This window comes from Cyanobium sp. ULC082 (assembly GCF_977927535.1).
The window spans coordinates 216486-326047 of record NZ_OZ376397.1; the positions used below are offsets into that span (position 1 = coordinate 216486).

A 109562-nucleotide genomic window follows, 5' to 3' on the forward strand; every position below is an offset into this window, starting at 1 on the left:
CCACCCCGGGCCACACCAATGGCTGCCTCAGCTTCGTGCTCGACGACCACGCCCTGGCCTTCACCGGTGATGCCCTGCTGGTTCGCGGATGCGGCCGCTGCGATTTCCAGCAGGGCAATGCCCACACCCTCTGGGCCTCGATCACCGGGCAGATCCTCAGCCTGCCCGACACCTGCCTGCTCTATCCCGGCCACGACTACACCGGCCGCAGCGTCACCTCGGTGGCAGAAGAGAAAGCCTTCAACGCCAGGCTGGGCGGCAACGCCACCGAGCGGGATTTCGTGGGGCACATGGAGGCCATGAAGCTCCCCCATCCCCACAGGATCGCCGAAGCCTTGCCCGGCAACATGCGCTCCGGCAAGCCCCGCCAGGCGGCAGCCGCGCCCGCCTGGGCGCCGGTGGCCCGCAGCTATGCCGGCCTGCCGGAACTCAACCCCGCCTGGGTGGTCGCCCATCAGAGCGATCTCACCGTGCTCGATGTGCGCTCCACCGAGGAATTCAACGGGCCGGACGGCCGGGTGGCCGGCAGCCTGCTGATCCCCCTGCCGGAGCTGGAAGGCCGCTTCGGCGAAATCCCAGTCGATCGCCCGCTGGTGGTGGTCTGCCACTCCGGCAGCCGCTCAGCGCTGGCCACCCAGCAACTGCTCAAGGCCGGCCGGCAGCAGGTGGCCAACCTCCACGGTGGCCTCAGCCGCTGGGCGGCCGAGGGTTTCCCGCTTTCCCACACCCCCTCTCAGCCATGACCACCACGGCAACTCCAACCCGCATCAGTGCCCACGACCTCGCCGACCAGCTGGCAGCACGAGGCGTCACCGTGATCGATGTGCGCGAACCGATCGAATATGCCTCCGGCCACATCAGCGGCAGCCTCAATGTGCCACTGGCGCGCATCACCCAGGCCGATCTGCCGCGGGGCCCGCTGGTGCTGGTCTGCCAGAGCGGCAACCGCAGCACCAAGGCGATCGGCCAGCTGCTGCGTGAGGGGCATTCCCAACCCGTGGCCGACCTGATCGGTGGCGTGCCCGCCTGGCAGCAGGCCGGTTTTCCAGTCCGCAAACTCAGGGGCGCCCCCCTGCCGCTGATGCGCCAGGTGCAGATCGCCGCCGGCAGCCTGGTGCTGCTGGGGGTGATCCTCAGCCAGACCGTGGCCCCAGGCTGGATCTGGCTGAGTGGGTTCGTGGGCGCCGGCCTCACCTTCGCGGGAATCAGCGGCTTCTGCGGCATGGCCCGGCTGCTGGCCGCGATGCCCTGGAACCGGATCGATGCCTCCTCCTCCCTGCAGGAACCTAGGAAGGTCTGACCTGTCTCCTTCGGCTGCCCCATGAGCGAACCCTTCGATCTGATCGTGCTCGGTGCCGGCTCCGGCGGCCTGGCAGCCGCCAAGCGGGCCGCCTCCCACGGCGCCCGCGTCGCCATCGTGGAGGGAGACCGGGTGGGAGGCACCTGCGTGATTCGCGGCTGCGTCCCCAAGAAGCTGCTGGTCTACGGCTCGGCCTATCGCCACCTGCTGGCCGATGCAGCCAGCTATGGCTGGCAGCTGGGCTCCAGCCGCCCCGATCCGGCCATCCTGCTCGCCCATGTCCGCGCCGAGGTGGATCGGCTCAACACCCTGCACATCGGCTTTCTGGAGACGGCGGGCGTTGAGCTGGTGAGCGGCTGGGGGCGCTTCTGCGGACCCAGTGCCATCGAGGTGACCCTCTCCGGTGGCGGGTCGCGCCAGCTCACCGCCGAGCGCATCCTGATCGCCGTCGGCGGTCGCCCCCATCGTCCCGCCATCCCCGGCAGCGAACTGGGCTGGGTGTCCGACGACATGTTCCTGCTGGAATCACTCCCAGCCACCGTGGTGGTGGTGGGTGCCGGCTTCATTGCCTGCGAGTTCGCCTGCATCCTCAACGGCCTGGGGGTGAGGGTGGTCCAGCTGGTGCGCGGTGATCACCTGCTGCGCGGGTTCGACCGGGAAGCCGGCAAGGCGGTCGAGGAGGCGATGGCGGCGGCTGGAATCGACCTTCGCTTCTGCCACAGTCCGGCAGCCATCACCGCCACCGCCTCCGGCGAGCGGGTCATCACCACCCAGAGCGGTGAGACCATCGCCTGCGGTGGTGTGCTGCTGGCCACGGGCCGCCGCCCCTTCCTGCAGGGACTGAACCTTGAAGCCGCCGGGATCGCCACGGCTGGCCATCGCATCCCGGTCGATGCCGATCAGACCACCAACCTCCCCCATGTCTTCGCGGTGGGAGACGTGACCGACAGGATCTGCCTCACCCCTGTGGCGGTGGATGAGGGACGGGCGTTCGCGGACACGGTGTACGGCGGCAGGCCGCGCCGGGTGGATCACGCTCTGGTGGCGAGCGCCGTGTTCTCCCAGCCGGAGCTTTCGGGCGTCGGCCTCAGTGAGGAGCAGGCGATCGAGCGCTGCGGAGCCGACGGCATCCGGGTGCACCGGGCCCGTTTCCGTCCGATGAGCCAGGCGTTGCCCGGCCGTGGCCCCCGGGTTCTGCTCAAGCTGATCGTCGAGCAGGCCACCGACCGGGTGCTCGGCGTCCACATGGTGGGCGAGCATGCCGCCGAGATCATCCAGATGGCCGCCATCGCGATCGGCATGGGCGCCACCAAGGCCGACTTCGATCGCACCATGGCCCTGCACCCTTCGGTGGCCGAGGAGTTCGTCACCATGGCCGGCTGATAACGGCCTGGCGTGCATCACCCCCGCGGCGTTCAGCTCTGGTCGCTGCGCCGCGGCACCGAGCCCATCGCGTGGAGTTCCATCACCTGCTCGGGACTGAGATCAAAGTTCAGGGTCGCCTTCGTGCCGGTGACCGTCAGGTGGAGTGGCAGGGCTTCACTGGGCCGTGGCATCAGGGCATCGAGATCGAACTGGGCTGATCCGCTCGGAACCGCCGAGCCATCCCTTGGCACGATCTCTTCGCTGCGGTTGGGCAGGCTCCACTCCTGGCCGATCGAATCGCTCAACAACAGGTCGGCGCTGTGATCCAGGCTTGTCTGGGTGTCGATGGCGTTGAGGCGGATGCGCAGGCCGGAGGCGTAGTCCGGGAAGGGCTGCTCGAAGATCTGGGCGCTGAGGCGATGGCCGGCCTGGTCCTTGAGCGACCAGCCATCCGCCGCCTGAGCTGGAGCTGCCCCCAGCAGAACGGCCATCAACAGCGGCAGAACGCCGAGCACTCCCCGCTTCAGCAGCGCCCCAAAGCGCTTGTTCAATGCCATGATTTTAACGACATAATGACTTATCAATAGTAGCGCGATTCCCAGGGTGGGGCGGTTCGTCTTCTGGGCTCGGATCGGCTCGGCGGCCTGCTTGCGTTTGCGCCCTTTATGTTGCTAGCGTCATAGTTGTCAGCGAGTGCTTGATGGCCTTCTCTGTTGCTCACCGGAATCCCCTGCGGCCAGGGAGCTCCGACCGCTCTCCAGGCCGGTTCAGGCTCCGCCTGCCCATCACCAGGGCGGATGTCTCCAGCTGGCGACAGCCTCCCCCGGGCCGGATGGTCTGGAGCAGGGTGTCGATTTGATCACCTCCGTTCTGGTTCTGCTCGGCGTCGGGGGGGCCGTGATCGGTTTCCTGCTCGCCGTGCTCGGTGCCGGCGGCTCGATCCTGCTGATGCCGTTGCTGATCAGTGGCGCGGCGCTGCCCACCCGGGAGGCCGTTCCCCTGTCGTTGCTGGTGGTCACGTTGATGGCCCTCGGCAATCTCGGGCCCTACCTCCGGCGCCGCCAGGTGGCCCCGAAACCGGCCCTGATCCTCGGGGTCCCGGCCCTGGTGGGCAGCTGGATCGGCGGCAGCTTCGTGAAGGCCGGCCAGGTGAGTGAACCGGTTCAGCTGGGGGTGTTCACTGCGGCGGCGCTGCTGGCCGCCTGGTTGCTCACCCGGCGCAGGGCCACCGGTCAGGTGGCGGCGAGGCGTGTGGTGGGTTCCCTCCTGCTTCTGGGCAGCCAAGGTGTGCTGATCGGCCTGCTCACCGGTATCGCCGGGGTGGGTGGTGGCTTTGCGATCGTGCCTGCCCTCGTGCTCCTGGCTGGTCTGCCGATGCCGCTGGCCAGCGGCACCAGCCTGCTGCTGATCGCCATCAACAGCCTGGTGGCCATGGCCGCCCTGGGCCACTGGCCCGCTGCCAGCCTGCCGCTGATGCTCCCGCTGCTGCTGGGTGGCTTCGTCGGCGCTGTGATCGGCCAGCGGCTGGCGCCCCACCTTCCCGACCGCCAGCTGCGCCGTGGCTTTGCCGCCCTGCTGATCGGCTCCGCTCTGCTCACCGGCGGGGAGGCCTGGCGGCGGCAGTCCAGGACCGGTCCTCAGGCGCTGCTGATCACCGATGGCGTCGCCGAGAGCAGGCAGCTTGCCGTCACGAGCCCCTACAGCTGAAGGGCATCAGAAATTCCGGCTACAGAAACGTGCCTGACGCAGATGTGGCGATTCAGCTGAGCTGGGTGGTTTTGGCTGTCGACATGCGCTTGCGCAGGCGGCGGCTCCAACTGAAGGCTGCTCCCACCTGGTGATCGTGGCCGGTGTGGCCCTCGGCACCGCCAGGTTGTCGTGATCGGCGAGCCGATCGATCAAAAGCACTCCCGCACCAGCATCGCTCAGGGATGCAGGCATCCGGGACTGGTGCGCTGACGGCCATCAGCCCCACAATCGACTGAACCAGATCGTCAGCCATGACGACTTAAGGCCATCAAGTGCTCCAATTCGTCAGTTGCGGCGGCCCAAGGAGCAGGCCAGGCCTGGTCAGGGCTGAAGGAGGGTTAAGCGGTGGCTGCTCTGAATCTCGCTCCAGGTGGCCTCAGGCACTCCCGCTTCCGCCGCAAAGCGGGGCCAAGCTCGCACCGCGGTGATGACCTGCTAGGCAATGGTTTCGGCGCGGCCACGCTTGAGCTGGGCCGTGCGGCCAACGACTTCAAGATCGGCGCGGTTGAATTGATCGCGCTTGCCATTGACAGACATCTGATGGGTGGCCGTCCAGTCGCCCTGGGGATTGAAGCTCCAGGTGACATCAAAAGCCGGTGAAAGCGACCACTGGCCTTGGCGATCCATCAGAAAGGCGATGTTCTTGACGTGATCATCTTGGTTGCGGGCGGCAAGATTGAACACCATGCGGCGGAACTGCTCTTCGGTGGCCTGCATGGGCAGGCGCAGCTGGCGCATCACGACAAAGGCCTGCTCGTAGCTGGAGCTGCCCGGTTCGTTGTAGTCAAGATGGGCCATGGCGCCAAGCGATTGCATGTGGAGCCTGGCTCCAGCGGCATCACGATCAAAGCGTCGCGTCATGAAATGGCGGCGGTTCTTTTCCTCCAGCAGGCGACATTCACTCATCGTGATCCCGGCAGCCTCAGCCATCTGGTTGTAGGCGAACTCGATCACCCCATAGCCCTGGGGATCCTCCAGCTCCTTGTCTTTGTTGCCGCTCACACCATCCAATTTCAGCAACCAATGGCCGAATCCTGGAGGTTGACCGTGATCGAAATCCTGGAAGCGATGGAGGCCTACCTGCTGCGGGCCCAGGGCCAGGACGACCTGAAACGCCGTGCCAAGCGCTCCGTCGTGGCGGTCCAGGAAGCGGGCCGGCTGGCCAGGATCCGGGGCTGGCTGACTCAGGCATAAAGGCCTATTGCCCCAGCCAGCCGGTGGGCCGATTGTGAGTTCATCGGCAACCGGGAGGCTCCAGACCATGGAAGACACCCCACCTGAGCAGCAGCCAGGAGCGCGCTGACGATCCGGTCCCTGCTCCAACACGCTCGACGGATCGCTGACTTCCCTGGTGTGTCGCGGCTGTCTGATCAGCCTCGGCATCGTCCATCGCACCGTTAACGGCTCTGCCTCAGGTGCCCCGGGCCCAACGGGAGGTCCCACTAGTCAACTAGCCCCAGGCGCCAGCGTCAGCAGCTCCGCCCCCACCAACCAAACCGCTTCAGAGCCCGGTGCCCTTGTCGCCGGGCTCTTTTCATGACTGTCCACTCTGCCCTCAGCGATGGCCAGGCCGTCTTCCAGCAGCGCCAGGTTGATGCTCACCCCTCAATGGTCTCCTGCTGATTGCCGGAGGAACGAGAACGGCTCTGTTGACTGGCGACCATCACAGCAGGGATGACTACGCCTGTGCGTTGAGGCCTGTGTGTTGAGGCCTGTGCGTTTAGTCCTGTGTTTTGAGTTTGTTGCCTGGCCACGCCATGGCCCTCTCCTTTCATTGCGTCGGTTTCACTGCGTCTGATCTGGTGATCCGGCTTGTCGCTGGGATGGCAGAGACATCGGCAACTGCGGGGAAGACGTCGGACCGGCAGGATCAGCCTTTGCGTCGAAAGACCTGATGGCCTGGTCGATCGCTGATCCGGGAGGTGTGGGATTGGGCTTGGCAGGGGCGCCACTCAGCCTTTCCAGCACACCCAGAATGTTGGGGGAACTGAGCGGCTGGCCGCCTCCGGCCCCGGGCTTGACGTAGTTGTCGTAGATCTCACCCTCCCTTGGGGTGGTCCCGAAGGTCTGGCCGTAGCCCTTCTGCTGGGCCCAGCCAGGATCGCAGGCCAAAACGGTGATCAGGCTCACGCCAAGCTGGGCGGAGATGGTCTGAACGGATGGTCGCGCCATGGCCAGAAGTCAGATGCCGGATGTCAGTAAGCAGCGAAATGTTAATCAGCTGTTCCACGCAGCAGCTGATCGAGTCAAGAGCCCCTGTCAACTCCCCCGCCAACCGCAGGCAACAGCAGCAGCCCAGCACCGTCAGCCTGATGCCGTCTGCCTGGCCTGGCCCCTGCCTTGAAGCCGGTGGTTTGGTTGCTCAGCAACAATGCAGGCCGACCCTTGTCGGGCGCCCATCTGCTGCACAGAAGCAAAGGGCTCGGACCGGTTGCAGGGTCTGGGCTCGCTCTCCGCCCTGGTTGTTTCCCCTGATTCATGGATCGTGCCGTTTGGCCGTGCTGTCAGTACGGCAAACCTCACTCCTGGGCCACACCCCATCACCACTGGTGCTCAGAGCGCCCCCAGCCCCGCCTTCAACCCCTCGGTGACAGCGGCGAGAAAGGGCAGATCGAGGGTGTCGATGGTGTCGCTCATCTGGTGGTAGTGCGGGTTGCGCAGGAAGGAGGTGTCGGTGACCATCACGGCGTCGTAGCCCGCATCCCAGAAGGGGCTGTGGTCGCTCAGGCGCACATCGGGCATCGAGCGGCCGGCATCGGGCACCGGCAGCACCTTGGTGACCACGTGCTTCCCCATGTGGCTCGCCAGGCCAGGCAACATCGTTGCGGCGCCTAGGTTGCCCACCACGGCGATGAAGTCGCCCCGATCGCCGTAGAGCGCCCGCATCGCCGGATGGGGATAGCTCTGGGTGGCGGCGGTGTAGGCAAGCATCTCCAGACTCACCATCAACTTCAACTTCTGGCCGCTGGCCTGGAGTTCGCGGGCCAGGGCGCTGCTGCCGACCATGCCCCATTCCTCCTGATCGAAGGCCACGATCCACATCGGCCTTCGGGACGGCTGGGCCTTCCAGTGCACCGCCAGCTCGATCAGGGCCGCCAGACCGGAGGCGTTGTCGTCGGCGCCGATCGAGTGCAAGGGGCCGTCGTAGTGGGCCGCCACCAGTAGGGGATCGAGCTCCGGGCGCTGACCAGGGAGCTTGAGGATCAGGTTGGTGCCCGCATCGATCCCCTCACGGAAGTGGCGCTCCTCCACCGGCCCCAGGGCGCCCAGCTGTTCGCCCAAGTAGGCGCGCACCGCCATCAGGCCCAGGGGATCCCAGCGGGCATGGCGGGGCCGGGCCAGGTGCTGCAAGTGCTCCAGCAAGCGGGTGTGGCCTTGTACGTGGTCGGGGGCGGGGTGGTTGATGGCGAGTTGGTCACTGGGGGATCAAGCTTAATCGCTTGACACCTGCAATGCAAGTGTGCATAATTGAGCGATGGTGAAGGTCTCCACTCCAGCTGACGCCCTCTACGGCCTCGAGGAACTCCTCCTCGTTGCCGGCAAGCTGCTGGGAGAGGTGATCTCATCTCGCACCGTGCGTCTCTACGCCACCCAGGGGTTGATCGATCGCCCCGGCAAGGAGGGCCGCAGTGCGGTCTATTCCCACCGCCACCTCCTGCAATTGGTGTTGGTGCGTGCCCTGGCCCGGCGCGGTCTCAGTCTTTCGGCCATTGCTCCCCTCTGCGTTCTGGCCGACGCCGATCTGGAGCAACAGCTGGAGCTGCTCGATGGGGTGGGGGCGGCGGCCACCGTTTCTTCCCCGCCGGCTTCCCGTGCCGCCCTCGACTACCTCCAGGATCTGCAGTCCTCAAAGGAATCCACCCCAACCAACGACGACTTCCCTGCCCACCTGTTGAGCAAAACCCATTCGCTCAGTCCCGTTCTCGGGATGCTCAGCGAACCCCTCTCCACCCAGGCCCGTTCGGAACGTTCTCCATCTGGCTCCCGCTTCGGGGGCAGCACTCGGGAGGCCTCCAGCCGCTGGCTGCGCTTCACCCTCGCCCCCGGGATCGAAGTTCACGTCCGCGAATCCGTTTCCCTTCCGCCTGCCGGTTCCCGCCGTCAGCAGTGGCTCAAGCGTCTGCTGGATCGGCTCAACGAACTGATCGACGACCCCTTCAGCTGAATCCCTTTTTCCTGGTACCACCGCCAACCCAGCCATGACCCAACCCACCCTGCGCTTCCGGCCCCTGCGGCCGGCGGTTGCTTCTGATCGCCCGTCAAGCCTTGATCTGCTGCTCACGATCACACCCCCAGCCCTGCTGGCTGAGCCCCAACGTCAGCAGCGCCCGCCGCTGAACCTGGCCCTGGTGATCGACCGCTCCGGCTCGATGGGCGGCACCAAGCTCAGCTATGCCCGCAAGGCAGCCCGCTTCCTGGCCGGTGAACTCACCAACCGTGATCGCCTCGCCATCGTCAGCTTCGACGACGAGGTGCAGGTTGTCGTTCCTTCCACGCTTGTCACCGATCCCCAGCCCTTCATCGCCGCGATCAACACGATCCACAGCGGTGGCTCCACGGCCCTCTTCGATGGCTGGCTGGCTGGAGCCACCCAGGTGGCCGAACACCTCGACGCCGCCCAACTGAACCGGGTGCTGCTGCTCTCCGATGGCCAGGCGAATCATGGCCTCACTGACACCACCGAGATCGGCGTCAAGGTGGCGGGTCTCACCCAGCGGGGCATCAGCACCAGTGCCTTTGGCCTGGGGGCGGACTTCGATGAAGACCTGATGGGGGCCATGGCCGCTGCAGGCGATGGCACCCTGGCCCACATCGAAAGCCCCAGCCAGCTGGCCGATCTCTACGCCTCCGAGCTTCAGGGCCTGGCCACCACCATCGGGCGGCGGGTGAGCCTGGGGGTGCGCGGCAAGCATGGCGCCGAGGTGGTCGATCTGCTCAACGACCTCAGGCCCACCGGTGCGGGCAACCACCAGCTCCCCAACCTGCGCGCCGGCCAGGAGCTCAATGTGGGTGTGCAGCTCAAGCTGCCCGCCTGGATCCCCAATCAGGAGATCCTCAGCGTGCGTCTGGCCTGGGAGGCTCCCGGTGGCAGCGAACGCCAGACCCTGATCGAGCATCTGACCTTGCCGGTGATGGACAGCGAGGAGATCAAGCAGTTGGACCCCGATGAGGCGGTGGCTGAACAACTGGCGCTGCTGCGGGCCAACCGGGAGCGCAGACATGTGATCGCCGAGCTTGATCGGGGGGATGTCAGCAGCGCCACCCTCAACCTGAGCCAGCTCTATGAGGAGTTGTCGGCGATGCCAGCCAGCCCCAGGCTCTCGCGGGAGCTCGACCTGCTGAACGAAAAGCTGGCCATGCTCAAGAGCGACCCGAACCGCAGCCGCAAGAACCTGAAGCGGGAGTCGCAGCGCTCCAGCCTGAACGTCTGGGAGGGCGACGATGAACAGACCTGAGCTGGTGGCGATCGGGGATGTGCACGGTTGCGCCTCCCTGCTGGAGCAGGAACTCAGGCCGCACCTGGACACGGGGGCGGAGCTGATCTTCCTGGGGGACCTGATCGATCGGGCCCCCGAAGCCGAGGGGGATCGCAAGGTGTTGGAGCGGGTCTGGCAGCTGCAGGAGAACCCTGGCGCCTTCGGCCTGGCGGCGGTGACGGTGCTGCGGGGCAACCACGAGCAGATGCTGCTGAATGCGCTGGCGCCAAGAGCGCAGGACCAGGACGTGAACTTGTGGCTGTGCAACGGCGGCAACCCCGACCTCCTGCCCCTGGCCCGCGAGCGCCGGGACTGGTTCGAGCAGCTGCCGTTCACAGCCATCCGCGGTAACTATCTGTTCGTCCATGCCGGCGTGCGCCCCGGCATCCGCCTGGAGCACCAGGCCACAGACGATCTGATCTGGATCCGGCGGCCGTTTCTCACCAAGCCCCACGGGTTGCCCTACACCGTGGTGCATGGGCATACCTTTCGACATGACTACAAGGTGACGCGGTTGCCGCATCGGATCGGGATTGATACGGGGGCGTTCTGCAGTGGGGTGTTGACCACCTTGCGGCTTGAACTTTTACCAGAGCCAATTGAGGCGGCCTTATGAGGTAACCGGAGATCTGCACTACTTGGATTACTTCCATGAGGCGCGTGATCTGGCCATCGACAGCCCCTTTCATTACCTGCTGTTAGATGAGGCGCTGTCTCCAGTCGTGCAGGCCCTCACCCTCGATGAGATTCTTAGCCTGCATCCCACCGACGCACCCTTCCAGCAGCTCGTCTGGATTGGCCAGGACGTGGCCAACCTTGTCAAGCGCAAGCACAACCTCTGGCAAACAATGGCTCCGCTGCACCAGCTCTATAGAGCCATGGGGACGATGATGCTTGTGGTCCCTCCGCTGGATGAGGAGCATCAGCGTGAGGCTGGAACTTGGGAAACCGTCTATAGAAGAGAACATGAATGATGCCTGAGTCCGTTGACAACCCTCCTGAGGGTCAAGTAGGCCCTGGAACCGGTTCCCGCTCCATCACCCCCAGCCAACTCGCCCTTTTCAGCCGCAGCCCCCGGACAGGTGCCTGGTGGGAGGAGCTCAAAGCCAGGGGGCTTTTCACGGGCGAGCAACCACCTCCCTCATCCCTTGATGAGCAACTGTTCGCCGATGGTCTGCGCCTTGAGCAGGTGTTGCTCAACAGGTTGGAAGCCGAGGGCTATCGCATCGCCCGCCTGGCCGGCAAGCAGAACGAGGCTGATTACGTCGCCACCCGCGAGGCGATGGCAGCAGGGTTTGACTTCATCCATCAGGCCTCACTGAACAACGGAGAGATCCGCGGCTCGGCCGACGTGCTGCGCAGGATTCCCCAGCCCTCAGATCTCGGCGACTGGAGCTACATCCCGATCGAATGCAAGCTGGCCAGTAAGCCACGCACCACTTTTCTGGTCCAGGCCTGTGCCTACGTCGAGCTGCTCACCCCATTGCTGGGGCAACGGCCCGATCGCTTCGAGTTGTTTCTCGGTGGTGGCCGCTTCCAGACCTATGACACCGATCGTTTCTGGGCCTGGTACCAGCAGCTCCGCAACCGCTACCGCGATTTCTGTGCTTCCTTCGATTCCGCCTCGCCGCCGGAGGATGAACCCGGTGATCTCGGCAGCTGGAGCGCCTTCATCGAGGAGCGCCTGATTGCCGAGCGGGATCTCGTGCTGGTGGCCAACATGCGCCAGACCCAGCGCCTCAAGCTCAAGACCGCCGGCATCCACACGATCGAGCAGCTGGCGGCACTGGCACCCGGCGCCAGCATCGCTGGCCTTGCGGCCGAGATCCTGTTCGAGCTGCGTCAGCAGGCCCAGCTGCAACTCACACCCCATGGGGCCGATGGCAAGCCCGCCTTCCTGGTGCGCCCCCTGCAGCCGGGCAAGGGCTTAGCCGCCCTCCCCGCCGCCGATGCCGGCGACATCTGGTTCGACATGGAGGGACTCCAGGATGCCGTTGCCGCCAAGAAGCTCGAATACCTCTTTGGGGCCTGCTACCGGGAGGCGCCGGCTGAGTCGGCAGCCTTCATCGCCTGGTGGGGTCATAGCCCCCTGGGAGAAAAGCGGGCCTTTGAGGGGTTTGTGGATTGGGTGGAGGAACGAAGGCGCCGTCATCCAGGCCTGCACGTCTACCACTACGCCAGCTATGAAAAGTCGGCGATGCGCCGCCTCTCCCAACAGCATTCCACCCGAGAGGCGGTGATCGACAACTGGTTGCGCAGTGATCTGCTCTGTGACCTGCTGCCGATCGTCACCCGCTCGATCGTGCTCGGTGAGGGCAGCTACTCGATCAAGAAGGTGGAGGGGCTCTACATGGGCCCCCGCGGCGCCGATGTCACCAATGCCGGTGATTCCGTCGTCGCTTACCTGCACTGGCAGTCCTCCGGTGAGCCTTCCCTGCCGGGCGCAGCCCCAGAAGCCAGCCCCAGGCTTCAGGCCATCGAGGACTACAACCGCGACGATTGCGTCTCCACCGTGCTGCTGCATGACTGGCTGCTGGAGCTGCGCCGCGCCCAGGGCCTGCCCGATCAACCGCTCGACCATCCCGACGAAGAACGCCCTGAGGCAGAACCCTGGCCCCTGGAAGCCCTCAGTGCCAGGTTGATCGCCGAGTTGCCCGAGCCGCTCCAGAGCGATCCAGCCGCAAATGCCCCAGAAGCCGAGCTGCTCGCCCAGGAGCAACCGGGCCCCCGGGGCCTGAGCTGGCGGGTGCAGCGCCTGCTGGCCCAGCTGCTGCCGTTCCATCACCGCGAGGCCAAGGTTGCCTGGTGGGCCTACTTCGATCGCAGGGGCAAGGCCCTGCAGAGTCCAGAGGAACTCGACGCCGATGGCGAGGCGATCAACGGCGCCGTCTGGCAAAGCGCCGAAAGCGTTCCCAGTGCCCGCACCGGGGCCGACCTGCACACCTTCTGCTTCGATCCGAGTCAGACCCTCAAACTCCATGTCGCCCTGGGAGATGGGCCCATCAAGTTGGAGATCCCCGAGACCGGCCAGAAGCTTTCGGCCGTGGTGATCGACGGCGAGCGGGGCAGCCTCACGCTCAAGTACCCCTGGAGCGCCAGAGAGAAGCGGCAGGCCAACGGGCTGGACGTGGAGATTCCCAAGGGCCCCCTGGCCCTGATCAAAGTGCCAGAAGACATCAGCAAATCTCTGCGGGAAAGCCTGCTGAGCCAGGCCGAGAGCTGGATGGATGGTGACAAGCCCATCCCGGCCGCCATCGTTCACCTGCTTGAGCGCCGTGCCGTGCAGCCGCTGGTACCGCTCAATGCCGCCCTCGCGGCCGATCCGAGTGCTTTGCCCGCCGAGTTGGCAGGGTTTCTGGCCTCCCACAGCGATCTGACCCTCGCTCTCCAGGGCCCGCCAGGCACGGGCAAGACCACCGTCACCGCCGAGATGATCGCCGAGTTGGTGCAGCGCGGTCTGCGGGTGGCGATCAGCTCGAACAGCCACGCAGCGATCAACAACCTGCTGCTCAAGGCCCACAGCAGCTGCGCCGCCCGTTGCCTCAGCCAGCAGGTGGTGAAATGCAGCACCGCTAAAGACGACAAAGGTCTGGTCGGCCAGCCCGTGGCGCTCTGCAAACCCGATGCACTCACTGGCTCGATGGCCGTGGTGGGCGGCACGGCCTGGATGTTCGCTCGCCCCGTGATGGAGGAGGCCTTCGACTGGCTGGTGATTGATGAGGCGGGTCAGATGTCCCTGGCCAACCTGCTGGTGATGGCCCACTGCGCCCGAGGGGTCCTGCTGGTGGGCGACCAGCAGCAACTGGCCCAGCCCTCCCAGGCCGACCATCCCGGCGAAAGCGGCCTCTCCTGCCTCGACTACCTGATGCAGGGCCGGGCGGTGGTGCCTGGTGATCGTGGCGTGTTTCTCTCCACCAGTTGGCGGATGGAGCCGAGCCTCACCGCCATGGTTTCGGAGCTCTTCTATGACGGCCGCCTGCAGGCTCATCCAGCCAATGCCAGTAACCACATCCGCTGGCGTGAACCCTTCCTCGGCCGCAGCGGCCTGCCCATGCCGGGCCAGGGGCTTGTCTTTGAAGCGGTGCCCCACAGCGGCTGCAGCGTTTGCTGTGAGCCGGAGATCGATCGGATCGAGCAGCTGGTGGAGGCGTTGCTGGGCAACGGCTACTGCTATGCCCGCCGCGGCGGGGAACATCGGGGGGTGCTGAGCCCAAACGACATTCTGGTGACCGCGCCCTACAACGTTCAGGTCAATCGGCTGCAGCAGCGGCTTGGCCAACGGGCCCGCGTCGGCACCGTCGACCGCTTCCAGGGCCAGGAGGCACCGGTGGCCATCCATTCCCTCACCGCCAGCGATGGCGACTGCGCCCCCCGTGGCCTGGGTTTTCTGCTGGAGCCCAACCGGCTGAATGTGGCAATCAGCCGCGCCCAGTGCCTCTCGATCGTGGTGGGCTCACCCAGCCTGGCCTCGGGCCTGGCCAACACCGTGGAGGAGGCTGCCCAGCTCAACCGCCTCTGCCGCCTGATTCAGGCTGGAGCCGGCGAGCCGATGCGGACGTCATCCAGCTGACGCCGAGCGCTGAAACGGGAAGGGCTCAGGCACCGCAATCGTGGAGGGATGGCATCGACCCTCCCCTCACGCTTGTGAGCAGGCGCTGCTGGATCAGGCCAGTTCTGGGCCGGTGCCGGCGATTCAGCCAGCCGATCGGAGCAGCTCCTGAACCATCACCAGGGCATCCACGTAGCCGAGCTGCCTGTGGTGAAACGCCCCGGGCAGAACGCCGACGGTGCGGAAGCCGTTGCGCTTCCAGCAGCGGATGCCGGCGGTGTTGGTGCTCACCACCAGGTTGAACTGCATCGCCCGGAACCCCAGCCGCCGGGCCGCCTGGAGCGAGTGCTGGCAGAGGCTGCTGCCGAGGCCTTGCCCCCGGCACGCTTCGGCCACCACATAACCGGCATTGGCCACGTGGGCACCGAGGCACAGGGAATTGGGCCTGAGGTAGTAACTCCCCACCACGGCCCCACCTGCATCGACGGCCACCATCACCGCCTGGCTCTGCTCCACCCAGAGGCCTCTCGCCGCGGCTTCAGTGATCGCCGGGTCGTGGGGGAAGGTTTCGCCGGCACGGAACACCGGCTCCAGCAGGCCCCACACCCCCGGCCAGTCGGCTGGCTCAAAGGAACGGATCAGTTGCGGAGAGGTCATGGCCGCTTCGACTGGGAGGCCGGGCGCGGAGGAGGCCATCCACCGCCGCCTGTCCCCACACACTCTGCCGCTGAAGCCAGCTGCCTTGATGGCCCGGAGGCAGAGGGGCCAGCAGGATGGAACCTTCTCAAGGAAGGCTCCGGAGGCACTGGATGAAGGTGATCGTCGATCTCTGCGTTGTGCCGATCGGGGTCGGCGTCAACCTGGCGCCCTACATCGCTGCCTGTGAACGGGTGCTGCTCGACGCCGGCCTCAAGATCCAGCTGCACCCCAACGGCACCGCGATCGAGGGCGAGTGGGCGCCGGTGTTCTCAGCAATCGAGGCCTGCCATGCGGCCGTGCACGCCATGGGCGCCCCCCGCATCTTCACCACCGTGAAGCTCAACACCCGCACCGATCGTGACCAGACGCTGGAAGACAAGGTGGCCAGCGTTGAGGCATTGCTCCTGCAACAGCATGAAAGGGGCCAATAAAAAGGCGCCCCGTGCCTGGCGCCCTACTGCTCCCGAGAAGCCAAAGGCTTGGGCCGGTTGCAAGGTCTGGGCTCGCGAGCTGCCCTGGTCGTGGCCTCTGATTCATCGATAGATCCGCCAGCTTTGATTGTCAGTACGGCAAGCCACTCCTTCCGAGCGCCGGTGGGGTCAGACTGGATGCAACGTCACTCAGCAAGGAGAGGCCATGACCACCACCCTGGAGAGACCCGCCACCCTGGTGTGCGCCTGCCCTGGCTGCCACTGCACGGTGCAAGCGGACAGCCCGTTCCGCAACGGCGCCCTGCTGTTCTGCAGCGATGTCTGCGCCAAGGGGCACCCCAACGGAGAGCCCTGCCACGCCGGCTGTGGCTGTGAATGCCATGGCTGAATCAGCTCCGCCGCTGCGGCAGCGATCGCCGGGTTTTTCAATGAACTCCTGGGCACATTTCACCCCGAGTTCTTGTCACATTCTGCTGTCTTTTCCGGTGATGAAGCCGCTGAGCAGGCAGCAGATTCCGATCGCCAGGAAAAGCCAGGCAGAGAAGCCCACCAGCACCTGACCGATCGCCACACCGGCCACGATCACCAGCCAGGGGCAGCAGCGTGGCCATGGGCTGAATGGCAACAACGCAGGCCGATCCGTTGCCGAGCTGCTCGTCATCGATCGAACGGTGGGGTCCGCCGTCTGCGGCCTGAGGGTCACTCCGATCGTTGGCTGATGGAAAGCCGTTGCTGTTCTCGGAAGCCAGCTGATCCGGCCACTGTGCCCAATCGAAACGCTGCCGGTTCAGGCTTTCTCGATCGAGATGTCAGCCGAAAGGGTGGTTGCCACGGACCGCTAAGCCGCAGCGGCCTCGATGATCGCCGTGGTGGAGGCCTCCACCGCTCGGGCCACTTCCCTCAGGGAGGGATCGGCCGAGAGGCTGGCGAGCACCGCCTCAGGGCGGATCATGCCGATGCGGGTCTGGCCGGCTTCGGTGTAGACGGAAATCCGGCAGGGCAGAGCCATGTTGAGCGCCATCGTGGTGCTGAGCACTGCGGCGGCCTGCTGAGGGTTGCATACCTCAAAGATGCGGCACTGCTCCGGAAACGGCAGGCCCTTGCTGCGCAGGGTGTTTCCCAGATCATGCACGGCCAGCACGCCGAAGCCCTGATCCACCGCAGCCTCCTGGAGGGCGGCGCTGGCCTCCAGGAAAGATTTCGGTGTATCGAGGATGAAGAACGGATCCATGGGAGGTGTTCAGGATGTGCCGTACCAGCTGCGGTACCACTGGGTCATCTGCTCGATCTCCCGGCTCTGGGCCTTCACCATGGCCTGCTGCATCGCCCGCAGCTGCGGATGCTGGCTGTTCGTCTGGGCCATCGTGGCCATCATCACGCCCATTTGGTGGTGCGGAATCATCTGCTCGATGAAAGCCCGGTCGAAGTCCGGGGCTGTGCTCAGGGCTGAGAGGTTCATACCCCCGCCCATGTGTCCCATCCCCATACCCATGCCACCACCCATCCCCATCGGGCCGCCCCTGCCCCCTGCCAACCCCAGCCCTTGCCCGGTCCCCAGCTGGGCACGGGCTGACTGAACCACTGCCGGTACCAGGCACGCATCTGGGCGTTCTCCTGTGTCTGGCTGGCCTTGATGCTCCTCGCCAACTCCTTGATCTCGGGCCGCTTCGCGCGGGTGAGGGCAAGATCGGCCATGGCGATGGCCCCGTCATGGTGAGGAATCATCATCACGATGAAGTGCTGATCCATCGTCTGGGTGCCCATCCGCCCCACGCCGATCCCGCTTCCTGCTGGGGCCGCCGCCTGGGGCGGCCCTGAAAGCGCTGGAGCCCCCACTGAAAGGACGACCGCTCCCAGCCCTGCAGCGGCAACGAGTCTGAACGCAGCCGAACGGGTCTGGCCGAACGTGCATCGGTGCTGGCCCATCAGCTCTGCTCCCTTGCTTTTGGCAGTTATCAGCATGGGGTCGCAGCAGAGCGCTGGCCGCGGCTCTGGGTCATTGCTTCATCGAATTGTTGCTGATTCGTTCCGTGCTGGCCGGCCGTCACGATCAGCTTTCAGATCTGAAGATTGGGGCAGATCACATTCCCATCCTTGGCGGGATCGCTCTGCCAGCCGGCCAGCAATCCCTGCAGTTCCTTTCTGAGCTGTCGCAGCTCCTTGATCTGGCCATCGATCCGCTCGATCTGTCTGCCCAGCTGGATCTCGATGTCGCCGCAGGGCAGAGCACCGGCGTCGTGCACGACCAGGCAGCCCTGGATCTCCTCCAGGCTGAGCCCGAGGGTCTTGAGCCGACGGATGAACTCCAGGCGTTGCAGGCTCTGCTCGGCGAACAAGCGGTAACCGCCTTCGCTGCGGCCGATCGCTGGCAGCAGGCCCAGGTCCTCGTAGTAGCGCAGGGTCTTGACCGGCAGGCCACTGCGGCCGGAAAGGGCCCCGATCTTCATGCCAACGACCGCCATCGTCTTGACTCTCCACCCATGAGGAGAGTTTAAGCTAATTGTCGATCACTTTTCATCCTCAGGCAGTCCGTGAATCCCATCGCTCTGGCTCTGCTCCTCTCGGCAGGCGTTGCCCTGGCACCCGGCGCCGCCCGCGCCCAGGCCAACGACATGTTCCCGAGCAAAGCCGCTGCGGAACAGCGAGCCAAGCAACTGAACTGCAGCGGTGCCTTTGCGATGGGCAAGGAATGGATGCCCTGCCAGAACTTCGATGTCTACCAGAAGGCCGTCTCCAAGGAAAAGTGACTCCACCGCTCCTTACTCCTGCTCCGAGCCGTTCCCCCGACCAACGGTTCTGGGGATGCTCACCCTGTTGATCGCCGGCTCTTGAATCGGTTTGTTGCTGGGCCGACGGAGCGGCAGGAAGCCAGCCACGCCGCCATCCTGATCAGGCCGCCCTGTACCGCCGCAGCAGTGATGAGTTGACGATCACCGAGAGCGAACTCAGGGCCATCGCTGCCCCGGCGATCATTGGATTGAGCCAGCCGAAGGCAGCAATCGGAATGCCGATTGCGTTGTAGATGAAGGCCCAGAACAGGTTCTGGCGGATCTTGCGCATCGTGGCCCGCGACAGGCCGATCGCACTCACCACCAGACGCACGTCGTTGCGGATCAGGATGATGTCGCCGGCTTCCTTGGCCACATCCGAACCGGAGCCGATGGCGATGCCGATGTTGGCCGTGGCCAGGGCCGGGGCGTCATTGACGCCATCGCCCACCATCGCCACCACCTGACCCGCCTGCTGCAGGGCCTTGATCGTTGCCGCCTTGTCGGCCGGGCGCACCTCGGCGATCACCTCCTCGATCCCCACCTGGTGGGCGATGGATTCAGCGGTGGTGCGGTTGTCGCCACTGAGCATGATCACCCGCACCCCTCGGCGCCGCAGCAGCTCCACGGCTTGGCGGGCCTCGGGTCTGACCGTATCGGCAACGGCGATCAACCCCAGGATCTGATCGGCTTGCCCCAGCAGCATGGCGGTTTTCCCCTGGGCCTCGAGCCCAGCAAGCTGGCTCTGCACAGGTTCGGGAAGGCGGGGCAGGAAGCGGCTCGCCAGGGAACGGTTGCCGAACCAGACGACACTGCCGGCCTGCCTGGCCGTGATGCCCTCCCCCACCTGGGCCTCGAACTGCTCCAGCGGCAGCAGGTCCAGATGGCGCGCAGCAACGGCAGCGGCGATCGCTGCTGCCAGGGGATGCTCCGAGCCATGTTCCAACGAACCCGCGAGCTGAAGCACCTCCTGCTCCGAAAGATTCCCAAGGGGCTCCAGATCGGTGAGCATCGGCTTGCCCAGGGTGAGGGTGCCGGTCTTGTCGAACACCATGGTGGTGAGCTTCTCGACCCGCTCCAGCACTTCGCCGCTGCGGATCAGGATGCCCAGCTCCGCGCCCTTGCCCACCCCCACCATCAGTGCGGCGGGCGTGGCGATGCCGAGGGCGCAGGGGCAGGAGATCACAAGCACGGCAATGAAGGCCAGCAGGCCACTGCTGAACTGGCCGGCCAGCGCCCAGATCGCAAAGGCGGCAAAGGCGATCAGCACCACGGCAGGAACGAACCAGCCCGTGACCTGATCGGCCAGCCGTTGCACGCTCGCGGTGCTGGCCTGGGCTTCCTCCACGATTCGCACGATCTGGGCCAGGGCCGTGTCGGCTCCCACCCGGCTGGCCTGAAATCGGAGCAGGCCAGCCCCATTCACCGTGCCACCGATCAGCTCGGCGCCGGCCTGTTTGGCCACCGGCAGGGATTCACCGGTGAGCAGCGATTCATCCACCGAGGAGCTGCCTTCGAGCACCACTCCATCGGCGGGGATCTTCTCGCCCGGGCGCACCAGCACCGTCTCGCCTGCGTCGATGGCATCGGCGGGCACGGTCATCTCCATGCCGTCGCGGATCACCGTGGCCGTGGCGGGCTGAAGATCGAGCAGCTTGCGCACGGCGGCTGAGGAGCGTTTCTTGATGATCTCCTCCATGAACTTGCCCATCAGCACGAAGGCGATCACCACCGCCGAGACTTCGAAGTAGACGTCGCGGTCATTGACGCCAACCGGCAGCCAGCTGGGCGCGAAGACCACCACCACGCTGTAGAAGTAGGCAACGGAGGTGCCCAGGGCGATCAGCACATCCATGTTGAGAGCGCGCCGCTTCAGGGCAGCCCAGGCACCGGTGTAGAACGACCAGCCACCGATGAACTGCACTGGGGTGGCCAGCACGAACAGCCACATCCCCCAGCTCATCCAGGGCAGGGCCGGCAGGGGCACCCAGGACATCAGGCTGACCCCGGCTGCCAGGGCAATGAAGGCCCCGGCCCGCAACAGCGCCAGCGCCAGCACCCCGCCGAGTACAAATCCCACGCGGCGGCGCATGACGCGCAGTTCGCGGTCGGGATTCAGGAAGGTCTGCAGGCAGGACTGGCTGCAGAAGTAGTAGGCCCTGCCGCCGCGCTGGGTGGTGAGAGCCGTGGCCACCGGCACGACCATTCCGCAGATCGGATCCTTGGCCATGCCCGCCTTGCCAGCGCCATCGGGCGGATGGCTGTGGTGATGGCAGGCCTGAGTGGTGCTCATGGCGGTGTTGCGGTTGGGCTCAGGTTGTGGTCGCTGTGGATCAAAGGCTGAACAGGGCGTCGTAGTTGTGGTACTCGGGTTTGCGTAATCCCTCCACCGCCAGCATCCGCCGCAGTTCGATGATCTCGGCCCGCTGGGCCACGATCACCCCTCTGGCGAAGCGCCGGATGGTGGGGTTGGTGCTCTTGGCCAGGGCGTCGTGGGCCATCAGCAGCGCCCCGCCGTGGTGATCGAGCATCCCCTCAAGGAACCACACCACCCGGTTGTCCTTGGTGGGGAGCTCACCCATCATCCGCATTCCATCGATCTGGGCCTGGCTCATCCGGGTGAGGCCGGAGAGGCTGTTGGGATCACCGCCGCTCGCCAGCGCCACCGGGTAAACGGGCGCCTGGGGGTACCAGGCCTTGCGCCAGAGGCCCATCGCCCGGATCTCGCCCGCCTGATCGCGCCAGATCGTCTTGCCGAGGGCTCCCACACCGGGGGATCCGATCCCGAAGACGAATTCGCTCATGCGCAGCGCCCCGGTGTGGTGCTGCACCATCCCATCGATGAAACGCAGGTCGTAGGTGGCGCCGGCCGGACCGACGTCATGGGCGTGGCCGGCATGGGCCGGGGCGGCCATCCCCGGCATGTCGTGGTGGCCTTCGTGATTCATGCCACCGGGTGGCTGGGCCAGGGCGGGGGCCACCAGGGCAAGGCTGCTGAACAGCCCGATCAGGGTGGTGGAGAAAAGGGGCGGGCGCATGGTGGCTGGATGGGATCTGCTCACCGTATGGTCTCCACTCGGCAGGAGAGTCAAGGCCTGTGGGCGCAGCAGCCCCGTGCCGGCAGGTGCTGGGTCTGGGGCGCACGCTCGGTCCCCTGCACCACCATGCCGGGTGAGGCCAACAGCAGGCAGCCGTTCTAGGCGGCGTGATGGTTAGGCACGTCTCACCTTGATCGGAGTGACCACGCTCGATGCCCGCCCACAGCTCGGGCGGACCAGGCCATGAGCAGAGCCTCCCTGACGGCTCTGCCTTGCCGGAAGCAACGCCAATCACTCATGGACGATCGCTGTGCCCATGCCGGTGATGCCCATCGCTGACATGCGGGTGCTCGTGCTCGATCGGGGCATGCTCATGCTCATGGGCATGCCAGTAGGCCTGCAGCAGATGGCTTGTGCCCTGGTCAGCCGCAGGATGCCCGTGGCTGTGGTGGAGGTCACCTCCGGATGGGTCGTGGCGGTGACGGTGGGCATGGCGGAGCGTCTGGTGCCGATGCCAGTGGGAATGATCTTCCTTGAGCAGCAGGGCCACGCCGAGCACCATGGCGGCGGCGGCCATCGCCATGGCGCCGGTGAACGGCTCGCGCAGCACCAGCAGGGAGAAGAGAAGACCCACGAAGGGGGCCGTGGAAAACACGAGGGCTTCGCGGGCCGCACCCAGGTGACGCAGCGCCAGCAGATCCAGCCAGATCGAGAGCCCGTACCCGAGCGCGCCGATGACCAACAACCCGACAAGAGCCGGCCAGGCCGGCAGGGACCCGCCGGCAACGAGGGCCAGGAGGAGCATGGGGCCGGAAGCCCCGATGGCCTTGAGCAAGGCGATCTGCAGGGGGTCGCGCAGGCTCAGGCGCTGGCTCAGGTTGTTGTCGATCCCCCAGGCCAGGCAGGCTCCGGCGATCAGCAGGGAGCCCTGCAGGGTGGCTCCGTGCAGGGAGCTCTCGGTGAGCAGCACGGCACCGGAGAGGATCAGCCCGGCCGCGATCAACCCCCTACGGCTGAGGTGTTCGCGGCCGACCAGCACCGCGATCAGCAGCGTGAACGCCGCTTCTAGGTTCAGCAGCAGCGAGGCGGAGCCCGCCGAAAGCAGGGTCAGCCCCTGCACCAGGCAGATCGGACCGACCATCCCGCCCAGCACGGTGAGCCCCAGCAGCGGTGGAAGATCTCGGCGCTGAACGGGGGACTCCTGCTGTTGCTGGCGAACCACCCCCCGCACCATCAGCAGCCCGAAGGCCGCACCGCCGTAGAGCAGCCCTGCGATCGTCAGCGGCGAGCCTTCACGGCTGAAGACGCTGATCAGCGGAGCGCTGAGGCCGAAGAACAGGGCGGCCAGCAGACCGGCGATCAATCCACGCCGTTGTGGGTTCTCCCTGGCCTTCATGGAGTGGTCGTGGACCATGGCCTCAAGCCTCTCGCACCACATTCGATCCACTTGCACCGTTCTCATCCACGTGTGCTTTCAGCTGCGAAGGCGCGGGAGCTGGATTGGGGCTACCTGCAGATCGGGCGCAGTTTGCGCGGGCTGGAGGCGGAACGGGAACGCCTCTGGTGGGCGACTCAGACGATTGTTGTGCTTGCCCTGCTGGTGGCGGGACTGGCCAGTTGGTGGTTTTCTGGTCTGGCGATGCGGCCCACGAACTGCGCGCACCTCTGGCCAATCTGCTGGCGGTGGTGGACGGTCACAGGACGCAGCCGCCGGATGACGCCGTCGACAGGGAGTTGATGCTGACAGCGGTCTACGGGCAGGGACAACGGCTGAGCCGCTTGATCAGTGACCTGCTGTTGTTGGCCCGGCTTGATGGTCCCGAGGTGGCAGCGGCAGTGCAGCCGTGCTCCTTGTCACTGATCGCGCGCGATCTGCTCGAGGAAACCAGCGAAGCGGCGGCGGCAGGGCTTTCGCTGAGGCTGGTGGATGGTGATGAAGATCTCCACGTTTTGGGGGTGGAATCAGATCTTTATCGGTTCGTGTCCAACCTGCTCCAGAACGCGATTCAATACACGCCCCCAGGCGGTGAAGTGGTGCTGAGCCTGAGGCGTGAGGGAAACCGTGGGTGGTTGCAGGTGCAGGACAGTGGGATCGGCATCACACCGAATGATCAGCACCGCATCTTCGATCGCTTCTTCCGCAGTGATCCAGGGCGCTCACGACGTCATGGCGGCACCGGCTTTGGGCTCTCGATCGTGACCGCGATCGTTCACCGCCATCGCGGTCACGATCTCCGTCGCTTCCAGGCCGGGATGCGGAAGTGTCTTCACCGTGGTTTTTCCGATCGCTGGTTAACGCAATCGCGCGGACCGCCGTGGTGCTGATAGCAACGAAAACAGTTCAGCTGGGTTTTCAGCTTCTACCACCACCAGATCGCCCTGGCCTGGGCGGGATCGGTGGGAAACGGGCGTGAGCAGGGCGGAAGTGGCTTGTGGCCTCGCATCAAATCCGGGGCAATTAACTCACGCGCAGAGATTGCCGGGTTTTTCAATGAACTCCTGGGTGCAGTTCACCCCGAGTTCTTATCACATTCTGCTGTCTTTTCCGGTGATGAAGCCGCTGAGCAGGCAGCAGATTCCGATCGCCAGAAAAAGCCAGGCAGAGAAGCCCACCAGCACCTGACCGATCGCCACACCGGCCACGATCACCAGCCAGGGGCAGCAGCGTGGCCATGGGCTGAATGGCAACAACGCAGGCCGATCCGTTGCCGAGCTGCTCGTCATCGATGGAACGGTGGGCTCCGCAGGAATCATTGGCCTGGCTGTGCGGGGCCTGGCTCGCATCCAGTCACAAGGCAGCATCAATCTTCTCTCCAACCTAATGGGCAGCAAGGTCAGACAACGCAGCCGTTGCATGGATCAACAACGAGTTGCTCCGGTTCCAAGGGGTCTGTCGCCCTTCCCCCCAGACTGAATCCACAGGCTTCCGGGGTGATGAACCAGGCTTCGATCAATCCGGCCCTGCGGCTGATCACCCTCTGGATCGCCTGGCTGCTGGCGATGCTGTTCCACGTGGACCTGGGCCTGATGCCCCTCTTCCACGGCCAGTCGCCGGAGATCCACAGCCATCTGCCGGTGGGGGCACTGCCCTGGCTGTTCGGGGCGATGCTCGGCTACTTCCTGCTGCCGCTGATCGCGATCGTGCTGATCGCCTACGCCGCCACCGCGGCCGCTCCGGCGCTGCGCTGGCGACCCTGGCGAAGGATCCACTTCTGGTTCAGCGTCGTCTACTCGATCACCAATGGTCCCCACCTCCTCGCCGACCTGCTGGTGCCCGACGCCCGCTTCGATCAGATCGTGTTGATGCTGGCCCTCACCGTTTTCGGGCTGCTGATCAACAGGGAGGCCTGGCGCTGGTGGCGCCAGGCCTGCTGACCATCTCTCAGCCGGGCTGGCGCCAGAGGCCGAGCCATTCGTCGTGGCGCGAATCCACCGAATCGGTGGCCGGCTGCCAGATCTCCGCCACCAGGCCCCCTTGGCGCAACTGGGCCTCGACCAGCTCGGGATCGCTGCCCCAGGGCGGGCCGCCGGGACGGCTGTGGCACCAGAACAGAGCCAGCAGCCAGCCACCCGGTGCCAGCAGCCGGCACACCGTGGCGATGTAGTCGTGCCGTTGGCCGGGATCGATGGCGCAGAAACAGGTGTGCTCCACGATCCCGTTGATACTCCCGGCCATGAGACCCGCTGCTTCGAGGGCCTTCCGGTCGAACAGGTCGGCCTGGAGCCACTGCAGGCTGGTTCTGGCCTCGCCATGGAGCCTGCGGGCCTCGCTCAGGGCCACCTCGCTGAGATCCAGGCCGATGGCTTGGAAGCCGAGTGTCTCCAGCAGGGCGGCCTCATGGCCGCGGCCGCAGCCAGGCACGAGCACCCGGCCAGGCGCCTGGGGCGCCTGGGGGTGGCTGCGCAGGAATCGGCTCAGCGGCGGGGCGGGCTGGCCCAGCTCCCAACCGTCGCCGCCTTCCCGGTAGCGCCGGTTCCAGAAGCTCTCAGCAGCGGCAGGCACGGAGGGGCAGAGCGGCTCAGGATGCATCAGGGTGACATGTTCGTTGGCAGTGCATGGAGCGCCTGCACCAGCTCGGGTTGCAGTGCCACCAGGGCTGCGGCCGCCTGGTTGGCGATCGGCAGCTCCAGTTGCAGTGGCAGCACGTCGCTGGGCCTGGGGTCGAGGGCGCCGATGTCGAACTGGGCCGAGGAGAGGGGGATCACTGCCTCCCCCTGCTGCACCAGTTCCTCACTGCGGTTCGGCAGCAGCCAGCTACTGCCGAGGCCATCGCTCAGTTGGAGTGGCTTCTGGTGATCCACCTCCTGCCCGGGTGAGCGGGCCGTCAGGCGCAGGCGCCAGCCGGCTGGATAAGCGGGATCAGGCTGCTCGAACAGGTTCAGGCCCCAGAGATGGCCGGAAGAATCCGTGAGCGTCCAACGCTGGGGATCGGCTCCTGCCTGGGCCTGGAGCGGCAGCAGCAGCAGGGCCAGAACCAGCAGAACAGCTGCGAACAGTGGTTTCAGGAGAGGTCGATGCAATCGCCAAGCCTCGGCAAATGAGCGCGCATGAGCCCCTGGAGATGAAGCAATCATAACGTTTTCTGCCGCATAAACGCTTACGCCGCTAATGATGAACCAGGAAAAGTCGATATCCGCCAGCCTGCTCTCCTCTGATCGGTTGCCGATGCAGCCCTTCCCAGCACCGGTATCCCTTCCCCCACCTCAGTCACCATGCCCTTCGCCCTGAACTTCGTCCACCCGCTGCTGATGTGGGTGCTGCTTGGCCTGATGCTCTATTCCGGTTACCTCGGCTTCAAGGCCAGCTTGATCCGCAAGGTGAGCGCCGAGGAACGCAAAGCCATGCTTCCCCGGCAGTTCGGCCAGCGCCACGCCCAGCTCGGTGCGGTGATCCTCGGCCTCACCCTGCTGGGCGCCGCTGGAGGGATGGCTGTCACCTTCCTCAAGAACGGCAAGTTGTTCATCGGCCCCCATCTGTTCGTCGGTCTGGCCGTTGCCGTGCTGGTGATCGCCACAGCCTCGCTGGGGCCTTCCCTGCAGAAGGGCAAGGACTGGGCCAGGAGCCTGCACGTGGCCATCAACGGAGGCGTGCTGCTGCTGTTCGGCTGGCAGGCCATCAGCGGCATCGCCATCGTTCAGAAGTTGTTGAGTTCAGCGGCATCACCCACACCCCTTGGCACCTGATCCGATGAACTCCACCATTCCTCTCCAACGGCTGGTACAGCTGGCTTGCTCCACCCTGCTGCTGGTGCTGGTCGGCGTTGGACTGTTGACGGCCCGCGTTGGTTCTGCCACGGCAGCAGAGGCCTCGCCGCCGATGGTTTCCCTGCCAGGGGGTTCGGCAGCCCTCTCCAAGGCCGTTGTGGCGATGGAGCAGCTCGATCAGCTGCGCATCTCCCTGGCCTCCACCCTCGAAGGCCGCAGCGAGGAGCCCACCATCGAAACGATGAAGGAGGTCTGCAAACCCGTGGGCCTGCGGGCCATCGCGATCGGCAAGGAGAACGGCTGGCAGGTGCGCCAGGTGGCCACCAAGTTCCGCAACCCCGACCACGCCCCCACCAACCTGCAGGAGCGCCAGGTGATCGATCTGTTCAGCCGACACCCTGAGATCAACGGGCTCTGGGAGCCGGCCGTGGCTGAAGAGGGCGTTGGGCTGAACTATTACCGCCGCATCAATGTGGAGGCGAGCTGCCTGGCCTGCCATGGCACCAAGGCGAATCGTCCAGCCTTTGTGAAAGCCAACTACCCCGACGACAAGGCCTTTGACTTCAAGTTGGGTGACCTGCGTGGCATGTATGCCGTTTACATGCCGGAGTTGAGCGCTGCGCTGGCTGTCAATCCCTGAGTGCAGACAGATAGGCATGGCTCAATCTGATTGAAGTTGGCGAATTCCAGCTGTGGTGGCGTGTCGTCTTCGTCGGTCATCATGTCGACGAAACGCTGGTCGAAGCGAATCTGGGCGAGCGGCAGCAGGCGGCGCATCCACTGGCCCTCGGCGGAGCGCTCATCGATGGCCAGATAGGCCCGCAACTGGGACTCGATGATGGCGTTGCGGCGCTCATTGGCCAACCGAAACATCAACGTGGGCAAGCCGTTGTAGGTGTGGACCGTGGCCTCCTGAGAGAACAGGATCCGTGCTGTGGATCTGGAAAAACGGCTGAAGACCAGACCGGTGACCAATGCGATCACGAACAACCCCAGCAAGGACTCGACGGTGACGAGCAGATTGCTGTAGAGGCTTGCCGGAAACAGCGCCCCGTAGCCGATCGAGCCCAGGGTATGGACGCTGAAGAAGAAGGCTTCCGCAAAGCTGGTGGTGGGTCCTGCTACCCCGGCGATTCCCTGGGGATCCAGAAAATAGAGGCCGGCGAACAGCAGGTTGAGGAGCAGGTGGCCGGAGGCGACCAGGCCGAAGAACACGGGCCAGGGAACGGCCAGCAACAAGCGGTTGGGGTAGCGCCAGTGCCGGATCCAGTTGGCCGGATTCACGGCGGAAACAATGCCGCGGTGCTTCTCAAGCCGCTCCCGCGGTCGCTGGCCCATGGCAGGCATCCCTGGCGACGCCGTCAACAATCTTAACCCCTTTATGCATGTATCCGCATTAAGCTTGTGGTGAACCCAGTTCCCCGCCCATGGCTCCGCTCAAAGGCGGCGGCCACCGCCACCACCAGGTTCTGATCGTGGGCGGTGGCTCCGGTGGGATCACCGTCGCCAGCCAATTGCTGCGGGCCCGGCCCGGCCTGGGTGTGGCGATCCTGGAGCCATCCAGCGTTCACGAGTACCAGTCGGGCTGGATCCTGGCCGGCGCCGGCCTGCTCCCCTACGAACAGACCCAGCGCTCGGAGGCCGCCGTCATTCCGACAGGCGTCATCTGGATCCACGACAGCGCGACCACGTTTGAGCCCCAGAGCAACCGGGTGATCACCGCAGACGGTGAAGTGCTCAGCTACGACGTGCTTGTGGTGGCCATGGGGCTCCAGCTCAACTGGAGCCATATCAAGGGCTTACCAGAGGCTCTCGGCCATCACGGCATCATCAGCACCTATTCCCGCGCCCACCTCGCCGCCACCTGGGAGACGATCCGCGGCTTCCAGGGGGGAACCGCCCTGTTCACCCATCCCGCCACGCCGATCAAGTGCGGCGGCGCCCCCCAGAAGGTGATGTACCTGGCCGACGACATCTTTCAGGCCACCAGCGGCGTGGGGGTGAACACCCACGTGATCTTCTGCACTGCCCTGGCGCAGCTCTATCCGGTCCCCCCTCTGCCAGGAAAGTTGACGCCTCTCCATCTCGACCATTTCCACCACCAGGGGGCCTGATGGAACCGATCAATGCGCCCTTACAGCGAGGCTGTCAAAGCTGATGTCCGCCGGCGGATGGGGCCTCCCCATCGCCAGAGCGTGACGGAGATCGCCCAGGAGCTGGGCATCCACGTGATCACCCTCTACAAATGGCGCAAGGCCTGGCGTCTGCAGGGGGAGGTGGTGCCGGCTACCCAGAAGGACCCCGAGGGTTGGGGCCCAACTGACAAGTTCACGGTGGTCCTGGAGACTGCTGGGTTCAACGCCACCGAACTCGGCGCTTACTGCCGCGAGCGGGGTCTGTTCCCCGAGCAGGTGGATCGCTGGCGCCAGGCCGCCCAGGATGCCAACGCACAGCCGCTGGTGACGATGGCCGAGCAGAAGGACCTGGAGAAGCGCCACCAGGCCGATCAGCGGGAGATCAAGCGGCTGCAGCAGGAGCTGCGCCGCAAGGACAAGGCCCTGGCGGAGGCGGCGGCGCTGCTGATGGCCTCAAAAAAGATCCAGGCCTTCTGGGGAGAGGACGGGGGCGACTGACCTCACCGTCTGATCGCCGCAAGGCCCTGGGGATCCTCGAGGCCGGCATGGCCGCGGGCGCACGGGCCCGTGAGGTGGCCGCTTTGCTTGGTGTGGGGCTCACCACCCTGCAGCGCTGGCGGCGTCAGTTCGCTGGTGATGGGGACGGCAGCGATCGCCGCAGAGGAAGCCCCCGCCATGTGGCCCATCGCCTGAGTGAGGAGGAGCGCCAGCGAATTCTGCTCACCTGCAACCAGACGGAATTCGCGGCGCTGCCGCCGGGGCAGATCGTGCCGGTCCTGGCGGATCGGGGCCTCTATATCGGCTCGGAGCGGAGCTTCTACCGGGTGCTCCATGCCCACGGCCAGGCCCACCGCCGCGGGCGGGCCCGTCCGCCCCAAGAGCCCCGTCCGGTGCCACGGCTGCAGGCCAGGGGGCCGAATCAGCTGTGGAGCTGGGACATCACCTACCTGCCCACCAGCGTTCGGGGGGTGTGGCTGTACCTCTATCTGGTGATCGACGTCTGGAGTCGCAAGGTGGTGGCCTGGGATGTGGCCGAGCGGGAAGACGCCCAGATCGCCGCTGATCTGGTCGGCCGTGGCTGTCTGCGGGAGCGGATCAGTAAGGGCCGCCGCCAGCCGCTGGTCCTCCATGCCGACAACGGCAACGCCATGCGCGCTGCCACCCTGGAAGCCCGGCTGGAGGAGCTGGGGGTGCTCAGATCCTTCTCCAGGCCCAGGGTCAGCAACGACAATCCCTACTCGGAGTCGCTGTTCCGAACGGTCAAGTACCGACCGGACTACCCCAGGCGGCCATTCCAAAGCAAGGACGACGCCTGCGCCTGGGTGGCCACGTTCGTGAGCTGGTACAACCACCAGCACCGCCACAGCGCCATCCGATTCGTGACGCCCCACCAGCGCCACAGCGGTCAGGCCGAGGAAATCTGCCGCCACCGTTCCCGCGTCTATGAGCAGGCCCGGCAGTGTCACCCCCGCCGCTGGAGCCGCTCCACCCGCAGCTGGCATCAACCGGAGGTGGTCTGGATCAATCCACCGCCTCCAGAAAACGCCAACGGTCCGGCTACTTTGTTGATCGCCGTCTGATTGGCGGCAGGGGCGTCATCTTTTCTGGCAGTCACCGGTCAAGGCTTACAGCGCCACCGTTGAGCGCGTCGTGGCGCGGCGGGGAATTGAAACCCGCCTGCTGCGCAACCTGATCGAGGTGCGCGCTGAGGAGCAGGTGGCCGTGTTCGACGTGCGGGAGGAAGGCCGTGAACCCATCCGGGAAGAGATCGGCTTCAACCTGCTGCATGTGGTGCCACCGATGGCGGCGCCGGATGTGGTGGCCCACAGCCCCCTGGCGATCGAAGGACCGGGCGGCTGGGTGGAGGTGAACAAGGACACCTGTCAGCACAAACGCCACGCCGATGTGTTTGCCCTCGGCGATGTCAGTTCCCTGCCCACGGCGAAGAGCCTGGCCGCCGTCCGCGGTCAGGCGCCGGTGTTGGTGGCCAACCTGCTGGCGCAGCTCGATGGACGCCCGCTGCTGGCCCACTACGACGGCTACATCGCTTGCCCGCTGATCACCAGCTTTCACGATGTGGTGATGGCGGAGTTCGACTACACGCTCCAGCCGGTCAGCTCCTTCCTGGTGGATCCCACCAAGGAGCGCTGGAGCATGTTCCTGGTGGAAACCCGTGTATTCCCGTGGGTGTATTGGCACCGGGTGCTCAAGGGCCGCCCGCACGAAAGCCGCTTCCTTAAGCCGTTCGCACCGCTGGTGCGCGCTCTGGGCCTGGCGCATAGGCAAAGCTGACCAAGCCCGCAAGCGAGCGGTTCAGACCGCCTGCAGTTGCCGCAACTGCTGCTCCAGACGCTGCTTGAGGCGACGCTGCACGAGGTTGCAGAGGTCATCCACCAACGGGTCGGCAACCGCATAGATCAACCGCACGCCGTCGCGCTCGCAGCTGACCAGGCCCGCCCGCTGCAACTGGCCCAGCTGGCGGCTGATGTGGGACTGACTGAACCCGGTTGCCTCGATCAGGGAGGCCACATCCATGGCGCCTCCGTGCTTGAGCTGGCAGAGCAACTGCAGACGGGCCGGCTCGCTCAGTAGCCGGAAGAAGGCGCTGAGTTCATCGAGAAGCTGGGGGCTGGGCAGGGTCTGGGGCTGGGTGCGGCGCATGGGAAGGGCTTATGCCGATGCGCGCATTATGCAGGACAAAGCCAGGGGCTGCAGGCTGGACCGTTGCTGCCGGATCAGACCATCGCCAGGCCCGCCGCGTCGAAGACGCCCTCGAACAGCACCGAGCTGAGATAGCGCTCACCGGAATCCGGCAGAACCACCACGATCGTCTTGCCGGCGTAGGCCTCTTCCGCGGCCAGTCGCAGGGCCGCCACCGTGGCGGCCCCACAGGAGATGCCAGCCAGGATGCCCTCCTCCCGCATCAACCGCCGGGCCATCTGCACCGCTTCCTCGTTGGAAACAGCCTCCACCCGATCGACCATGGCCAGATCGAGATTCTCCGGCACGAAGCCGGCGCCGATGCCCTGGATCTTGTGGGGGCCGGGCTGAACGGGCAGACCCTGCATCGTCTGGCTGATCACCGGGCTGGTCTTGGGCTCCACCGCAACAGACACCAGCGGTTTGCCCAGGGTTGTCTTGATGTAGCGGCTGACGCCGGTGATCGTGCCGCCGGTTCCCACGCCTGCCACCAGCACGTCCACCTTGCCGTCGGTGTCGTTCCAGATCTCCGGTCCGGTGGTGTCGTGGTGGATCTGGGGGTTGGCCGGGTTGGCGAACTGCTGCAACAGCACGTAGCGCTCCGGGTCGGAGGCGGCGATCTCCTTGGCCCTGCCCACGGCGCCGGTCATGCCGAGGCGACCGTCGGTGAGCTCCAGATGGGCGCCATAGGCCGTGAGCAGCTTGCGCCGCTCCAGGCTCATCGTTTCCGGCATCGTCAGCGTGAGACGAATCCCCCGCGAGGCCGCCACGAAGGCCAGGGCAATGCCCGTGTTGCCGCTGGTGGGCTCGATCAATTCCTTGCCCGCCCCGAGCAACCCGTCTTTCTCGGCCTGCCAGATCATCGCTGCGCCGATCCGGCACTTCACCGAATAGGCGGGGTTGCGCCCCTCGATCTTGGCCAGCACGGTGGCCTTGCTGTCACCGACCACCCTGTTCAGCTTGACCAGAGGAGTGCGGCCGATGCTGAGGCTGCTGTCGGCAAAGATCGTGGTCATCGTGACAAGGGATCGGTTGGAAGCTGCGTCCCTCTGGTGACGCCCCCACACCTTCGCATCTGAGGGGCAATCTCCAGCACAATGGGCCTGCGTGGGTTGACCAGTGGCCTGAACACTGGCCCGGACACTGGCCCGGACAGTGGCTTGACAAGCCTGTCAAGCAAGCTCAATACCCTCCGCCCTGACCCTGGCCCCTTAGTTTCTGCTCCATCGGCGATTGAGGACTGAACGGCGCAATGGGTTTCTCTGCGCTCCGTTCCGGTGGACCGGTCATGGTTCCCCTGCTGCTTCTCTCGATCGTGGTTCTCTCGATCGGCGTTGAGCGGTTCCGCTTCTGGAGGCGCTGGGGGCTCGGGACCCACCGCCAGGAACGACAACTGCTCGATGTTCTGCAGAGCACTGAGGTTGGGGTGCCGCGCCGCAGCCGCGAAGCCCTTGAGCTCGGCCAGCTCGATGCCGCCATGGGCCAGGGGGAAGTCGTGCTGGAAGCGGCCACCTTGATCGGTCCGCTGCTGGGCCTGATCGGCACGGTGAGCGGCCTGATGCGGATCCTTGCCGAACTCGGCCCCCAGCTCACCCTGCCGAGCGGCGGCAGCGTCGTCGGATACGGCCAGGTGCTGGTGAGCACCCTGATGGGCCTGGTGGTCGCCCTGATCGCCGCCACGCTGCTCCGGATCAACCAGGGGCTGCGCCAGTCCCAGCGCCGCCGCCTCGAACTGGCCTGCCTGCGGGGGGAACCGGACGCCCCATGACCTTTCGCATCCTGGCGATCACCAGCCTCTCCCTGGTGGTTCTCACCGCCGTGGCTGTTCTGCCCGCGGCGCTCAGCCTGCCGGAGCCCCGGCTGCGTTCCTCAGCCCCTGGAGGCCTCAAACCCGCCTGGTATGTGGTGCGATCGGGAACGGACCGCTGGTTTCTCAACGGTGCTCCGATCAGCGCCGGCAGCCTGGCGGTTCAGCTCAACGCCGATTCCAGCCCTGGCGGCGTGCGGTTCCTGCCCTCCAACGCCCTCAGCAGCGCCCAGGTCAGCGCTTCGCTGGCCTGGCTGCGCGGCCGCAGCCGTGCGCCGGTGCAGCTGGAGCTCGTTTCGGGCATCCGTCGATGACACCGCCGCTTGCTTCGCAACGGACCGGGACCGATCCGCTTTCCGCCCCCGAGCAGGGCCTCTGGCTGGCCCTGCTCGGCGCCGCTCTCGGTCTGTTCAGCCTGGCCCTTCTGCTCCTGCCCCAGCAGCTCGCCCAGGCTCCAGCCCATCGGGGCCTGGTGGTGCTGCACCTGGCGGCGGATGGCAGCCTGCGCCTCTGGAACCGTCCGCTCAGCCCCCAGCAATTGCCGGGCCTGCTGCAGCAGGCCGGTCGCCTCAACAGCCAGGTCCGGGTGCGGCTGATCCCCTCCCCCGCCACCCCCTGGGCAATGGTGCAGCGATTCATCCCCCTGCTTGAAGTCAGTGCGCTTCCTTTCGAGATTCAACTTCCCGTCCCGGATCCGGCCTCCTGAGCTCTGGCCGGCGGCCGTGCCCTGGATCCAGGCGGCCCGCCTCTCGCCCTGGCTGCTGCCGGTGGCGATCGCCGTCGCTGCCCATGGCCTCTGGCTGGCTGGAAGCAGCGTGGTGGAGCGTCCACGCCGTCCCACGCCAGTCCCGCGCGCCGCTGACAACAGCCCCGAGCTGGTGCGCTACAGCAGCCAGGCCAGCCAGGCTGGCTCCCTGGCGACAGGCCTCGGCACGCTCACCCTGCCGTTCGAGAGCAGCCTGCCGCCTCCACCGCCCGAACTGCTCGGCAGCGCACCACCCCCGCCGCCAGCAGCTGCTGGGGGGCAGGGCCGCGCTCAGCAGCAGCCGACGCTGCGCTCCCGGCCGGTCGCCCTGGCGACGCGCCAGGCAGGCACGGGGCTCGCCTGGGGGGTGGATCAGAGCCTGCCGCGCGGACTGCCGGGGGATGCCGCCACGGCCCTGGGCCTGGCGGGCCAGCTCGATGCTGGCGCTGAGCCCTCCGGAGAGAGCGGCCCCGGAGAAAAGGACGATGCTTCCAGGCTGGCCCGCAAAGCCCTGGCGGCCAGGCACCTCAGGCTCACTACCGCCAGCGATCGTCCCTACCGGATCCTCTGGGACAGCGGTTCGGCTGCGGCCAGCCGTCCGGAGGATCTGGCCAACCTGTCGGAGGGGGTGGAGGTTCGCAGGCTGCCGCTGGCGGCGGCCCGGGCCATGGGGCTGAGCCAGCCCCATGGGATCTCGGTGGCGTCGCCGGCGGGCCTGCTGCTGCTCTGGGTGAAGGGTGATGAGCTCTGGTTGATCCGCCGCTCCCCGCCGGCAGCGGCGGATCCGGCCTGAGGGAGGCCCCGCGATCAGCGGAGCCTTCAGCCCTCGGTGCGCCGGGAACCCCGCCAGTGGCTCAGGGATTGCCAGAGGAGCAGTGCCACCAGGGCGGGAATCAGGGCCATCAGCGTGAAGCGCTCGATCGGGCCATCCAGGCTGGGAAAGGTGTAGGGCAGGATCTGCTCGATCAGATACAGCCCATAGAGGCCGATCAGGATTCCTCCCTCCTGCCGCGAGATCACCCCACCGGTCCAGAAGATCGGCAGGCAGGCCAGGGTGGTGGCCACCATGATCGGCAGGTCGCGGCTGATCATCACCGGATCCACGCTGAGGCCACGGTCGCCGGAGATGAAGGCGCATCCCCCCAGGATCACCAGCTGGTTTAGGAGGTTGCTGCCTACCACGTTGCCGATCGCCAGATCCGCCTTGCCCCGCAGGGCGGCCACGATCGATGTGACCAGCTCAGGCATCGAGGTGCCCGCCGCCACGATCGTGAGCCCGATCAGGGTCTGGCTCACCCCCAGGCTCAGGGCGATCGCCGTGGCTCCCTTCACCAGGATCTGGGACCCCCAGACCAGCAGGCCCAGGCCGGCGGCCAGTTTCACCGCTGCCGGCAGGTAGCCCCCATCCGCTTCGGAGGCATCGATGTCGCCATCACCATCGGCGCCACCTGTTTCCCGGGCGGTGCGCATCTCCCAGATCGTGTTGATCACCAGGGCGGTGAGCAGGGCCAGGCCCGCCTGCCAGGTGACCCTGCCGGAGGAGGCCATGCCCCACACCGCCATCGACACCGCCAGCAGGATCGGCACATCACGGCGGATCAGCCGGCTGTTCACACTCAAGGGCAGGATCACGGCGCTGATGCCCAGCACCACCAGCACATTGAAGATGTTGCTGCCCACGATGTTGCCCACGGCGATGTCGTCGGCGCCCTGGATCGTGGAGAGCAGGCTCACGAACAGCTCCGGAGCGCTGGTGCCCATCGCCACCACCGTGAGGCCGATCACCAGCTGAGGGATGCCCAGCAGCAGGGCCAGGGCCACCGACCCCTGCACGAACAGCTCACCGCCGCCGAACAGCAACAGGATCCCAACGATGATTTCGACGACGCTCAGCACGGTGGGCAGGTCATGAGGCGTTGATTCTGACCTGTGGCCAGCAGATCTCTGCAGAAGGGGTGGCACGCAGATGTCGGGCCCTGCGTGAACATCACCAACCGGATCGGCCTGCACCATGTCCGCGGTGATGTCTTCCATAGGTTCTGCAGGCCGCGCTCGGCGAGAGCAGGGCCGCCGCCGATTGATAACCGGGGCTTGGGGCTGCCATTGGCAACACCTCTTCATCAACCCCCCAGGGAGCAGGGGCCCTTCCCTAATGTTCGATCTCCTCCCGGAACCACCAGCGCTCTGATGTCCGTCCCCCCGCCTGAGACGGCTTCCTTTGCTATGGCCGTCGTCGAGACAGCCTTCCTGATCCCGCTGTATCCCCTGCTGGGTGCGTTCTTCTCCCTGCTCTGGGTGCCGGGGCTGATTTCCCGCACCGGTCCGCGGCCATCGGGCTACATCAACCTCCTGTTCAACCTGGTGGCGTTCCTGCACAGCCTCGGGGCCTGGATCGCCTTCAACGGCACCCCGCTCAGCCGCAGCTTGCCCTGGCTTGATACCGCCGGCCTCTCGATCCGCTTCGACGCCACGATCAACACGCCGGTGCTGATCGCGATGACGATGATCTGCGGCATCCACGTGCTGGCCCAGGTGTATGCGATCGGCTATCTGGAGATGGACTGGGGCTGGCCCCGATTCTTCGGCTGCCTGAGTGTGTTCGAGGCAGGATTGTGCGCCCTGGTGCTCACCGATTCGCTCTTCTTCGCCTATGTGGTGCTGGAGCTGCTCACCCTCGGCACCTATCTGGTGGTGGGCACCTGGTTCAACCAGTCGCTGGTGGTGAAGGGGGCCCGCGATGCCTTCCTCACCAAGCGCGTCGGCGACCTGATTTTGCTGGCCGGGCTGGTGGCCCTGCTGCCGGTGGCCGGCAGCTGGAACATCAACGAGCTCAACGCCTGGGCTGAGCACGCCACCCCCAGCCCGGCGCTCACCTTGATCCTGCTGGCCCTGATCGCCGGCCCGATGGGCAAGTGCGCCCAGATTCCGCTGCACCTCTGGCTCGATGAGGCGATGGAAGGCCCCTTCCCCTCCACAGTGCTGCGCAACTCGGTGGTGGTGGTGGGCGGCGCCTGGGTGCTGCTGCGGCTGGAGCCGCTGCTGTCGGTGAGCCCCACCGTGCAGGCCGTGCTGGTGATCGTGGGCGGCACCACCGCGCTGGTGGGTGCCCTGATTGCCCTGGCCCAGGTGGACATCAAGCGGTCCATTTCTTTTCTGGTCAGCAGCTGGCTCGGCCTGCTGTTCCTGGCTGTCGGAGCCGGAGCCGGTGACACGGCCTGGCAGATGGTGCTGGTTTATCCGCTGCCGATGGCCCTGGTGCTGCTGGCCCTGGGCACGGTGGTCTCGAGCAACGTCAGCCAGGACCTCACCCAGCTGGGTGGCCTGTGGTCGCGTCGCCCCTTGATGGGCATTGCCTTCCTGGTGGGTGGCGCCGGCCTGGTGGGGCTGCCGCCGCTGGCCGGTTTCGGCGCCCTGCGCGCCATGACCGCCAGCCTCTCGGACAGCAAGGCCCCGCTGCTGCTCACCGCCGTGGTGCTGCTCACCAATGGCTTGATCAGCGCGGCGCTGGTCCGGATCTTCGGGCTGATCTGGGGCGGCAAGCCCTCGGTGTTCACCAAGCGCTCAGCCGAAGTGCTGTGGCTGATGGTGCTGCCGCCGATGGTGGCCACCGGCCTGGTGCTGCACCTGCCGATCCTGATCCACCGCGCCGGCTACGGCGAGGAATGGGGCCCGATGGCGCTGCCGCTGCTTGCTTCCACCCTGCTGGGGATCACAGCCGGTTCACTGCTTTACCTGTTCTCCACCGAGCATCTTCCCAAGCTTTCCGGCCCCCTGGCCGGGTTGCAGGAGTGGCTGGCCGCCGACCTGCACACCGAAGGCCTTTACCGCCGCACCGTGGTGGGCCTGGTGGCCGCGCTGGCTGCCATGAGCAGCTGGATCGACGGTGCCCTCGTGGATGGTTTCAGCAACCGCAGCGGCGATCTGGCCCTGGAGGGGGCGCGCCGGCTCAGCCTCAGCACCACCGGCCGGGTGCAGGCCTACGCCTTCACCGTGTTGGTGGGGGTGGTGTTGATGGGGCTGTGGATCCTCACCCGCCACACGCCCGCCTTCCTCTCCCTCTGAAGCAGACCACCGAGATCTTCCATGCTGCTCACCCTTCTGCTGCTGCCTCTGGCGGCTGTGCTGCTGCTCTGCCTCGCCCCCCTGCCGGGGCCGTGGCCCCGCCGTCTGGCGGTGTTTGCTCCGGCGGTGCAGTTGCTGCTGCTGCTTTGGCTGGCGGGCCATCCGGTGCCGGAATTCCGCCAGGCCTGGCTGCCCCAGCTCGGCCTGGAGCTGCACCTGGGCCTTGATGGCCTCTCGCTGCCGCTGGCCGGCCTCACCTCCCTGCTCTCGTTCATGGCGGTGTTCGCCACGCCGATCAGCCAGCCGCGGCGCCGCTTCTTCTACGCCATGGTGCTCGCCACCAATGTGGGCCTCATGGGTGCGTTCCTGGCCTGCAACGGCCTGCTGTTCGTGCTGGCCTACGAGGTCACGCTGATCCCCACCACCTTGCTGGTGGCGGTATGGGGCGGCGAGCGGCGCGCCACCGCCGCGATCCGTTATCTGATGTATGGGGCGGTGTCGGGGATGGCGCTGCTGGCCGGCGTGCTGGCCCTGGCCCTGCTCAACCGCAACGGCTTCAGCTTCGCCTACACCGACATGGCCCAGGCGGTGCTGCCCGAGGGCGCCAGCCGCTGGATCCTGGCCCTGCTGCTGCTCGCCTTCGGCCTCAAGATGCCGATCTTCCCGCTGCACGGCTGGCAGCCGCTCACCTACAGCCAGGCCTCCACGCCCGTGGCCATGCAGCTGGCGGGAGTGGTCTCGAAGCTGGGGGCCTACGGCCTGCTGCGTTTCGGCATCGGCATGCTGGGCGACACCTGGGCCGAATGGTCGCCGGTGATCGCCCTGGTGGGCATGGTGAGCGCCTTGTATGGCGCCCTCAATGCCATCGCCCAGACGGACATGCGCCGCCTGGTGGCCTTCAGTGCGCTTGGCCACATGGGCCTGCTGGTGCTGGCCCTGGCGGCTGCCACGCCGTTGAGCCTGCAGGGGGCCGTGGCCCAGATCCTGGCTCAGGGCATGATCGTGGCGCTGTTGTTCTGTCTGGTCGGCAAGATCGAGGCGAAAACGGGCACCACCGAAATCGCTGCCCTCTCCGGCTTGATGAACCCCACCCGGGGCCTGCCCTTCACCCTGGGCTTGCTGCTGCTGGCGCTGATGGCCGCGGCCGGGGTGCCCGGTCAGGCCGGCTTCCTGGCGGAGATGGTGGTGTTCCAGGGCAGCTGGCCGGTGTTCCCGCTGCCCACGCTCGGCTGCATCCTGGCTTCGGGCCTCACCGCCGTGTATGCCGTGCGCCTGTTCAACCGGGTGGGCTTCGGCCGCCTCGACAACAAGACCGCCGACTACGTGAGCACCACCTGGGTGGAGCGGTTGCCGGCCCTGGCGCTCTCCTTTCTGGTGATTCTGGCGGGGCTGTGGCCCCAGATCCTGCTGGGCTGGAGCGAGGACACCACCAGCAGCCTCGCCCTCTCCCGCCCGCCGATCAACACCCTGGCGGTGCTGTCACCAGCCGCGTCCCTGCCTTCCCTGCACCTGCCCACGCTTCTCCTGCCCTCCTCCCTGGCGCTCCGGCCATGACCGTCACCACCCCCACCACGGCCCTTCCCCCTTCCACCCACCCCTTCGCTGAAGTGGTGGAGCGGCTCGAATCCGGCGGCTCGATGCTGCCGGACACGCCGGAAAACCTGATGCAGATCATCGGCATCTACAAGGCCTATGCCGTGCCGATGGACTTCTACTGGCGCGATCTGCTCTACATCGCCGAGCGGGTGTTTCTTGATCCCCTGCCGGCCTTCAAGTATTTCCCGAGCCAGGAGTATCTGGATCTGCCCAATTCCTATGCGGGCGATGATTCCAAGCTGCGCATCTGGCGCGGGCCGGCCACGGCCCATCCGGAGTTGCTGGAGTTCATGGAGAAGGGCGAAGCCGGCAAGCTGCCGAAGCTGCTCCATCACCTCTGGCACGACCGCATCAACATGGAGTTCGCCGAGGCCTGCATGGATGCCATGTTCTGGCACCAGGGCATGGGCGGCCGCTTCTACGACTACCTGGAGAGCGACGTTTACAAGGCCAACGCCGAGCGGGCGATTCTTGCCTACTTCAAGGGCAATCCGCTGATGCTGGGCCTGCACAAGCTGTTCCCGGAGATGTTCCTGGAGCAGGTGCGCAAGCTGAGCTACTACGCCAATCTCGGCCTGTTTTGGGAGGTGATGGCGCCGGTGTTCTTCGAGATGAGCGACATCTACGACGAAGGCGGCTTCTCCGGTGTGCCGGCCGCGATGGATTTTCTGGTGAACGGCATCTTCGCGGTGGCCGGCCGGCCGATCTACCACCACGTGTACATCGGTGGCGAATGCATCGAGATCATCCCCAAATCGGAGGGTTTCACCTGGTTGTATGAGGCGGCCCTGCCCTATGTGGAAGCGGTGTTTTATCGCACGGCACCGTTCCGTGGCACCAAGAGCTATAACGCCCAGGCCGGCCAGGTGCCCTCGGAGCAGGCCGATTTCCACTACGGCATCCTCTACGCCGATGTGTTCCCGGTGGGGTCGGCCGGCATTCCGCCCACCCTGCTGATGCAGGACATGCTCCACTTCCTGCCGCCCTATCTGGTGGAGCTCTACCGCACCCACAAACGCGGCGAAGACGACATCCTCGTGCAGCTGGGCATCACCTTCCAGCGCTCCATGTACAACGTGACCTCCGCCGTGATCCAGGCGCTGCGCTGCGCCCTGCTGTTTCCCCTTGATGATCCCGATCCGGAACACCTCAAGGCCAACCGGGCCTTCTTCGAAGCCCAGATGGATCGCTTCCTCCGCCCCGAGGCCCGCCTCCGGGATGTGCAAACCCAGGACTACCGCTAGAGATTCCCAGCCATGGCCAACATCATCGAAACCGCCAAGGGCGCCGGCCTGTTCTCCACCCTGCTCACGGCGGTGGAGGTGGCCGGCCTCACCGCAGCCCTGGAGAGTCCCGGCCCGTTCACGGTGTTCGCGCCGGTGGATGAGGCCTTCGCCGCCCTGCCGCCCGGCACCGTGCAGACCCTGGTGGACAACCCGCCCCAGCTGGCCCGCATTCTCAAGTTCCACGTGCTCTCCGGTGCCTACAGCCGCAGCGACCTGGTGGATCAGCCCAGCTGGGAGAGCCTGGAGGGGGCTCCGATCCCGATCCGCTGCGCCGAGCCCTTCGAAGTGAAGAACGCCTCCGTCGTGGCCGCCGACATCGTCTGCGACAACGGCATCGTGCACGTGATCAACCGGGTGATGCTGCCGGGCTGAGCCAGGGGCTGCTGGCCAGCACAGGGGCCATCACAGCGGCTATCACAGCGGCTATCACAGAGGAGAGGCTCCGTGCAGAAGCCAGAGGCCGTGCAGTCCTTCCCAGGCCAGGTAGGCGCTGATCAGCAGGGCGAGCACGCCCACCACCCATTCGGCCCGGTGCACCAGCCAGCCTTCCACCTGCAGCAGCGGCTCGCGGATGCCGCCGCCGGTGGCGATCCAGGCCAGCGGCGGCAGCAGCAGCAGGGAGCTGGCCACAAGCACGAACACGCCGGTGAGCTCCAGGTCGCGGCTCACACCCGGCTGATTCACCAGCAGCAGGCCCGCTTCCTTGAGATAGAACACCAGATTTTCCGGGGTGAGCAGGGCGCTGGTGGCGCCGATCAGCACCAGCATCGGGGTGCGGAAATCGGGCAGCTGATTGAGCAGCTTCAACGCCATCCCCTCCTGGCCCAGTTCGGCGGCGGGGGTGAGCTGGAAGAGGCCGATTCCGAGAAGGGCCACGGCACCCACCAGATCGATCACCACCTGACCCTGCTCGCCGTGGTTGAGGGCCAGGGAAAAGCGATCGCCCACCAGCATCAGAGTGAGGATGGCCAGGCAGTTGGCCATCGCCCAGCCGCTCACATAGGCGAAGGCCCGGCGCAGTGGTGAGGGGCCCAGCAGCAGCAGCGCCACCACGGCGATGTGCAGCGGGCTGAAGGCGATCCCGAAGCCGAACAGCGACGACTGGCTGAACAGGGCCCCTGGGCTCAGGTGGGCAACGGGGGCGATCAGATCAGGAGAGAGCAAGGCGACGAGCGGGATGGGGATCAAGAGAGGGAACTGATCGTTGTCGACGTTAAGAAATTCTCACGGGGCTCAGAGGTAGAAGCCCACGGTGGTGACCACGCGGGTGCCACCTCTGCGCAGGGCCTGGCGCAGCATCACGGTGGACTGGTTGTGCAACAGGTTCTCCCAGCGGTGGCGTGTCACGAACACCGGCAGCACCACCGTGCAGAAGCGGTTGCGATCCTTGCGGTGCTCCGTTTCGAACTGGCGCACATAGGCGGTGACCGGATCCACCAGGGAGCGGTAGGGGGACGGCAGGATCACCAGAGGTACCTGGGGGAGCTGGCGAGACCATTGCTGGCGGAAGGGCTCGGCGCCGTTGTCGCCCAGATCCACGTGCACCGCCACCAGCTCATCGGCGATGGTGCGGGCATAGCGCAGGGCTTCAAAGCTGCCGCGGTGCAGCTGACCCACCAGAACCACCACAGGAGCGCCGCCATGCTCGGGGGCCGGCGGCAGAGTGAGGGCCGCCTCTGTGCCGAGACGTAAACGGCTGGCCACCTGACGGTAATGGGCCTTGATCACCAGGAACAGGCCCACCACCAGGGGCACCGCCACCACCACCAGCCAGGCTCCGTGGCTGAATTTGCTGTAGAGGAGCACACCGCAGACCACCGCCGTGACAAGGCAGCCCAGCCCGTTGATCAGGGCCTTGCCCCGCCAGCCCCTCCCGGCGCTCCGCCCCTTCCACCAGTGCATCACCATCCCCGCCTGGGAAAGGGTGAAGCTGGCGAACACCCCCACGGCGTAGAGCGGAATCAGGCGGCTGACACTTCCCTCGAAGATCAGCAGCAACATCGCCGCGAAGCTGCTCAACAGCACGATGCCGTTGGTGAACACCAGCCGGTCGCCGAGGGAGGCGAGCTGGCGGGGCATGAAGCCATCCTGGGCGAGGAAGGCGGCCAGCCGCGGAAAATCGGCATAGGCGGTGTTGGCGGCCAGCAGCAGGATCAGCAGGGTGGCGAGCTGCAGCACCAGGAGCAGCGGCCCATTGCCGAAGATGCGTTCGCCGAGTTGATAGAGCAGGGTCGGGCCGTTGTCCTGCACCACCAGGCCCAGCTGGCTGGCCAGGGCGCTGATGCCGCTGAACATCAGCGCCAGCACGATCACCATCACGGTGAGCACGCGCCGGGCATTGCGCCACTCCAACGGCTTGAACGCCATCACGCTGTCGCTGATCGCCTCGATGCCGGTGAGGGCCGCGCAGCCCGAGCTGAAGGCCCGCATCAGCAGCACCGGCCCGATCACCGTCAGCGCGGCGCCGTGCTGGTCGCCCAGCAGCCGGGTCTGCTCCGCCACGGGCAGGGGAAGCAGCGCTCCCTGGGACCACTGGATCAGGCCGGCTCCCACCAGGGTGAACACCGCCCCCATGAACAGAAAGGTGGGCAGGCTGAGCAGCCGGGCAGTGGAACGCACCCCGCGCAGATTGGCGAGCATCAGCAGGCCGACGGCCGCCAGGCAAAGCGGTTCGCGCAGTGCGTCGAGCTGGGGGAAATAGGAAGTGAGGGCGGCGATGCCCGCCGCCACACTCACCGCCACGGTGAGCACATAGTCGATCGAGAGGGAGGCGCCGGCGCAGAGCCCGGGGATCACTCCGAGGTTGTCGTGGGACACCCGGTAGGAACCGCCCCCATGGGGATATGCCCTGATCGTCTGCCGGTAGCTGATCGCCACCACCAGCATCAGGGCCACGATCAGCCCCGTGATCGGCAGGGTGTAGTGCAAGGCGGCGGCCCCCGCCATGCCCAGCACCAGCACGATCTCCTGGGTGGCATAGGCCACCGAGGAGAGGGCGTCGGAGCTGAGGATGGCGAGGGCTTCGGCATTGGTGAGCCGCTCCTCGGCGTGGGCGCTGGTGGGAAGCGGCGCTCCGATCAGCAGACGTCTGAGGGACTGGGGAAAGGATCCGCCTGGATCGTTGCTCAAGGCCTGCTCAGACGCCTGTGGCCAGCAAGCGTAGGCGGGATGCCCGGCAGGACGCTCAGATCGCCGAAGATCCGGATTCGGCGGTGCGGATCCGCACGACATCCTCCACCGGGATCACGAAGATCTTGCCATCGCCGATTTCGCCGGTGCGGGAGGGTCCGGTGATGGCTTCGATCACCGACGCCACTTTGTCGTCTTCGACAACCACCTCCACCTTCACTTTGGAGAGGAATTCCACTGTGAACTCGGTGCCGCGGTAAGTTTCAACCTGACCTTTCTGCCGACCAAAGCCACGCACGTCCGTGATGGTCATGCCGATGATGCCGGCATTCACCAGGGACGTCTTGACGTCGTCGATCTTGGATGGCCGGATGATCGCTTCGATTTTTTTCATTGAGAAAGTGAAGAGGAATTGGGTCGGGGAGCCAGGTGATCAGTGAGCGGCGATGGACCACGGACTGAGACAGGGCTGGTTGGGGCCATAGCCAGACGAAAGGTTGAACCCCATCTGGCCAATGGCAAGAAGCTAACAGAGCAAGGCTAGTTTGTCATCGGTTCATAAGCTTCTTCGCCGTGGAGCATGATGTCCATGCCAGTTTCTTCGTCGTCGGCATCGATTCTCAGCCCACAGGTTGCTTTGACAACCAGGAGAATCACCGCTGTGCCGATACCGACAAAGCCGTAGGTGAGAATGGTGGCCTTGAACTGGGCAAAGAACAAACCAACGTTTCCACTTTCTGCCAGGATCTTTGCAGACAATGGGAAATAGTCTGCGGGAACAAGAACTTTGGCGGCAAGAATGCCAGTGAGCAGGGCGCCGATTGTTCCGCCAACGCCATGCACCATGAAGGTGTCGAGGGAATCATCAAACTGGATCTTCGCCTTGATCTGGATGGCAATGAAACAGGCAACGGCCGTCAGGGCGCCGATCAGCAGGGAGTTTCCGATCGTCACAAAACCGGCCGCAGGGGTGATTCCCACCAGGCCAGCCACGGCGCCGGTGGCCGCTCCAACAGCCGTTGGCTTGCCGCCTTTGAACCATTCGATCAGGCACCAGGTGAGCATGGCAGCCGATGCCGATGCGGAGGTGGTGATGAAGCACAACCCAGCTCCCGCCGCGGCGAAGTAGCTGGCGCCATTGAATCCGAACCAGCCGAACCACAGCAAGCCCGCACCGAGAAGAATGAACGGAACGTTGTGGGGCGGACGCGTGGCATTGGGATAGGCGTTTCGTGGCCCCACGATGGCGGCGGCAACCAGGGCGGCCACTCCGGAGGCGATGTGCACCACCGTTCCGCCGGCGAAGTCGATGGCTCCGATCGTGCCGAGTGGGCCGATGAAGCCACCCCCCCAGACCATGTGAGCCATTGGGGAATAGATCAGAAGACTCCAGAGAAGGGTGAACCAGAACCAGGCCTTGAAGCTGATCCGCTCCACCAGGGCTCCACTGATCAGCGCCGGGGTGATGATCGCGAACATGCCCTGGAAGAGCGCAAAGCTCGTGGCGCTGATGGCAAAGCCATCGGCGAGCGGCGCATCACCCAAGGGGCCTCCGAGCCCATTCATCATAAAGAACTCGAGTCCGCCTATGAATGGACTCTTGAAGCCCACGCCGAACGAGAGGCTGTAGCCGATCACCACCCAGAGGACACCGATCAGCCCCATCATGAAAAAGCTCATCATCATCGTGTTGAGCACATTCTTGGCGCGGGTGAATCCCCCGTAGAAGAATGCCAGTCCCGGTGTCATCAGCAACACCAGGGCGGAGCCCATCAACATCAGCAGGGTGTCGGCGCCGTTGGTTGGAACCTTGGTCAGAGCCGCATGGGCCGACCCCGCCATCAGGGGCAGCATTCCGGCTCCTGCTGCCAGTAGAAACACCCCCAGACGCCGCAACTCAGGTTGCTGAACCCGCGCGAACAGCCTGATTCGGTGGCGATCGAAAGTGGCCAGGGCAGATTCGCCTCGGCCGGAAACCGAAATCTGAGTATTCATGGGGTTGAACCCAGAATGAACTCAAAGCTTCTGCCGCTCCAGGCTTCCTTCCCGTAGCAAGGGCCACCGAAGGGCAGAGAGTGCCATCGATTCGTGACAGGAGGATCCCAGCCCTCTTAGCGCTGGGACCGATCCCGTTCGAGCAGCCTCTCCAGAGTGAGCTTGAGCAGCAAGGACAGGATCGCCACCGCCCCAAGGATCAGGGCAGCGCCGTAGGCCAGTTCTGTGTGGTACTGCTTGTAGGCATCTTCCACGAAGAGAGGCAGGGTCTGGGTTTCGCCGGCGATGTTGCCGCTCACCACGGCCACCGCCCCGAATTCACCGAGTGCACGGGCCGTGGTGAGAATCAGCCCATAGAGGGCAGCCCAGCGCACCGTGGGAAGGGTCACCTTCCAGAAGATCTGCCAGTCGGTGGCACCGAGGGTCTTGGCCGCTTCCTCCTGCTCCCAGCCCTCCTCCTCCAGCAGCGGGATCACCTCCCGCGCCATGAAGGGCATCGACACGATGATCGTGGCCAGCACCATGGATGGCCAGGAGAACAGGATCTTCCAGCCGGTGCTGTTCACCAGCCCCTCCAGCAAGCCGTGGCTGGGGCTGAACAGCAGCACCAGCATCAGGCCCACCACCACCGGTGAGATCGAGAACGGCAGGTCGATGACACTCAGCAGCAGGGCCTTGCCGCGAAACTGGTGGCGGGCGATCGCCGTGGCGGCCGCCAGGCCGAAGACCGCGTTGGCGGGAACCGCCACCAGGGTGATCAACAGGGTGAGGCGAATCGCACTGCGCAGGTCTTCGTTCTGAAGATTCGCCAGAAAGGGGGCCAGCCCCTTGGCGAAGGCCTGCAGCACTACGTTGAGCGCCGGCAGGAAGATCACGATCCCGACGTAGACGCAGGCCAGCAGGGGAACAAGGGCGGGCAGCAGCCGGTTGGAGTGCGGAGGCCGGTGGGGGGGCTCCGGTGGCGCGATCGGATCGGAGGCCCTGATCCGTGGCACGGCAGTGGGGGTCATGGCAGGGGAAGACACGGGCGAAGGGAAGGGAGGGGGCAGGCGGTCGGTCAGATCCTGGGAACGTCTTCGGCATAGCGGAGACCCCACACCTGCAGGAGATTGATCACCAGCAGGCTCATGAGAGAGAACAGCAGCATCACCGTGCCGATCACCGTGGCGGCCTCGATGTCGTATTCCTCCAGCTTCTGGATGATCAGGGTGGGAGTGATCAGATCCCGGAACGGAACGTTGCTGGAGATCATCACCACTGAGCCGTATTCACCCACGGCCCGGCTGTAGCCCTGGGCCACGCCGGCCAGGATGGCGGGCATCAACTGGGGTAGCACCACCTTGAAGAAGGTTTGCCGGGCCCCTGCACCGAGGCACCAGGCGGCTTCCTCCTGCTCCCTTTCAAGGGCCCGCAGCACGGGCTCCACGGTGCGCACAACGAAGGGCAGCGAAATGAACACCATCGCCACCATCACCCCTGGCCATTGGAAGGCAACCTTCAGGCCGAACCAGGCGTAGAGGGGGGCGCCGATCCAGCCGTTGGTGCTGTACACGGCCGCAAGGGAAAGGCCTGCCACCGCGGTCGGTAACGCGAAGGGAAGATCGATCAGGGCATCCAACAGCCGCTGACCGGGGAAGCGGCTGCGAACGAGGGCCCAGGCGATCACCAGGCCGAACACCCCGTTCAGCGAAGCGGCCACCAGGGCCAGGCCGAAGCTCACCTGGTAGGTGGCCAGTGCTTCGGGGGTGGTGGCGAGTTCCCAGAATCGGCTCGGTCCAACGCCCGCAGCCCGCAGCAGCAAGCCGCCGAGGGGCAGGAACAGGACCAGGCCCAGGTAGAGCCAGGTCATCCGCCACGGCCAGGAGGGCAGCCCCAGGCGTGGCAGGGACCAGCGCCGGATCACCGATGAGGACATGCGCCGAAGGTTAGCTGCCCGCAGAAGGTAACAGCACTGACTCCTGTAATCAACGGTTCTCCGCTTGGAAATTGGTAAATACGGTTAACATCACCGAAAAGCCATCAGACCATGGGAATCCGCGTCAGCGAGGTGAGCAAGCGATTCGGCTCGTACAAGGCGATCGACGCCGTGAGCGTGGATGTGGAGAGTGGTTCCCTGGTGGCGCTGCTGGGTCCCTCGGGCTCCGGAAAAAGCACTCTGCTGCGCATGATCGCCGGCCTGGATCAGGCCGATTGCGGCCGCATCTGGATCAACGGCGAGGAGGCCACGGCCCGCTCTCCCCAGGACCGGGAGGTGGGCTTCGTCTTCCAGCACTTCGCCCTCTTCAAGCACCGCACCGTGCGCCAGAACATCGCCTTCGGCCTTGAGCTGCGCCGCTGGACACAGGAGTCGATTCGCCAGCGCGTCGATGAGCTCCTGCAACTGGTGCAACTGCAGGGCTTCGGCGATCGCTACCCCTCCCAGCTCTCCGGAGGTCAGCGGCAACGCGTGTCCCTGGCCAGGGCCCTGGCCGTGCAGCCCAAGGTGCTGCTGCTCGATGAGCCGTTCAGCGCCCTCGATGCCAAGGTGCGCAAGGAACTGCGGGCCTGGCTGCGCAACCTGCACGATGAGATGCACGTCACCACCGTGATCGTCACCCACGATCAGGAGGAGGCGATGGAGGTGGCTGACACCATCGTGGTGATGAATGAGGGCCGGATCGAGCAGATCGGCAGCCCCGCCGAGATCTACGACCATCCGGCCACGCCTTTTGTGATGCGCTTCGTGGGAGAGGTGAATGTGCTTCCTCACCATGCCTTGCCCAGGAACTCAGGCGAGCGCGTGGATCCGAAGGCTGCTCTGTTCGTTCGCCCCCACGACGTGGAGGTCCACACCGAGCCCCGGCCGGGCAGCCTGCCTGTGGAGTTGCGTCGGCTCACCCACCTGGGCCGGGATCTGCAGGCCGAGCTTGTGCTCGACAGCGGCGCAGTGGTGCTGGCCCAGCTGCCCCGCGACCAGCTCGAGCACCGCAACCTGCAGACAGGAGATCAACTCCACATCATCACCCGCCAGGGAAAAGTGTTCGAGGCGGATTACGTCATCTGAACGCAGCCGGGATCAGGTAGTCCTCCGGACTCACCTGTTGCAGCACACCTTCGGATTTGAAGCGGTTGAGCCTCTTGGTCACCGTGACCCGGGTGAGGCCGCAGAGTTCACCAAGTGCCTTGTGGGTGAGGTTCATTTCCTTGAAGGAGAAACGGTGGCCTCGGCTGCTGACCTGGCCGAAGCGGCGGCCGAGCCAGGTGAGCAGAGCCAGGAGCCGATCTTCGGAAGCACGGATCCGATTGATCTGGAAGATTTCCTCCAGTTGACGGATGTGCTGCCGCAGGACGTGCTCGCGTTCGGCGGTGCTGGGCTGATGGTGTTCCACCACCACGTTGGTGAGGCACTGGAATTCGAACGGGCGCAGCTCGGAAAGGCTGGAGGCCACAACATCACCGGGTCCCCAGAGGCCGAGGGTGAAGGTGTCCCCTTCGGGATTCCAGCTCACGGTGCGCACATAACCCTCCTGGAGCCGCCAGTGTCTGTTCTCCGGCAGCAGCTCGTGGGCTGTGAGCGCCAGTCGAGGCGGGGGCGAGCTCAATGCTGTGGGTAACGGCAGGGTGGGGTGCGGCATCGACCCGGCAGGACAGCTCTAAGGACATTAAGCCTATTGGAAAACCGGTGTTAATGACTGCAGGATTTTGATCGGGCCGCCGGGGCTCTGATTTCAGATGAAATACATCGATTCGGCCTTGAGCCTCAGCTCGCGCTCATCGAGCAGATCCTGGAGGCTGGTGCCGGCGAGCAGCTCGTGGGTGCGCCTTTCCAGTTGGGCGGCCAGGTTTTCCAGCACGCCGAACTCCGGGCTTTGGCGTCCGGCGGTTTCCCGTTGGGAGGGTTCGCCTTCCAGGCAGCCAACCACCTCGGAAACGGTGATTTCAGCAGGCGGGCGCAGCAGCTGGTAGCCACCACGTGGACCGCGGATGCTGCGCAGGATCGACGCTCGCCGCAGGCTGGTGAGCATCTGCTCCAGATAGCGGTCGGGAATGTTCTGCCTGGCGGCGATCTCGGCCACCTGCAGAACCCCGCCACTGGTGTGGACCGCCGCCAGTTCAATCAGCGCCACGAGGCCGTATTCGATTTTTGCGCTGAACGCCAAGGATCCGCCGCCGCCATCCGACCCCGCCGATTGTGGCAGCGGCCCCATGGAGGTGGTCGCCGCCACATCGGCCGGTCGGCTGTGCCCTTACATTGCACGCTGAACTGATCGGATTACCGTGGTTAACCAGTTGCTTCCTGTTCGTCGCCCTTCTGTGGCTGGTCTGGCGCTGGCCGCCGGGATCGGTCTTCCCCTCATCGTCGCCTTCATCCCGGGCCTGCCAGGGCGGGAGGCAGGGGCCCAGACCACTCCGAAACGCCAGGAAATTCTGGTGGTTTCCTACGCCGTCACCAAAGCCGCCTTCGACAGGGTGATTCCCCAGTTCAGGGCCGACTGGAAACGGCGTACCGGCCAGGAGGTGGTGATCAAAACCAGCTACGGCGGCTCCGGTTCCCAGACCCGGGCCGTGATTGATGGCCTGCAGGCCGATGTGGTGGCCCTCGCCCTGGCTGCCGACACCCTCAAGTTGCAGGAGGCGGGCCTGATCCGGCCAGGCTGGGAGAAGGAGAATCCCAACAATGCGGTGTTCACCAACTCCACGGTGGCCTTTTTCGTCCGCAAGGGCAATCCAAAGAAGATCAGGGGTTGGAATGATCTCGACAACAAGTCCGTGGAGGTCGTCACCGCCAATCCCAGGACCTCCGGCGGCGCCCGCTGGAACTTTCTCGGCCTCTGGGGTTCGGTGACCCAGACCGGCGGTAACCCGGCCAGGGCCCGCGCCTTCATCACCAACGTGTTCCGAAACGTGGAAACCCTTCCCAAGGACGCCCGGGAAGCCACCGATGTGTTCGTGAAGCGCAACCGGGGTGATGTGCTGCTGAACTACGAAAACGAGGCGATCCTGGCCCGGAAAACAGGGGCCTGGACGATCCCCACCATCGTGCCCAGCACCAACATCCTGATCGAGGGACCGGTGGCTGTCGTCGACAGGAATGTGGACCGGAAGGGGACCCGAAAAGTGGCCGAGGCCTTCGCCAGGTATCTCTACAGCGATGCGGCCCAGCGGGCCTTCGCCAACGAAGGCTTTCGGCCGGTGACCGCCAGGATCAAGGCCGAGACCCGCAGCCGTTTTGCGCCCTTGAACAAGGTGTTCACCGCCGGCAGCTTCGGCGGTTGGAACACGATCAACAGGACGTTCTTCGGAAATGGCGGGCTCTGGGACCAGATCTTCCGCACGAGCCGCTGAGTGGCGCCCGGGGGTATGGCCATGCAGACAACCGATACGATCCAGGCCGGGCTCCGAGCTGGGGTCCCTGCCCGGGTCGAGCGATTGAACAGATGTGCGAACTGCTCGCCCTGAGCGCCAACACCCCCACCGACATGACCTTCTCCTTCCGGGGGCTGGTGCGACGCGGAGGGGTCACTGGGGCGCATGGCGACGGCTGGGGACTGGCCAGCTTCGATCCGGCCGGGGAGCGGGCGTGACGATCTACCGGGAGCAGGCCCCCGCCGCCTTCTGCCCGCTGGCCGCGAAGGTGGCCAACCTGGATCTCAAGGCCCACTGCTCGATCGCCCACATCCGCAAGGCCACCCAGGGCAGCGTGGCGATCGAGAACTGTCATCCCTTTCATCGCCACTGGCAGGGCCTTGACTGGGTGTTCGCCCACAACGGCGACCTGCACCACGGTGGGATTCCCTCCTCCGAGCAGTTCGCTCCCCGCGGCAGCACCGACAGCGAGCTGGCGTTCTGCTGGATTCTCGATCGGCTCGCCACCGGCGACGTTGATCGCGATGATCTGTCGGCGCTGTTTGCGGCTCTGGTTGGCTGTGCCGACAACCTGGCGCAGCAGGGAATCTTCAACGGCCTGCTCAGCAATGGCCAGTGGCTCTTTGCCTACGGCGGCACCAGGCTTCACGTTCTGACCCGACGGGCCCCCTTCACCACAGCCTCCCTGGCCGACGACGATCTGAGTGTTGATTTCTCGGCGGTCACCACGCCGACTGATCTGGTGACGATCATCTGCACCGAACCCCTCACCACGGATGAACCCTGGCGCCCGCTGGCGCCCGGTGAGGCCTTGCTGCTGCGTCACGGTGAGATCGTGCTGCACCATCAGCCGGTGCTGCGCTCAGCGTCGACCTGATCCACATCACCACACCGGGGTTTGTGGGGTGTTCCACTGGCACCCAACCCTTCACGATCCAGGGCTCAAACGGCGCGAGGGCCATAGCTTCAGCACCGCCTGGGTGCGGTTGGCCACGCCGAGTTTCTGCATGATCTGGTGGCCGTGGACCCGCACCGTTCCCAGGCCGATCCCCAGTTCCAGGGCGATGTCCCGGTTGCTGAGTCCCCGGGCCATCGCTTCGAGCACCTCCCGTTCCCGGGGCGTCAGCAGCGCCAGCGGCTCCGCATCGGCCCGGTCGCTTCCGTTCGTTTCCCCCTGCTCCTTCTCCCCCGCTCCCCGCAGAGCCATGGTTGCTTCCGCGTCCCACCAGGAGGCACCCCGCAGCAGCGACTGGACCGCCAGTTGCAGGTCGCCCGCCGCCACCCCCTTGCGCACATAACCCTGGGCGCCGGCCCGCATCAGACGCAGACACCAGCTGGGATCGTCCTGGCTGGTGACCACCAGCACGGGGATGCGGGGATGGTCGGCGTGGATGCGGCGGCAGGTTTCCAGCCCCCCCAGCCCCGGCAGGCCCAGATCCAGCAGGATCACATCGAAGCTTCGGTGGCGCAGCAGCTCGAGTGCCTGCTCTCCATCAGCAACAGCGGTCACCGCCTCGATCAGCGCGAAGCCCAGCAGGGTGACCTCCAGACCCAGCCGAAACAGCTCGTCGTCTTCCACCACCAGAGCGTTCATCCGATCAGCCTGGCTCGGTGGCGGGATCTTGGTGACCCGCCGGCAGCAGCACTTCGATTTCTGCGCCACCAGCCGGCCGGTTGCGCAGAACGATCGTGCCGCCATGGGCGTTGACGATCTGGCGACAGAGGTAGAGCCCCAGACCGTTGCCCGGCCGTTCCTCCGACAGCCTGGTGAACCGCTGAAACAGGTTCGGAATCTCCTGCTCCGGCACCCCTGGGCCGCTGTCGGCGATCCGGAGGCAGTGTCCAGCGCCGCGGCTCTCCAGCACGAGCTGGATCTGGCCGCCCCGCAAGCTGTGGTGAATGGCATTGAGCAGGAGGTTTTCCACCAGCCGCCTCAGCTGGGCTGCGTCGCCATGCAGCCGGTGCGGTCGCCATTGGGCGTCCTGGCCGAAGCTGAGCCGCAGGGTGAGCTGCCGCTCCTCCGCCAGTGCCGAAAGCTCCCGGATCACCTCCTCCACCAGGCCGGTGAATTCAAGCCCCACCGGTTGGATGACAAGACCCTCCGCATCGTTGCGGTAGACCTCCAGCAGGGTCTGGATCTGGGCCAGGGCGCGGCTCTGGCCCCGTTCGATCGTTGCCAGAGCCCTGGCCACCAGGGGCCCATCGCTGCGCTGATGGGCCGTGGCGAGGCTGCGGGTGGTGGCGATCGTTCCGAGGATCGGTGTTTTCAGGTCATGGGCGAGGGTGGCCACGAAATCCCGGCGCAGGTCTTCCACCGCCAGCTGTCCCTCCAGCTCGAGCCGTTGCCGTTGCAGGGCCTGGATGCGCAGGCACTGATGGGCGGTGAGCACCAGGGCGCCGCAGACCAGCAGCCGGTTGGTGAGCACAGCCCCATCGAACAGCAGCGGTCCGGGGATCAGCAGATTGGCCAGGGTGAGGCTGCAGGCCACCGCCGTGGCAGCCCAGAGCTTGCGGGGTTGAGCGGTGGTGCCCAGCCGCAGCAGCGGGATCACATAGAGGTAGGCGAGCACCACCTCGGTGGGGGTGAGCACCTCCACCACCGCCACGGCGATGGTCATGATCAGCACGGTGCTGCCCGGCTCGGCCAGGGGGCCTATAGCTCGCGGTAGAGGGCCCCTCGCCCGATTCATACCCACCGGCAGATGCGGACGTCCTGGCGCCCGGCGGAAAGTGACTGAGTTCACCACAGCGGACCCTACCGCCCATGACCGACTGGTTTCAGGTCGTCGTCTTTGTGGCCCTCGTTCTCGCCACGGCACCCGTGCTGGGCAATCACCTCTTTCAGGTGTTCGATGGCCAGCCCCAGCCCCTGTTCGATCGCTGGCTGACGCCCTTGGAAAACGGTGTGCTGCGCCTGGTCGGGGAGCGCGGCCGCCCGGCCGAGCAGGCCTGGGACTACCTGAGGCCCCTGTTGCTCAGCAACCTGCTCTTCGGGCTTCTCGCGCTTGGCTTTCTTCTGCTCCAGCCCCCCTGGCTCAATCCCCAGGGGCTGCCGCCGATGCGCTGGGACACGGCCCTGCACACGGCGATCTCCTTTCTCACCAACACCGACCAGCAGCACTACACGCCGGAGCAGAGCCTCAGTGACCTGAGCCAGCTCGGGGCGTTGCAGTTCCTGTTCTTCACCTCGGCGGCCACGGGCCTGGCGGTGGGCTTCGCCTTCATCCGCGGCCTCTGCGGCCGCCCCCTGGGTAACTTCAACTCCGATCTGCTCCGCGCCATCACCCGGGTGCTGATCCCGCTCAGCTTCCTGTTCGCCCTGGTGCTGCTGGTCAACGGTGCGCCGATGACGCTCGCGGGTCCGGTGACGCTCAAGACCCTGGAGGGTGCCGATCAGATCCTGGTGCGCGGCCCGGTGGCCGGCTACGAGGCGATCAAGCAGATCGGCGAGAACGGTGGTGGCTTCTTCGGTGCCAACTCCGCCCACCCCTTCGAGAACCCCAACCCGTTCACCAACCTGCTGGCGATGGTGGCGATGTTCGCCGTCCCTGCCGCCACGATCGACGCCTTCGGGCGCTTCCTGGGCAATCGCCGTCAGGCCACGTTGCTGCTGGTGCTCGTGACGGTGCTCTTTCTGGCGCTGGCGGCGGTGGCGATCAAAGCCGAGCAGGGGGGCAATCCCCTGCTGGCCGCCTGGCTCAGCGGGCCCAACCTCGAGGGCAAGGAGGTGCGATTCGGCGCCGGCATCACCGCCCTGTTCGCCACGATCACCACCGGCTCGATGACCGGCGCGGTCAACGGCGCCATGGATTCACTGCTGCCTCTGGGGGGGCTGGTGCCGCTGTTCAACCTGTTTCTGCAGGTGATCTTCGGCGGCCAGGGCACCGGTGTGGCCTACCTGCTGGTGTTCCTGATCCTCACGGTGTTTCTCACCGGCCTGATGGTGGGGCGCACCCCCGAGCTGTTCGGCCGCAAGGTGGAGAAGGGGGAGATCGTCTGGAGCAGCCTGATCCTGCTGATCCATCCGCTGTTCGTGCTGGTGCCGGCGGCGATCACCCTCGCCTACGCCCCCAGCCTCTCCGGGATCAGCAACCCTGGGTCCCACGGCATCAGCCAGGTGGTCTACGAGTACGCCTCGGCGTCGGCCAACAACGGCAGCGGCTTCGAGGGTCTGGGTGATGGAACGCTCTGGTGGAACCTCAGCACGATCGTCAGCCTGCTGGGGGGTCGCTACCTGCCGATCGCGGCCCTGCTGCTGCTGGCGGCTGGTTTCGCCCGCAAGACCAAGGTGCCACCCGGCCCCGGCACCCTCGCCACCGACACGGCTCTGTTCACCATGGTGACCGGGGTGGTGATCCTGATCCTGGGCGCGCTCACGTTTTTCCCGGTGCTGGCCCTCGGGCCGATCGCCGAAGCCTTTTCGTTGATTGGAGCCCCATGACAACTCTGCAACCGCCGATCTTTCCCCGCATGCCGCGGGGTCGCCGCGACCAGCGGCGCTACACCGAGCGTCCCAGCAGCGACGGCCTGCTGGGACGGGCCGTGGTGCAGTCGTTCGTGAAGCTCGACCCGCGCCTCACCGCGCGCAATCCGGTGATGTTCGTGGTCTGGTGCGGCACGCTCGTGACCCTGGCCGCCACGCTGGAGCCGCGCCTGTTCGAGCTCAGCCCCGAGGCGCCGGGCCGGGGCTTCAATGCCCTGCTCAGCCTGATCCTGCTGGCCACCCTGCTGTTCGCCAACTTCGCCGAAGCGTTGGCGGAAGGCCGCGGCAAGGCCCAGGCCGATGCCCTGCGCCGCACCCAGGCCAGCACCCAGGCCAGGCGGCTGCTGCCCGATGGCAGCGAAGCGCTGGTGGATTCCAGTGCCCTGCGCCGGGGCGATCAGGTGTGCGTCAGCCAGGGGGAAATGATCCCCGCTGACGGGGAGGTGGTCGATGGGGTGGCGGCGGTGGATGAATCGGCGATCACCGGCGAATCGGCCCCTGTGCTCAAGGAAGCGGGCTCCGATGTGGCCAGTTCCGTCACGGGCGGCACGCGGGTGGTGTCCGACATGCTTCTGATCCGCATCACCGCCGACCCGGGCAAGGGCTTCATCGATCGGATGATCGCCTTGGTGGAGGGGGCCGAGCGCAGCAAGACCCCCAACGAGATCGCCCTGACGGTGCTGCTGGCGGTGCTCACCCAGGTGTTCCTGATCGCCGTGGCCACCGTCCCGCCGGTGGCCGCCTACATCGACAGCCCCACGCCGGTGGTGGTGCTGGTGGCCCTGCTGGTGGCGCTGATTCCCACCACGATCGGCGGCCTGCTCAGTGCCATCGGCATCGCCGGCATGGACCGGGTGGCCCAGTTCAACGTGATCGCCACCTCCGGGCGCGCCGTGGAGGCCTGCGGCGACATCACCACCCTGGTGCTCGACAAGACCGGCACGATCACGCTCGGCAACCGCCTGGCCGAGGAGTTCCTGCCGGTGGGTGGCCACAGTGAGCGGGAGCTGGCCACCACCGCCCATGCCGCCAGCTGGTTCGACAACACGCCTGAGGGCAAGTCGATCGTGCGCCTGGCCGAGAAGCTCGATGCCCTCACAGCCCTGCCGATGGACACGGCCACGGGGCTGGAGTTCTCAGCGCGCACGCGCATGAGCGGCACCGATCTGGCCGATGGCAACGAACTCCGCAAGGGGGCCGTCGAGGCGATCAAGGGGTTCGTGCGCTCCCGGGGCGGCACGGTGCCCGCCGACCTCGATGCGGCTTACGAGCGGGTGTCACGGCTGGGGGGCACGCCCCTGGCGGTGTGCTTGAACGCCGAGATCCATGGGGTGATCTACCTCAAGGACATCATCAAGCCCGGCATGCGCGAACGCTTCGACCAGCTACGACGCATGGGCATCCGCAGCGTGATGCTCACCGGTGACAACGCCATCACCGCCGGGGTGATCGCCCGTGAGGCCGGCGTCGACGACTTCATCGCCGAGGCCACCCCGGAAGACAAGATCGCCGTGATCCAGGCGGAGCAACGGCTCGGGCGGCTGGTGGCGATGACCGGCGATGGCACCAACGACGCCCCCGCCCTGGCCCAGGCGAACGTGGGGGTGGCGATGAACTCCGGCACCCAGGCCGCCAAGGAGGCGGCCAACATGGTGGATCTCGATTCCGATCCCACCAAGCTGATCGACATCGTGACGATCGGCAAGCAGCTGCTGATCACCCGCGGGGCGCTCACCACCTTCTCGATCGCCAACGACGTGGCCAAGTACTTCGCGATCCTGCCGGCCCTGTTCGGCAAGGCGGGCCTGGCGCCGCTGAACCTGATGGACCTGGCCAGCCCCCAGTCGGCGATCCTCTCGGCGATGGTGTTCAACGCCCTGATCATTCCCGCCCTGGTGCCCCTGGCCCTCAAGGGGGTGGCCTTCCGGCCGTCCACGGCCGATCAGCTGCTGCGGCGCAACCTGCTCGTCTACGGGCTGGGGGGTCTGGTGGTGCCGTTCATCGGCATCAAGCTGATTGATCTGGCCGTCTCCGCCCTGCGACTGGTCTGAGCTGCCGCGCGCATTCAGGCCGCTCCGCTCAGGCCGATCCGTGCCTTTGTTCTGACTCCCCGCCCGCCCATCACCCGCCCATCACCCGCCCTTCCCCGACCCATGGCTTCTTCGTCTGGTCTCCTGAGTAAACCGCTGTTCTGGCTGCCCCTGATGCTGGTCCTGGGCACCGTCCTGGCCGCACCCCTGTTCGGCTCCAGTCCCAGCCCTCTGCAGTCCACCGCCCTGGCCCTGCTGCTCAGCGGCACCGTGGTGCTCTCGGGCTACCTGTTCGTTGTGATCTTTCAACCGGAGCGCTTCTGATGTCCGTTCTGCGAGAGGCCTTCAAGGCCCTGCGGCTCACCGCCGTGCTCTGGCTGCTCACCGTGGTGATCTACACCCTGCCGCTGCTGGCGGTGGGCCAGGGCCTGTTCCCCGCCCAGGCCAACGGCAGCCTGCTGCGCAATGCGGGCGGCCAGGTGATCGGATCCAGCCTGATCGGCCAGCCGTTCGCTTCCGATCGCTACGTCTGGAGCCGTCCGAGCGCCGTCGACTACAGCACCGGCAAGACGGCTCCTACCTCCGCCCCCAGCAACCTTGGCCCCACCAACCCCGATCTGGTCAAACGGATCAGGGAAACGGCCGCCACCTACGCCCAAGCGGGCCTCGCCAGGCCCGCCGCTGATCTGCTCTATGCCTCCGGTTCGGGGCTCGACCCCCACATCACCCCGGAAGCCGCACGTCAGCAGATTCCGCGGCTGGCCGCAGCCCGGTCCCTGCCCAGCGCCCAGCTGGAGCAACTGATCCTGCGACACACCCAGGGGCGTGTGCTGGGCTTGATCGGTGAACCGCGGGTGAACGTGCTCACCCTCAACCATGCCCTCGATCAGCAGCGGCCGTGATCCGGCTGCCCAGGGGCCAGGGGCGGCACAAGCTGTTCATCGGCATGGCCCCCGGCGTGGGCAAAACCTTTCGCATGCTGCAGGAGGCCCAGGAGCTCAGGCGGGAGGGGGTTGATGTGGTGGTCGGGGTGCTCGAAACCCACGGCCGCCGCGATACGGCCCGCCAGGCCGAGGGGCTGGAGCTGGTGCCGCGGCGACGGCTCGTTCACCAGGGGGTGTGCCTGGAGGAGATGGACGTGGCGGAGATCCTGGCCCGCCGCCCCCAGCTGGTGCTGGTGGATGAACTGGCCCACACCAACGTGCCGGGCAGCGAGCGTCCCAAGCGCTGGCAGGACGTGGCGGTGCTGCTGGCCGCCGGCCTCGACGTGTACTCCACGGTCAACATCCAGCACCTGGAGAGCCTCAACGACCAGGTGGCCCAGCTCACCGGTGTGGTGGTGCGCGAGCGACTGCCCGATCGGGTGCTGCAGCAGGCCGAGGAGGTGGTGCTGGTGGATGTCACCCCCGAGACCCTGCAGGAGCGCCTGCGGGATGGCAAGGTCTACGCCGCCGCAAAGGTGGACCAGGCCCTGGCCCACTTCTTCCGGCGCTCCCACCTGGTGGCGCTGCGGGAGCTGGCCCTGCGGGAAGTGGCTGACCGGGTGGAGGAGGACGGCCCGCCGGTCAGGGGGCTGCGCGAGCGGGTGATGGTGTGCCTCTCCACCTATCCCGGATCGAACCGGCTGCTGCGCCGCGCCGCCCGCCTGGCTGGCTTCATGGATGCGCCGCTGCTGGTGCTCACCGTGCTGGATCCCGCCCGCTTTCTGAGCAAGGAGCAGGCGGTGCGGCTGGAGGAATCAATCAAGCTCTGTGAGGATTTCGGCGCCGAGTTCCTGCGCATCGACAGTGATGACGCGCTCGGCACGATCGCGCACATCGCCGGCGAACGCGGCATCACCCAGATCGTGCTGGGCCAGACCCTGCGCTCCCGCCCCCAGGCCTTTCTGCGGCGCACACTCTCCGAGAAGCTCCAGCACCGGCTCAAGGGCCAGGCGGTGGATCTGCACCTGATCTCGATCGATGCGGGCCAGGCCTCGCCGGGCCTGCCGGAGGCGCCGGGGCAGGACGTCGATCATCAGAATTAGCCTGTTGCGGCCTGCCATTCCGCGGCACAACAAGCACCCCGGTTGGTGTGATCCGCCTGACCATGACCCTTGCCAGATCGGCGCTCGGGCCGTCATCCCAGCCGCCGCCAGGCCCCACCACCGTTTCCTTCCGTGCGGCCGCCCGCTACTGGCTGGAGCTGGGGCTGATCAGTTTCGGCGGGCCCGCCGGCCAGGTGGCGCTGATGCACAGCGAGGTGGTGGAACGGCGCCGCTGGCTCTCGGAGCGGCGGTTCCTGCATGCGCTCAACTACGCCATGGTGCTGCCGGGGCCGGAAGCGCAGCAGCTGGCCACCTACATCGGCTGGCTGATGCACGGCATCCCCGGCGGCCTGGTGGCGGGCAGCCTGTTCATCCTGCCCTCGTTGCTGCTGCTGATCCTGCTCTCGGCGATCTATGCCAGCTGGGGCCAGCTGCCGCTGCTGGTGTCGGTGTTCTGGGCGCTCAAGCCTGCCGTGACGGCGATCGTGATCCAGGCGGCCTGGCGGCTGGGCCGTCGCACTCTCCATAACAAGGCGCTGCTGCTGCTGGCGCTGCTGGCCTTTGCCGGCCTCACCCTGTTGCGGCTGCCCTTTCCGCTGATCATCGCTGCGGCGGCCCTGGCCGGTTGGCTCGGCGGCCGCTGGCGCCCCCGGTTGTTCTCTCCCCCCGGCGGCGGCGGCCATGGCAGCGGGCCCCTCGATGCCGGCGCCCAGCCGGAGGTGCCGGAGTTGCCCCCCCTCCATGGCGACACCACCCCAACACCAGAGCACGCCCGCTTCGACCGCCGCCGGCTGGCGCTGATCCTGCTGGCCGGACTGCTGGCGCTGGCGCTGCCGCTGGCGGCGCTCAGCAGCTTCGGCGGCTGGGATGGGCTGCTCGCCACCATGGCCCGCTTCTTCAGCCGGGTGGCCCTGCTCAGTTTCGGTGGTGCCTATGCCGTGCTGCCGTACGTGGCCCAGGGGGCGGTGGAGCAGCACCATTGGCTGGGCGCCACGCAGATGATCGACGGGCTGGCCCTGGGTGAAACCACGCCGGGGCCGCTGATCATGGTGGTGACCTTCGTGGGCTTCATGGGCGGCTGGAACACCGCCAGCGCCAACCCCCTGCCGCTGGCGCTGCTGGCGGCACTCACGGTCACCTGGTTCACCTTCCTGCCATCGTTCCTGTTCATCCTGGCCGGGGGGCCGCTGGTGGAGGCCAGCCGTGGGGACATCCGCCTCAGCGGGCCACTCACGGCGATCACCGCAGCGGTGGTGGGGGTGATCGCCAACCTGGCGGTGTTCTTCGCCGGCCATGTGCTCTGGCCCCAGGGAATGGGCGGGCGCTTCGATCCGCTGGCGCTGGCCCTGATCGTGCTGGCCGCCTGGCTGCTGATCGCCAGGCGCTGGCCGGTGCTGCGCCTGATCGCTGCCGCCGCCCTGGTAGGGCTGCTCACCAGCCCCCTGCAAAGCTGAAAGGCGCCAGCCTGCCCTGGTCGATGGCCTTACCCAGCCGGGAGCTGATCGCTGAAATCCTGCAACGCAGCGGTGAGCACGGGCTGCTGGTGGCGATCGCCATGGCGCTGGCCCTGGCCATCAGCCTGCCGGCTGGCCTCTGGATCCATGGCCATCGGCGCTGGTCGGCGCCGGTGCTGGCCCTGGCGAACACCATTCAGACCATCCCCAGCCTGGCGGTGTTCGGCCTGCTGATCACCGTGCCGCTGCTGGGTGGAATCGGACCGGTGCCCGCCGTGGTGGCCCTGGTGCTCTATGCGCTGCTGCCGCTGCTGCGGGCCACCGTGACCGGCCTGGACGGGGTGCCCCCCGGCCTGCGGGAGGCGGGCCGTGCCCTCGGCCTGACCGACGCCCAGGTGCTGCGCCATGTGGAGCTGCCCCTGGCCCTGCCGGTGATCGTGGCTGGAATCCGGGTGGCCACGGTGATCAGCGTGGGGGTGGCCACGATCGCGGCGGCCATCGGCGGCGGCGGGCTGGGGGTGTTCATCTTCCGCGGCATCGCCACGGTGAACAACGGCCTGATCCTGGCGGGGGCGATTCCGGCCGCCCTGATGGCGCTGCTGGCCGATGCGGCGATCGGTCGCCTGCAGGGGTGGTCACCGCGGCGGCGCCCGCTGCTGCTGGTTGCCGCGCTCGGGGGCCTGCTGATCACGCTTGCCAGCACGGCGGCCCTGCAACTGGGGCCGTTCACCGCCGGAGCGCCTCGCCAGCAGACGATCACGATCGGCTCGAAGAGTTTCACCGAGCAGATCCTGCTGGGGGAACTGCTGGCCCAGCAGATCGAGCGCCACAGCGCCCTGCGGGTGAAGCGGCAGTTCAGCCTGGGCGGCACCGCCATCTGCCAGGAGGCCGTGCGCAGCGGCCGCATCGACGGCTACGTGGAGTACACCGGCACCGCCTGGACGACGATCCTGCGGCAACCCCCCCTGCGCAACGCCCAGGCGGTGTGGGAGCGGGCCCGGCGCCTCTATCGGCAGCGCTTCGATCTCACCATGTTCCCGTCCCTGGGCTTCGAGAACACCTTTGCGATCCTGGTGCGTCAGGACACGGCGAAGCAGTGGCAGCTGCGCACGATTTCCGATGCCGCACCCCACAGCCCCCGGTGGCGGGCGGGCTTCGGCTATGAGTTCCTCAACCGCCCCGACGGCTACGCCGGCCTGGTCCGCGCCTACGGGCTGCGCTTTGCCGCCAGACCCGCCTCGATGGACCTGGGCCTCACCTACCGCGCCCTGGCTGAGGGCCAGGTCGATCTGATCGCCGGCGATTCCACCAACGGCCTGATCAACAGCCTGGGGCTGCAGCCGCTGCGCGACGACCGCCATTACTTCCCCCCCTACCAGGCGGTGCCGGTGTTCAACGGGGAGAGCCTGCGGCGCCATCCCGCGCTGGCCCCGGCGATCGAGCAGCTCAGTGGCCGCCTCGATGCGGCGACCATGCGGCAGCTCAACGCCGCGGTGGATCTGGAGGGGAAACCGGTGGAGCAGGTGGTGCGGGGCTATCTGGAGCAGCTGGAGCGGAGCACCCCTCCAGGGATCTCGACAGGGAGCTTGACCCCGAGCGCCGGAGCCGTCGGCTGAGACCGGCTCAGAGAATCTGGGCGAGGAACTGGCGGCTGCGTTCGTGCTGGGGGTTGGTGAAGAAGATCTCCGGCGGCGCCTCCTCCACGATCCTTCCCTCCGACATCAGCACCACCCGGTGGGCCACCTCCCGCGCGAAGCCCATCTCGTGGGTCACCACCACCATGGTCATGCCATCGGCGGCGAGGGCCTTCATCACCTCCAGCACTTCTCCCACCATCTCGGGGTCGAGGGCGCTGGTGGGCTCATCGAACAGCAGGATGCGGGGCTCCATGCAGAGGGAACGGGCGATCGCCACCCGCTGCTGCTGGCCACCGGAGAGCTGGCCGGGATACTTGGCGGCCTGCTCGGCGATGCCGACCCGCTCCAGCAGCGCCATCGCCTGGCGCTCCACCTCGGCGCGGCGCCGCTTGCGGACCAGCACCGGCGCCAGGCAGAGGTTCTGCAGCACGGTGAGGTGTGGGAAGAGGTTGAACTGCTGAAACACCATGCCGGTTTCGCAGCGGATCGCATCGATGTTGCGCAGGTCGTTGGAGAGGGCGATCCCGTCCACGCTGATCGAGCCGGCCTGGAACTCCTCCAGGGCGTTGAAGGTGCGGATGAAGGTGCTTTTACCGGAACCCGATGGCCCCATGATCACCACCACCTCGCCCTTGCTCACGCTCAGGTCCACCCCCCGCAGGGCATGGAAGCCGTTGGGGTACCACTTCTCGACGCCACGGGCTTCGATCATCAGCTGGCTGGCGGTCATGGCTCAGGCGGGGGTGTTGGAGGGATCGAGGCGGCGTTCGAGGGCCCTGCTGCCGAGCCTCAGGGCGGCACAGCAGCACCAGAACAGCACAGCCAGGGTGAGATACACCTCGGCGTTCTTGCCGAGGAACTCGGGATTGGCCATCACGGTGCGGGCCGTGCCGAGCAGTTCGAGCAGGCCGATCAACGACAGCAGGGTGGTGTCCTGCAGCAGGGAGATGAATTGCCCCACGGTGGCGGGCAGGGCGATGCGCAGGGCCTGGGGCAGCACCACATGCTGCAGGGCCTGTGGCACGCTCAGCCCGAGCGAGCGGGCCGCTTCCTGCTGACCGCCCGGCACGGAGGCCAGCCCGGCCCGCACCGCCTCGGCCACGTAGGCGCCACAGAAGAAGGTGAGCACCCAGGCCGCCCGCCAGACCCGATCAGGGGCCAGGCCGCCGGGCAGCAGGAAGCCGAGGATGTTCTGGCCGAGGAACAGCAGGGTGATCAGCGGGGCGCCGCGGATGAATTCGATGTACAGAACCGAGCCCCAGCGCAGCAGGGGCAGTTCGCTGCGCCGTCCCAGGGCCATCAGCACGCCGATCGGAAAGCTGGCCAGGATCGCGAAGCTGGCCATCAGCACCGTGAGCAGCAGCCCGCCCCATTCGGAAGGCGGCACCTGGATCAGCCCCAGTCCGCCACTGATCAGCACCATGCCCAGCAGGTAGAGCAGGGGCCAGATCAGCGGCACCCAGCGCAGCAGCCCGGCCGGCAGCCGGCGGCCCCAGCGCCCCGAGGCCCAGCGCAGGATCAGCAGCAGGGCGGTGATCGCCCACCAGCGCAGCTGCAGTGGGAGGGCGAGCCCCAGGGCGGCGGGCCCCCAGGCGGCAAGGAAGGCCAGCACCGCCACGGCGATCCGGTCGTTGCCGGGCCAGAGCACGCCGCTGCGGTCGGCCCGGGGGTTGGCCCGCAGCAGCCCCCAGCTCAGCCCGGTGGCCATCGCCAGCAGGGCCACCAGCAGCCAGATCCGCCATTGCTGCTCCAGGGGATAGCGGCCCAGGGCAAACAGGGTGGTGTTGGCCTGGATCACCACCCACTGGGCCTGGCCGAAGGCCCAGCGCAGCAGGCCGGCCACCGCCGCGCCGATCAGCACCAGCAGGCCGACACTGATCACCCCGTCGGAGCGGCTGGCGAACAGTTCGCGGCGCAGGGAGGCCAGCAGGGAGTCGGCTGCCTTCATCGTTCGCGGATCTGCACGAGCTGGTTGAGACCATTCATCAGCAGGGAGATGACCAGGTCGATCACCAGGTAGGCGCCGAGCAGCAGCAGGAACACTTCAAGGGCGCGGCCCGTCTGGTTGAGGGTGGTCTCAGCCACGGAATAGAGATCGGCGTAGCCCACCGCCACCGCCAGGGCGGAGTTCTTGGCCAGGGAGATGTACTGGCTGTTCAGGCCCGGAATGATCACCGGCAGGGCCTGGGGCAGCACCACCCTCCGCATGCTGGCTCCCCAGTGCAGCCCCAGTGATGTGGCCGCTTCCCACTGGCCCTTGGGCACCGCCGCGATGCCGCCGCGCACCACCTCGGCCACGAAGGCGCCGGTGTAGGTGATCAGGCCGGTGAGCAGGGCGGCGAACTCCACCGAGAAGCGCCAGGGCGCCTGCCACACCCCATTGACCAGCTCGGGCCCCTGCCAGCGCCAGCCTTCGGCGAACCAGGCCAGGTAGAGCCCTGATTTGGCCAGCACCACGCCCGGCAGCTGCAGCGCTTCGGTGCCGTTGCGGAAGGAGAGGAACACCACGAAATACCAGAACAGCAGCTGCAGCAGCAAAGGGATGTTGCGGATCAGCTCCACGTAGACCCTCCCCAGCCGCCGCACCAGGCCGTTGCCGCTGTAGGCGGCCATGCCGACGGCCGTTCCCAGCAGGGTGGCGCCGACCAGGCCGACCAGGATCGCCCGCAGGCTGTTGACCAGGCCCACCAGCAGGGCCCGCCAGTAGGGCATCGCGGCATCGAAGGGGATCAGGCTTTCGGCCACATCGAAGCTGGCCGGCTGCCCCAGCCAGCGCCAGCTGAGCAGCAGGCCCGCCGCGGTGAGATTGCGCACCAGGTTGCCCAGCAGCAGGGCGATCACCACCAGCACCACCAGACCGACGCCGCCTTGGACAAGCCAGGGAACGACGCGCCTGTCGCGCCACCAGGGAATCGCTCGGGGTTCAGGGGTCAAGGCAGGGGCCCGTTCAGCGGAAGGGGGGTGAATAGATCAGGCCGCCCTTGTTCCACTGGCGGTTCTCGGCCCGCTCCAGCCTGAGGGGAGAACCCGTGCCCACATTGCGCTCGAAGACCTCGCCGTAGTTGCCCACGGCGCCGACCACCTTGACGACGAAATCGGCGGGCAGACCGAGTTGCTTGCCGAAGTCGCCCTCCACGCCGAGGAAGCGGCGCAGATCGGCCTGATTGGGGTTGGCCTTGGCTTCGGCCAGCTTGGCGGCCACGTTCGCCTTGGTGATGCCGAGTTCCTCGGCCTGGAAGAGGGCGAAGACAGTCCAGCGGATCGCATCGGACCAGGCCGGATCACCGTTGACGCTGGCCGGGGTGAGCGGCTCCTTGCTCATCACTTCCGGCAGCAGCACATGGGCAGCGGGATCCGGGAAGCTGCTGCGCTTGGCGGCGAGCTGGGAGCGGTCGCTGGTCACGGCCACGCAACGGCCGCCGAGGTAGGCGGCATAGGTCTGGTCACCGGTCTGGAACTTGAGCGGCGTGTAGGCGATGCCCTGCTCGCGCATGCGATCGGCCAGGTTGAGCTCGGTGGTGGTGCCGCTCTCCACGCAGATCGGCTTGCCGGCCAGATCCTTGAGGGTCCTGATGCCGCTGGCCACCGGCGCCATCAGGCCCTGGCCGTCAAAGAAGGTGGTGGGACCGAAGGAAATGCCGTTGCCGCCGGCCGAATCGCGGCTGAGGGTCATGGTGGTGTTGCGGGCCAGCATGTCCACCTCGCCACTGGCCAGGGCGGCGAAGCGCTCGGAGGAGTTCAGATCGCGGTACTCCACCTTGGCGGGATCGCCGAACAGGGCTGCCGCCACGGCCCGGCAGGTGTCGGCGTCGAGGCCGCTGTAGCTGCCATCGGGGCCGAGGAAGCTGAAGCCCGGCAGCTTGCCGTCCACCCCGCAGACCAGCTTGCCGCGGCTGCGGATCGTGTTCATCTTCTCGCTCTGCACACCGCCACCGCCGCTCTCATCGGCGCAGCCACCGATGGCCAGGGCCAGCAGCAGGGGGGAGGAAGCGAGCAGGCGACGCAGACGAACCATGAACGGTGGCCTCAGGTGGGCGCAGTTTGCCAGTTGGAACCGCCCGGCGCCCGTCACAACGCCCACCGTCGCGATCGTCTTGCTTCGTGACGGGCCCTGCCGAGCGATCAGCGGGATTCTTAGCCTGGATGATGGAATCGGAGCCTCCGTTGAAGAAGCACCACAAGACCACCCTGCGCGCCCTGTTCGCCCATCCCCTCAGCCATGGGGTGAGGGTGTCGCAGGTGGAGGCCCTGCTGCGCAGCCTGGGGGCCGAGGTTCAGGAGCTGGATGGCCGGCGCCTGCGGCTCCGATTCCCCCAGGGAGGCGAAACCTGGATTCACAGTGGCAGCGGCCTCAAGCAGCCCGACCTTGATGGCGACGCGGTTCTCAGGGTCCGTCACTTTCTTGAGGAAGCCGGGGTGTCGCCTGGGCATGAGGAGGCCGAGCCCGATTCCCCCCGAGGTGACCAGAGCCATCGCTTGGTGCTTCATCTCGACCACAACCGCACGGATGTGTTTCGGCTCGAGGGCGATGAGGTGGAGCATGCGGCCCTGAAACCCCATGGGCTCTGGGGCTCGGGCGAGAATCTCTCCCACCGCCATGATCGCGACATCGCCGGCCAGCGGGCACCCCTTGACAGTGACTACCTGGCCCGGATCAGCGAGGCGATGACCGGGGCCGATACCGTGCTGCTGCTGGGCCATGGCACCGGCAGCAGTGATCTGCGCCAGGTTCTTCTCCACTACCTCCACAGCCACCGGCCTGATCTGCTCGATCGGATCGTCGGGGTGGTCACCGTTGATGACGGCGGACTCAGCGACGAGGGGCTGCTGGCGATCGCCCGGGAGCACTTCGGCAACCAGCCGCACCGCAGGCCCCTGCGGGTGCCGGGCCAGGAAACGCGCCAGGGCTGATCCCGATGCCGGCCCGCCCTGACGGTCTGATCCTGCGCTGCCCCGACGACTGGCATGTGCACCTGCGCGACGGTGACCTGCTGCGCAGTGTGGTGGGCGCGACCGCGAGGCTGTTCGCGCGGGCGATCGTGATGCCCAACCTGGATCCACCGATCACCACGGTGGCGGCGGCCGCGGCCTATCGGCAGCGGATCCTCGCGGCCCTGGGCGATCGGGCCGCGGCCAGCTTCACCCCGCTGATGACGGCCTATCTCACCGACCGGATCGAACCGGCTGAACTGGAGCGGGGCTTCGCCGCCGGTGTGTTCACGGCCGCCAAGCTCTACCCGGCCCACGCCACCACCAATTCAGCCGCCGGGGTGAGCGATCTGGAGCGGATCGCGCCGGTGCTTGCCATCATGGAGCGGATCGGCATGCCGTTGCTGATTCACGGCGAGGTGAGTGATCCGGAGGTCGACATCTTCGATCGCGAAGCGGTGTTCCTGGAGCGCCATCTCGTCGGCCTGCTGGCGCGGTTCCCTGGCCTGAAGATGGTGCTGGAGCACATCACCACGGCCGATGCCGTGGCCTTCGTGCAGGGTGCCGGCGCCAATCTGGCCGCCACGATCACCCCCCACCATCTGCAGATCAACCGCAACGCGATGTTCCAGGGGGGGCTGCGGCCTCACGCCTATTGCCTGCCGGTGGCGAAGCGGGAACTGCACCGGCTGGCTCTGCGCTGGGCCGCCACCTCCGGCAACCCGAAGTTCTTCCTCGGCACCGATTCAGCCCCCCACCCGCGCGGCGCCAAGGAGTCGGCCTGCGGCTGCGCCGGGATCTACAACGCCCCCCATGCGCTGGAGAGCTACGCCCAGGTGTTCGACCAGGAGGGGGCCCTGGAGCGTCTGGAGGGCTTTGCCTCGGAGTTCGGCCCCCGCTTCTACGGCCTGCCGCTCAACACCGGCACGGTGGAGCTGGTGCGGCAGCCGCAGCTGGTGCCGCAGACGATCGGCGTCGGCGCTGAGCAGCTTGTGCCCTTCCAGGCGGGTGAAACCCTGGCCTGGCGCCTAGCGGGCCCGGCCTGACGACTGGCCTGACGACTGGCCAGCGCCGAGCAGGGAGGCCTGGCTGTCGCTGAGGCGTCCGGCTGCATGGAGCACGGCGATGATCCGGCTGATGCTGAGCACCGGATGGCAGCGGTAGCCCGAGCGGGCCAGGCGCTCGATCGCATCACCGCCGTGGTCGATCAGCACCACCACATCGCGCACCTTCAGGCCCGAGGATTCGAGCTTGGCGATGCCATCGAGCACGCTGCCCCCGGTGATCAGGATGTCGTCCACCACCACAGCTGTTTCCCCTTCGTTGAAATCCCCCTCGATCAGGCGGCGGGCGCCGTGGGCCTTCACCTCCTTGCGGGGGTAGATCAGCGGGGTGTGCAGCTGCAGGGACAGACCGGTGGCGGTGGGCAGGGATCCATAGGGGATGCCGGCGATGCGCTGGAAGATCAACCCCTCCATCTGGCCGGCGTAGGCATGCAGCACCTGGTGGAAGACGTTGGGATTGGAGATGATCTGGCGCAGATCGATGTAGTAGTTGAAGATGGCACCGGAGGCCTGGACGTAATCACCGAACAGCAGGCAACCCAGATCGAACAGGGCCAGGATCAGCTCGGCGAGGGGATCGGCCGAAGGCAGCGGTTCGGGCGCTGGTAACCAGAGGGCGCACTGATTTTCACTGCGGTCTTCAAGGCGGTGCCGCATCGCCTCGATCTGCAGGCGCAGCTCGAGGGTGCCCTGTTCCATGCCCTCCTCCACCAGCAGGTGCTGGGGCAGGGGGAGAAGCAGACCATCGGCCGAGGCGGTGAGGCCGGCCTGGAGCAGGGTCTCCAGCCGCTCCTCCTCCTCCCAGAGGCTGCGCAGGATCACAAATCGCTGCGGTGCCGCCTGGCGCACCCTGGCCAGCACGACCGGATCGCTGGTGCCCACTTCGAGCAGCAGTTGCTCGGCCGTTCCCCAGAGCTGGCATTCGCGCACGATCTTCAGGTAGAGCGGATCGCTGGCGTCCGGGTGGTGCTGAAACAGGCGCGAGGCGGCGTTGGAGCTGTGGCAGGACACCACCACGGCCCGGTCGGGGTAGAGCAGGAAGGGGGCGACGATGTCCTGGCCGGGCAGGGGTGAGAGGGTGATCGCATCGACACCCAGCTCGGCGAACACGTAGTGGGCCAGGGCCGAGGAGGTGTTCAGATCGCTGTGCTTCGCATCGAGGATCAGCGGGACATCCAGCGGCACCAGCTCCCGCACCTCATGCAGCAGCTCGATGCCGATCGGGCCGAGCGCCTGGTAGAAGCCGAGGCTGGGCTTGTAGGCGCAGACGTTCTCGACAGTTGCCTCGATCACCGTCTTGATCCAGCGGCGGGCCTGGGCGAGGAAGGAGCCGCTGCCCGGGTGGTGGCGGCTCCAGGTCTGCAGCATCTCCGGGTTGGGATCCAGCCCCGTGATCAGCAGCGACTGGCGGCTGGCCATCACCTCGGCGAGTTTGACGAAGAAGCTCATGGGGTCCGCTCGCAGGCCAGCGCCAGGGACTGGCGGCTGGGGACCATCATGGAGAGGAGACACGGCCCCCTGCCGACCCTTGAACCGATCCAACCCCATGGGCCGCTGGCTCGGGATGCTCCTGGTTCTGCTGGTTCCCGCCCTGGGCTGCGCTGCCAGCGACGACGTTGCGCCGGTGACCCTGAAGGCCGTTGTGGGGGGATTGGAGCACCCCTGGGGAATGGCCTGGCTGCCGGACGGGGCCCTGCTGATCACCGAGCGGCCGGGCCGGCTGCGGATCGTGCGCGGCGGAGTGCTCGACCCCACCCCGATCGCCGGCCTGCCGCCCGTGCTGGCCATCGGACAGGGCGGGCTGCTGGATGTGGCTCTCGATCCTGATTTCGAGCGCAATCGCTTTCTTTATCTGAGCTATGCCGCCGGCACGATCGAAGCCAACGGCACCCGGGTGGCGCGGGCCCGGTTCGACGGCCGGGCGCTGAGGGATCTTCAGGTGATCGCGGCCGTGCCCCAGAGCAAGGCAGGCGGCCAGCATTTCGGCTCCCGCCTGCTCTGGCTTCCCGATCGGAGTCTGCTGGTGTCGATCGGGGATGGGGGTAACCCACCGGTGCAACTGGAGGGACAACTGATTCGTCTGCAGGCCCAGAACCGCTCCAGCGCCCTGGGCAAGCTGCTGCGGATCCGCTCCGACGGGGCCCCGGCCCCCGGCAATCCCTTCCCCTCCGGCCCTGGCGTCGCTCCGAAGGTGTGGAGCTATGGCCACCGCAATGTGCAGGGGCTCGCCCACGACCCCGGCACCGGCCGGGTCTGGGTGAGCGAGCACGGCTCCCTGGGCGGTGACGAACTGAACCTGGTGGAAGCGGGCGGGAACTACGGCTGGCCCCGGGTCACCCACAGCCGGGAGTACGGCGGGGGGCCGATCGCGCCGGCCCAGTCGGCAGCAGGGCTGATCGATCCCCGCCGGGTCTGGACCCCAGCCATCGCGCCCTCCGGGCTGGCGGTCTACAGCGGCGACCGCTACCCGGGCTGGCGGGGGAATCTGTTTGCCGGCGGACTGGTATCGCGGGACCTGCGCCGGATCAGCCTCGATGCCTCAGGAACGGTGCTGGCGGAACAGGTGATCCCGATCGGCGAAAGGGTGCGCGATGTGCGGCAGGGCCCCGATGGCCTGCTCTACCTGCTCACGGATTCAGCGGACAACGGGGAACTGATCCGACTCGATCCGGTTGCGGCGCCCTGAGCTGGAAGGCCTGCTTAAGGTTTTTTTGATTCCAGTCAGGAGCCAACCCCGGGGCGATCGTGTAAGCCAATGAGGACGTGGAGCTTGTAACGATCCTGTTGGCTTGAAACGGAACCAGATGAACTAAATCAGATCCACAAGATTGGAGGAGCTGAAGGTAAAGCCCCTCAGGAACACGATGGCGTCCGTGTCCGCCTGGAAGCCAGCCCGGCTGTCGTTCAGGGCAATGAACGTGCCTGCTTGTCCGGTTGCGGTGAAAGCGGCGGCAGTGTTGGCAGCAAAGGCTGATGTGGTCAGCAGGCCAGCAATGGCAGCTCCAGTCAAGGAGAGTACATTGCCAGCACTTGAGCCAAGAGTTGCCGTTTCAACAGTCAGAGGAACGGTAATTCTATCGCGGGCCGTGTAGTCGGTGATTGTGTCAAAACCACTGAGCAAAGACTCATTCAATGAGTTATAAATGAAGGTGTCGTTGTCGGTGATGCCGCCACCGGTGAGTGTGTCTCTGCCAAGGCCACCAACGATGCGGTTATTACTGCTATTTCCGATAATGATGTTGTTCAGCGCGTTGCCAGCGCCACTGATGCGGCTGGTGCCTGTCAGAGTCAGTGACGACTGATCACCGATCAGTGTTGTTGAAACAGTAGATTGCACATCGTCGTTGGTGATAGTGCCGGTGACAGCCGTGGCAGTGCCGATGGTGTAACCAGTGCCAGCAGCAAGGGTGAGGGCAACGGTTTCGTTGGCCTCGATTGTGGTGTCAGCAGTTGGATCAAGGGTGAGTGTGGCCGTGGCAGAACCTGCCGCGAAGGAAACGGTTTTGGTGGTGCCTGCTGCGGCGATGCCGGTGTAATCGGTGCCGAGCGTGGCCGTGCCACTGGCGGTGTAGTTGACGGTCAGGGCGCTGGTGGTGGCACCGGTGCGAGAGAAGGTGTAAACAAGGTTGGCGGCGCCATCTTCTGCGACAGAAGCAGGGCTGACAGCCAGGGTGACTCTCGGCAGAGTGGGAGCCAGATCGTCATTGTTGATGGTGCCAGTGACAGCCGTGGTGGTGCCGATGGTGTAACCGGTGCCAGCGGCAAGGGTGAGGGCAACGGTTTCGTGGGCCTCGAAGATGGTATCAGCGGTGGGGTTGACAGTGACGATGGCCGTGGCAGAGCCAGCCGCGAACCTCACCGTCTTGGTGGTGCCTGCTGCCGCGATGCCGGTGTAATCGGTGCCGAGCGTGGCCGTGCCACTGGCGGTGTAGTTGACGGTCAGGGCGCTGGTGGTGGCACCGGTGCGAGAGAAGGTGTAAACAAGGTTGGCGGCGCCATCTTCTGCGACAGAAGCAGGGCTGACAGCCAGGGTGACTCTCGGCAGAGTGGGAGCCAGATCGTCATTGTTGATGGTGCCAGTGACAGCCGTGGTGGTGCCGATGGTGTAACCGGTGCCAGCGGCAAGGGTGAGTGCAACCGTTTCGTTCGCCTCGAAGGTGGTATCAGCGGTGGGGTTGACAGTGACGATGGCCGTGGCAGAGCCAGCCGCGAACCTCACCGTCTTGGTGGTGCCTGCTGCCGCGATACCGGTGTAATCAGTGCCGAGCGTGGCGGTGCCACTGGCGGTGTAGTTGACGGTCAGGGCGCTGGTGGTGGCACCCGTTCTGCGGAAGGTGTAGAGAAGGTTAGGGTTGCCATCTTCTGTGACAAAAGCAGGGCTGATGTACAGGGTGATGCTTGGCAGTGCCCAATTCAGAGCCCAAAGCTCTCTGCCTCTGTAGTAATCGCCAGTAAAACTGTTGCCTTCAGTGGCTGCAAAGAAGAGGGTGTCGCCTACCGCCGTGAGATAACTCGGGCTTGAGCTGCTTTCACCAAATCTGGCTTCACCCGGGTATAGGTCAGCGACAAGTCTGGTTGTGGTGCCGTCTGTTTTCCAGAGCTCTCTGCCAGTGGTGTCATCACCTATGGCGCTGAAGAAGAGAGTATTGCCGACCGCTGTGAGAAAAGACGGATTGGAGCCAGCAATATTACCCAAATCTGTGACGAGAGTGGTGGTGGTGCCGTCTGTTTTCCAAAGATTGCGGCCATTCGTGCTATCATTGGCGGTGAAGAAGAGGGTGTTACCTATCGCAGTGAGGGAATACGGGTTGGAGCCTTCAGCGCCAACGTTGATGTCAGCGACGCGGGTGGTGGTGGTTCCGTCTGTTTTCCAGAGCTCATAGCCACTGCTGCCGTCTGTAGCTGAAAAGAAAAGTGTGTTGCCTATTGCCGTGAGGTTAGAGGGGTAGGAGCGTCCTGCAGCAGGGCGGATCGCAGTGACGCGGGTGGTGGTGGTGCCGTCTGTTTTCCAAAGCCCCGGCCCACTGAAATCATTGGCACGGAAGAAGAGGGTGTTGCCTACCGCCGTGAGGTTAATGGGGAATGAGCCACTACCACCAGGGTTGATGTCAGCGACGCGGGTGGTGGTGGTGCCGTCTGTTTTCCAGAGCTCATCGCCACTGATGCCGTCATTGGCCCTGAAGAAGAGGGTGTTGCCTATTGCCTTGAGGTTAGAGGGGTTGGAGCTTCCGGCACCAGTGCGGATGTCAGCAACACGGGTGGTGGTGGTGCCGTCTGTTTTCCAGAGCTCAGAACCACTGATGCCGTCATTGGCGCTGAAGAAGAGGGTGTTGCCTACCGCCGTGAGGTTAGTGGGGTTGGAGCTTCCAGCACCAGTGCGGATGTCAGCGACGCGGGTGGTGGTGGTGCCGTCTGTTTTCCAGAGCTCAGAGCCACTGATGCCGTCATTGGCCCTGAAGAAGAGGGTGTTGCCTACCGCCGTGAGGTTAATGGGGAATGAGCCACTACCACCAGGGTTGATGTCAGCGACGCGGGTAGAGGTGGTACCGTCTGTTTTCCAAAGCTCATAGCCATCGATGCCGTCAGTGGCGGTAAAGAAGAGTGTGTTGCCTACCGCCGTGAGGAAACGGGGTTGTGAACTGGGCCAACCGAGAAAAATATCAGTAACAAGTCTAAGCGTGTTCATTGGGGTCGTTTATACGAGGGTTGGAGCCATTCAGCGGGTTGATGCCGGCACCATCCAGACGGTCTGGGTGGCGTCGGTGCGGTTGTCGGGGCCGATCACAACTGGATTGCGCCAGCCAGGCAGCACGACAACAGAAAAAACCTCTTCCAACCCGGTTTGGAACCACAGTAAGCCGACCACAGCACCACTGCTCAGATCCACAACCGCCAATCCGCAACGCAACTCCTGCTGCTCCTGCTGGAGCGGCAGGCCACCGAACACTGCCGTTTCACGGATCTGTGAGAGCCCCACAAAGGCATGGCCCCGATAGCAGTCGAGCCCGCGTGTGAAGCCAGGCAGCACAGCCACGGTGCTGCGCTCCCCACTGACTGGATCCAGGCGGATCAGCGTGCCGTGGCCGGAGTCGAGCAGGTAGAGCTGGCCCTGGTACAGCCGTGGTGAGTGGGGCATCGCCAGGCCCCGCAGCACCGTTTCACCCGAGGGCACATGGATGAGGCAGCCGCCTGTGGCCTTGGTCTCCCGCCAGCCGTTTTCCGTATCTGTTTCACCCAGCACGGTCACATAGGCCGGTGCACTGCTGTCTTCTGCGATGGCCAGCCCGTTGAGGTGACAGCGATCCCCCGCTTCCCAGCCGCTGATGAAGGGTGGTTGCCACTGCGGCACAAAGCTCCACTCACCCTCGATCGTGACCAGCCCATTGAAGAGGGTGTTCACCAGCCAGAATCGGCCTCCGCACCAGGCCAGGTCATGGCCCATCAGCGGCCCGCTGTGGTGACAGGAGCGGGCCAGGAAGGCGATGTCATGCTCGCCCTCAGGTTTGATCTGAGGTGCGATCTCGCGGCTGGCGGGCAGGCTCCAGATGGCGTCGCGGCTGCCGACGGCGATGCCGGTGGGCGTGCGGCAGAGCCCCATGGCCTGATCAAAACGGGAGAAGCCCACCTGCAACTGGCCTTGATGGCTGCCGAGGCTCACCACCCGGCCCGCCTGGTAGGTGGAGAGCAGCACCGAGAGATCCAGGCGTTCCAGCAAGGCCGGCAGGTTGGCGCTGTGCTCGTACGACACAGCGACGCTGTGGCGCTCCGCGGCTGAAGCTGCGGCAGCGGCAGCGGTGGTGGCGGTCTCAGCGGGGAGGGGAGAGTTCGACACCATGGACGCTCAACGGAAGTGCTGCGAGCAGCGTGAAGCATCGGCGCTTGCTTCCAGGCTCAGGAATTCGCTGGAAAACCTTCGGTTGAACTCCTCAAACGATTCAGCCCCGCCAATGGAATCGTCTGCCAGCTTTCCCGGTGTTGGCAGGCAGGAAATCCAGTGCCACGCAGCCATCCAGGAGCGAAGGCGATTCGCAACACTGGATCACCACCTGGCCCCAGCAGGGTTCAGAACTCTGAGCCGGGCAAAACGGAGGGGGCGGGATTCGAACCCGCGGAGGCTTTCACCTCGCTGGTTTTCAAGACCAGAGCCATCAACCACTCGACCACCCCTCCAGGGGAGCATCACGGCCGCGCTGCCGGGATGTCAGCCGATTTTCCCATGCCACTGGCCATCGGGTTCAGGCCTCAGGCCACCACCGGCACCTGATACTGGGCGATGCGGGCGAAGCCGGCTGGATCGAGCGAGGCGCCGCCCACCAGCACCCCGTCGATGTCGCTCTGGGCCATCAGCTGGTCGATGTTCTCGGGCTTGACGGAGCCGCCGTACTGCACCACCACCTCGGGGTGGCCCACCCAGCGGCGGATCAGGCCGCAGATCCGGTTGGCCTCCTCGGCGCCGCAGGTCTTGCCGGTGCCGATCGCCCAGATCGGCTCGTAGGCCACCACCAGGTGGTGGGGATCGAGATCCTCGAGGCTCTGCTCCACCTGGCGGCGGATCACCCGCTCGGTTTCGCCAGCTTCGTGCTGGGCGTCGGTTTCACCCACACACACGATCGGGATCAGGCCGGCCGCCTGGGCGCTGCGGGCCCGCAGGTTGATCTGCTCATCGCTCTCGCAGTGGAACTTGCGCGGTTCGCTGTGGCCCACGATCGCGTATGTAACGCCGTGCTCCAGCAGCATCGAGGCGGAGATCTCGCCGGTGTAGGCACCGCCGCCGTCCCAGTGCACGTTCTGACTGGAGAGCTTCACCGGGCTGCCGGCCACCGCCAGGCCGAGGGCCTCGATCGAGGTGAACGGCGGGGCCAGCACCACCACCCGGTCATCCGGCAGGTCGGTGATCAGCGGCAGAAACGCGGCGGCATAGGCCCGTGCTTCGGCGCAGGTCATGTGCATCTTCCAGTTGCCGGCGATCACCGCTTTGTGCACAGGAATCCCTACCGATGGAGCGAGAGCCAACTTAGGTCTCGGCAGGAACCGTGAGGGAGTGGCCGCCCAGCTCCACCCGGTCGCCTGCTGAGAGCTGCAGCCCGCGCCGACGCTCCACCGCCCCGTTCACCCGCACCTCCCCCTGCTGCACCCGGAACTTCGCCTCACCACCGGTGGCCACCACGCCCTGCCACTTGAGGAATTGATCGAGGCGCATGGATCGAATCGCCGCCGGAAGCGCCCCAGCAGCGCTGATAAGGTCTGCCGATGCTCGCACCCTCCTCGGCCGGTTTCCGTGGTCTGCTGCCGCTGCTTCAGCCCCACCGCCGCAGACTGTGGGCTGGTGGGGCCTGCATGCTGGTGTTCGTGGCCTGCTGGCCGCTGCTGGCTGCTCTGGCGGGGCAGTTGATTCCGGCGATCGGTGCCGGTGATTTCAGCAAGGTGCTGCGCGCGATCGGCCTGGCCCTGGCCGTGTTCCTGGTGCAGAAGCTCGCCCAGTTCGGCCAGGACACCCTGCTCGCCTCCCCGGCCCTGCAGGTGAGCCAGGCCCTGCGCAGCCAGCTGTTCGCCCGCCTGCAGCGACTGGAGTTCGGCGCCCTCGAGAAGCTTTCCGCCGGCGATCTCACCTATCGCCTCACCGAAGATGCCGACCGCGTCGGCGAGGTGATCTACAAGATGATCCAGGACACCACTCCCAGCCTGCTGCAGCTGGTGGCGGTGTTCGGCTACATGGTGTTCCTCGACTGGAAGCTGTCGATGGCGACCCTGCTGCTGGCGCCGCTTGTGGCGGTGCTGGTGAGCGCCTTCGGCGCCCGGGTGATGGGGGCGGCGGAGCGCAGCCAGAAGCAGGTGAGCGAACTGGCCGGCCTGCTGGGGGAGGCGATCAGTGGCCTGCCGCTGGTGCGCGCCTATGCCGCCGAACCCTGGTTGCAGGAGCGTTTCGAGCAGGAGATCGACCTGCACCGCCGTGCCCGCTACCGCACCCTCCGGCTGCTGGCGCTGCAGCATCCGGTGGTGGGCTTCATCGAAGCGGCGGGCATTCTCTCGGTGCTGCTGATCGGTGCGGCCCGCATCCAGGCCGGCGAGCTCGACAGCCGCGGCTTCAGCAGCTATGTGGCCGCCCTGCTGATGCTGATCGATCCGATCTCCCATCTCACCACCAACTACAACGAGTTCCAGCAGGGCCAGGCCTCCCTGCGTCGCCTCAGGGAGATCGAGGCGGAGGCGATGGAGATCCCCGACCATCCCGATGCCAGCCCGCTCGGGCCGGTGCGTGGTGAGTTGCGCCTCGATGGCGTCTGGTTCGGCTACGACCCCGGCCAGCCGGTGCTCCGCAACCTCGAGCTCACCGCGAAACCGGGTCAGCTGCTGGCGCTGGTGGGTCCCTCGGGCGCCGGCAAGAGCACCCTGTTCTCCCTGCTGCTGCGGTTCAACACCGCCCAGCGCGGCCAGGTGCTGCTCGATGGCAAGGATCTGGCCGGCCTGCGGGCCCGCGATCTGCGCCGGGCAGTGGCCCTGGTGCCCCAGCAGAGCAGTGTGTTCTCCGGCACGGTGGAAGAGGCGATCCGCTTCGGCCGCCCGGCCAGCCTGGAGCAGGTGCGTGAAGCGGCCCAGCTGGCCAATGCGGCCAGCTTCATCGAAGCGTTGCCCGGTGGCTATGGGGCGCGGATCGAGGAACGGGGCAGCAATTTCTCCGGCGGCCAGCTTCAACGGCTGGCCATCGCCCGCGCCGTGCTGGGCAACCCGGCGGTGCTGTTGCTCGATGAGGCCACCAGTGCCCTCGACGCCGAATCCGAGGAGGCGGTGCAACGGGGGCTGAGCCAGGCGATGGCCGGCCGCACGGTGCTGGTGATCGCCCATCGCCTGGCCACGGTGCAGGGGGCGGATCAGATCCTCGTGCTGGAGGCCGGGCGCATCATCGAGAGGGGCAACCACGACCAGCTGATGGCCCGACCCGGTCGCTACCGAGATCTCTGTGACCGCCAGTTGATCCGGGTCGCGGCCTGAGCGGAGGGGAGCTGCCGGCTCGCCCGTAACGTTGGTTGTCCCAGTGGTTCCCTGCCTTGACCGACGCCGCTTCCCTGCCCCCCGTGCTCACCTTCGAGGGCAGGCGCTACGACCTCAATGCCCTCCCCGATGACCTGAAGGAGCTGGTGCGGGGCATGCAGGTGGCCGATGCCCAGCTGCGCTTCCACGAAGACACCCTCAAGGTGCTCGCCGTCGGTCGCCAGTCGATGGCTTTCCAGCTCAATGAGCGGCTCAAGCAGATCGAAGCCCTTCCTGAAGGCGGCTGAATGCCGCTTTGTCGCCTCAGAGCGCGCCGAGCTGCTCGAAGCGGAAGGTCTGGCGGCTCGCTTCCAGGGTTTCGGTGCCGTTGCTGCCGGCTTCCGTTTCGACCACCCGCTCGCTGAGCACCCAGGGGCCCGCCTCGCCGAGGGGAACGAAGGTGTCGGTGAAGGTGCTCAGGCCCCCTCTGGCCGCCCCGGTGGCCGGATCGCTGTAGGCGCTGGTGTAGCTGCGGCTGAGATAGCCGGCGCCGGTGTCGGTGGTGGCTTTGGTGAAGATCGACACCACCGTGCCGTGGATGTGGCGGTGCACCATCGTCACCACGTCGTTCTTGATCCGATACCGATCACCGCTGTTCTTGCCGCCCACGATCACCTCCACCCCCACGGCGTCGGTGTCGCCGGCGGTGAAGGTGTTCTCGCCGTGGGTCTGCTCGAAGCTGCGCCGCACCCGGTGGATGCACACCTCCCAGAGCTGGGAGGCGATCGCCTTGGTGATCTCGGCGTCGTCGATGCCCTCCACCTTGGCCTTGAGGTCGGCCCCCACCGTGAAGCTGCCCTCCACCCGGCGGTCCCCCTGCTCCCAGACGCAGCGGCCCTGGTAGCCGCCGAAGCCTGGCTCCCAGGTGTAACGGTTTTCGTAGGCGGCGCGGAACAGGTCGCGCAGGTCGCTGCCGGCGGCGACCGGGGCGGTGCTGAGTGGTGCGGTGCTGGTCGGGGCAGTGCTGGTCAAAACGCTTCTGCGGCAATCTGCGCAGCCTACCCAGCCAGCCCCGGGTGGATGTCCTGCAGGGCCGCCACGGTGAGCTCCTGGTTCTGCAGGGTGGCGATCGCCTCCACCGCCGCGCGGGCCCCGGCCAGGGTGGTCACCGTCGGCACGGCGTAGTCGAGGGCGGCGCGACGCAGGTACTTGTCGTCGAAGGCGGCCTGCCGGCCGATCGGTGTGTTGATGATCAGCTGGATCAGGCCTGTGCGGATCGCATCCTCGATGTTGGGGCGGCCTTCGTGCACCTTGAGGATCGGCTCCACCTCCAGTCCGCCCGCCTGGAGTGCTTCGGCGGTGCCGGTGGTGGCGATCAGGGCAAAGCCCAGCTGATGCAGGCGCCTGGCCACCGGCAGCAGGGAGGGCTTGTCGCGGTCGTGGGTGGAGAGGAACACCGTGCCAACGGTGGGCAGCCCCTCGCCGGCGGCGATCTCCGCCTTGGCATAGGCCATCCCGAAGCTGGCGGCACTGCCCATGACCTCGCCGGTGGAGCGCATCTCCGGACCGAGCAGGGTGTCAGCGCCGGGAAAGCGCTTGAACGGCAGCACCGCTTCCTTGACGTTCTGCAGCGGCGGTTGGGGCTCGGCGGTGAGCCCCAGCTCCGCGAGGCTGCGGCCGGCCATCAGCAGGCTGGCGATCTTGGCGAGCGGTACACCGGTGGCCTTGGCCACGAATGGCACCGTGCGGGAGGCGCGGGGATTGGCCTCGATGATGAACACCCGCTCTCCTTGCTCGGGGTCGCTCTGCACGGCGAACTGCAGGTTGATCAGTCCCGTCACCTCCAGGGCCAGAGCCAGCTCCCGGGTCCACTGCCGGATCGTGGCCAGGGCTTCGGCGCCCAGCGACACCGCCGGCAGGCAGCAGGCCGAATCGCCGGAATGGATGCCGGCCGGCTCGATGTGCTCCATCAAGCCGCCGATCACCACCCGCCCCTCCCGATCGCAGAGGGCGTCGACATCCACCTCGATGGCGTTTTCGAGGTACTGGTCGATCAGCACCGGGTGGTCGGGCTCCACCTGCACCGCCTCCACCATGTAGCGGTTGAGCTCCTCTTCATCGAACACCACCTCCATCGCCCGGCCGCCGAGCACGTAGCTGGGGCGCACCACCACGGGATAGCCCACCGCAGCCGCCACCGCCCTGGCTTCGGCCTCGGTCCTCGCCAGGCCGTTGCGCGGCTGGCGGATGTCGAGGCGGCGCAGGATCGCCTCGAACTGCTCGCGGTCTTCGGCCGCATCGATCGATTCGGGGGAGGTGCCCCAGAGACGGGTGCCGGTGGCCAGGCCCTCCGGCGTGGCCAGCCAGCGCCGCAGCGGCAGGGCCAGCTTCAACGGCGTCTGGCCGCCGAACTGCACGATCACCCCTTCGGGCCGCTCGGCCTCGATCACATTGAGCACGTCTTCCAGCGTCAGCGGCTCGAAGTAGAGGCGGTCACTGGTGTCGTAGTCGGTGGAAACGGTTTCCGGATTGCTGTTCACCATCACCGTGGCGAACCCTTCCCCCTGCAGGGCGAAGGAGGCGTGGCAGCAGCAGTAGTCGAACTCGATCCCCTGGCCGATCCGGTTCGGCCCGCCGCCGAGGATCATCACCTTGCGCCGGTTTTCCGGCTGCACCTCGTCCTGCGGTGGCAGCGGCGCCAGGCTGCCGTCGGCGCTGATCCGCTCCAGCGGCCGCTCGTAGGTGGAGTAGTGGTAAGGCGTGGTGGAAGCGAATTCAGCCGCGCAGGTGTCGACGGTCTTGAAGATGGCGTTGACGCCGAGGCCCTGCCGGTGGCGCCGCACCGTGAGCTCGTCTGAGCCGCTGGCCCAGGCGATCTGGCGGTCGGAGAAGCCCAGCTGCTTCAGCTCCAGCAGATCCGCCGCCGTGAGCGCATCGAGCGACCGTCCGCGCAGCAGGCGGTCTTCGGCCTCGATCAGGCGCCGCAGCTTGGCGATGAACCAGGGATCGATGGCGCTGAGCTGATGGATCTCGGCGTCGCTGCGGCCCGCCACCATCGCGGCGCGCACCGCGAAGATGCGATCCGGCGAAGGGGTGCGCAGCATCCGCTCCAGGTCGCTGGATTCCAGCGGCTGATCGGGGCGATCGCAGCCCCAGCCGGAATGGCCGGTTTCGAGTGAACGCAGGGCCTTCTGGAACGACTCCTCGAAGCAGCGGCCGATCGCCATCGCCTCCCCCACCGATTTCATCGAGGTGGTGAGCACGGCCGGGCTGCCGCGAAACTTCTCGAAGGCGAAGCGCGGGATCTTGGTGACCACATAATCGATCGTGGGCTCGAAGCAGGCTGGTGTGGCGCCGGTGATGTCGTTGAGGATCTCATCGAGGGTGTAGCCCACCGCCAGGCGGGCGGCGATCTTGGCGATCGGGAAGCCGGTGGCCTTGCTGGCCAGCGCCGAGGAGCGGCTCACCCGCGGGTTCATCTCGATCACCACCACATCACCGTTGGCGGGGTTGATCGCGAACTGGATGTTGCTGCCGCCGGTTTCCACGCCGATTTCACGGATGATCGCGATCGACTGGTCGCGCAGTCGCTGGTATTCGCGGTCGGTGAGGGTCTGGGCCGGCGCCACGGTGATCGAATCGCCGGTGTGCACCCCCATCGGGTCGAGGTTCTCGATCGAGCACACGATCACCACGTTGTCGGCCAGATCGCGCATCACCTCCAGCTCGAACTCCTTCCAGCCGATCAGCGAGCGCTCGATCAGGATCTGGGAGACGGGGCTGGCCTCCAGGCCGCTCTTGCAGAAGGCGCGGAATTCCTCGGGGTTGTAGGCGATGCCGCCGCCGGAGCCGCCGAGGGTGAAGGCGGGCCGGATGATGCGGGGGTAGCCGCCCACCTCCTCCCCCACCCGCTCGGCCTCCTCCAGGCTCTTGGCGATCCCGGACGGACACACCGCCACGCCGATCCGCGCCATCGCTTCTTTGAACAGCAGGCGGTCTTCCGCCATCTGGATCGCGGCCAGGTTGGCGCCGATCAGTTCAACGCCGTAGCGCTCCAGGGTGCCGTTTTCGGCCAGCGCCACCGCCAGGTTGAGCGCGGTCTGGCCGCCCATGGTGGGGAGCAGCGCATCGGGGCGCTCGATCGCGATCACCCGCGCCACCAGCTCGGGGGTGAGCGGCTCGATGTAGGTGCGATCCGCCATCTCCGGATCGGTCATGATCGAGGCGGGATTCGAGTTGATCAGAATCACCTCGAATCCCTCGGCCCGCAGGGCTTTGCAGGCCTGGGTGCCGGAATAGTCGAATTCGCAGGCCTGGCCGATCACGATCGGTCCGGAGCCCAGCAGCAGGATGCGGCGCAGATCCGTGCGACGGGGCATGGGTTGGATCGATGGCCAAACGGGCTTAGCCTCTCACGTCTGCCGCAGGCGATCGGCCGATCCGGCTGGCCGACCTCGCTAACATGGAAGATCGACAAGACGTTTGATCGGTTTCATGAGCGAACTCCAGCGCCTGAAGGGTCTCCTCCCTCCGGAGATGCAGAGCTGGGTGTTCGTGGAAGCCGCCGCCTCCGCCGACCCTGCCCTGATCACGATCGAGGAGATCGGCCGCGATGAGGTGGAGATCCAGGTGGATCTGGAAACCTGGGATGGCCTGGCCATCGATCACCGCAACCTGCTCTTCTGGCATGAAGTGGGCCGGGTGCAGAACGATGCCGTTCCCCGCGACGGCTGGGAGATGGCCGCCCTGGCGATCGGTCTGGGCGGTGCGATCGGTGAGCTCTGGGTGCAGGACGGCCTGCTGCTGCTGATGGCCATGGGGCTCTCCGGCTTCGCCGGCTACCGGCTCTACCTCAAGAACAATTCCGAGAAGCGTCTGCAGGACGCGATCGCGGCCGATGAACGGGCCATCTCCCTGGCCACCCGCTTCGGCTACACCCTCCCCAACGCTTACAAGAGCCTGGGCGGGGCCCTCAAGGAGCTGGTGGAGCAGACCCGCAAGAAAAAAAAGCGCGCCTTCTACGAAGACCGGCTTGAGGCCCTGCGCAAGAGTGCCGAGAAAGCCAGGGCCGAAATGGCCCAGCAGCAGGGCAGCCGTCAGTCCGTCACCAGTGAAAACGTCTATGGATAGCGATCAGCTCGCCCGCCTTGCCGCCGAGGCCTGCGACGACCGCAAGGCGGTGGACATTCAGATGATCCGGGTGGATGCGGTCTCCTCGCTGGCCGACTGGTTCGTGATCTGCTCCGGTCTCTCCGATGTGCAGGTGCGGGCGATCGCCCGCTCGGTCGAAGACCGGCTCGAACTCGAGGCCGCCAGGCTGCCGCGGGGCAAGGAGGGCCAGCGGGAAGGCCACTGGGTGCTGCTCGACTACGGCGAGCTGATCGTCCATGTGCTCACCGCCCGGGACCGCCAGTACTACGACCTCGAAGCGTTCTGGGGGCACGGGGAGAGGGTTCCCTTCGTAGGCTCGGTGCCTGCTCAGACCGCCGAGACCCTTGCCGCGCGCGCCCATGGATCAGGTCTGCCCGTCATCACCCTGTCCGGTGCCGACGAACCAGCGGCCCCTTGAGGAATACCGCCAGCTCCGTGCCTCCTGGTTCTTCACCTGGCCGTCGGTGGCGCCTGCGGGCCTGATCCGCCCTTTGGCCATCTGCTGGCTGATCAGTTTCCCCCTCTGCCTGCTGATCGCCAGCGGCAGCTGGCCGCTCCGCCACAACATCCCCCGCCTGCTGGTCGCCGCTGCGGTTTCTGCCGTGCTGCCGGCGGTGTTTCTGCTGCTGCGCCAGTGGCTGGGCTGGAACTATGTCCACCGGCGTCTGCGCTCGGAGCGGGTGGAGTACGAGGAATCGGGCTGGTATGACGGCCAGGTGTGGGAGAAGCCGCTGGCCTGGCGCCAGCAGGACCTGCTGGTGGCCCTCCATGAGGTGCGCCCTGTGCTGGCCAGGCTTGAGCTGGTCCTGGCGGTTGCCACCGGTCTGATCCTGCTCGGGACTGGGCTCTGCCAGGCTCTTTGAAAACGGCCCGCCGATGACCCTGTCTTCGAGTTTCAGCCCTCCCCAGCGCCCGGGGGTGCCCCCCCTGCAGGTGCAGTTGCTGCGCAATGGCATCACCGAGTCGGTCCACCGGGTGCATGCGGTGGTCTGTGACCAGCGGGGGCGGGTGCTGATGCGGGCCGGCGACCCGCAGATGCTCAGCTTCGTGCGCTCGGCGCTCAAGCCGTTCCAGGCCCAGATGTTCGTGAGCAGTGGCGCCGCCGACCAGACCGGCAGTGGCGACCGTGGTCTGGCGATTGCCTGCTCCTCCCACGCCGGCACCCCTGGCCAGGCCCGCGAAGCCTTCAAGATCCTCTGGAGTGCCGATCTCGAAGCCGATCTGCTGCAGTGCCCGCCCCCCCGGCCGGGGGCCAGCCCGCTGGAGCACAACTGTTCCGGCAAGCACGCCGCCTTCCTCGCCACCTGCCGGCGGATGAACTGGGCACTGGATTCCTACCTGCAGACCGATCATCCCCTGCAGCAGCAGCTGCTCAAGGGTGTCGGCGCCCTGCTGGGTCTGCCCGGCGCCGAGCTGGTCACCGCCCGCGACGACTGTGGCGCCCCGACCCTGCAGATGCAGCTCGCCCAGATGGCCCTGCTCTTCGCCCACCTGGGCGCCTCGGAGCAGCCGGAGCTGGAGCGGCTGAGTCGGGCGATGCTGGCCCATCCCGACCTGGTGGCCGGCGAGGGCCGCTTCGATACCGAGCTGATGCGCCACAGCCACGGGTTGGTGGTCAGCAAGGGGGGTGCTGAAGGCATCCAGTGCCTGGCGCGGATGGGCGAAGGGCTTGGTCTGGCGATCAAGGTGGAGGACGGCGCCAGCCGGGCCAAGCAGGCCGTCGCCCTGCACCTGCTCAAGCAGCTCGACTGGCTCACTCCGCTCACCCTCGATGAACTGGGCCAGCAGTTCCTGGTGCCTGGCCCTGGCCTGGCCCTGGCTGTGAAGGGGGAACTGCGCTTCGACTGATTTCGGCTCGACTGATTTCGGCTCGACAGATCTCAGCTCGACAGATCTTGCCGGCGGCTGTGGCGGAGCGAATCCCACAGCGAGACGGCCAGCAGCACCACCCCGATCAGGCCGCTGAGCCATTCGGGCACATGCTGCCCCCAGCGGGTGAGCACCACGCCGAGCAGCATCAGCAGCCCCAGGGCGCCGATGGCGTAATGGGCTCCATGCTCCAGGTAGATCAGCTGGTCGAGGGCCCGCTCGCGGCTGAGCATCACCGTGAGACCGCGCACGAACAGGGCGCCGAGGCCCAGGCCGGCCAGGATCAGGGGCAGCTGATTGGTGATCGCGAAGGCCCCGATCGTGCCATCGAGGCTGAAGGAGGCATCGAGCAGTTCCAGGTACACCAGGCTGGCCAGCCCGCCCGAGGCGACGACCCGCCCCATCGCCTCCTCCTCGCCGCCGAAGGCCTGGGCCAGGGAGGTGCTGATGATCTGCAGCACCAGGCCGATCAGACCACTGATCAGCACATCGGCGCGCTGGGGCACCGGCAGCACCAGCGCCACCGCCAGCAGCACCAGCACCGCCAGGGCCGCCTCCAGGGATTCGATCCGTCCCGCCGCGCTGAGCCTCGACTCGATCCGCTGCCACCAGTGCAGGGTCTTGGCCTCATTGAAGAAGTAGCGCAGAAAGACCATCAGCAGGAACATGCCGCCGAACGCCAGGATGCGTGGCTCAGCAAGCTCCAGCAGCTCCTTGTAGTGCTCCGGATGGTGCAGGGCAGCATCCCAGGCCTCGGCCAGGCCCACCCCCCCGGCCAGGGCCACCAGCGCCAGGGGGCCGAGGAAGCGCACACCGAACACCGGGATCACCAGACCCCAGGTCAGGAAGAAGCGCTGCTGGCCGGGTGTGAGCCGCTCCAGCACCCGGGAGTTCACCACGGCGTTGTCGAAGGAGAGGCTGATCTCCAGCACCACCAGCACCAGGGTGATCCAGGCCGCCTGCCAGCCCCGGCTGAACAGGATGGCGCTCAGACCGGCCAGGCAGCAGAGCAGCGGCCACTGGATGTAGGAGAGGTAACGGCGCATGGACGGAGGGAGGCCATTGCCGGAAGGTACCCCTGGCTTATAGGATCACGGAGGTGAAGCCAAGCGGTGTCACCCCAGTCCCCAGGTCCTCAGGCCTGGTAATCCGCGACGCGGGGTAGAGCAGTCTGGTAGCTCGTCGGGCTCATAACCCGAAGGTCAGGAGTTCAAATCTCCTCCCCGCCACCAAATGACAGAAAGCCCGGAGACCAAACGGTTTCCGGGCTTTTTGCCTGGATGGGGTGCCCGGTCCTTGGATGGCTGGTCGTTGGATGGCTGGTCATGGGATGGCTGGTCCTTGGATGACTGGTTCAGGGTGCCCGCACTGGTTGCTTGGATGGGTGGATCGAATCGGTGGACCTGGATCGCCCGGAGATGACGGCCAGCCAGCAGGATGATCTCTCCGGCTTCGACGCGATCGTGGTCGGCTCCGGTGCCACCGGTGGGGTGGCCGCCATGGTGCTGGCCGATGCGGGGCTGAGCGTGCTGGTGCTGGAGGCCGGCCCTGATCTGGCAGCGGCGCGGGCGATCGGCAGCGAACCGCTCAACATGCTGCGCCGGCTCAGCCGGCTCAGCAGCGGAGCGCAACGGCTCCAGGCCCAGCACCCCGGCTACTGGAAGGCGAATCCCGATCTGTTCGTCGATGAAGGCCAGAATCCCTACACCACCCCGCCCGGTAGACCCTTCCTCTGGAGCCGGGGTCGCCAGGTGGGCGGCAAGAGCCTCACCTGGGGTGGCATCACCCTGCGCCTCTCCGATTTCGAGTTCCAGGCGGGCGAGCGCGACGGCCTCGGACCCAGCTGGCCGATCGGCACTGCCGATCTCGCCCCCTATTACGGACGGCTGGAGCGGTTGCTCGGCGTGCATGGCCAGCGGGATGGTCTGGCCCAGCTGCCGGACGGGGACTATCTGGATCCCTATCCCTTCACCCCGGCGGAGCGGCATCTGCGCCGCTCGATCGCGGCGGAGCTCGACCTGCCGCTGATCCATTCGCGGGGCTTCGCCCTCGGCCGCCGCAGCGCCGATCAGCCCTGGCCGCGCTCCAGCTCCCAGGCCGGCGCCCTGGGCCGCGCCCTGGCCACCGGTCGGGTGACCGTGCGCGCCAACGCCGTGGTCAGCCATGTGGAGCTGGCCGGCGGCGCCGGAAGCGGCCAGGACCGGGCCCGGGCCGTGATCTTCGTGGAGCGGCTCAGCGGCCAGCGGCGGCGGGCGGCGGCGGGTCTGGTGGTGCTCTGCGCCTCCAGTCTGGAATCGGTGCGGATCCTGCTGCACTCCAGCGCCGAGCATCAGACCGGCGGGCTCGAGGATCCCTCCGGCTGCCTGGGCCGCTACCTGATGGATCACATTTCCAGCTGTCGCTTCTTCGCGATCCCGGACCAGCCCGCCCCCCAGCCCGCCCGCCGAACTCTCCGCCGCCGGCAGCGCCTTCATCCCCAACACGCTCAACCTGGGGATGGGGATGGCCTGCCTTTTCAGCGGGGTTACGGGATCTGGGCGGGGGTGCAGCGCTTCGACCCCCCCAACCTGCTCACGCGCCGTCGCCAGGAGGCGGTCGGCTTTCTGATCGGCCACGGTGAGGTGCTCCCCGAGGCCCACAACCGGCTCACGCTCAACAGCGGGGCCGTGGATGCCTGGGGTCTGCCCACCCCCCACATCGACTGCCGCTGGGGAGAGAACGAGACCCGCCTGGTGGAGCACATGCAGGCGCGGATGGCGGCGGTGGTGGCGGCGGCCGGTGGGCGGATCGCGCCCCTCGAAGACCTGTTTCTGGTTCCGCTGGCTGAACCCCTGCTGCGCCGGGCCGTGGCCCTCTCCGATGGGGCGCCTCCCCCCGGCTATTACATCCACGAGCTGGGTGGTGCCCGCATGGCGGCGGCGCCGGAGCAAGGGGTGCTCGACCGCTGGAACCGCTGCTGGCAGGCCCCCAACCTGCTGGTCACCGATGGGGCCTGCTGGCCCAGCTCCGGCTGGCAGAGCCCGACCCTCACCGAGATGGCGATCACCTGGAGGGCGTGTGAGCGGGCGGCGGCGGACCTTGTGAGCGGCTCCTGACGGGGGAGAACTTCTGGTGTCAATGACCACAACCGGCCAGGCAGGCCCGCCGCACAATCTGCTGGCGACCTTTCACAGGGTCGGGCAAGGGAGAAACCAAAGCGGAGGCGTTGCGTCTCCGCTTTTTTTTGGGCCGGCGTCTGCTCAGCCCTGGTCACGGCGCAGGAACAGGCCGTTCAGATAGTGCTGAGTCACATTGCGGTCGGTGCAGCCGTTCTGGAACAGGAAGCTCGCCAGGGCCGAGCTCACCAGCCGGTATTGGTCCCAGTGGGGATGGCACTGGATGAAATCGCGCATGCCGTTGAAGAGCACCTCGGGAATTTCCGCCTCCAGGCTCACCAGCTCCGCCAGCTCGACCCCCTCCCGTCCGGGACCTTGATCCAAACCGTTGCTCAAGAGCCAGCTCTGCGTTGTGGAGCCCCAAGGAAGCCACACACCAGGGGTCGCCGTCAAAGCGGGGCATCTCAGCCAAACCCACCCGGCCCCGCCTTGAGACAGCCAGGCTCCGGAACCGTTCTGGCCGGAGCCGGTGGATCGGAGCCGGCTGCCAAAGGCCTGGCTTCTGCTTGTCAAGTTCCGGCTGGAGAATCCAGCACAATCCCCAGGAAACGCGCTTTGACGCGGGATCAAGCGGTCTGAGCTGTGGAAAAACCCCCCTTTCGCTGTGGAAAAACCCGGTTGCCTGGGGAAATCAAGCGGCGATCAGCAGGGCTTATCTGTCGCTTGTCTCTTGGGACTCGGCGGCAGGCGAGACGGCTGCGCCGCCGGTTGTGAGGGTGCGGGGACCCAGCGGATGGTCGGCCTGGGGATAGGGAGCGTGGGAGTGGGAGTGGGAGTGGCCGGGGCCATGGCTGTGAGCCGGGCCGTGGTCATGGCTCTGGCTGTGGTCGTGGCTGTGGTCGTGGGCCTGGTGTCCCAGGGGGATCGGGATGCCATCGGGCTGGCAGGCACCGGTGCACTCCCGCTCGCAGAGGGTGCAGCCCTCGATCAACCCCTCGACATGGTGGTGGTGGCTCTGCTGGGGCGCTCCCACTTCGGTCTCGAAGCCGAGCACCTGGGCCCGGTACTTGCAGAGTGAGCAGTTCATCTGGGTGTCGCCCCGCACCACCTCCGCCACCCGCTCCCGGAAGGTGTCGATCACCAGGGGGTGATCGCCCAGGTAGGAGGCTTCGATGAACTCCAGGGCGGGGTGATCGGCCGCCACCCGCTCGGTGTGCTGCCGGATGCGGCTCACCAGCACGCCGGAGAACAGGAAATAGGGGAACACCACCACCCGCCGGAAGCCGAGTCTGACGACATGGCGCAGGCCCGGCTCCACCAGGGGGAAGGTGACGCCGGAATAGAGCGTTTCCCCCCAGCCGAAGCCCATCCCCTCCACCAGCATCCGCGTCACCTTCGAGACATTGGAGTTGGCATCGGGATCGGAGGAACCCCGGCCCACCACCACCAGCACGGCGTCATGCAGGTTGGCCTCCTTCGCCGCGGTGCGCGCCAGGGCTTCGCGGATCCGGGCGGCGGCGGCCTGGATCATCTTGAGGTCGATGCCCAGTTCGCGGCCGTAGTCGATCCGCAGGCCGGTTTCGGCGGCGTAGGTGTTGAGCACCGAGGGGATGTCGTTCTTGGCGTGGCCGGCGGCGAACAGCATTCCCGGCACGGCCAGCACCTGGTTCACCCCTTGCTGCCGCAAGCGTTCAAGGCCGTCGCGGAGGATGGGGCGGGCGAACTCCAGGTAGCCGTACTCCACCGGCAGCTCCGGCAGGCGCAGGCGCAGTCCCTCAGCGAGCTGGGCGAATTCGCTCACCGCCTGGCGGTTGCGACTGCCGTGGCCGCAGATCATCACACCAAGGCGTGGATCGGTGTCTGACCCAGCTGAAGCGAGAGGTGGGGAAAACACCATGGGCAAACCTGTCTGGGGGGACCCTATCGCTCTGTGTCGGGGCTGAGCCTGTTCCGCTCAGGCGCTGTAGGCCTTGCGGGCTGGAATCGGATAGGGGATTCGCCGGTGCCGCATCCGTTTCCAGACCCGCACGAAGGCCCGGATCACCAGCTCGAGTTCGCCGCGGCTGAGCCCGCTGTCGATCAACTGGCCATCCAGGCGCCGGGCGTCGATCAGGCGCCGCACCATCGCACTGGCCTCGGCCTCGGTGGTGCCTGGAGGCAGCGAGCGCAGGGCGGCCTCGCAGCCATCGGCCAGCATCAGGATGGCGGTTTCCCGTCGTTGCGGCCTCGGCCCCCGATAGCGGAAGCGCTCTTCCGGCGTGGCGGGATCGCGCTCCCGGGCCTGGTGGAAGAAGTACCCCATCCGCAGGGTGCCCTGATGTTCGGGGATGAAATCGGCCAGAGGGCGGGGCAGGCGGTGCTGCCGGGCCAGCTTGATCCCCTCATCCACGTGGGCCTGCAGGACGGCGGCGCTGCCGAAGGGATCATCGAGCAGATCGTGGGGATTGGCTCCTTCCGACTGGTTCTCGATGAACCACTCCGGTGCGTGCAGCTTGCCGACATCGTGATAGAGGGAGCCGGTGCGGATCAGGTCCACATCGGCGTGGATCGCCCGGGCCCCCTCCTCGGCCAGACCGCAGATCATCAGGGTGTGCTCGAACGTGCCGGGGGCTTCCAGCGAAAGCCGCCGCAACAGGGGGCGTTGCAGATCGGCCAGTTCGAGCAGGCGAGCCTGGGTGATCAGACCGAAGAAGCTCTCCACCAGCGGGCTGAGCAGCAGGCCGGCCATCAGCAGACCGCCCATCAGCACCGCTTCCGCCACCAGCTCCCCGCCGCTCGGCGGCAGGCGGGTGCGGCCATGCATCAGGGCCACCGCCTGGACGGTGAGCCACTGCAGCACCAGGGCACCACTGGGCAGCAGGATCGCGAGCTGCACAAGCTGGGCCCGGCTGCGTTGCCGTCCGGCCAGCACCGCCGCCACCACCGCCACCACCGCTGCCACGATCAGCCGCACCTCGCTGTAGTCGTCGAGGGGCTCCGGCCAGAGCAGGCTGGCCGCCGCCAGCCAGGCCAGGCCGGCGTTGGTGCCCAACCCCTGGGCCAGCAACAGGGTGGCGGGAACCAGCAGGGCGAGCGGGCTGGCGGTGTTGCCCAGCCAGAGCTTGAACCCCTGCACCACCAGCAGCATGCCCAACACCATCAGGGCCTGGCGCGGTTCGAGGTTGGTGCGGCGACGGCGGGTGATCAGCACCACCAGGAGGGCGGCGGCCAGGGCTTCGAGGAAATGGGCCAGCCAGGCCCTCAGCAGGGGTCGCCTGTCGACCATGCCGAAGTAATCGAGAACGTCGTAGGCCTGGGGACTGATCGGTTCCCCCTGCCGGGTGATCAGGTCGCCTTGGTTCACCCGGATGCGGGGAATGCCCTGCTGGTTGAGCAGCTCTTCGATCAACCGCTGGCTGAGGCCGGCATCGTTGCGCAGATTGGTGCGGCCCTGCAGATTCACCGCCAGCAGGCGGCTGCCGAGACGAAGCCCCGGTTCCGGTAGTCCGGCCAGCTGCAGCCTGGCGGCTTTCTCAAGCTGGTGTCTCGCCACACTCCCCACCACCCCCTGGCTGAGCATCCGCTGCTGGGCCTGCCGGAGTTTCTGGTTCCAGGCGGCGCGCTGGTCGTTGGTCTGGCCGATCAGCCAGGCCTGCTCGGCCGCCGAAAGATTGAGCGGTGCGACCCGGTCCTGGGCGGTGGCCGCCACCAGCTCCAGTTCCTGGAGCTGGCGCTCCAGCCGCTGCCTCAGCTCCAGATTGGCCTGGGGGTCCACCACCTGAACGGTGGTGCGGGTGCCCAGCTGGGAGCGACGTTGCTCAAGGGCCTCGCTGTCGAGGACGGTGGCGGAGCTGGGGGCCTGGGCGCTGAACGGGGCGGGAATGCCGGGCCGCAGGATCGGCTCCACCAGCCAGGGCCAGCTGGAGAGCAGGGCCACCAGACAGCAGGCCAGCAGCACGGCCAGCCAGTCACGCCGTCGCCAGCAGTAGAGGGCCTGGCGCGGCGATTCGCGGCGCAGCCATTGCCTCCAGAGTTGTTTGGCGCGGGCGAAGCGCAGCACCGTTTTCGCATCTGAGCCTCAAAACGCTAGCGAGGCCGCCGGCGCCGACTGGTTCCATGCTGGGGGGCAGCTCTGTGGACGCCGAAACGATGGCCCTGTCCCTTGATGGTCGCCGCCTGGCGGCGGAAGTGGAAGAGCGGCTCGCGGCGGTGATCAGCGGCAGGCTGGTCCGGGCGGGCCGCCCCCCGGGGCTGGCGGTGTTGCGGGTGGGCGATGACCCGGCCAGCGGGGTGTACGTGGCCAACAAGGAAAAGGCCTGCCGGCGGGTGGGGATCACCAACCAGGGTGATCACCTGCCGGCGGACACCACGCCGGAGCAGCTGCTCGCTGCGATCGAGCGGCTCAACGCCGACCCCGATGTGGATGGAATCCTGCTGCAGCTCCCCTTGCCGGCCGGCCTTGACGAGGGGCCGTTGCTGGCGGCGATCGACCCGGACAAGGACGCCGACGGCCTCCACAGCCTCAACCTCGGCCGACTGCTCAAGGGGGAGCCCGGCCCGCGCAGCTGCACCCCGGCCGGGGTGATGGCCCTGCTGCGTCGGGCCGGGATTCCCCTGGAGGGCCGCCGGGCCGTGGTGGTGGGGCGCAGCATCCTGGTGGGCAAGCCGATGGCGCTGATGCTCCAGGCGGCCAACGCCACCGTGACAGTGGCCCACTCCCGCAGCCGTGACCTGGCCGCCCTCACCCGCACGGCGGAGCTGCTGGTGGTGGCGGCGGGTCGTCCGCGCCTGATCGGTGCCGAGCACGTGGCCCCTGGCGCCGTGGTGGTGGATGTGGGCATCCACCGCCGCCCCGAGGGGGGTCTCTGCGGAGATGTGCGCTACGAGGACGTGGAGCCGATCGCGGCGGCGATCACGCCGGTACCCGGTGGTGTCGGGCCGATGACGGTGACCATGCTGCTGGTGAACACCGTGGTGGCCTGGTGCGCCCACACCACCCCGGCGGGCGCTCCACTTGACAATCCGTTGGCGGATCTGCTGCCCTGAGCCCACCGGAGCCCATCGGCCTGAGAGAATCCCGCCCAGCGCGCTGGTTCCCATGGCCGTGACGGTGAGCACGACCTTTGATTTCGCCGCCTACCTCGAGGCGGCCCGCCGGCGGGTGGAAGTGGCCCTTGATGGCTCGCTGGCTGCCGAGCGGCCGGAATCGCTGCGGGAGGCGATGCGCTACTCCCTGCTGGCCGGCGGCAAGCGGCTGCGGCCGATCCTCTGCCTGGCGGCCTGCGAGCTGGCCGGGGGCGATTCCTCCCTGGCGATGCCGACGGCAGTGGCCCTGGAGATGGTCCACACCATGTCGCTGATCCATGACGACCTGCCGGCCATGGACAACGACGATCTGCGCCGCGGTCGCCCCACCAACCACAAGGTGTTCGGCGAAGCCAATGCCATCCTTGCCGGCGACGCCCTGCTGACGCGTGCCTTCGAGATGGTGGCGTTGCGCAGCCCGGGTGTGGCGGCAGAGCGGCTGATCCAGGTGGTGGGGGAGCTTTCCCTGGCCGCCGGCGCTCCCGGGCTGGTGGGTGGCCAGGTGGTGGACCTGGAATGCGAGGCCAAGCAGGTCGACCTCGATACCCTCGAATACATCCACCTCCACAAGACCGGCGCCTTGCTGCGGGCCTGTGTGCTCAGCGGTGCCCTGATCGCCGGCGCCCCCGACGATCTGCTGGGTGCCTTGCGCACCTACGCTCGCGGCATCGGCCTGGCCTTCCAGATCATCGACGACATCCTTGATCTCACCGCCAGCAGTGAAGTGCTCGGCAAGACCGCCGGCAAGGATCTGGCCGCCGACAAGACCACCTATCCCAAGCTGCTGGGCCTGGCGGAATCCCGCCGCCGCGCCGATGCCCTGGTGAGCGAGGCCAAGGCGGTGCTGCAGCCCTGGCAGGCCCAGGCCCAGCCCCTGCTTGCCCTGGCCGACTACATCACCAGCCGCGACCGATGAACGCCTTGCATCAGTTGCTCGCCAATGGCGTGCTGGCCTGGGCTCTGGCCGCCTGCGGCGTGGCCCAGTTCGGCAAGTTGCTGGTGGAGCTGGTCCGGCACCGCCGCTGGCGGCCGGCGGTGCTGGTGGAAACCGGCGGGATGCCATCGAGCCATTCCGCCCTGGTGACGGGCGCGGCGGCCGGGATCGGCTGGGTCATGGGCTTCGATGATCCGCTGTTCGCCTTCGCCGGCACGATCGCCTTCGTGGTCATGTACGACGCCAGCGGCGTCCGCCAGGCCGCCGGCCTGCAGGCACGCCGGCTGAACAGCCTGCCGCCCCAGCTCTGGCGGGAAGCGAGTGGAGCGGCAGCCGCCACCCAGCCCCAGCCGGAGCCCCAGCCGGAGCCCCAGCCGCAGCCCCTCAAGGAGAGCCTGGGCCACACCCGCCTGGAAGTGCTGGTGGGCAGCCTGATCGGTCCGGCGGTCGCCCTCAGCGGCCTCGCCCTGGCGGGCTCCCCCCTGCAGATCGCCCAGGGCCTGGGCTGGCTGCCGGCAGGGTGAGCGGGCCGGGCTTTGGAGCCGCGGTCTGCTTCACCGCCGGCCAGCAGCAAGCGGTGGAGGCCTTCGCCGCCTGGCTGGGTGACCCGGCCCAGCGGGGTGTCCCCTTCGTGCTGAGCGGCTATGCCGGCACGGGAAAAACCTTCCTCTCGATGGCCTTTCTGGCCAGGGTGGAGGCCGATGGCCTCTGCTGGACGGTGGTTGCTCCCACCCACAAGGCCGTCGGGGTGCTGCGCCACTCCCTCAACCTGGCCGGCCTGCGGCCCACCTGGCATCCATCCACCCTGCACCGGCTGCTGCGTCTCAAGCTGCGCCGCGAAGGGGGGCGGGAGGTGTGTGAAGAAACCGGCCAGACGGCGCTGGCCCTGGAGCATCTCGGCCTGGTGCTGATCGATGAGGCCTCGATGGTGGATGCCGCTCTGCTGCAGATCGCCCTGCAGGGCGCCCATCCCTATGGCACCCGCCTGGTGTTCGTGGGAGATCCGGCCCAGCTGCCTCCGGTCGGGGCCCCCTCCAGCCCCGTGTTCGACCTGCAGCGGGCCTGCTGCTGTTGTCTCACCGAGGTGGTGCGCCACCAGGGCCCGGTGCTGCGCCTGGCCACCGGTCTGCGGGAGCAGCGCCTGCCCTGTCGCCTGCCGCCCCTGCTGGCGCCGGTCCGCGAACCGGAGGGGGAGGTGGTGCTCACGGGCCGCGCCGACTGGTTGAAGGCTGCCCAGGCGGCCCTGCGCCGGGCCGCCGAGTGCGACAACCCCGACCAGGCCCGCATCCTCTGCTACACCAACCGTTCCCTGGAGCAGCTGGTGCCGCTGGCCCGCCGCGCCATCCATGGCGAGCTGGCCGATCAGCTGCCGGTGCTGCCGGGTGAGGTGCTGCTCACCCGGATGGCGGTGATGGCGCCGGCCTGCCCGAGGGGGGAGGAGTGCGGCGAGGAACCCGACCTGGTGCTGGCCTCCAACCGGGAGCTGGTGGTGCGGGATGTGACACCGGAGCGCTGTGACCTGGCCGACTTCGGCGTCAGCGATGGCGCCGTGATCGACACCCAGCTGGTGGAGGTGGAGAGCGGTGATGCCCAGCTGGCCCTGAGGCTGCTGCCACCAGCGGGATCGGCGGGACGCCGTCAGCTGGAGGAGGTGCTGGCCCGGCTGCGCGGCCAGGCCCTCGCGGCCGGCAAGCAGAACGGTCGCTCCCTCTGGCGCCGCTACTTCCTGGTGCGTGATGCCTTCGCCTCGCTCGGCCCGGCTGCGGTGCTCACCGTGCACCGCAGCCAGGGCAGCACGTTCGGTGAGGTGTTCATCGATGCCGATGTGTTCTGGCCCGCCGATCTGCTGCTGCGCCGCCAGCTGGTTTACGTGGCGGTCAGCCGCGCCCGCACGGCGGTGTGGATGGTGGCGGGAGGGGGCAGCGAAGCCGAGCGGCGCCTCTGGCAGGGGGAACTGGCAGGGGAAGCTGACGCTGGAACAGCTGCCGGACCGGACGCTGGAACCGATGGCGGGATCAGCCCAGCAGTCCCTTGACGTGGCTGATGATCCCGTCGGGATCGAGCCCCTGGTGGGGAAACTGCTCCCAGAGGCCGCCGCAGCCCTCCTTGTGGGTGCCCAGGTGGCCGTAGCGGGGGGTGAAGCCCCGCTCCAGCAGCCAGGTGCCGTAGCGGCTGCCGAGGCCGGTGCGGCGGTTGAAGGATTCCACCACCAGCACGAAGGGGGAGGAGCCCGCCCTGGCGATCATGGCTTCATCCACCACATTGAGGGTGGGCTTGTTGATCAGACCCACGTCGAGCCCTTCAGCCCGCAGCCGCTCCACCGCATCGAGGGCGCGGTAGAGGCACTCACCGAAGCTCACCACATAGCCGGCGCTGCCCTCCCGCACCAGCTCATCTTTGCCGCTCTCAAAGCTGTAGCCCTCGCCGTGCAGTTCGTTGCCGGCGGCATCAAGCAGATTGGGCACCTTCGAGCGGGTCGAGAAGATGAAGCGCAGGCCGGGATCAGCGAACACGGCCTTCACGCAGGCCTTCATCTGGGCCGCATCAGCCGGGAAATAGAGGCGGGTGCTGTCGTTCTCCTCCAGTCCGTTGTCTGCAAAGCAGTTGTTGAGACCGAAATGGCAGGTGTTGTCGGCCATGTCGTCGATGCCGGCATGGGAGAAGTGACTGAGCACATTGGCCCCATTCAGCCGCGCCATGGTGACCTCGGAGATGATCATCTCCAGGAAGGCGCTGAAGGTGGCGAAGATCCCCTGGCGGCCGGCCTCCATGCCGAATCCGGCGGCTGCCGAGAAATTGGCCCGCTCCATGATGCCGCCGCTCACGAAGATCTCCGGATGGGCCTTGCGGATCTGGGTCAGACCGCAGGAGCCCTCCAGGTCGCTGTCCACCACCAGCACGCTGTCTTTACGGCTTTCAGGCGTCATGGCGCCCAGGATCTCCACCACCGCATCGCCGAACACGTTGCGGTTGGCCTCCAGCCGCTGGCCTGAACCGAGGAAGGTGGCGGGATTGGCGGGTTTGACGATGCCCTTGAGATAGGTGGCGGCACCGTCCTGGCCGCGCTGCTCCAGGTAAGCGATCGCCAGGTCCACCGGGATCACGTCGTGGCCGTGGGTTGTGCCCTCCAGTCCCTCGATCCCCACCGCCATCGGCCGCTTGTTGATCACCGCAACGGGGCCGTTCGTGCCCACGGCGCGGCAGAGGCGGCCATACAGATCGTCGAGGTCCTCACCGTCGCCGGTGAGAGTGGCGAGGCCATGGCCAGCGAGGGTGCGCTCCAGGTCGTAGCCGGGCTGGTACTGGGAGGGATGCCCGGCGATCGTCACGTCGTTGTCATCGATCACCAGCTTCACGTTCAGCCCGTGGGCCACCGCGAAGCGGGCCGCCTCGGCGTCGTCGCCCTCCTGCTGGGCGCCGTCGGAGCCGAGGCAGAACAGGGTTTTGCCGGGGTGGGCCAGGGCGACGCCGTTCACGAACGGCCAGAGGTGGCCGAGCCGGCCCGAGCTGAACTGCACGCCAGGGGTGAAACCCAGCTCCGGATGGCCCGGCAGCCTGGAGTGGGCGGCGCGGTACTGCAGCAGCGCCTCGGCCGGCAGCTCGCCCCGCAGCACGCTGATCAGATACTGGGTGGCCACCCGGTGGCCGGCCTCATCGAAGAACACCGGCAGGAACCGGTCCGGCTTGCCGCGGAAGAAGGCATCGAGGATCATCACCTCCGGCACCGTGTCGAACGGCCCGCCGCTGTGCCCGCCCACGCCCCGGGCCGCACCAGTGGCCGTGAAGAAGATGATCGCGTCGCGGCAGAGCTGGATGTTGGCCTTCAGCGCCTCGCGCTGGCTGGCGCTCAGGCTGGGCTGATCCGGATCGAGGGCAAGCGGCTGGTAGGCGGCCAGATCGATCGGGAACGCGGTGGAAAGGGTGGCGGTCATGGGTGGAGTTCTGGCCTCAAGGGGCCCTTGGGTGCACTTTGATCCCAACCTCAGCCGCTGCCGGTGTTGGAGGTCACCTGCCGGGGGGAGGATGCTGCGGCAAGTCTCGCCGGTCGGCTGAAGCCATGGGCGTGCCCTCGACCAGCAACCTCGCGACCAGCAACCCGGTCGGCAACGCGGTCGGCAACGGCAGCAGCGGCCGGCTCGGGGCCTCGGTGACGGCCACTGGGGTGAATTTCTGCCTTTATTCGAAACACGCCACCCGGGTCGAGCTGCTGCTCTTCGATCGCGTCGATGCCGCCGATCCCTGCCGGGTCGTGGAGCTTGACCCCGTGCGGCAGCGCACTTACCACTACTGGCATTGCCTGCTGGATGGTCTGGGTCACGGCCAGATCTACGGCTATCGGGTGCATGGCCCCTGGCAGCCCGAGCAGGGTCTGCGCTTCGATGGCCGCAACCTGCTGCTCGACCCCTACGGCCACGCGGTGGTCACCCCACCGGGCTATGAACGCCAGGCGGGCCGTTCCAGCGGCTCCGGTCTGGCCACGGCGATGAAGAGCGTGGTCGCCGATCCCTCCCTCTACGACTGGGAAGGCGATGCCCCCCTGCGCCGCCCGCGCCGCGAGACGGTGGTGTACGAACTGCATGTGCGGGGCTTCACCAGGCACCCCAGCTCCGGGGTGGCAGCGGAGCGAGCCGGCACCTACGCCGGCCTGATCGAGAAGATCCCCTATCTGCAGGAGCTGGGCATCACGGCGGTGGAGCTGCTGCCGGTGTTCCAGTTCGATCGGCTCGATGCCCCTGAGGGCCACACGAACTACTGGGGGTATTCACCGATCTCGCTGTTCGCTCCCCACCACGGCTACAGCTCCCGCAGCGATCCGCTCGGGCCGCTCGATGAGTTCCGCGACATGGTGAAGGCCCTGCATCGAGCCGGCATCGAGGTGATCCTCGACGTGGTCTACAACCACACCGCTGAAGGGGATGGCAGCGGCCCCAGTTTCTGCTTCCGAGGCCTGGCCAATGAGGCCTATTACCTCCTCGATCCCGACGATCGAAGCCGCTATGCCGACTACAGCGGCACCGGCAACAGCTTCAACGCCAACAACCCGGTGGTGCGGCGGCTGATCCGCCACAGCCTGCGCTACTGGGTGCGGCACATGCATGTGGATGGGTTCCGCTTCGATCTCGCCTCGGTGCTGACCCGCGACGAGGAGGGTCGGCCGATGCCGCTTCCCCCCGTGCTCTGGGACATCGAGACCGATCCGCACCTGGCGGGCACGAAGCTGATCGCCGAGGCCTGGGATGCGGCCGGCCTGTATCAGGTGGGCAGCTTCATCGGCGACAGCTGGCAGGAATGGAACGGTCGTTTCCGCGATGACATGCGCCGTTTCCTCAAGGGCGATGCGGGCCAGGTGCGCAAAGCGGCGCTGCGGCTGCTGGGCAGCCCGGACCTCTACGGCAAGGAGGATCGGGAAGCGGAGCAGAGCGTCAATTTCATCACCTGCCACGACGGCTTCACCCTGGCTGATCTGGTGGCCTACAACGGCAAGCACAACGAAGCCAATGGCGAGGACAACCGCGATGGAGCCGACGACAACGCCAGCTGGAACTGCGGCAGCGAGGGGCCGAGCGCTGACCCCGAGGTGCTGGCCCTGCGCCAGCGGCAGATCCGCAACGCCCTGACCCTGCTGCTGCTGGCGGTCGGCACCCCCATGCTCACGATGGGGGATGAGGTGTGCCGAACCCAGCAGGGAAACAACAACCCCTACGGCCAGGACAACGCGATCAGCTGGTTCGACTGGACCCTGCTCGATCGTCACCCGGACATCCTCCGCTTCGTGAAGGAACTGATCGCCCAGCGGATGCGGCGCGACATCGTTGTTAACCAGCGGCAGGTGAGCCTCAATGATCTGCTGCTGGGCCGGCGGATCGAATGGCATGGGGTGATGGTGGGCCAGCCCGACTGGGGCGAATGCTCACGGTCGATCGCGGTGAGGATCACCAGTTATGACAACCGCTATCGGCTCCATGTGATCGCCAATGCCTACTGGGAGGCACTCGATTTCGCCCTGCCGGCCGCCGATGGCGGCAGCAGCTGCTGGCGGCGCTGGATCGACACCAGCCTGCCGAGCCCGCAGGACATCGACGACTGGAGCCTGGCGTCGCCGGTGCCCACCAGCCATTACCGGGTGGCGGCCCGCTCGGTGGTGGTGCTGTTCGTGATTCTCGACGAGGATCCGCTCGCTGAGTTCGATGGCCGCTCCGGCCCCAATGGGCTCTTTTGCTTGCTGAATCCATGAAGTTCAAGGATTACTACGCCTGCCTGGAGGTGGAGCGTGATGCCAGCGGGGAGGAGATCAAGAAGGCCTACCGCCGCCTGGCCCGCCGCACCCACCCGGATGTGGCCAGGGAACCCGGCGCCGAGGAGCGCTTCAAGGAGATCAGCGAGGCCTACCAGACCCTCTCCGATCCGGAGAAGCGCCAGGCCTACGACGAGCTGGGACGCCACCCCAGCGGCGAGGAGTTCAGGCCACCCCAGGAGTGGGAGAGCCGCTTCCGGCGCGGTGGCAGCCAGCAGGCTGGCCAGCAGGAGGTGGATCTGGCCGATCTGTTCGAGCAGATGGGATTCACAGCCCCCGGCGGCTTCGGCCGTCAGGCGGATGGCTTCCCGATCCGCGGCCAGGACATCGAGGTGGCCACGGAGCTGACGCTGGAGCAGGCCGCCCGGGGAAGCGAGGTGGCGTTCACGCTCAGCGTTCCCAGCCGGCTTGCCGATGGCGGCGTGGCGAGGCAGCCCCGGTCCGGCACGATCCGGGTGCCGCCCGGGGTGGTCGATGGCGAACGCCTGCGGGTACCGGGCCGAGGCGGCGGGGGCCATGGGGGTGGCCCAGCCGGCGATCTTTTTCTGGAGATCCGGCTCAAGCCCCATCCCCGTTTCCGGCCCGTCGGCCACGATCTCTACCTGGAGCTGCCGATCGCCCCCTGGGAGGCGGCCCTCGGCACCGAGATCGATCTGCCCACCCTCGATGGCACGGCGCGGCTGACGGTGCGGCCGGGCCTGCGCAACGGCCAGAAGCTGCGGCTGGCGGGCAAGGGCCTGCCGAGGCGCAAGCAGGGGGCCGGCGATCTCTACGGTGTGATTCAGATCGTGATGCCCGATCAGATCGGCGAGCGCGAGCGGGAGCTCTACCGCGAGCTCGCCGAGGTGTCCGCGTTCAACCCCCGTCAATCCCTTGAAACGGCAGCAACCGATGGCAGATGATCCGCTGATTCCCGCCGATGACGAGAACCCGGTGGCGCTTGAGGAGTTGCTGGCGGCATCTGGTCTGGTCCATGAGGAGGTGAGCGAACTGATCCAGTTCGGTGTCTTCCAGCTCAGTGGCGGTGCGGGGGGCTGGTGCTTTCACGCCCGCACCGTCAGGCTGGCTTGCCGTGCCGCCCGCCTCCGCGACGACTTCGGCCTCAACGTGCCCGGCATGGCCCTGGCCCTCACCTATCTGGAGCGGATCGAGGCCCTGGAAGGGCGGCTGCGGGAGCTGGAGTGCCAGCTGCCGCTCCACAGGTCGTAATCCACAGGTCGTAATCCACAGGTCGTAATCCATGGGACGAAGCCAAACCGGAAGGATGCCCACCCGCCTGCTGCTGGGCGGGCTGCTGGTCCTGCTGCCCCTGGGCCCCGCCGCCCTGGCCCAGCTGGGGAGCACCATTGCCCTGCCGGAGCCCCAGGGCCAGACCCTGCTGCTGCAGAGCGTTGATCGAGCCGACTACGGACCGCTGGCCGAGCAGTTCCTCACCCAGGCCAACCTCGCCTACTGCGGTGTGGCCAGCATGGTGATGGTGCTCAACAGCCTGGCGGTGCCGGCCCCGGCGGTGGCGGGCTATGGCAGCTACCGCTTCTGGACCCAGGAGAACGTGTTCGAGCTCGCCGCCACCCGGGCGGTGATCAGCCCCGAGCTCGTGGCCCGCCAGGGGATGACCCTGCAGGAGCTGCGGGCGCTGCTGGCCAGCCATGGGGTGCAGGCCCGGGCCATCCACGGCGATCGGCTCAGCCTGGCCCAGTTCCGGCTGCTCGTGCGCAGCAACCTCGCCGAGCCCGGTGATCGCCTGCTGGTGAACTATTTACGCCCGTCGCTTGGCCAGGCGGGCGGCGGCCACATCTCGCCGCTGGCCGCGTATCACGCTGCCACGGATCGGGTGCTGATCCTGGATGTGGCCCGCTACCGCTACCCGTCGGTGTGGGTGCCCCTGGCCGATCTCTGGCAGGCGATCCGCACTCCCGACAGCACGTCCGGGCGCAGTCGCGGCGTGGTGGTGGTGCGGCGGAACTGATTTTCCGGTGGTCATCGCTACCATCAGCGCCCTGTCGGTCCGCCTCCCCGGGCCGTGTTTTCCTTCATGGACCCCTTCCGGCTGCTCGAACTGCTGATCCTCGGGGCTGTGCTGGCGGGTTTTGCGGGCCTGCTGCTGCACCGCAACCTCTTCTTCAAGGTGATGTGCATGGACGTGACGGGCTCCGCCGTGGTGGCCCTGTTCGTGCTGGTAGGGGCGCGCTCCGGCCTGCGCAGCCCGATCCTGTCTGCGGCGGCTGGCGATCCGGCCTCGGCGGGCCAGGGCGCCTGGGCCGACCCCATCCCCCAGGCTGTGATCCTCACGGCGATCGTGATCGGCCTCTCGATCCAGGCGCTGCTGCTGGTGGTGATCACCCGCCTCTCACGCATTGATCCCAGCCTGGATCTGGCCAGCTTCGACACCGGTGGGAAGCGGTGACGCACACCCTGATGCCGGGCCTGATGCTCAGCTTGATGCCGGCGCTGTCCGCCAAGGCCATCGTGATCGGCTGGTTGTTGCTGCCGTTCCTGGCCGCTTTTCTGGCCGCCGTGCTGCCACCGCTGGCCCGTTGGCTGTCGCTGCTCTGCTGCCTGGCCACCGCCGCGATCGCCGTGGCGATTCAGCTCGGCGGCCTGCCCGCCACCGTGGAATTGCTCGGCGCCTACGGGGTGGCGCTGAACACCGATGCCTTCGCGGTGCCGTTCCTGCTGCTCAACGCCCTGGTCTGCAGCGCGGTGGTGCTCGACAGCTGGCGCCGTCCGCTGCCGGGGCCGTTTTTGCTGCTGCTGATGGTGCTGCACGGCGGCCTCTCCACCGCCTTCGTGGTGATCGATCTGATCAGCCTTTACGTAACGCTGGAGGTGGTGGGAATCAGCGCCTTCCTGCTGATCCTGATCAGCCGCTCCGACCGCTCGCTGTGGGTGGCCCTGCGTTATCTGCTGATCGGCAACACGGTGATGACGCTGTTTCTGATCGGCGCGGCCCTGGTGTATCTCGAGCGCGGCAGCTTCCGCTTTGAGGCGGTGGCGAGCACCACCAGCGTGGCCGCTCTGGCGCTGATCCTGGTGGGGTTGCTGATGAAATCGGGCCTGTTCCTCTCGGGCCTGTGGCTGCCCGTCACCCATGCGGAGGCGCCGGCGGAGGTATCGGCGCTGCTCTCGGGCGTGGTGGTCAGCGCCGGCATCGCTCCGCTGCTGCGCCTGAGCGGCGGGGTGCCGGCCCTGGGCCCGGTGATCACCGGCCTCGGCCTGGCCAGCGCCCTGCTCGGTGTGGTGTTCGCCCTGGCTGATGCCGATGCCAAGCGCCTGCTGGCCTGGAGCACGTTGTCGCAGATGGGGCTGGTGGCGCTCTCGCCGCTGGCCGGCGGCTTCTACGCGCTCAGCCACGGCACCGCCAAGGCGGCTCTCTTCCTGGTGGCGCGCCGCTTCCCCAGTCGCGCCCTGCAGGGCTGGCGCGAGCGGCCCCTGCCCGCCGGCGTCTGGTGGCCGCTGGGCATCGGTGCGCTCTCGATCGTGGGCCTGCCCCCCCTGGCGGGCTTTGCGGCCAAGGCGGGCCTTTCCGGAGGGCTTTCCCAGCCCCTGGAGGTGGCGGTGACGCTGCTGAGCATGGGCACGGCGGCGGCCTATGCGCGCTTCTGGGGGGCGCCGCTGCTGCGAAGGCCGGCGTCGGTGGATTGTCCCAGTGCCGGCGCCAGGGGGGAGGCCAGCCCAGAACCTGCTTGGTCGCCTGGCGTGCTGCTGCTGCTGCTGGCACTGCTGCTGATCGGCGCCGCGGCCCTGCCGTGGATCGCTTCGCCGGCCAGCGCCGCTGCCAAGAGTGCCCTGGTGTTGCTCGGTGGCTGGGGGCTTCACCACCTGCTGGAAGGCGAGCGGTGGCGCGAACGGCTGTGGCTGCCCGAACTGGAGGGCTTCTCCGACCTGCTCGGCGGCATCGGTGTGGTGGGGGCGGGCCTGCTCGTGATCCTGAACCGATGAGACGTCTGCTGCCCCTGCTGCTGAGCACCGCCTTCCGGCTGGCGCTGTGGTGCCTGCTCACCAGCGATCTGAGCCGGCTCAACCTGCTGATCGGCCTGGTGGTGGCCTTGCTGCTGCCGCGCGCCCGCTCGCGGCCCCTGCCGGTGCGCCTGCTGCTGAAGGCCGCCGGGCGCGCTCTGCTGGCGATCCCGCAGGCCTACCTCGAAGCCCTGCGGCTGATCGTCGCCCCCGGGGTGGTGGAGCTTGAAACCAGCGAGCCGGCCACCGATCGGGCCCTGCCGCTGCTGGTGTTCCTCGATGTGTTCCGCATCACGCTGACCCCGTTCACGATCGTGCTCGGCCTGGAGGACGGTGGACGCCGCTACCGCATCCACTCCCTGCTCCCCGCGGCAGCACCGGAGGCTTCCGAACCATGACCGTGGTGCTGTGGGGCATGGTGCTGGCGCTGGTGATCCCGATCGCCGTGGCCTGCCGACCGTCGGACGTGTGGGACCGGCTGGCGGCCTTCTCCAGCGTGTCGTCGAAGGTGGCACTGATCATCCTGGTGGTGTCGGTGCTGCGCGACGACCGGATGCTGGGGCTGGTGGGGGCGATCGTGCTCAGCGCCGGCAATGCCGGCCTGCTGCTGCTCGCCAACCTGCTGCGGGAGGTGGAGCGGTGATGGGTGGCTCCTTCTCCGATCACGCCAGCCTGCTGCTGCTGGGTGCGGGCCTGATTCTCTGGTTCTGGGGCACCTGGCCGCTGCTGGGCAAGCACAGCTACCTGCGCAAGCTGCATGCCCTCTCGGTGGCCGACACGCTGGGCTCCTCGCTGATGCTGCTCGGCCTGCTGCTGCGCATTCCCGGGCAGTGGCCGCTGCTCACCCTGGCGCTGGTGGGCCTGATCGTGTGGAACACGATTTTCGGCTATGTGCTGGCGGCCTGCTCGCTGCCAGCCCACCCCAGCCGCCGCACCGGGCAGGAGCACACCCCATGAACGCCCCGTTCGACCTGGCCGGTCAGCTGGATCTGCTTCTGCCGATCACCGCCCTGCTGCCGCTCACCGCCGTGCTGCTGGTGAGCCAGAGCAACCCTTACCAGACCCTGGTGCTGCGCGGCATTCTCGGCTCGGTGGCCACCTTGCTCTACGCCCTGCTGGGGGCGCCGGATGTGGCGATCACCGAAGCCCTGGTGGGCACCCTGCTCTCCACCACGCTCTACGCCGTGGCGTTGCGGTCGTCGATGGCGCTGCGGCTGTCGTTTCCAGAAGGTGCGCCGCCGTCGGCGCAGAGCCAGCAGCTGCTGCGCACCTGGCTGGAGCCGGCGGGCCTGCGGCTGCGGCTGGTGCCGCCCGCAGAGGCGGCCCTCGGTGCCGCCAACGGTTGCCATGGCCGCCTGGACACGGATCAGCAGCTGCTGGTGGTGAATCCACGGCTGCTGAAGCGCCTGCAGGCCCTGGAGGGCTACCGCTCCTGGCGCGAGAACGGCGGCGCGCTCGACCTCGAGAATGCCGCCCCATGACCTGGCTCTACCTGGTGGCCGCCACGGCCCTCTGCCTCTCCCCCCTGGCCTCGGCCCTGCCGCCTACGGCGGATCTGCTGCCGCTGATCAACACCCTCGTCGAGCAGACGAACGTGCCGAATCTGGTGTCGGGGGTGATCCTCTACACCCGCCTCTACGACACGGTCACCGAGGTGGTGGTGTTCACCCTGGCCTCGATCGGGGTGCGGTTCCTGCTGGCCGGTGAACCCACCAAGCCCAACGTGCGTGCCCTCGACGATGCCCCCTCGGTGGTGCTCTGCCAGCTGAGCGGCACGATCGCTGCCCTGATCGGCGTGGAGCTGGCCCTGCGCGGCCATCTTTCCCCCGGTGGCGGCTTCGCGGCAGGGGTGGCCGGCGGCACCGCGATCGGCCTGGCCCTGATCAGCGGCTCGGCGGAGCTCTCCGATCGCGTCTACCGCCGCTACCGCGCCGACCTCTGGGAGAAGGGGGCGGTGATCGCCTTCGTGCTCCTGGCTGCGCTCACCCTGGGCGGCCTGCCGCCACCGCCCGGGGAGTTCGGCAGCCTGGCGGGCGGCAGCTGGATCCCGCTGCTGAATGTGCTGGTGGCAATCAAGGTGACGCTCGGCTCCTGGGCGATGGTGCAGCTGTTCGTGCGCCACCGGGGGTTGCTGTAGGGCTGGCTCTCAGACCCCGCCACCCACCCTCAGCGTGGAGCCGCGATCGCCGGCGATCACTTCGATGCCGCCGCGGATGCGTTCGCGCAGGGCACCCACGTGGCTGATCAGGCCGATCATGCGGCCGCCTTCGCGCAGGCGGTCGAGTTCGTCCATGGCCAGCTGCAGGTTGTCGGGGTCGAGGCTGCCGAAGCCTTCATCGATGAACAGCGCCTCCAGGGGCACGCCGCCGGCATGGGCCTGCACGGTGTCGGCCACACCCAGGGCCAGGGCCAGCGACGCCTGGAAGGTTTCGCCGCCCGAGAGGCTGCTCACCTCGCGCTCCTCGCCGGTGTAGGCATCGAGCACCCGCAGGCCGAGGCCGGCCTGGCGGCCGCCGTGGCCGCCCTCGTCGGTGAGGCGCAGCTGGTAGCGGCCGGAGGTCATCAGGGTGAGCCGCTGGTTGGCGTAGCGGCAGATGTCGGCGAGGTAGGCGGAGAGCACCCAGCGCTGCAGGGAGATGTAGGGCGCCGCCTTGCCCTGGCAGCGGTAGGCCACGGCACTGAGCAGCTCGGCGTGGGTGCGCTGCTGCGCCAGGCCGGCGGCGCGCTCCCGGTGCAATTGGGTGAGCCGCTGGATTTCGGCCTGGGCGCCGCGCGCTTCGCTGTGGCGTTCCACCGCTGTGGTGCGCTGCTGATCAGCGAGGGTTTCCGCTTCCAGGGCGGCGGCGGTGTCGGGCCGCTGCTCGGGTAGATCGGCCAGCTCGGGAGCCGCCAGGGCGCCCTGCAGCTCGATCACCTGCTTCTCATAGGCCTCGATCCGCTGGGCCCAGTGCGCGCGTCTGGTGGCATCCACCAGGGCGGCGGTGGCCTCGGTGGCGGTGGGGAAGGGGGAAGCGGCCCGTTCAGCCGTGAGCCGCTGCGCCGCCTGCTGCTGGCGGGCAACGGCCCGGGCGTGGTCGGCGGCGGCGCCGATCAGGCGGCGCAGGGCGGCTTCCAACGGCGTGAAGGCCGCCAGCACCGTGGCGGGATCCAGCCCGGTGCCGAGCTCCTGCGCCACGACAGCCACCAGTTTGGCGGCCCGGCCGCTGGCCTCCTGCTGCGCCCTGCTCTCCAGCGCCATCGCCGTGCGGGCAGCTTCGATGGCCTGCTGCAGGTCCTGGCCTTGCTGCTCACGCGCCTTGGTGCCCTGCTCCAGGGCGGTGAGGCGCGCAGCCTGGGCGCTGGCGGCGGCGAGGGCCTCACTGGCGGTGCGGGCGGCGAGCGCGGCGGCGACTGCCTCGCAGCCGGCCCCGGCTTTTTCCAGCACGCCCTGCAGGGCCGCCTCGGCCTGGGCAACGGCCACACCAGCAGCGCGCACGTCCGTGTGGGCGGCGGCGAGCTGCTGCTCCACCGCCTGGATCTGGCCATCGTCCACCGCATCGGCGGTGGGCAGGGCCGGCTGCGGGTGGGCCGTGGCGCCGCACACCGGGCAGGGGGAATCAGCCTCCAGGCCAGCGGCGAGCCGCGCCGCCATGCCCTCGATCTGGCGGCGGCGCAGGTGGTTGAGCGCGGCGTTGAGGGTGTTCAGGCGCTGATCGGCGGCGTTGCGGGCCGCCATCGCCTCCAGCTGCCGCGCCTGGGCCGGAGCGATGGCGGCGGCGGCGGCGGCCTGCGCTGTGGCCTCGCGGGCGGCCCGCTGCAGACCATCGAGCTGGTCGTGGGCGGTGCGGGCCTGGGCGAGCGTGGCGAGCTCCTGCTGCTGCTGCGCCTGCAACTGCTCCAGCCGGGCGCCGGCTTCGGCGGCCTGCGCCTCGGCGGCGGCGGCGCGCTGGCCGGCAGCGGCAGCGGCCTGGCTGGCAGCGCTGGCCTCCTGGGCTTTGTTGGCCAGCTCCCGCACCTCGGCGGCCCGGGCGGCCAGATCGGCGCCGGCACTGCCGAGCGCCTCCGGCGATGGCAACACGTCGAGATCCAGCGCCTGCACCGCAAGCGGCAGGGCCGGGGCCTGCGCCTGGGCCCGCCGGGCGTTGAGCAGGGAGCTGCGGATCTCCTGCTCCAGCTGCGCCAGCGCCTGAGCCGCCTCCTGCTCGGCCACCAGGCTGGGGCGCAGCGCTTCGGCCTGCTCC

110 protein-coding genes, 2 tRNA genes and 2 pseudogenes (2 of these 114 cut by a window edge) are annotated in these 109562 nt (G+C 67.1%); 65 read left to right on the forward strand and 49 right to left on the reverse strand.

What is annotated here, in order from left to right:
- The 3 genes in view from ACXMDY_RS01205 to gorA are tightly spaced (at most 21 nt apart) and all read left to right on the forward strand, a layout consistent with a single transcriptional unit that may run on beyond the window.
- On the forward strand, positions 1-743 hold the 3' portion of the coding sequence (locus ACXMDY_RS01205; protein WP_259701479.1) for a rhodanese-like domain-containing protein. The gene continues 382 nt to the left of window position 1, outside the view; the window shows 743 of its 1125 coding nt (coding positions 383-1125); the start codon falls outside the window, past its left edge; the stop codon is at positions 741-743.
- Entirely contained in the window at positions 740-1300 is a 561-nt protein-coding gene (locus ACXMDY_RS01210) for a rhodanese-like domain-containing protein (RefSeq protein ID WP_259701478.1), read from the forward strand. Before ACXMDY_RS01205 ends, ACXMDY_RS01210 begins: the two co-directional genes overlap by 4 nt.
- A gap of 21 nt (positions 1301-1321) precedes the next feature.
- The gene (gorA, locus tag ACXMDY_RS01215) at positions 1322-2683 is read left to right on the forward strand and encodes a glutathione-disulfide reductase (protein WP_259701477.1); all 1362 of its coding nucleotides are present in this window, start codon (positions 1322-1324) and stop codon (positions 2681-2683) included.
- A 32-nt stretch (positions 2684-2715) separates the two neighbouring features.
- Here gorA and ACXMDY_RS01220 read toward each other — a convergent pair whose 3' ends face one another.
- On the reverse strand, positions 2716-3222 hold the full coding sequence (locus ACXMDY_RS01220) for a DUF3122 domain-containing protein (protein ID WP_259701476.1): 507 nt from the start codon (positions 3220-3222) through the stop codon (positions 2716-2718).
- A 136-nt stretch (positions 3223-3358) separates the two neighbouring features.
- Here ACXMDY_RS01220 and ACXMDY_RS01225 point away from each other — a divergent pair, with 136 nt between their 5' ends.
- Positions 3359-4372, forward strand: a complete 1014-nt coding sequence (locus ACXMDY_RS01225; RefSeq protein ID WP_457767257.1) for a sulfite exporter TauE/SafE family protein — start codon at positions 3359-3361, stop codon at positions 4370-4372.
- Positions 4373-4424: 52 nt separating this feature from the next.
- On the opposite strand, the gene ACXMDY_RS01230 is transcribed toward ACXMDY_RS01225, so the two are convergent.
- Together ACXMDY_RS01230 and ACXMDY_RS01235 are read right to left on the reverse strand one after the other, a co-directional pair.
- Positions 4425-4667, reverse strand: a complete 243-nt coding sequence (locus ACXMDY_RS01230; RefSeq protein WP_259701474.1) for a hypothetical protein — start codon at positions 4665-4667, stop codon at positions 4425-4427.
- Between the two features lie 182 nt (positions 4668-4849).
- On the reverse strand, positions 4850-5434 hold the full coding sequence (locus ACXMDY_RS01235; protein ID WP_457767258.1) for a type II toxin-antitoxin system HipA family toxin: 585 nt from the start codon (positions 5432-5434) through the stop codon (positions 4850-4852).
- 3 nt (positions 5435-5437) lie between these two features.
- On the opposite strand from ACXMDY_RS01235, the gene ACXMDY_RS01240 reads away from it, so the two are divergent.
- Complete coding sequence (locus ACXMDY_RS01240; RefSeq protein ID WP_457767259.1) at positions 5438-5608, forward strand: hypothetical protein; 171 nt, start codon at positions 5438-5440, stop codon at positions 5606-5608.
- Between the two features lie 591 nt (positions 5609-6199).
- On the opposite strand, the gene ACXMDY_RS01245 is transcribed toward ACXMDY_RS01240, so the two are convergent.
- Both ACXMDY_RS01245 and ACXMDY_RS01250 read right to left on the reverse strand, forming a co-directional pair.
- A complete protein-coding gene (locus ACXMDY_RS01245) occupies positions 6200-6586 on the reverse strand; it encodes a hypothetical protein (RefSeq protein ID WP_259701473.1) in 387 nt (128 codons plus the stop codon).
- A 381-nt stretch (positions 6587-6967) separates the two neighbouring features.
- Positions 6968-7777 (reverse strand): M20/M25/M40 family metallo-hydrolase, encoded by an 810-nt coding sequence (locus tag ACXMDY_RS01250; RefSeq protein WP_259701472.1) that lies wholly within the window; start codon positions 7775-7777, stop codon positions 6968-6970.
- 112 nt (positions 7778-7889) lie between these two features.
- Here ACXMDY_RS01250 and ACXMDY_RS01255 point away from each other — a divergent pair, with 112 nt between their 5' ends.
- The 5 genes from ACXMDY_RS01255 to ACXMDY_RS01275 are packed head-to-tail and all read left to right on the forward strand — an operon-like array spanning position 7890 to position 14461.
- The gene (locus tag ACXMDY_RS01255; RefSeq protein WP_259701471.1) at positions 7890-8579 is read left to right on the forward strand and encodes a MerR family transcriptional regulator; all 690 of its coding nucleotides are present in this window, start codon (positions 7890-7892) and stop codon (positions 8577-8579) included.
- A gap of 34 nt (positions 8580-8613) precedes the next feature.
- A complete protein-coding gene (locus ACXMDY_RS01260; RefSeq protein ID WP_259701470.1) occupies positions 8614-9870 on the forward strand; it encodes a vWA domain-containing protein in 1257 nt (418 codons plus the stop codon).
- Positions 9857-10507, forward strand: coding sequence for a metallophosphoesterase family protein (locus ACXMDY_RS01265; RefSeq protein ID WP_259701469.1), 651 nt, complete (start codon positions 9857-9859; stop codon positions 10505-10507). The genes ACXMDY_RS01260 and ACXMDY_RS01265 overlap by 14 nt, the downstream gene beginning before the upstream one ends.
- Positions 10470-10865, forward strand: coding sequence for a hypothetical protein (locus ACXMDY_RS01270; RefSeq protein ID WP_259701468.1), 396 nt, complete (start codon positions 10470-10472; stop codon positions 10863-10865). The genes ACXMDY_RS01265 and ACXMDY_RS01270 overlap by 38 nt, the downstream gene beginning before the upstream one ends.
- Positions 10865-14461 carry a TM0106 family RecB-like putative nuclease gene (locus ACXMDY_RS01275; RefSeq protein ID WP_259701467.1) on the forward strand — a complete coding sequence of 1199 codons (3597 nt, stop codon included), beginning with the start codon at positions 10865-10867 and terminating at the stop codon, positions 14459-14461. The genes ACXMDY_RS01270 and ACXMDY_RS01275 overlap by 1 nt, the downstream gene beginning before the upstream one ends.
- Before the next feature lie 123 nt (positions 14462-14584).
- Here ACXMDY_RS01275 and ACXMDY_RS01280 read toward each other — a convergent pair whose 3' ends face one another.
- Complete coding sequence (locus tag ACXMDY_RS01280) at positions 14585-15097, reverse strand: GNAT family N-acetyltransferase (protein WP_259701466.1); 513 nt, start codon at positions 15095-15097, stop codon at positions 14585-14587.
- A 152-nt stretch (positions 15098-15249) separates the two neighbouring features.
- Here ACXMDY_RS01280 and ACXMDY_RS01285 point away from each other — a divergent pair, with 152 nt between their 5' ends.
- Both ACXMDY_RS01285 and ACXMDY_RS01290 read left to right on the forward strand, forming a co-directional pair.
- The gene (locus ACXMDY_RS01285; RefSeq protein WP_259701465.1) at positions 15250-15570 is read left to right on the forward strand and encodes an MTH1187 family thiamine-binding protein; all 321 of its coding nucleotides are present in this window, start codon (positions 15250-15252) and stop codon (positions 15568-15570) included.
- Positions 15571-15775: 205 nt separating this feature from the next.
- The gene (locus ACXMDY_RS01290) at positions 15776-15958 is read left to right on the forward strand and encodes a metallothionein (RefSeq protein WP_259701464.1); all 183 of its coding nucleotides are present in this window, start codon (positions 15776-15778) and stop codon (positions 15956-15958) included.
- A 75-nt stretch (positions 15959-16033) separates the two neighbouring features.
- Here the strand turns inward: ACXMDY_RS01290 and ACXMDY_RS01295 are convergent, their stop codons facing one another.
- The 5 genes from ACXMDY_RS01295 to ACXMDY_RS01315 all read right to left on the reverse strand — a co-directional run bounded on the left by ACXMDY_RS01295 (position 16034) and on the right by ACXMDY_RS01315 (position 18032).
- Positions 16034-16231, reverse strand: coding sequence for a hypothetical protein (locus ACXMDY_RS01295; protein ID WP_259701463.1), 198 nt, complete (start codon positions 16229-16231; stop codon positions 16034-16036).
- Positions 16232-16408: 177 nt separating this feature from the next.
- Positions 16409-16801: a DUF302 domain-containing protein gene (locus tag ACXMDY_RS01300; protein ID WP_259701462.1), complete on the reverse strand. Its 393-nt coding sequence runs from the start codon at positions 16799-16801 to the stop codon at positions 16409-16411.
- A 9-nt stretch (positions 16802-16810) separates the two neighbouring features.
- Positions 16811-17029 (reverse strand): DUF305 domain-containing protein, encoded by a 219-nt coding sequence (locus tag ACXMDY_RS01305; RefSeq protein ID WP_457767260.1) that lies wholly within the window; start codon positions 17027-17029, stop codon positions 16811-16813.
- Complete coding sequence (locus ACXMDY_RS01310; RefSeq protein ID WP_457767261.1) at positions 17026-17406, reverse strand: DUF305 domain-containing protein; 381 nt, start codon at positions 17404-17406, stop codon at positions 17026-17028. Before ACXMDY_RS01310 ends, ACXMDY_RS01305 begins: the two co-directional genes overlap by 4 nt.
- A gap of 221 nt (positions 17407-17627) precedes the next feature.
- Complete coding sequence (locus ACXMDY_RS01315; RefSeq protein WP_259701460.1) at positions 17628-18032, reverse strand: heavy metal-responsive transcriptional regulator; 405 nt, start codon at positions 18030-18032, stop codon at positions 17628-17630.
- A 69-nt stretch (positions 18033-18101) separates the two neighbouring features.
- Here ACXMDY_RS01315 and ACXMDY_RS01320 point away from each other — a divergent pair, with 69 nt between their 5' ends.
- On the forward strand, positions 18102-18317 hold the full coding sequence (locus tag ACXMDY_RS01320; protein WP_259701459.1) for a DUF3721 domain-containing protein: 216 nt from the start codon (positions 18102-18104) through the stop codon (positions 18315-18317).
- A gap of 142 nt (positions 18318-18459) precedes the next feature.
- Here ACXMDY_RS01320 and ACXMDY_RS01325 read toward each other — a convergent pair whose 3' ends face one another.
- From ACXMDY_RS01325 to ACXMDY_RS01335, 3 genes are all read right to left on the reverse strand, one after another.
- On the reverse strand, positions 18460-20631 hold the full coding sequence (locus ACXMDY_RS01325; protein WP_259701458.1) for a heavy metal translocating P-type ATPase: 2172 nt from the start codon (positions 20629-20631) through the stop codon (positions 18460-18462).
- Between the two features lie 40 nt (positions 20632-20671).
- The gene (locus ACXMDY_RS01330; protein WP_457767262.1) at positions 20672-21376 is read right to left on the reverse strand and encodes a DUF305 domain-containing protein; all 705 of its coding nucleotides are present in this window, start codon (positions 21374-21376) and stop codon (positions 20672-20674) included.
- Between the two features lie 295 nt (positions 21377-21671).
- A complete protein-coding gene (locus tag ACXMDY_RS01335) occupies positions 21672-22790 on the reverse strand; it encodes an EamA family transporter (RefSeq protein ID WP_457767263.1) in 1119 nt (372 codons plus the stop codon).
- Positions 22791-22996: 206 nt separating this feature from the next.
- Here ACXMDY_RS01335 and ACXMDY_RS01340 point away from each other — a divergent pair, with 206 nt between their 5' ends.
- Positions 22997-23701 carry a sensor histidine kinase gene (locus tag ACXMDY_RS01340; protein WP_457767264.1) on the forward strand — a complete coding sequence of 235 codons (705 nt, stop codon included), beginning with the start codon at positions 22997-22999 and terminating at the stop codon, positions 23699-23701.
- Between the two features lie 201 nt (positions 23702-23902).
- Here ACXMDY_RS01340 and ACXMDY_RS01345 read toward each other — a convergent pair whose 3' ends face one another.
- The gene (locus ACXMDY_RS01345) at positions 23903-24100 is read right to left on the reverse strand and encodes a hypothetical protein (RefSeq protein WP_259701463.1); all 198 of its coding nucleotides are present in this window, start codon (positions 24098-24100) and stop codon (positions 23903-23905) included.
- A 210-nt stretch (positions 24101-24310) separates the two neighbouring features.
- Between ACXMDY_RS01345 and ACXMDY_RS01350 the strand changes: the two genes are divergently transcribed.
- Entirely contained in the window at positions 24311-24751 is a 441-nt protein-coding gene (locus ACXMDY_RS01350) for a hypothetical protein (RefSeq protein ID WP_259726880.1), read from the forward strand.
- Positions 24752-24758: 7 nt separating this feature from the next.
- Here ACXMDY_RS01350 and ACXMDY_RS01355 read toward each other — a convergent pair whose 3' ends face one another.
- Together ACXMDY_RS01355 and ACXMDY_RS01360 are read right to left on the reverse strand one after the other, a co-directional pair.
- A complete protein-coding gene (locus ACXMDY_RS01355) occupies positions 24759-25379 on the reverse strand; it encodes a methyltransferase domain-containing protein (RefSeq protein ID WP_457767265.1) in 621 nt (206 codons plus the stop codon).
- A gap of 26 nt (positions 25380-25405) precedes the next feature.
- Positions 25406-25897 (reverse strand): DUF3122 domain-containing protein, encoded by a 492-nt coding sequence (locus ACXMDY_RS01360; protein ID WP_457767266.1) that lies wholly within the window; start codon positions 25895-25897, stop codon positions 25406-25408.
- Between the two features lie 192 nt (positions 25898-26089).
- Between ACXMDY_RS01360 and ACXMDY_RS01365 the strand changes: the two genes are divergently transcribed.
- Positions 26090-26560 (forward strand): DUF4079 domain-containing protein, encoded by a 471-nt coding sequence (locus ACXMDY_RS01365; protein WP_259731333.1) that lies wholly within the window; start codon positions 26090-26092, stop codon positions 26558-26560.
- A 4-nt stretch (positions 26561-26564) separates the two neighbouring features.
- Positions 26565-27221, forward strand: coding sequence for a Tll0287-like domain-containing protein (locus tag ACXMDY_RS01370; protein ID WP_259726884.1), 657 nt, complete (start codon positions 26565-26567; stop codon positions 27219-27221).
- Here the strand turns inward: ACXMDY_RS01370 and ACXMDY_RS01375 are convergent.
- Positions 27179-27919, reverse strand: coding sequence for an ion channel (locus ACXMDY_RS01375; RefSeq protein ID WP_457767267.1), 741 nt, complete (start codon positions 27917-27919; stop codon positions 27179-27181). The genes ACXMDY_RS01370 and ACXMDY_RS01375 overlap by 43 nt on opposite strands.
- 89 nt (positions 27920-28008) lie before the next feature.
- Between ACXMDY_RS01375 and ACXMDY_RS01380 the strand changes: the two genes are divergently transcribed.
- The 3 genes and pseudogenes from ACXMDY_RS01380 to ACXMDY_RS01390 all read left to right on the forward strand — a co-directional run bounded on the left by ACXMDY_RS01380 (position 28009) and on the right by ACXMDY_RS01390 (position 31008).
- Positions 28009-28695, forward strand: coding sequence for an FAD-dependent oxidoreductase (locus tag ACXMDY_RS01380; RefSeq protein ID WP_457767268.1), 687 nt, complete (start codon positions 28009-28011; stop codon positions 28693-28695).
- 12 nt (positions 28696-28707) lie between these two features.
- A pseudogene (locus ACXMDY_RS01385) lies at positions 28708-30296 on the forward strand (IS3 family transposase).
- Between the two features lie 70 nt (positions 30297-30366).
- Positions 30367-31008: an NAD(P)/FAD-dependent oxidoreductase gene (locus tag ACXMDY_RS01390; RefSeq protein ID WP_259702516.1), complete on the forward strand. Its 642-nt coding sequence runs from the start codon at positions 30367-30369 to the stop codon at positions 31006-31008.
- 21 nt (positions 31009-31029) lie between these two features.
- Here ACXMDY_RS01390 and ACXMDY_RS01395 read toward each other — a convergent pair whose 3' ends face one another.
- Both ACXMDY_RS01395 and cysK read right to left on the reverse strand, forming a co-directional pair.
- The gene (locus tag ACXMDY_RS01395) at positions 31030-31377 is read right to left on the reverse strand and encodes an ArsR/SmtB family transcription factor (RefSeq protein WP_259702515.1); all 348 of its coding nucleotides are present in this window, start codon (positions 31375-31377) and stop codon (positions 31030-31032) included.
- 74 nt (positions 31378-31451) lie between these two features.
- On the reverse strand, positions 31452-32432 hold the full coding sequence (gene cysK / locus ACXMDY_RS01400) for a cysteine synthase A (RefSeq protein ID WP_259702514.1): 981 nt from the start codon (positions 32430-32432) through the stop codon (positions 31452-31454).
- A gap of 272 nt (positions 32433-32704) precedes the next feature.
- Between cysK and ACXMDY_RS01405 the strand changes: the two genes are divergently transcribed.
- Genes ACXMDY_RS01405 through ACXMDY_RS01420 form a run of 4 tightly spaced genes read left to right on the forward strand, consistent with a single transcriptional unit; the run spans position 32705 to position 34761 of the window.
- Positions 32705-33184, forward strand: coding sequence for a MotA/TolQ/ExbB proton channel family protein (locus tag ACXMDY_RS01405; protein ID WP_259702513.1), 480 nt, complete (start codon positions 32705-32707; stop codon positions 33182-33184).
- On the forward strand, positions 33181-33537 hold the full coding sequence (locus ACXMDY_RS01410) for a hypothetical protein (protein ID WP_259702512.1): 357 nt from the start codon (positions 33181-33183) through the stop codon (positions 33535-33537). Before ACXMDY_RS01405 ends, ACXMDY_RS01410 begins: the two co-directional genes overlap by 4 nt.
- The gene (locus ACXMDY_RS01415; RefSeq protein ID WP_259702511.1) at positions 33534-33929 is read left to right on the forward strand and encodes a hypothetical protein; all 396 of its coding nucleotides are present in this window, start codon (positions 33534-33536) and stop codon (positions 33927-33929) included. Before ACXMDY_RS01410 ends, ACXMDY_RS01415 begins: the two co-directional genes overlap by 4 nt.
- Positions 33930-33945: 16 nt before the next feature.
- Complete coding sequence (locus ACXMDY_RS01420) at positions 33946-34761, forward strand: hypothetical protein (RefSeq protein ID WP_259702510.1); 816 nt, start codon at positions 33946-33948, stop codon at positions 34759-34761.
- Positions 34762-34787: 26 nt separating this feature from the next.
- Here the strand turns inward: ACXMDY_RS01420 and ACXMDY_RS01425 are convergent, their stop codons facing one another.
- Positions 34788-35873: a calcium/sodium antiporter gene (locus ACXMDY_RS01425; RefSeq protein WP_259702518.1), complete on the reverse strand. Its 1086-nt coding sequence runs from the start codon at positions 35871-35873 to the stop codon at positions 34788-34790.
- Positions 35874-36155: 282 nt separating this feature from the next.
- Here ACXMDY_RS01425 and ACXMDY_RS01430 point away from each other — a divergent pair, with 282 nt between their 5' ends.
- From ACXMDY_RS01430 to ACXMDY_RS01445, 4 genes are read left to right on the forward strand one after another with little or no spacing between them, the layout of a single operon-like run.
- Complete coding sequence (locus tag ACXMDY_RS01430) at positions 36156-38030, forward strand: NAD(P)H-quinone oxidoreductase subunit F (protein ID WP_457767269.1); 1875 nt, start codon at positions 36156-36158, stop codon at positions 38028-38030.
- 21 nt (positions 38031-38051) lie between these two features.
- Positions 38052-39584, forward strand: coding sequence for an NADH-quinone oxidoreductase subunit M (locus ACXMDY_RS01435; protein WP_259702508.1), 1533 nt, complete (start codon positions 38052-38054; stop codon positions 39582-39584).
- Positions 39581-40870 (forward strand): CO2 hydration protein, encoded by a 1290-nt coding sequence (locus tag ACXMDY_RS01440; RefSeq protein ID WP_259702507.1) that lies wholly within the window; start codon positions 39581-39583, stop codon positions 40868-40870. The genes ACXMDY_RS01435 and ACXMDY_RS01440 overlap by 4 nt, the downstream gene beginning before the upstream one ends.
- 12 nt (positions 40871-40882) lie before the next feature.
- Entirely contained in the window at positions 40883-41284 is a 402-nt protein-coding gene (locus tag ACXMDY_RS01445; RefSeq protein ID WP_259702506.1) for a fasciclin domain-containing protein, read from the forward strand.
- A gap of 54 nt (positions 41285-41338) precedes the next feature.
- On the opposite strand, the gene ACXMDY_RS01450 is transcribed toward ACXMDY_RS01445, so the two are convergent.
- The 6 genes from ACXMDY_RS01450 to cysT form a co-directional block, all read right to left on the reverse strand.
- Positions 41339-42076 carry a GAP family protein gene (locus ACXMDY_RS01450; RefSeq protein WP_259702505.1) on the reverse strand — a complete coding sequence of 246 codons (738 nt, stop codon included), beginning with the start codon at positions 42074-42076 and terminating at the stop codon, positions 41339-41341.
- Between the two features lie 69 nt (positions 42077-42145).
- Positions 42146-44041: an APC family permease gene (locus ACXMDY_RS01455; RefSeq protein WP_259702504.1), complete on the reverse strand. Its 1896-nt coding sequence runs from the start codon at positions 44039-44041 to the stop codon at positions 42146-42148.
- Between the two features lie 55 nt (positions 44042-44096).
- Positions 44097-44435 carry a P-II family nitrogen regulator gene (locus ACXMDY_RS01460; protein WP_259702503.1) on the reverse strand — a complete coding sequence of 113 codons (339 nt, stop codon included), beginning with the start codon at positions 44433-44435 and terminating at the stop codon, positions 44097-44099.
- A 146-nt stretch (positions 44436-44581) separates the two neighbouring features.
- On the reverse strand, positions 44582-46036 hold the full coding sequence (locus ACXMDY_RS01465) for an ammonium transporter (protein ID WP_259702502.1): 1455 nt from the start codon (positions 46034-46036) through the stop codon (positions 44582-44584).
- 116 nt (positions 46037-46152) lie between these two features.
- Positions 46153-47046, reverse strand: coding sequence for a sulfate ABC transporter permease (locus ACXMDY_RS01470; protein ID WP_259702501.1), 894 nt, complete (start codon positions 47044-47046; stop codon positions 46153-46155).
- 47 nt (positions 47047-47093) lie between these two features.
- Complete coding sequence (cysT, locus tag ACXMDY_RS01475; RefSeq protein ID WP_457767270.1) at positions 47094-47951, reverse strand: sulfate ABC transporter permease subunit CysT; 858 nt, start codon at positions 47949-47951, stop codon at positions 47094-47096.
- A gap of 111 nt (positions 47952-48062) precedes the next feature.
- Here cysT and ACXMDY_RS01480 point away from each other — a divergent pair, with 111 nt between their 5' ends.
- Positions 48063-49079: a sulfate/molybdate ABC transporter ATP-binding protein gene (locus ACXMDY_RS01480; protein ID WP_259702500.1), complete on the forward strand. Its 1017-nt coding sequence runs from the start codon at positions 48063-48065 to the stop codon at positions 49077-49079.
- Here the strand turns inward: ACXMDY_RS01480 and ACXMDY_RS01485 are convergent.
- Together ACXMDY_RS01485 and ACXMDY_RS01490 are read right to left on the reverse strand one after the other, a co-directional pair.
- On the reverse strand, positions 49072-49617 hold the full coding sequence (locus tag ACXMDY_RS01485; protein WP_457767271.1) for a Crp/Fnr family transcriptional regulator: 546 nt from the start codon (positions 49615-49617) through the stop codon (positions 49072-49074). The genes ACXMDY_RS01480 and ACXMDY_RS01485 overlap by 8 nt on opposite strands.
- A gap of 126 nt (positions 49618-49743) precedes the next feature.
- Positions 49744-50175 (reverse strand): RrF2 family transcriptional regulator, encoded by a 432-nt coding sequence (locus tag ACXMDY_RS01490; protein WP_259702498.1) that lies wholly within the window; start codon positions 50173-50175, stop codon positions 49744-49746.
- A 118-nt stretch (positions 50176-50293) separates the two neighbouring features.
- Between ACXMDY_RS01490 and ACXMDY_RS01495 the strand changes: the two genes are divergently transcribed.
- The 3 genes from ACXMDY_RS01495 to ACXMDY_RS01505 all read left to right on the forward strand — a co-directional run bounded on the left by ACXMDY_RS01495 (position 50294) and on the right by ACXMDY_RS01505 (position 52259).
- Entirely contained in the window at positions 50294-51361 is a 1068-nt protein-coding gene (locus tag ACXMDY_RS01495; protein WP_457767272.1) for a sulfate ABC transporter substrate-binding protein, read from the forward strand.
- Between the two features lie 92 nt (positions 51362-51453).
- Entirely contained in the window at positions 51454-51600 is a 147-nt protein-coding gene (locus ACXMDY_RS01500; RefSeq protein ID WP_259702496.1) for a class II glutamine amidotransferase, read from the forward strand.
- Positions 51597-52259 (forward strand): class II glutamine amidotransferase, encoded by a 663-nt coding sequence (locus ACXMDY_RS01505; protein ID WP_259702495.1) that lies wholly within the window; start codon positions 51597-51599, stop codon positions 52257-52259. Before ACXMDY_RS01500 ends, ACXMDY_RS01505 begins: the two co-directional genes overlap by 4 nt.
- A gap of 51 nt (positions 52260-52310) precedes the next feature.
- Here the strand turns inward: ACXMDY_RS01505 and ACXMDY_RS01510 are convergent, their stop codons facing one another.
- Both ACXMDY_RS01510 and ACXMDY_RS01515 read right to left on the reverse strand, forming a co-directional pair.
- Positions 52311-52976, reverse strand: a complete 666-nt coding sequence (locus tag ACXMDY_RS01510) for a response regulator (protein ID WP_259702494.1) — start codon at positions 52974-52976, stop codon at positions 52311-52313.
- A gap of 4 nt (positions 52977-52980) precedes the next feature.
- Positions 52981-54000, reverse strand: coding sequence for a sensor histidine kinase (locus ACXMDY_RS01515; RefSeq protein WP_259702493.1), 1020 nt, complete (start codon positions 53998-54000; stop codon positions 52981-52983).
- A gap of 146 nt (positions 54001-54146) precedes the next feature.
- Here ACXMDY_RS01515 and kdpA point away from each other — a divergent pair, with 146 nt between their 5' ends.
- From kdpA to ACXMDY_RS01550, 7 genes are all read left to right on the forward strand, one after another.
- Positions 54147-55823, forward strand: coding sequence for a potassium-transporting ATPase subunit KdpA (kdpA, locus tag ACXMDY_RS01520; RefSeq protein WP_259702492.1), 1677 nt, complete (start codon positions 54147-54149; stop codon positions 55821-55823).
- On the forward strand, positions 55820-57916 hold the full coding sequence (gene kdpB, locus ACXMDY_RS01525) for a potassium-transporting ATPase subunit KdpB (RefSeq protein WP_259702491.1): 2097 nt from the start codon (positions 55820-55822) through the stop codon (positions 57914-57916). Before kdpA ends, kdpB begins: the two co-directional genes overlap by 4 nt.
- Before the next feature lie 102 nt (positions 57917-58018).
- Positions 58019-58219, forward strand: a complete 201-nt coding sequence (locus ACXMDY_RS01530) for a potassium-transporting ATPase subunit F (protein WP_259702490.1) — start codon at positions 58019-58021, stop codon at positions 58217-58219.
- Positions 58219-58797: a K(+)-transporting ATPase subunit C gene (gene kdpC, locus ACXMDY_RS01535; protein ID WP_259702489.1), complete on the forward strand. Its 579-nt coding sequence runs from the start codon at positions 58219-58221 to the stop codon at positions 58795-58797. Before ACXMDY_RS01530 ends, kdpC begins: the two co-directional genes overlap by 1 nt.
- Entirely contained in the window at positions 58794-59921 is a 1128-nt protein-coding gene (locus ACXMDY_RS01540; protein WP_259702488.1) for a sensor histidine kinase KdpD, read from the forward strand. The genes kdpC and ACXMDY_RS01540 overlap by 4 nt, the downstream gene beginning before the upstream one ends.
- A gap of 62 nt (positions 59922-59983) precedes the next feature.
- Positions 59984-61375, forward strand: a complete 1392-nt coding sequence (gene chrA / locus ACXMDY_RS01545) for a chromate efflux transporter (RefSeq protein ID WP_259702487.1) — start codon at positions 59984-59986, stop codon at positions 61373-61375.
- A 23-nt stretch (positions 61376-61398) separates the two neighbouring features.
- The gene (locus ACXMDY_RS01550; protein ID WP_259702486.1) at positions 61399-62991 is read left to right on the forward strand and encodes a glycine betaine ABC transporter substrate-binding protein; all 1593 of its coding nucleotides are present in this window, start codon (positions 61399-61401) and stop codon (positions 62989-62991) included.
- Between the two features lie 7 nt (positions 62992-62998).
- Here the strand turns inward: ACXMDY_RS01550 and ACXMDY_RS01555 are convergent, their stop codons facing one another.
- The 4 genes from ACXMDY_RS01555 to ACXMDY_RS01570 are packed head-to-tail and all read right to left on the reverse strand — an operon-like array spanning position 62999 to position 67027.
- Positions 62999-63742: an amino acid ABC transporter ATP-binding protein gene (locus tag ACXMDY_RS01555; RefSeq protein ID WP_311133727.1), complete on the reverse strand. Its 744-nt coding sequence runs from the start codon at positions 63740-63742 to the stop codon at positions 62999-63001.
- A gap of 3 nt (positions 63743-63745) precedes the next feature.
- Complete coding sequence (locus ACXMDY_RS01560) at positions 63746-64960, reverse strand: amino acid ABC transporter permease (RefSeq protein WP_457767273.1); 1215 nt, start codon at positions 64958-64960, stop codon at positions 63746-63748.
- Positions 64957-65946, reverse strand: a complete 990-nt coding sequence (locus tag ACXMDY_RS01565; protein WP_259702484.1) for an ABC transporter permease subunit — start codon at positions 65944-65946, stop codon at positions 64957-64959. Before ACXMDY_RS01565 ends, ACXMDY_RS01560 begins: the two co-directional genes overlap by 4 nt.
- 13 nt (positions 65947-65959) lie before the next feature.
- Positions 65960-67027 (reverse strand): amino acid ABC transporter substrate-binding protein, encoded by a 1068-nt coding sequence (locus ACXMDY_RS01570; protein ID WP_259702483.1) that lies wholly within the window; start codon positions 67025-67027, stop codon positions 65960-65962.
- A 149-nt stretch (positions 67028-67176) separates the two neighbouring features.
- On the opposite strand from ACXMDY_RS01570, the gene ACXMDY_RS01575 reads away from it, so the two are divergent.
- Positions 67177-67923 carry an alpha/beta hydrolase family protein gene (locus ACXMDY_RS01575; protein WP_259702482.1) on the forward strand — a complete coding sequence of 249 codons (747 nt, stop codon included), beginning with the start codon at positions 67177-67179 and terminating at the stop codon, positions 67921-67923.
- 5 nt (positions 67924-67928) lie between these two features.
- Complete coding sequence (pyrC, locus tag ACXMDY_RS01580; RefSeq protein WP_259702481.1) at positions 67929-68987, forward strand: dihydroorotase; 1059 nt, start codon at positions 67929-67931, stop codon at positions 68985-68987.
- On the opposite strand, the gene ACXMDY_RS01585 is transcribed toward pyrC, so the two are convergent.
- On the reverse strand, positions 68970-70454 hold the full coding sequence (locus ACXMDY_RS01585; RefSeq protein ID WP_259702480.1) for a bifunctional orotidine-5'-phosphate decarboxylase/orotate phosphoribosyltransferase: 1485 nt from the start codon (positions 70452-70454) through the stop codon (positions 68970-68972). The genes pyrC and ACXMDY_RS01585 overlap by 18 nt on opposite strands.
- A 79-nt stretch (positions 70455-70533) precedes the next feature.
- Here ACXMDY_RS01585 and ACXMDY_RS01590 point away from each other — a divergent pair, with 79 nt between their 5' ends.
- A complete protein-coding gene (locus tag ACXMDY_RS01590; protein ID WP_457767274.1) occupies positions 70534-71691 on the forward strand; it encodes a PQQ-dependent sugar dehydrogenase in 1158 nt (385 codons plus the stop codon).
- 123 nt (positions 71692-71814) lie between these two features.
- Here the strand turns inward: ACXMDY_RS01590 and ACXMDY_RS01595 are convergent, their stop codons facing one another.
- The 5 genes from ACXMDY_RS01595 to ACXMDY_RS01615 form a co-directional block, all read right to left on the reverse strand.
- Positions 71815-74691, reverse strand: coding sequence for an ELWxxDGT repeat protein (locus ACXMDY_RS01595; RefSeq protein WP_457767275.1), 2877 nt, complete (start codon positions 74689-74691; stop codon positions 71815-71817).
- Positions 74692-74721: 30 nt separating this feature from the next.
- A complete protein-coding gene (locus ACXMDY_RS01600; RefSeq protein WP_259703033.1) occupies positions 74722-75840 on the reverse strand; it encodes a TIGR03032 family protein in 1119 nt (372 codons plus the stop codon).
- Positions 75841-76090: 250 nt separating this feature from the next.
- Positions 76091-76175, reverse strand: a tRNA-Ser gene (locus ACXMDY_RS01605).
- Between the two features lie 72 nt (positions 76176-76247).
- The gene (tpiA, locus tag ACXMDY_RS01610) at positions 76248-76988 is read right to left on the reverse strand and encodes a triose-phosphate isomerase (RefSeq protein WP_259703037.1); all 741 of its coding nucleotides are present in this window, start codon (positions 76986-76988) and stop codon (positions 76248-76250) included.
- Between the two features lie 31 nt (positions 76989-77019).
- A complete protein-coding gene (locus ACXMDY_RS01615) occupies positions 77020-77205 on the reverse strand; it encodes an RNA-binding S4 domain-containing protein (protein ID WP_259703032.1) in 186 nt (61 codons plus the stop codon).
- Positions 77206-77255: 50 nt separating this feature from the next.
- Here ACXMDY_RS01615 and ACXMDY_RS01620 point away from each other — a divergent pair, with 50 nt between their 5' ends.
- Both ACXMDY_RS01620 and ACXMDY_RS01625 read left to right on the forward strand, forming a co-directional pair.
- Entirely contained in the window at positions 77256-78995 is a 1740-nt protein-coding gene (locus tag ACXMDY_RS01620) for an ABC transporter ATP-binding protein (RefSeq protein ID WP_259703031.1), read from the forward strand.
- A gap of 56 nt (positions 78996-79051) precedes the next feature.
- Positions 79052-79282 (forward strand): DUF6447 family protein, encoded by a 231-nt coding sequence (locus ACXMDY_RS01625; protein ID WP_259703030.1) that lies wholly within the window; start codon positions 79052-79054, stop codon positions 79280-79282.
- Positions 79283-79298: 16 nt separating this feature from the next.
- Here the strand turns inward: ACXMDY_RS01625 and ACXMDY_RS01630 are convergent, their stop codons facing one another.
- Both ACXMDY_RS01630 and carB read right to left on the reverse strand, forming a co-directional pair.
- Entirely contained in the window at positions 79299-80006 is a 708-nt protein-coding gene (locus tag ACXMDY_RS01630) for a DUF3386 domain-containing protein (RefSeq protein ID WP_259703029.1), read from the reverse strand.
- 26 nt (positions 80007-80032) lie between these two features.
- A complete protein-coding gene (gene carB, locus ACXMDY_RS01635) occupies positions 80033-83353 on the reverse strand; it encodes a carbamoyl-phosphate synthase large subunit (protein ID WP_259703028.1) in 3321 nt (1106 codons plus the stop codon).
- A gap of 115 nt (positions 83354-83468) precedes the next feature.
- Here carB and ACXMDY_RS01640 point away from each other — a divergent pair, with 115 nt between their 5' ends.
- The 4 genes and pseudogenes from ACXMDY_RS01640 (at position 83469) to ACXMDY_RS01655 (ending at position 85973) form a co-directional block, all read left to right on the forward strand.
- The gene (locus tag ACXMDY_RS01640) at positions 83469-84104 is read left to right on the forward strand and encodes a DUF3318 domain-containing protein (protein WP_259703027.1); all 636 of its coding nucleotides are present in this window, start codon (positions 83469-83471) and stop codon (positions 84102-84104) included.
- Positions 84097-84453 (forward strand): annotated as a pseudogene (rsfS, locus tag ACXMDY_RS01645) (ribosome silencing factor); the annotation flags it as partial. The gene ACXMDY_RS01640 and the pseudogene rsfS, both read left to right, overlap by 8 nt.
- Before the next feature lie 31 nt (positions 84454-84484).
- Positions 84485-84988, forward strand: coding sequence for a CGLD27 family protein (locus ACXMDY_RS01650; protein ID WP_259703026.1), 504 nt, complete (start codon positions 84485-84487; stop codon positions 84986-84988).
- Positions 84989-85001: 13 nt separating this feature from the next.
- On the forward strand, positions 85002-85973 hold the full coding sequence (locus ACXMDY_RS01655) for an asparaginase (protein ID WP_259703025.1): 972 nt from the start codon (positions 85002-85004) through the stop codon (positions 85971-85973).
- 32 nt (positions 85974-86005) lie between these two features.
- On the opposite strand, the gene ACXMDY_RS01660 is transcribed toward ACXMDY_RS01655, so the two are convergent.
- Entirely contained in the window at positions 86006-87040 is a 1035-nt protein-coding gene (locus ACXMDY_RS01660; protein ID WP_259703024.1) for a DUF475 domain-containing protein, read from the reverse strand.
- Between the two features lie 109 nt (positions 87041-87149).
- Between ACXMDY_RS01660 and ACXMDY_RS01665 the strand changes: the two genes are divergently transcribed.
- Together ACXMDY_RS01665 and ACXMDY_RS01670 are read left to right on the forward strand one after the other, a co-directional pair.
- Positions 87150-87226, forward strand: a tRNA-Met gene (locus tag ACXMDY_RS01665).
- A gap of 186 nt (positions 87227-87412) precedes the next feature.
- Positions 87413-89089, forward strand: coding sequence for a GMC oxidoreductase (locus ACXMDY_RS01670; protein WP_457767276.1), 1677 nt, complete (start codon positions 87413-87415; stop codon positions 89087-89089).
- A gap of 144 nt (positions 89090-89233) precedes the next feature.
- Here ACXMDY_RS01670 and ACXMDY_RS01675 read toward each other — a convergent pair whose 3' ends face one another.
- The 3 genes from ACXMDY_RS01675 to ACXMDY_RS01685 all read right to left on the reverse strand — a co-directional run bounded on the left by ACXMDY_RS01675 (position 89234) and on the right by ACXMDY_RS01685 (position 93128).
- The gene (locus ACXMDY_RS01675; protein ID WP_259703023.1) at positions 89234-89473 is read right to left on the reverse strand and encodes a DUF2811 domain-containing protein; all 240 of its coding nucleotides are present in this window, start codon (positions 89471-89473) and stop codon (positions 89234-89236) included.
- A gap of 328 nt (positions 89474-89801) precedes the next feature.
- Entirely contained in the window at positions 89802-90986 is a 1185-nt protein-coding gene (locus ACXMDY_RS01680) for a CbiX/SirB N-terminal domain-containing protein (protein WP_259703022.1), read from the reverse strand.
- 57 nt (positions 90987-91043) lie between these two features.
- Positions 91044-93128: an HDIG domain-containing metalloprotein gene (locus ACXMDY_RS01685; RefSeq protein ID WP_259703021.1), complete on the reverse strand. Its 2085-nt coding sequence runs from the start codon at positions 93126-93128 to the stop codon at positions 91044-91046.
- An 89-nt stretch (positions 93129-93217) separates the two neighbouring features.
- Between ACXMDY_RS01685 and folD the strand changes: the two genes are divergently transcribed.
- The 4 genes from folD to ACXMDY_RS01705 are packed head-to-tail and all read left to right on the forward strand — an operon-like array spanning position 93218 to position 97122.
- Entirely contained in the window at positions 93218-94114 is an 897-nt protein-coding gene (gene folD, locus ACXMDY_RS01690) for a bifunctional methylenetetrahydrofolate dehydrogenase/methenyltetrahydrofolate cyclohydrolase FolD (RefSeq protein WP_259703020.1), read from the forward strand.
- 52 nt (positions 94115-94166) lie between these two features.
- On the forward strand, positions 94167-95069 hold the full coding sequence (crtE, locus tag ACXMDY_RS01695; RefSeq protein WP_259703019.1) for a geranylgeranyl diphosphate synthase CrtE: 903 nt from the start codon (positions 94167-94169) through the stop codon (positions 95067-95069).
- A complete protein-coding gene (locus tag ACXMDY_RS01700; protein WP_259703018.1) occupies positions 95066-95611 on the forward strand; it encodes a divergent PAP2 family protein in 546 nt (181 codons plus the stop codon). Before crtE ends, ACXMDY_RS01700 begins: the two co-directional genes overlap by 4 nt.
- A complete protein-coding gene (locus ACXMDY_RS01705) occupies positions 95608-97122 on the forward strand; it encodes an ATP-dependent helicase (RefSeq protein ID WP_259703017.1) in 1515 nt (504 codons plus the stop codon). Before ACXMDY_RS01700 ends, ACXMDY_RS01705 begins: the two co-directional genes overlap by 4 nt.
- On the opposite strand, the gene ACXMDY_RS01710 is transcribed toward ACXMDY_RS01705, so the two are convergent.
- Entirely contained in the window at positions 97103-99019 is a 1917-nt protein-coding gene (locus ACXMDY_RS01710) for a transketolase C-terminal domain-containing protein (protein ID WP_259703016.1), read from the reverse strand. The two genes, ACXMDY_RS01705 and ACXMDY_RS01710, sit on opposite strands and share 20 nt — an antisense overlap.
- 125 nt (positions 99020-99144) lie before the next feature.
- Here ACXMDY_RS01710 and glgX point away from each other — a divergent pair, with 125 nt between their 5' ends.
- From glgX to ACXMDY_RS01765, 11 genes are all read left to right on the forward strand, one after another.
- Positions 99145-101322, forward strand: coding sequence for a glycogen debranching protein GlgX (gene glgX / locus ACXMDY_RS01715; RefSeq protein WP_259703015.1), 2178 nt, complete (start codon positions 99145-99147; stop codon positions 101320-101322).
- Positions 101319-102284, forward strand: coding sequence for a DnaJ C-terminal domain-containing protein (locus ACXMDY_RS01720; RefSeq protein ID WP_259703014.1), 966 nt, complete (start codon positions 101319-101321; stop codon positions 102282-102284). Before glgX ends, ACXMDY_RS01720 begins: the two co-directional genes overlap by 4 nt.
- Positions 102274-102591: a chaperone modulator CbpM gene (locus tag ACXMDY_RS01725; protein ID WP_259703013.1), complete on the forward strand. Its 318-nt coding sequence runs from the start codon at positions 102274-102276 to the stop codon at positions 102589-102591. The genes ACXMDY_RS01720 and ACXMDY_RS01725 overlap by 11 nt, the downstream gene beginning before the upstream one ends.
- 55 nt (positions 102592-102646) lie before the next feature.
- The gene (locus ACXMDY_RS01730) at positions 102647-103351 is read left to right on the forward strand and encodes a phytochelatin synthase family protein (RefSeq protein ID WP_259703012.1); all 705 of its coding nucleotides are present in this window, start codon (positions 102647-102649) and stop codon (positions 103349-103351) included.
- Between the two features lie 66 nt (positions 103352-103417).
- Positions 103418-103789, forward strand: a complete 372-nt coding sequence (locus ACXMDY_RS01735; RefSeq protein WP_259703035.1) for a cation:proton antiporter subunit C — start codon at positions 103418-103420, stop codon at positions 103787-103789.
- The gene (locus ACXMDY_RS01740) at positions 103786-105324 is read left to right on the forward strand and encodes a proton-conducting transporter transmembrane domain-containing protein (RefSeq protein WP_259703011.1); all 1539 of its coding nucleotides are present in this window, start codon (positions 103786-103788) and stop codon (positions 105322-105324) included. Before ACXMDY_RS01735 ends, ACXMDY_RS01740 begins: the two co-directional genes overlap by 4 nt.
- Positions 105321-105740 (forward strand): Na+/H+ antiporter subunit E, encoded by a 420-nt coding sequence (locus ACXMDY_RS01745; RefSeq protein ID WP_259703010.1) that lies wholly within the window; start codon positions 105321-105323, stop codon positions 105738-105740. Before ACXMDY_RS01740 ends, ACXMDY_RS01745 begins: the two co-directional genes overlap by 4 nt.
- Positions 105737-105985: a hypothetical protein gene (locus tag ACXMDY_RS01750; RefSeq protein ID WP_259703009.1), complete on the forward strand. Its 249-nt coding sequence runs from the start codon at positions 105737-105739 to the stop codon at positions 105983-105985. The genes ACXMDY_RS01745 and ACXMDY_RS01750 overlap by 4 nt, the downstream gene beginning before the upstream one ends.
- A complete protein-coding gene (locus ACXMDY_RS01755; protein ID WP_259703008.1) occupies positions 105985-106299 on the forward strand; it encodes a monovalent cation/H(+) antiporter subunit G in 315 nt (104 codons plus the stop codon). The genes ACXMDY_RS01750 and ACXMDY_RS01755 overlap by 1 nt, the downstream gene beginning before the upstream one ends.
- Positions 106296-106823, forward strand: coding sequence for a hydrogenase subunit MbhD domain-containing protein (locus ACXMDY_RS01760; protein WP_259703007.1), 528 nt, complete (start codon positions 106296-106298; stop codon positions 106821-106823). The genes ACXMDY_RS01755 and ACXMDY_RS01760 overlap by 4 nt, the downstream gene beginning before the upstream one ends.
- Positions 106820-107479: a Na(+)/H(+) antiporter subunit B gene (locus ACXMDY_RS01765; protein ID WP_259703006.1), complete on the forward strand. Its 660-nt coding sequence runs from the start codon at positions 106820-106822 to the stop codon at positions 107477-107479. The genes ACXMDY_RS01760 and ACXMDY_RS01765 overlap by 4 nt, the downstream gene beginning before the upstream one ends.
- A 9-nt stretch (positions 107480-107488) precedes the next feature.
- Here ACXMDY_RS01765 and ACXMDY_RS01770 read toward each other — a convergent pair whose 3' ends face one another.
- Positions 107489-109562: the 3' portion of an AAA family ATPase gene (locus ACXMDY_RS01770; protein WP_457767277.1), read on the reverse strand. 1022 nt of this gene lie beyond the right edge of the window; only the last 2074 of its 3096 coding nucleotides appear in the window; its start codon lies beyond the right edge, outside the window — the gene reads right to left on this strand; it ends in the stop codon at positions 107489-107491.

Excerpts from the sequence above, each read along its gene's own strand:
- ACXMDY_RS01275 (WP_259701467.1), top strand. The coding sequence starts at position 10,865 with ATGCCTGAGTCCGTTGACAACCCTCCTGAGGGTCAAGTAGGCCCTGGA.
- ACXMDY_RS01240 (WP_457767259.1), top strand. The coding sequence starts at position 5,438 with ATGGCCGAATCCTGGAGGTTGACCGTGATCGAAATCCTGGAAGCGATG.
- ACXMDY_RS01220 (WP_259701476.1), bottom strand. The coding sequence starts at position 3,222 with ATGGCATTGAACAAGCGCTTTGGGGCGCTGCTGAAGCGGGGAGTGCTC.
- ACXMDY_RS01435 (WP_259702508.1), top strand. The coding sequence starts at position 38,052 with ATGCTGCTCACCCTTCTGCTGCTGCCTCTGGCGGCTGTGCTGCTGCTC.
- ACXMDY_RS01555 (WP_311133727.1), bottom strand. The coding sequence starts at position 63,742 with ATGACCGCCAGCCAGCTGATGATCGAAGCCCGTGGCGTCGAGAAGTGG.
- ACXMDY_RS01290 (WP_259701464.1), top strand. The coding sequence starts at position 15,776 with ATGACCACCACCCTGGAGAGACCCGCCACCCTGGTGTGCGCCTGCCCT.
- ACXMDY_RS01305 (WP_457767260.1), bottom strand. The coding sequence starts at position 17,029 with ATGAACCTCTCAGCCCTGAGCACAGCCCCGGACTTCGACCGGGCTTTC.
- ACXMDY_RS01375 (WP_457767267.1), bottom strand. The coding sequence starts at position 27,919 with ATGGGCCAGCGACCGCGGGAGCGGCTTGAGAAGCACCGCGGCATTGTT.
- folD (WP_259703020.1), top strand. The coding sequence starts at position 93,218 with ATGGCCCTGTCCCTTGATGGTCGCCGCCTGGCGGCGGAAGTGGAAGAG.
- glgX (WP_259703015.1), top strand. The coding sequence starts at position 99,145 with ATGGGCGTGCCCTCGACCAGCAACCTCGCGACCAGCAACCCGGTCGGC.
- ACXMDY_RS01440 (WP_259702507.1), top strand. The coding sequence starts at position 39,581 with ATGACCGTCACCACCCCCACCACGGCCCTTCCCCCTTCCACCCACCCC.
- ACXMDY_RS01650 (WP_259703026.1), top strand. The coding sequence starts at position 84,485 with ATGGATCAGGTCTGCCCGTCATCACCCTGTCCGGTGCCGACGAACCAG.
- ACXMDY_RS01410 (WP_259702512.1), top strand. The coding sequence starts at position 33,181 with ATGACCTTTCGCATCCTGGCGATCACCAGCCTCTCCCTGGTGGTTCTC.
- cysT (WP_457767270.1), bottom strand. The coding sequence starts at position 47,951 with ATGTCCTCATCGGTGATCCGGCGCTGGTCCCTGCCACGCCTGGGGCTG.
- ACXMDY_RS01620 (WP_259703031.1), top strand. The coding sequence starts at position 77,256 with ATGCTCGCACCCTCCTCGGCCGGTTTCCGTGGTCTGCTGCCGCTGCTT.
- ACXMDY_RS01445 (WP_259702506.1), top strand. The coding sequence starts at position 40,883 with ATGGCCAACATCATCGAAACCGCCAAGGGCGCCGGCCTGTTCTCCACC.
- ACXMDY_RS01370 (WP_259726884.1), top strand. The coding sequence starts at position 26,565 with ATGAACTCCACCATTCCTCTCCAACGGCTGGTACAGCTGGCTTGCTCC.
- cysK (WP_259702514.1), bottom strand. The coding sequence starts at position 32,432 with ATGACCACGATCTTTGCCGACAGCAGCCTCAGCATCGGCCGCACTCCT.
- ACXMDY_RS01210 (WP_259701478.1), top strand. The coding sequence starts at position 740 with ATGACCACCACGGCAACTCCAACCCGCATCAGTGCCCACGACCTCGCC.
- ACXMDY_RS01510 (WP_259702494.1), bottom strand. The coding sequence starts at position 52,976 with ATGAACGCTCTGGTGGTGGAAGACGACGAGCTGTTTCGGCTGGGTCTG.
- ACXMDY_RS01260 (WP_259701470.1), top strand. The coding sequence starts at position 8,614 with ATGACCCAACCCACCCTGCGCTTCCGGCCCCTGCGGCCGGCGGTTGCT.
- ACXMDY_RS01255 (WP_259701471.1), top strand. The coding sequence starts at position 7,890 with ATGGTGAAGGTCTCCACTCCAGCTGACGCCCTCTACGGCCTCGAGGAA.
- ACXMDY_RS01470 (WP_259702501.1), bottom strand. The coding sequence starts at position 47,046 with ATGACCCCCACTGCCGTGCCACGGATCAGGGCCTCCGATCCGATCGCG.
- ACXMDY_RS01480 (WP_259702500.1), top strand. The coding sequence starts at position 48,063 with ATGGGAATCCGCGTCAGCGAGGTGAGCAAGCGATTCGGCTCGTACAAG.
- ACXMDY_RS01725 (WP_259703013.1), top strand. The coding sequence starts at position 102,274 with ATGGCAGATGATCCGCTGATTCCCGCCGATGACGAGAACCCGGTGGCG.
- ACXMDY_RS01550 (WP_259702486.1), top strand. The coding sequence starts at position 61,399 with ATGGCCTTACCCAGCCGGGAGCTGATCGCTGAAATCCTGCAACGCAGC.
- ACXMDY_RS01640 (WP_259703027.1), top strand. The coding sequence starts at position 83,469 with ATGAGCGAACTCCAGCGCCTGAAGGGTCTCCTCCCTCCGGAGATGCAG.
- ACXMDY_RS01300 (WP_259701462.1), bottom strand. The coding sequence starts at position 16,801 with ATGGATCCGTTCTTCATCCTCGATACACCGAAATCTTTCCTGGAGGCC.
- ACXMDY_RS01760 (WP_259703007.1), top strand. The coding sequence starts at position 106,296 with ATGAACGCCCCGTTCGACCTGGCCGGTCAGCTGGATCTGCTTCTGCCG.
- ACXMDY_RS01230 (WP_259701474.1), bottom strand. The coding sequence starts at position 4,667 with ATGGCTGACGATCTGGTTCAGTCGATTGTGGGGCTGATGGCCGTCAGC.
- chrA (WP_259702487.1), top strand. The coding sequence starts at position 59,984 with ATGACCCTTGCCAGATCGGCGCTCGGGCCGTCATCCCAGCCGCCGCCA.
- ACXMDY_RS01670 (WP_457767276.1), top strand. The coding sequence starts at position 87,413 with ATGACGGCCAGCCAGCAGGATGATCTCTCCGGCTTCGACGCGATCGTG.
- ACXMDY_RS01530 (WP_259702490.1), top strand. The coding sequence starts at position 58,019 with ATGGCTTCTTCGTCTGGTCTCCTGAGTAAACCGCTGTTCTGGCTGCCC.
- ACXMDY_RS01285 (WP_259701465.1), top strand. The coding sequence starts at position 15,250 with ATGAAGGTGATCGTCGATCTCTGCGTTGTGCCGATCGGGGTCGGCGTC.
- ACXMDY_RS01655 (WP_259703025.1), top strand. The coding sequence starts at position 85,002 with ATGACCCTGTCTTCGAGTTTCAGCCCTCCCCAGCGCCCGGGGGTGCCC.
- ACXMDY_RS01745 (WP_259703010.1), top strand. The coding sequence starts at position 105,321 with ATGAGACGTCTGCTGCCCCTGCTGCTGAGCACCGCCTTCCGGCTGGCG.
- gorA (WP_259701477.1), top strand. The coding sequence starts at position 1,322 with ATGAGCGAACCCTTCGATCTGATCGTGCTCGGTGCCGGCTCCGGCGGC.
- ACXMDY_RS01265 (WP_259701469.1), top strand. The coding sequence starts at position 9,857 with ATGAACAGACCTGAGCTGGTGGCGATCGGGGATGTGCACGGTTGCGCC.
- ACXMDY_RS01755 (WP_259703008.1), top strand. The coding sequence starts at position 105,985 with ATGGGTGGCTCCTTCTCCGATCACGCCAGCCTGCTGCTGCTGGGTGCG.
- ACXMDY_RS01295 (WP_259701463.1), bottom strand. The coding sequence starts at position 16,231 with ATGACGAGCAGCTCGGCAACGGATCGGCCTGCGTTGTTGCCATTCAGC.
- kdpC (WP_259702489.1), top strand. The coding sequence starts at position 58,219 with ATGTCCGTTCTGCGAGAGGCCTTCAAGGCCCTGCGGCTCACCGCCGTG.
- kdpA (WP_259702492.1), top strand. The coding sequence starts at position 54,147 with ATGACCGACTGGTTTCAGGTCGTCGTCTTTGTGGCCCTCGTTCTCGCC.
- ACXMDY_RS01680 (WP_259703022.1), bottom strand. The coding sequence starts at position 90,986 with ATGGTGTTTTCCCCACCTCTCGCTTCAGCTGGGTCAGACACCGATCCA.
- ACXMDY_RS01405 (WP_259702513.1), top strand. The coding sequence starts at position 32,705 with ATGGTTCCCCTGCTGCTTCTCTCGATCGTGGTTCTCTCGATCGGCGTT.
- ACXMDY_RS01730 (WP_259703012.1), top strand. The coding sequence starts at position 102,647 with ATGCCCACCCGCCTGCTGCTGGGCGGGCTGCTGGTCCTGCTGCCCCTG.
- ACXMDY_RS01720 (WP_259703014.1), top strand. The coding sequence starts at position 101,319 with ATGAAGTTCAAGGATTACTACGCCTGCCTGGAGGTGGAGCGTGATGCC.
- kdpB (WP_259702491.1), top strand. The coding sequence starts at position 55,820 with ATGACAACTCTGCAACCGCCGATCTTTCCCCGCATGCCGCGGGGTCGC.
- ACXMDY_RS01430 (WP_457767269.1), top strand. The coding sequence starts at position 36,156 with ATGTCCGTCCCCCCGCCTGAGACGGCTTCCTTTGCTATGGCCGTCGTC.
- ACXMDY_RS01615 (WP_259703032.1), bottom strand. The coding sequence starts at position 77,205 with ATGCGCCTCGATCAATTCCTCAAGTGGCAGGGCGTGGTGGCCACCGGT.
- ACXMDY_RS01335 (WP_457767263.1), bottom strand. The coding sequence starts at position 22,790 with ATGGTCCACGACCACTCCATGAAGGCCAGGGAGAACCCACAACGGCGT.
- ACXMDY_RS01350 (WP_259726880.1), top strand. The coding sequence starts at position 24,311 with ATGAACCAGGCTTCGATCAATCCGGCCCTGCGGCTGATCACCCTCTGG.
- ACXMDY_RS01595 (WP_457767275.1), bottom strand. The coding sequence starts at position 74,691 with ATGAACACGCTTAGACTTGTTACTGATATTTTTCTCGGTTGGCCCAGT.
- ACXMDY_RS01315 (WP_259701460.1), bottom strand. The coding sequence starts at position 18,032 with ATGGCGGTCGTTGGCATGAAGATCGGGGCCCTTTCCGGCCGCAGTGGC.
- crtE (WP_259703019.1), top strand. The coding sequence starts at position 94,167 with ATGGCCGTGACGGTGAGCACGACCTTTGATTTCGCCGCCTACCTCGAG.
- carB (WP_259703028.1), bottom strand. The coding sequence starts at position 83,353 with ATGCCCCGTCGCACGGATCTGCGCCGCATCCTGCTGCTGGGCTCCGGA.
- ACXMDY_RS01380 (WP_457767268.1), top strand. The coding sequence starts at position 28,009 with ATGGCTCCGCTCAAAGGCGGCGGCCACCGCCACCACCAGGTTCTGATC.
- ACXMDY_RS01465 (WP_259702502.1), bottom strand. The coding sequence starts at position 46,036 with ATGAATACTCAGATTTCGGTTTCCGGCCGAGGCGAATCTGCCCTGGCC.
- ACXMDY_RS01280 (WP_259701466.1), bottom strand. The coding sequence starts at position 15,097 with ATGACCTCTCCGCAACTGATCCGTTCCTTTGAGCCAGCCGACTGGCCG.
- ACXMDY_RS01500 (WP_259702496.1), top strand. The coding sequence starts at position 51,454 with ATGTGCGAACTGCTCGCCCTGAGCGCCAACACCCCCACCGACATGACC.
- ACXMDY_RS01245 (WP_259701473.1), bottom strand. The coding sequence starts at position 6,586 with ATGGCGCGACCATCCGTTCAGACCATCTCCGCCCAGCTTGGCGTGAGC.
- ACXMDY_RS01700 (WP_259703018.1), top strand. The coding sequence starts at position 95,066 with ATGAACGCCTTGCATCAGTTGCTCGCCAATGGCGTGCTGGCCTGGGCT.
- ACXMDY_RS01460 (WP_259702503.1), bottom strand. The coding sequence starts at position 44,435 with ATGAAAAAAATCGAAGCGATCATCCGGCCATCCAAGATCGACGACGTC.
- ACXMDY_RS01365 (WP_259731333.1), top strand. The coding sequence starts at position 26,090 with ATGCCCTTCGCCCTGAACTTCGTCCACCCGCTGCTGATGTGGGTGCTG.
- pyrC (WP_259702481.1), top strand. The coding sequence starts at position 67,929 with ATGCCGGCCCGCCCTGACGGTCTGATCCTGCGCTGCCCCGACGACTGG.
- ACXMDY_RS01560 (WP_457767273.1), bottom strand. The coding sequence starts at position 64,960 with ATGAAGGCAGCCGACTCCCTGCTGGCCTCCCTGCGCCGCGAACTGTTC.
- ACXMDY_RS01330 (WP_457767262.1), bottom strand. The coding sequence starts at position 21,376 with ATGCGCCCGCCCCTTTTCTCCACCACCCTGATCGGGCTGTTCAGCAGC.
- ACXMDY_RS01415 (WP_259702511.1), top strand. The coding sequence starts at position 33,534 with ATGACACCGCCGCTTGCTTCGCAACGGACCGGGACCGATCCGCTTTCC.
- ACXMDY_RS01345 (WP_259701463.1), bottom strand. The coding sequence starts at position 24,100 with ATGACGAGCAGCTCGGCAACGGATCGGCCTGCGTTGTTGCCATTCAGC.
- ACXMDY_RS01395 (WP_259702515.1), bottom strand. The coding sequence starts at position 31,377 with ATGCGCCGCACCCAGCCCCAGACCCTGCCCAGCCCCCAGCTTCTCGAT.
- ACXMDY_RS01515 (WP_259702493.1), bottom strand. The coding sequence starts at position 54,000 with ATGACCATCGCCGTGGCGGTGGTGGAGGTGCTCACCCCCACCGAGGTG.
- ACXMDY_RS01600 (WP_259703033.1), bottom strand. The coding sequence starts at position 75,840 with ATGGTGTCGAACTCTCCCCTCCCCGCTGAGACCGCCACCACCGCTGCC.
- ACXMDY_RS01325 (WP_259701458.1), bottom strand. The coding sequence starts at position 20,631 with ATGAGCACCACTCAGGCCTGCCATCACCACAGCCATCCGCCCGATGGC.
- ACXMDY_RS01765 (WP_259703006.1), top strand. The coding sequence starts at position 106,820 with ATGACCTGGCTCTACCTGGTGGCCGCCACGGCCCTCTGCCTCTCCCCC.
- ACXMDY_RS01570 (WP_259702483.1), bottom strand. The coding sequence starts at position 67,027 with ATGGTTCGTCTGCGTCGCCTGCTCGCTTCCTCCCCCCTGCTGCTGGCC.
- ACXMDY_RS01585 (WP_259702480.1), bottom strand. The coding sequence starts at position 70,454 with ATGAGCTTCTTCGTCAAACTCGCCGAGGTGATGGCCAGCCGCCAGTCG.
- ACXMDY_RS01750 (WP_259703009.1), top strand. The coding sequence starts at position 105,737 with ATGACCGTGGTGCTGTGGGGCATGGTGCTGGCGCTGGTGATCCCGATC.
- ACXMDY_RS01710 (WP_259703016.1), bottom strand. The coding sequence starts at position 99,019 with ATGACCGCCACCCTTTCCACCGCGTTCCCGATCGATCTGGCCGCCTAC.
- ACXMDY_RS01735 (WP_259703035.1), top strand. The coding sequence starts at position 103,418 with ATGGACCCCTTCCGGCTGCTCGAACTGCTGATCCTCGGGGCTGTGCTG.
- ACXMDY_RS01660 (WP_259703024.1), bottom strand. The coding sequence starts at position 87,040 with ATGCGCCGTTACCTCTCCTACATCCAGTGGCCGCTGCTCTGCTGCCTG.